The 115,249-nt window shown below is 36.8% G+C and carries 98 protein-coding genes, 1 tRNA gene and 2 rRNA genes (1 of these 101 only partly in view); 51 read left to right on the forward strand and 50 right to left on the reverse strand.

Annotated elements, in window-relative coordinates; all coding sequences use genetic code 11:
* From EGI24_RS02030 to EGI24_RS02040, 3 genes are all read left to right on the forward strand, one after another.
* Positions 1 to 297 carry the 3' portion of a YfcC family protein gene (locus EGI24_RS02030; protein ID WP_255046568.1) on the forward strand. The gene continues 1,092 nt to the left of window position 1, outside the view, so only the last 297 of its 1,389 coding nucleotides appear in the window; the start codon falls outside the window, past its left edge; its stop codon occupies positions 295 to 297.
* A 219-nt stretch (positions 298 to 516) separates the two neighbouring features.
* Positions 517 to 1,674: an acetylornithine deacetylase gene (argE, locus tag EGI24_RS02035; protein ID WP_255046569.1), complete on the forward strand. Its 1,158-nt coding sequence runs from the start codon at positions 517 to 519 to the stop codon at positions 1,672 to 1,674.
* A gap of 25 nt (positions 1,675 to 1,699) precedes the next feature.
* On the forward strand, positions 1,700 to 2,923 hold the full coding sequence (locus EGI24_RS02040; protein WP_255046570.1) for a hypothetical protein: 1,224 nt from the start codon (positions 1,700 to 1,702) through the stop codon (positions 2,921 to 2,923).
* A gap of 119 nt (positions 2,924 to 3,042) precedes the next feature.
* Here EGI24_RS02040 and EGI24_RS02045 read toward each other — a convergent pair whose 3' ends face one another.
* Positions 3,043 to 6,441 carry a HEAT repeat domain-containing protein gene (locus tag EGI24_RS02045; RefSeq protein ID WP_255046571.1) on the reverse strand — a complete coding sequence of 1,133 codons (3,399 nt, stop codon included), beginning with the start codon at positions 6,439 to 6,441 and terminating at the stop codon, positions 3,043 to 3,045.
* A gap of 100 nt (positions 6,442 to 6,541) precedes the next feature.
* Between EGI24_RS02045 and EGI24_RS02050 the strand changes: the two genes are divergently transcribed.
* A complete protein-coding gene (locus EGI24_RS02050) occupies positions 6,542 to 7,288 on the forward strand; it encodes a DUF6503 family protein (protein ID WP_255046572.1) in 747 nt (248 codons plus the stop codon).
* A complete protein-coding gene (locus tag EGI24_RS02055) occupies positions 7,285 to 7,944 on the forward strand; it encodes an SGNH/GDSL hydrolase family protein (protein ID WP_255046573.1) in 660 nt (219 codons plus the stop codon). The genes EGI24_RS02050 and EGI24_RS02055 overlap by 4 nt, the downstream gene beginning before the upstream one ends.
* A gap of 112 nt (positions 7,945 to 8,056) precedes the next feature.
* On the opposite strand, the gene EGI24_RS02060 is transcribed toward EGI24_RS02055, so the two are convergent.
* The 5 genes from EGI24_RS02060 to EGI24_RS02080 form a co-directional block, all read right to left on the reverse strand.
* A complete protein-coding gene (locus EGI24_RS02060) occupies positions 8,057 to 8,431 on the reverse strand; it encodes a GxxExxY protein (RefSeq protein WP_255046575.1) in 375 nt (124 codons plus the stop codon).
* 3 nt (positions 8,432 to 8,434) lie between these two features.
* The gene (locus EGI24_RS02065; RefSeq protein WP_255046576.1) at positions 8,435 to 8,872 is read right to left on the reverse strand and encodes a single-stranded DNA-binding protein; all 438 of its coding nucleotides are present in this window, start codon (positions 8,870 to 8,872) and stop codon (positions 8,435 to 8,437) included.
* 316 nt (positions 8,873 to 9,188) lie between these two features.
* The gene (locus EGI24_RS02070) at positions 9,189 to 9,671 is read right to left on the reverse strand and encodes a DsrE/DsrF/DrsH-like family protein (RefSeq protein WP_255046577.1); all 483 of its coding nucleotides are present in this window, start codon (positions 9,669 to 9,671) and stop codon (positions 9,189 to 9,191) included.
* 27 nt (positions 9,672 to 9,698) lie between these two features.
* Positions 9,699 to 10,007 (reverse strand): TusE/DsrC/DsvC family sulfur relay protein, encoded by a 309-nt coding sequence (locus EGI24_RS02075; protein WP_255046578.1) that lies wholly within the window; start codon positions 10,005 to 10,007, stop codon positions 9,699 to 9,701.
* A gap of 13 nt (positions 10,008 to 10,020) precedes the next feature.
* On the reverse strand, positions 10,021 to 11,253 hold the full coding sequence (locus EGI24_RS02080; RefSeq protein ID WP_255046579.1) for an NAD(P)/FAD-dependent oxidoreductase: 1,233 nt from the start codon (positions 11,251 to 11,253) through the stop codon (positions 10,021 to 10,023).
* A gap of 675 nt (positions 11,254 to 11,928) precedes the next feature.
* Between EGI24_RS02080 and EGI24_RS02085 the strand changes: the two genes are divergently transcribed.
* The 3 genes from EGI24_RS02085 to EGI24_RS02095 all read left to right on the forward strand — a co-directional run bounded on the left by EGI24_RS02085 (position 11,929) and on the right by EGI24_RS02095 (position 13,641).
* On the forward strand, positions 11,929 to 12,168 hold the full coding sequence (locus tag EGI24_RS02085; protein ID WP_255046581.1) for a hypothetical protein: 240 nt from the start codon (positions 11,929 to 11,931) through the stop codon (positions 12,166 to 12,168).
* Between the two features lie 190 nt (positions 12,169 to 12,358).
* Complete coding sequence (locus EGI24_RS02090) at positions 12,359 to 12,865, forward strand: 3'-5' exonuclease (RefSeq protein ID WP_255046583.1); 507 nt, start codon at positions 12,359 to 12,361, stop codon at positions 12,863 to 12,865.
* Between the two features lie 197 nt (positions 12,866 to 13,062).
* Positions 13,063 to 13,641, forward strand: a complete 579-nt coding sequence (locus EGI24_RS02095; RefSeq protein ID WP_255046585.1) for an alkylphosphonate utilization protein — start codon at positions 13,063 to 13,065, stop codon at positions 13,639 to 13,641.
* A 63-nt stretch (positions 13,642 to 13,704) separates the two neighbouring features.
* Here EGI24_RS02095 and EGI24_RS02100 read toward each other — a convergent pair whose 3' ends face one another.
* From EGI24_RS02100 to EGI24_RS02110, 3 genes are read right to left on the reverse strand one after another with little or no spacing between them, the layout of a single operon-like run.
* Positions 13,705 to 14,145, reverse strand: coding sequence for an energy transducer TonB (locus tag EGI24_RS02100; protein ID WP_255046586.1), 441 nt, complete (start codon positions 14,143 to 14,145; stop codon positions 13,705 to 13,707).
* A 17-nt stretch (positions 14,146 to 14,162) separates the two neighbouring features.
* Positions 14,163 to 15,428, reverse strand: a complete 1,266-nt coding sequence (locus EGI24_RS02105) for a M56 family metallopeptidase (protein WP_255046587.1) — start codon at positions 15,426 to 15,428, stop codon at positions 14,163 to 14,165.
* A gap of 2 nt (positions 15,429 to 15,430) precedes the next feature.
* Positions 15,431 to 15,805, reverse strand: a complete 375-nt coding sequence (locus EGI24_RS02110) for a BlaI/MecI/CopY family transcriptional regulator (RefSeq protein WP_255035988.1) — start codon at positions 15,803 to 15,805, stop codon at positions 15,431 to 15,433.
* Positions 15,806 to 16,163: 358 nt separating this feature from the next.
* On the opposite strand from EGI24_RS02110, the gene EGI24_RS02115 reads away from it, so the two are divergent.
* A complete protein-coding gene (locus tag EGI24_RS02115; protein ID WP_255046589.1) occupies positions 16,164 to 18,434 on the forward strand; it encodes an FdhF/YdeP family oxidoreductase in 2,271 nt (756 codons plus the stop codon).
* Between the two features lie 127 nt (positions 18,435 to 18,561).
* Positions 18,562 to 21,471: a reprolysin-like metallopeptidase gene (locus EGI24_RS02120; RefSeq protein ID WP_255046590.1), complete on the forward strand. Its 2,910-nt coding sequence runs from the start codon at positions 18,562 to 18,564 to the stop codon at positions 21,469 to 21,471.
* Positions 21,472 to 21,473: 2 nt separating this feature from the next.
* Here the strand turns inward: EGI24_RS02120 and EGI24_RS02125 are convergent, their stop codons facing one another.
* From EGI24_RS02125 to EGI24_RS02135, 3 genes are all read right to left on the reverse strand, one after another.
* A complete protein-coding gene (locus tag EGI24_RS02125; RefSeq protein ID WP_255046591.1) occupies positions 21,474 to 23,171 on the reverse strand; it encodes a hypothetical protein in 1,698 nt (565 codons plus the stop codon).
* 139 nt (positions 23,172 to 23,310) lie between these two features.
* Positions 23,311 to 23,874, reverse strand: a complete 564-nt coding sequence (locus EGI24_RS02130) for a YceI family protein (protein ID WP_255046593.1) — start codon at positions 23,872 to 23,874, stop codon at positions 23,311 to 23,313.
* 134 nt (positions 23,875 to 24,008) lie between these two features.
* Complete coding sequence (locus EGI24_RS02135; protein ID WP_255046595.1) at positions 24,009 to 26,543, reverse strand: outer membrane beta-barrel family protein; 2,535 nt, start codon at positions 26,541 to 26,543, stop codon at positions 24,009 to 24,011.
* A gap of 320 nt (positions 26,544 to 26,863) precedes the next feature.
* Here EGI24_RS02135 and EGI24_RS02140 point away from each other — a divergent pair, with 320 nt between their 5' ends.
* Both EGI24_RS02140 and EGI24_RS02145 read left to right on the forward strand, forming a co-directional pair.
* Complete coding sequence (locus tag EGI24_RS02140; protein WP_255046596.1) at positions 26,864 to 27,865, forward strand: sensor histidine kinase; 1,002 nt, start codon at positions 26,864 to 26,866, stop codon at positions 27,863 to 27,865.
* Between the two features lie 2 nt (positions 27,866 to 27,867).
* Positions 27,868 to 28,611, forward strand: coding sequence for a LytTR family DNA-binding domain-containing protein (locus EGI24_RS02145; RefSeq protein WP_255046598.1), 744 nt, complete (start codon positions 27,868 to 27,870; stop codon positions 28,609 to 28,611).
* Positions 28,612 to 29,076: 465 nt separating this feature from the next.
* Here EGI24_RS02145 and EGI24_RS02150 read toward each other — a convergent pair whose 3' ends face one another.
* Genes EGI24_RS02150 through EGI24_RS02170 form a run of 5 tightly spaced genes read right to left on the reverse strand, consistent with a single transcriptional unit; the run spans position 29,077 to position 32,514 of the window.
* Positions 29,077 to 30,309 carry a DUF3570 domain-containing protein gene (locus EGI24_RS02150; protein ID WP_255046599.1) on the reverse strand — a complete coding sequence of 411 codons (1,233 nt, stop codon included), beginning with the start codon at positions 30,307 to 30,309 and terminating at the stop codon, positions 29,077 to 29,079.
* 46 nt (positions 30,310 to 30,355) lie between these two features.
* Positions 30,356 to 30,565, reverse strand: coding sequence for a DUF4266 domain-containing protein (locus EGI24_RS02155; protein WP_255046600.1), 210 nt, complete (start codon positions 30,563 to 30,565; stop codon positions 30,356 to 30,358).
* A 1-nt stretch (position 30,566) separates the two neighbouring features.
* The gene (locus EGI24_RS02160; protein WP_409035463.1) at positions 30,567 to 31,496 is read right to left on the reverse strand and encodes an FAD:protein FMN transferase; all 930 of its coding nucleotides are present in this window, start codon (positions 31,494 to 31,496) and stop codon (positions 30,567 to 30,569) included.
* Positions 31,493 to 31,924, reverse strand: a complete 432-nt coding sequence (locus tag EGI24_RS02165; protein ID WP_255046601.1) for a thioredoxin family protein — start codon at positions 31,922 to 31,924, stop codon at positions 31,493 to 31,495. The genes EGI24_RS02160 and EGI24_RS02165 overlap by 4 nt, the downstream gene beginning before the upstream one ends.
* 2 nt (positions 31,925 to 31,926) lie before the next feature.
* The gene (locus EGI24_RS02170) at positions 31,927 to 32,514 is read right to left on the reverse strand and encodes a (2Fe-2S)-binding protein (protein WP_255046602.1); all 588 of its coding nucleotides are present in this window, start codon (positions 32,512 to 32,514) and stop codon (positions 31,927 to 31,929) included.
* Between the two features lie 182 nt (positions 32,515 to 32,696).
* Between EGI24_RS02170 and EGI24_RS02175 the strand changes: the two genes are divergently transcribed.
* From EGI24_RS02175 to EGI24_RS02235, 13 genes are all read left to right on the forward strand, one after another.
* Complete coding sequence (locus EGI24_RS02175; protein ID WP_255046603.1) at positions 32,697 to 35,588, forward strand: sensor histidine kinase; 2,892 nt, start codon at positions 32,697 to 32,699, stop codon at positions 35,586 to 35,588.
* Between the two features lie 135 nt (positions 35,589 to 35,723).
* The gene (locus EGI24_RS02180; RefSeq protein ID WP_255046604.1) at positions 35,724 to 36,347 is read left to right on the forward strand and encodes a response regulator transcription factor; all 624 of its coding nucleotides are present in this window, start codon (positions 35,724 to 35,726) and stop codon (positions 36,345 to 36,347) included.
* A 251-nt stretch (positions 36,348 to 36,598) separates the two neighbouring features.
* Entirely contained in the window at positions 36,599 to 37,456 is an 858-nt protein-coding gene (locus tag EGI24_RS02185) for a hypothetical protein (RefSeq protein ID WP_255046605.1), read from the forward strand.
* A 12-nt stretch (positions 37,457 to 37,468) separates the two neighbouring features.
* Positions 37,469 to 38,521, forward strand: coding sequence for a hypothetical protein (locus EGI24_RS02190; protein WP_255046606.1), 1,053 nt, complete (start codon positions 37,469 to 37,471; stop codon positions 38,519 to 38,521).
* Complete coding sequence (locus tag EGI24_RS02195; RefSeq protein ID WP_255046607.1) at positions 38,521 to 38,973, forward strand: hypothetical protein; 453 nt, start codon at positions 38,521 to 38,523, stop codon at positions 38,971 to 38,973. Before EGI24_RS02190 ends, EGI24_RS02195 begins: the two co-directional genes overlap by 1 nt.
* Positions 38,974 to 39,036: 63 nt before the next feature.
* Positions 39,037 to 39,963: an alpha/beta fold hydrolase gene (locus EGI24_RS02200; RefSeq protein WP_255046608.1), complete on the forward strand. Its 927-nt coding sequence runs from the start codon at positions 39,037 to 39,039 to the stop codon at positions 39,961 to 39,963.
* Positions 39,960 to 41,054, forward strand: a complete 1,095-nt coding sequence (locus tag EGI24_RS02205; protein ID WP_255046609.1) for a hypothetical protein — start codon at positions 39,960 to 39,962, stop codon at positions 41,052 to 41,054. Before EGI24_RS02200 ends, EGI24_RS02205 begins: the two co-directional genes overlap by 4 nt.
* 205 nt (positions 41,055 to 41,259) lie before the next feature.
* Positions 41,260 to 41,637, forward strand: a complete 378-nt coding sequence (locus EGI24_RS02210; protein WP_255046610.1) for a LytTR family DNA-binding domain-containing protein — start codon at positions 41,260 to 41,262, stop codon at positions 41,635 to 41,637.
* Positions 41,634 to 44,570 (forward strand): 3-coathanger stack domain-containing protein, encoded by a 2,937-nt coding sequence (locus EGI24_RS02215; protein ID WP_255046611.1) that lies wholly within the window; start codon positions 41,634 to 41,636, stop codon positions 44,568 to 44,570. The genes EGI24_RS02210 and EGI24_RS02215 overlap by 4 nt, the downstream gene beginning before the upstream one ends.
* A 145-nt stretch (positions 44,571 to 44,715) precedes the next feature.
* Complete coding sequence (locus EGI24_RS02220; RefSeq protein ID WP_255046612.1) at positions 44,716 to 45,579, forward strand: FkbM family methyltransferase; 864 nt, start codon at positions 44,716 to 44,718, stop codon at positions 45,577 to 45,579.
* A gap of 60 nt (positions 45,580 to 45,639) precedes the next feature.
* Entirely contained in the window at positions 45,640 to 46,614 is a 975-nt protein-coding gene (locus tag EGI24_RS02225; RefSeq protein ID WP_255046614.1) for a glycosyltransferase family 2 protein, read from the forward strand.
* Positions 46,615 to 46,682: 68 nt separating this feature from the next.
* Positions 46,683 to 47,075: an SRPBCC domain-containing protein gene (locus tag EGI24_RS02230; RefSeq protein ID WP_255046616.1), complete on the forward strand. Its 393-nt coding sequence runs from the start codon at positions 46,683 to 46,685 to the stop codon at positions 47,073 to 47,075.
* A gap of 91 nt (positions 47,076 to 47,166) precedes the next feature.
* Complete coding sequence (locus EGI24_RS02235; RefSeq protein ID WP_255046618.1) at positions 47,167 to 48,657, forward strand: M28 family peptidase; 1,491 nt, start codon at positions 47,167 to 47,169, stop codon at positions 48,655 to 48,657.
* 37 nt (positions 48,658 to 48,694) lie between these two features.
* On the opposite strand, the gene EGI24_RS02240 is transcribed toward EGI24_RS02235, so the two are convergent.
* Together EGI24_RS02240 and EGI24_RS02245 are read right to left on the reverse strand one after the other, a co-directional pair.
* Complete coding sequence (locus EGI24_RS02240; RefSeq protein ID WP_255046619.1) at positions 48,695 to 50,206, reverse strand: gluconokinase; 1,512 nt, start codon at positions 50,204 to 50,206, stop codon at positions 48,695 to 48,697.
* 11 nt (positions 50,207 to 50,217) lie between these two features.
* Entirely contained in the window at positions 50,218 to 51,093 is an 876-nt protein-coding gene (locus EGI24_RS02245; RefSeq protein WP_255046621.1) for an AraC family transcriptional regulator, read from the reverse strand.
* Between the two features lie 198 nt (positions 51,094 to 51,291).
* Between EGI24_RS02245 and EGI24_RS02250 the strand changes: the two genes are divergently transcribed.
* The 7 genes from EGI24_RS02250 (at position 51,292) to EGI24_RS02280 (ending at position 62,138) form a co-directional block, all read left to right on the forward strand.
* On the forward strand, positions 51,292 to 54,456 hold the full coding sequence (locus tag EGI24_RS02250; protein ID WP_255046623.1) for a SusC/RagA family TonB-linked outer membrane protein: 3,165 nt from the start codon (positions 51,292 to 51,294) through the stop codon (positions 54,454 to 54,456).
* A 39-nt stretch (positions 54,457 to 54,495) separates the two neighbouring features.
* Entirely contained in the window at positions 54,496 to 56,025 is a 1,530-nt protein-coding gene (locus EGI24_RS02255) for a SusD/RagB family nutrient-binding outer membrane lipoprotein (RefSeq protein WP_255046624.1), read from the forward strand.
* 134 nt (positions 56,026 to 56,159) lie between these two features.
* Entirely contained in the window at positions 56,160 to 57,089 is a 930-nt protein-coding gene (locus tag EGI24_RS02260) for an RraA family protein (RefSeq protein WP_255046625.1), read from the forward strand.
* Between the two features lie 271 nt (positions 57,090 to 57,360).
* Entirely contained in the window at positions 57,361 to 58,860 is a 1,500-nt protein-coding gene (locus tag EGI24_RS02265; protein ID WP_255046626.1) for a mandelate racemase/muconate lactonizing enzyme family protein, read from the forward strand.
* A gap of 65 nt (positions 58,861 to 58,925) precedes the next feature.
* The gene (locus tag EGI24_RS02270) at positions 58,926 to 59,849 is read left to right on the forward strand and encodes a bile acid:sodium symporter family protein (protein ID WP_255046627.1); all 924 of its coding nucleotides are present in this window, start codon (positions 58,926 to 58,928) and stop codon (positions 59,847 to 59,849) included.
* A gap of 13 nt (positions 59,850 to 59,862) precedes the next feature.
* Positions 59,863 to 60,807 carry an RraA family protein gene (locus EGI24_RS02275; RefSeq protein WP_255046629.1) on the forward strand — a complete coding sequence of 315 codons (945 nt, stop codon included), beginning with the start codon at positions 59,863 to 59,865 and terminating at the stop codon, positions 60,805 to 60,807.
* 56 nt (positions 60,808 to 60,863) lie between these two features.
* On the forward strand, positions 60,864 to 62,138 hold the full coding sequence (locus EGI24_RS02280; protein ID WP_255046630.1) for a mandelate racemase/muconate lactonizing enzyme family protein: 1,275 nt from the start codon (positions 60,864 to 60,866) through the stop codon (positions 62,136 to 62,138).
* An 89-nt stretch (positions 62,139 to 62,227) separates the two neighbouring features.
* Here the strand turns inward: EGI24_RS02280 and EGI24_RS02285 are convergent, their stop codons facing one another.
* The 6 genes from EGI24_RS02285 to nudK form a co-directional block, all read right to left on the reverse strand.
* Positions 62,228 to 65,512, reverse strand: a complete 3,285-nt coding sequence (locus tag EGI24_RS02285) for a DEAD/DEAH box helicase (protein WP_255046631.1) — start codon at positions 65,510 to 65,512, stop codon at positions 62,228 to 62,230.
* Positions 65,513 to 65,822: 310 nt separating this feature from the next.
* Complete coding sequence (locus EGI24_RS02290; protein WP_255046632.1) at positions 65,823 to 66,212, reverse strand: GxxExxY protein; 390 nt, start codon at positions 66,210 to 66,212, stop codon at positions 65,823 to 65,825.
* Positions 66,213 to 66,316: 104 nt separating this feature from the next.
* Positions 66,317 to 66,817 carry a phosphoglycerate mutase family protein gene (locus EGI24_RS02295; protein WP_255046633.1) on the reverse strand — a complete coding sequence of 167 codons (501 nt, stop codon included), beginning with the start codon at positions 66,815 to 66,817 and terminating at the stop codon, positions 66,317 to 66,319.
* Positions 66,795 to 67,724, reverse strand: coding sequence for a hydroxypyruvate isomerase family protein (locus tag EGI24_RS02300; protein ID WP_255046634.1), 930 nt, complete (start codon positions 67,722 to 67,724; stop codon positions 66,795 to 66,797). The genes EGI24_RS02295 and EGI24_RS02300 overlap by 23 nt, the downstream gene beginning before the upstream one ends.
* 161 nt (positions 67,725 to 67,885) lie before the next feature.
* The gene (locus EGI24_RS02305) at positions 67,886 to 68,254 is read right to left on the reverse strand and encodes a Rid family detoxifying hydrolase (protein WP_255046637.1); all 369 of its coding nucleotides are present in this window, start codon (positions 68,252 to 68,254) and stop codon (positions 67,886 to 67,888) included.
* Between the two features lie 257 nt (positions 68,255 to 68,511).
* Positions 68,512 to 69,078 (reverse strand): GDP-mannose pyrophosphatase NudK, encoded by a 567-nt coding sequence (gene nudK / locus EGI24_RS02310; protein ID WP_255046638.1) that lies wholly within the window; start codon positions 69,076 to 69,078, stop codon positions 68,512 to 68,514.
* Between the two features lie 53 nt (positions 69,079 to 69,131).
* On the opposite strand from nudK, the gene EGI24_RS02315 reads away from it, so the two are divergent.
* Complete coding sequence (locus EGI24_RS02315; RefSeq protein WP_255046639.1) at positions 69,132 to 69,875, forward strand: DeoR/GlpR family DNA-binding transcription regulator; 744 nt, start codon at positions 69,132 to 69,134, stop codon at positions 69,873 to 69,875.
* A 21-nt stretch (positions 69,876 to 69,896) separates the two neighbouring features.
* Here the strand turns inward: EGI24_RS02315 and EGI24_RS02320 are convergent, their stop codons facing one another.
* On the reverse strand, positions 69,897 to 70,145 hold the full coding sequence (locus tag EGI24_RS02320) for a hypothetical protein (protein WP_255046640.1): 249 nt from the start codon (positions 70,143 to 70,145) through the stop codon (positions 69,897 to 69,899).
* A 180-nt stretch (positions 70,146 to 70,325) separates the two neighbouring features.
* On the opposite strand from EGI24_RS02320, the gene EGI24_RS02325 reads away from it, so the two are divergent.
* A complete protein-coding gene (locus tag EGI24_RS02325) occupies positions 70,326 to 70,898 on the forward strand; it encodes a DUF2911 domain-containing protein (protein WP_255046641.1) in 573 nt (190 codons plus the stop codon).
* Between the two features lie 88 nt (positions 70,899 to 70,986).
* On the opposite strand, the gene EGI24_RS02330 is transcribed toward EGI24_RS02325, so the two are convergent.
* Positions 70,987 to 71,904 carry a sugar phosphate isomerase/epimerase gene (locus EGI24_RS02330; protein ID WP_255046642.1) on the reverse strand — a complete coding sequence of 306 codons (918 nt, stop codon included), beginning with the start codon at positions 71,902 to 71,904 and terminating at the stop codon, positions 70,987 to 70,989.
* A gap of 20 nt (positions 71,905 to 71,924) precedes the next feature.
* Positions 71,925 to 73,247, reverse strand: coding sequence for a M24 family metallopeptidase (locus EGI24_RS02335; protein WP_255046644.1), 1,323 nt, complete (start codon positions 73,245 to 73,247; stop codon positions 71,925 to 71,927).
* Between the two features lie 76 nt (positions 73,248 to 73,323).
* On the opposite strand from EGI24_RS02335, the gene EGI24_RS02340 reads away from it, so the two are divergent.
* Positions 73,324 to 74,241 carry an MBL fold metallo-hydrolase gene (locus EGI24_RS02340; protein WP_255046645.1) on the forward strand — a complete coding sequence of 306 codons (918 nt, stop codon included), beginning with the start codon at positions 73,324 to 73,326 and terminating at the stop codon, positions 74,239 to 74,241.
* Positions 74,242 to 74,288: 47 nt separating this feature from the next.
* Positions 74,289 to 75,464 carry an acyltransferase family protein gene (locus tag EGI24_RS02345; protein ID WP_255046646.1) on the forward strand — a complete coding sequence of 392 codons (1,176 nt, stop codon included), beginning with the start codon at positions 74,289 to 74,291 and terminating at the stop codon, positions 75,462 to 75,464.
* 162 nt (positions 75,465 to 75,626) lie between these two features.
* Here EGI24_RS02345 and EGI24_RS02350 read toward each other — a convergent pair whose 3' ends face one another.
* Positions 75,627 to 76,316, reverse strand: a complete 690-nt coding sequence (locus EGI24_RS02350; RefSeq protein ID WP_255046647.1) for an NrtR DNA-binding winged helix domain-containing protein — start codon at positions 76,314 to 76,316, stop codon at positions 75,627 to 75,629.
* Positions 76,317 to 76,418: 102 nt separating this feature from the next.
* Between EGI24_RS02350 and EGI24_RS02355 the strand changes: the two genes are divergently transcribed.
* Positions 76,419 to 78,053 carry a carboxylesterase/lipase family protein gene (locus tag EGI24_RS02355; RefSeq protein ID WP_255046648.1) on the forward strand — a complete coding sequence of 545 codons (1,635 nt, stop codon included), beginning with the start codon at positions 76,419 to 76,421 and terminating at the stop codon, positions 78,051 to 78,053.
* Between the two features lie 99 nt (positions 78,054 to 78,152).
* Here EGI24_RS02355 and EGI24_RS02360 read toward each other — a convergent pair whose 3' ends face one another.
* Complete coding sequence (locus tag EGI24_RS02360; protein ID WP_255046649.1) at positions 78,153 to 78,929, reverse strand: SUMF1/EgtB/PvdO family nonheme iron enzyme; 777 nt, start codon at positions 78,927 to 78,929, stop codon at positions 78,153 to 78,155.
* A 153-nt stretch (positions 78,930 to 79,082) separates the two neighbouring features.
* Here EGI24_RS02360 and EGI24_RS02365 point away from each other — a divergent pair, with 153 nt between their 5' ends.
* Both EGI24_RS02365 and EGI24_RS02370 read left to right on the forward strand, forming a co-directional pair.
* Positions 79,083 to 79,697 carry an OmpH family outer membrane protein gene (locus EGI24_RS02365; RefSeq protein WP_255046650.1) on the forward strand — a complete coding sequence of 205 codons (615 nt, stop codon included), beginning with the start codon at positions 79,083 to 79,085 and terminating at the stop codon, positions 79,695 to 79,697.
* A 205-nt stretch (positions 79,698 to 79,902) separates the two neighbouring features.
* Positions 79,903 to 81,291 carry a sialate O-acetylesterase gene (locus EGI24_RS02370; RefSeq protein WP_255046651.1) on the forward strand — a complete coding sequence of 463 codons (1,389 nt, stop codon included), beginning with the start codon at positions 79,903 to 79,905 and terminating at the stop codon, positions 81,289 to 81,291.
* Positions 81,292 to 81,300: 9 nt separating this feature from the next.
* Here EGI24_RS02370 and EGI24_RS02375 read toward each other — a convergent pair whose 3' ends face one another.
* The 11 genes from EGI24_RS02375 to sppA form a co-directional block, all read right to left on the reverse strand.
* On the reverse strand, positions 81,301 to 82,080 hold the full coding sequence (locus EGI24_RS02375; RefSeq protein ID WP_255046652.1) for a sulfite exporter TauE/SafE family protein: 780 nt from the start codon (positions 82,078 to 82,080) through the stop codon (positions 81,301 to 81,303).
* Between the two features lie 2 nt (positions 82,081 to 82,082).
* Positions 82,083 to 84,449, reverse strand: a complete 2,367-nt coding sequence (locus tag EGI24_RS02380) for an outer membrane beta-barrel family protein (protein WP_255046653.1) — start codon at positions 84,447 to 84,449, stop codon at positions 82,083 to 82,085.
* Positions 84,450 to 84,625: 176 nt separating this feature from the next.
* Positions 84,626 to 84,814 carry a general stress protein CsbD gene (locus EGI24_RS02385; RefSeq protein ID WP_255046654.1) on the reverse strand — a complete coding sequence of 63 codons (189 nt, stop codon included), beginning with the start codon at positions 84,812 to 84,814 and terminating at the stop codon, positions 84,626 to 84,628.
* An 85-nt stretch (positions 84,815 to 84,899) separates the two neighbouring features.
* Positions 84,900 to 85,994: an AI-2E family transporter gene (locus EGI24_RS02390; protein WP_255046655.1), complete on the reverse strand. Its 1,095-nt coding sequence runs from the start codon at positions 85,992 to 85,994 to the stop codon at positions 84,900 to 84,902.
* Position 85,995: 1 nt separating this feature from the next.
* Positions 85,996 to 88,512: a cation-translocating P-type ATPase gene (locus EGI24_RS02395; protein WP_255046656.1), complete on the reverse strand. Its 2,517-nt coding sequence runs from the start codon at positions 88,510 to 88,512 to the stop codon at positions 85,996 to 85,998.
* Between the two features lie 25 nt (positions 88,513 to 88,537).
* Positions 88,538 to 90,142, reverse strand: coding sequence for a murein L,D-transpeptidase (locus tag EGI24_RS02400; RefSeq protein WP_255046658.1), 1,605 nt, complete (start codon positions 90,140 to 90,142; stop codon positions 88,538 to 88,540).
* A 91-nt stretch (positions 90,143 to 90,233) separates the two neighbouring features.
* Entirely contained in the window at positions 90,234 to 90,848 is a 615-nt protein-coding gene (locus EGI24_RS02405; protein ID WP_255046660.1) for a murein L,D-transpeptidase catalytic domain family protein, read from the reverse strand.
* A gap of 131 nt (positions 90,849 to 90,979) precedes the next feature.
* Positions 90,980 to 91,594 (reverse strand): hypothetical protein, encoded by a 615-nt coding sequence (locus tag EGI24_RS02410; protein WP_255046661.1) that lies wholly within the window; start codon positions 91,592 to 91,594, stop codon positions 90,980 to 90,982.
* Positions 91,591 to 91,977 (reverse strand): hypothetical protein, encoded by a 387-nt coding sequence (locus EGI24_RS02415; RefSeq protein ID WP_255046662.1) that lies wholly within the window; start codon positions 91,975 to 91,977, stop codon positions 91,591 to 91,593. Before EGI24_RS02415 ends, EGI24_RS02410 begins: the two co-directional genes overlap by 4 nt.
* 134 nt (positions 91,978 to 92,111) lie before the next feature.
* Positions 92,112 to 92,645, reverse strand: coding sequence for a DUF1003 domain-containing protein (locus EGI24_RS02420; RefSeq protein ID WP_255046663.1), 534 nt, complete (start codon positions 92,643 to 92,645; stop codon positions 92,112 to 92,114).
* A 188-nt stretch (positions 92,646 to 92,833) separates the two neighbouring features.
* Positions 92,834 to 94,597 (reverse strand): signal peptide peptidase SppA, encoded by a 1,764-nt coding sequence (sppA, locus tag EGI24_RS02425; RefSeq protein WP_255046664.1) that lies wholly within the window; start codon positions 94,595 to 94,597, stop codon positions 92,834 to 92,836.
* Positions 94,598 to 94,819: 222 nt separating this feature from the next.
* Between sppA and EGI24_RS02430 the strand changes: the two genes are divergently transcribed.
* Complete coding sequence (locus EGI24_RS02430; protein WP_255046665.1) at positions 94,820 to 95,332, forward strand: YdeI/OmpD-associated family protein; 513 nt, start codon at positions 94,820 to 94,822, stop codon at positions 95,330 to 95,332.
* On the opposite strand, the gene EGI24_RS02435 is transcribed toward EGI24_RS02430, so the two are convergent.
* On the reverse strand, positions 95,327 to 95,791 hold the full coding sequence (locus EGI24_RS02435) for a regulatory protein RecX (protein WP_255046666.1): 465 nt from the start codon (positions 95,789 to 95,791) through the stop codon (positions 95,327 to 95,329). The two genes, EGI24_RS02430 and EGI24_RS02435, sit on opposite strands and share 6 nt — an antisense overlap.
* A gap of 83 nt (positions 95,792 to 95,874) precedes the next feature.
* Positions 95,875 to 96,312, reverse strand: coding sequence for a hypothetical protein (locus EGI24_RS02440; RefSeq protein ID WP_255046669.1), 438 nt, complete (start codon positions 96,310 to 96,312; stop codon positions 95,875 to 95,877).
* 348 nt (positions 96,313 to 96,660) lie between these two features.
* Between EGI24_RS02440 and EGI24_RS02445 the strand changes: the two genes are divergently transcribed.
* Positions 96,661 to 96,792, forward strand: coding sequence for a hypothetical protein (locus tag EGI24_RS02445; RefSeq protein ID WP_255046670.1), 132 nt, complete (start codon positions 96,661 to 96,663; stop codon positions 96,790 to 96,792).
* A gap of 45 nt (positions 96,793 to 96,837) precedes the next feature.
* On the opposite strand, the gene EGI24_RS02450 is transcribed toward EGI24_RS02445, so the two are convergent.
* Positions 96,838 to 97,911 carry a M20 family metallo-hydrolase gene (locus tag EGI24_RS02450; protein WP_255046671.1) on the reverse strand — a complete coding sequence of 358 codons (1,074 nt, stop codon included), beginning with the start codon at positions 97,909 to 97,911 and terminating at the stop codon, positions 96,838 to 96,840.
* A gap of 92 nt (positions 97,912 to 98,003) precedes the next feature.
* Here EGI24_RS02450 and EGI24_RS02455 point away from each other — a divergent pair, with 92 nt between their 5' ends.
* From EGI24_RS02455 to EGI24_RS02470, 4 genes are all read left to right on the forward strand, one after another.
* Positions 98,004 to 98,387 carry a hypothetical protein gene (locus tag EGI24_RS02455; protein WP_255046672.1) on the forward strand — a complete coding sequence of 128 codons (384 nt, stop codon included), beginning with the start codon at positions 98,004 to 98,006 and terminating at the stop codon, positions 98,385 to 98,387.
* Between the two features lie 62 nt (positions 98,388 to 98,449).
* On the forward strand, positions 98,450 to 100,906 hold the full coding sequence (locus EGI24_RS02460; protein WP_255046673.1) for a DEAD/DEAH box helicase: 2,457 nt from the start codon (positions 98,450 to 98,452) through the stop codon (positions 100,904 to 100,906).
* 95 nt (positions 100,907 to 101,001) lie between these two features.
* Positions 101,002 to 101,202: a type II toxin-antitoxin system VapB family antitoxin gene (locus tag EGI24_RS02465; RefSeq protein ID WP_255046674.1), complete on the forward strand. Its 201-nt coding sequence runs from the start codon at positions 101,002 to 101,004 to the stop codon at positions 101,200 to 101,202.
* Positions 101,195 to 101,605 carry a PIN domain-containing protein gene (locus EGI24_RS02470; RefSeq protein WP_255046676.1) on the forward strand — a complete coding sequence of 137 codons (411 nt, stop codon included), beginning with the start codon at positions 101,195 to 101,197 and terminating at the stop codon, positions 101,603 to 101,605. Before EGI24_RS02465 ends, EGI24_RS02470 begins: the two co-directional genes overlap by 8 nt.
* A 52-nt stretch (positions 101,606 to 101,657) precedes the next feature.
* Here the strand turns inward: EGI24_RS02470 and trhA are convergent, their stop codons facing one another.
* Genes trhA through EGI24_RS02490 form a run of 4 tightly spaced genes read right to left on the reverse strand, consistent with a single transcriptional unit; the run spans position 101,658 to position 105,541 of the window.
* A complete protein-coding gene (gene trhA / locus EGI24_RS02475) occupies positions 101,658 to 102,290 on the reverse strand; it encodes a PAQR family membrane homeostasis protein TrhA (RefSeq protein ID WP_255046678.1) in 633 nt (210 codons plus the stop codon).
* Positions 102,291 to 102,293: 3 nt separating this feature from the next.
* A complete protein-coding gene (gene argB / locus EGI24_RS02480) occupies positions 102,294 to 103,073 on the reverse strand; it encodes an acetylglutamate kinase (RefSeq protein ID WP_255046679.1) in 780 nt (259 codons plus the stop codon).
* A 48-nt stretch (positions 103,074 to 103,121) separates the two neighbouring features.
* Positions 103,122 to 104,486 (reverse strand): hypothetical protein, encoded by a 1,365-nt coding sequence (locus tag EGI24_RS02485; RefSeq protein WP_255046680.1) that lies wholly within the window; start codon positions 104,484 to 104,486, stop codon positions 103,122 to 103,124.
* Positions 104,483 to 105,541, reverse strand: coding sequence for a hypothetical protein (locus EGI24_RS02490; RefSeq protein WP_255046681.1), 1,059 nt, complete (start codon positions 105,539 to 105,541; stop codon positions 104,483 to 104,485). The genes EGI24_RS02485 and EGI24_RS02490 overlap by 4 nt, the downstream gene beginning before the upstream one ends.
* 158 nt (positions 105,542 to 105,699) lie before the next feature.
* Between EGI24_RS02490 and EGI24_RS02495 the strand changes: the two genes are divergently transcribed.
* On the forward strand, positions 105,700 to 106,461 hold the full coding sequence (locus tag EGI24_RS02495; RefSeq protein WP_255046683.1) for an alpha/beta fold hydrolase: 762 nt from the start codon (positions 105,700 to 105,702) through the stop codon (positions 106,459 to 106,461).
* A gap of 2 nt (positions 106,462 to 106,463) precedes the next feature.
* On the opposite strand, the gene EGI24_RS02500 is transcribed toward EGI24_RS02495, so the two are convergent.
* Positions 106,464 to 107,969, reverse strand: a complete 1,506-nt coding sequence (locus tag EGI24_RS02500) for a gliding motility-associated C-terminal domain-containing protein (protein ID WP_255046684.1) — start codon at positions 107,967 to 107,969, stop codon at positions 106,464 to 106,466.
* Between the two features lie 82 nt (positions 107,970 to 108,051).
* Here EGI24_RS02500 and EGI24_RS02505 point away from each other — a divergent pair, with 82 nt between their 5' ends.
* Positions 108,052 to 108,471, forward strand: coding sequence for a secondary thiamine-phosphate synthase enzyme YjbQ (locus tag EGI24_RS02505; RefSeq protein WP_255046685.1), 420 nt, complete (start codon positions 108,052 to 108,054; stop codon positions 108,469 to 108,471).
* 106 nt (positions 108,472 to 108,577) lie between these two features.
* Here EGI24_RS02505 and EGI24_RS02510 read toward each other — a convergent pair whose 3' ends face one another.
* Positions 108,578 to 110,725, reverse strand: a complete 2,148-nt coding sequence (locus EGI24_RS02510; protein WP_255046686.1) for a penicillin acylase family protein — start codon at positions 110,723 to 110,725, stop codon at positions 108,578 to 108,580.
* 205 nt (positions 110,726 to 110,930) lie between these two features.
* Here EGI24_RS02510 and EGI24_RS02515 point away from each other — a divergent pair, with 205 nt between their 5' ends.
* The 4 genes from EGI24_RS02515 to EGI24_RS02530 all read left to right on the forward strand — a co-directional run.
* Positions 110,931 to 112,172: an ROK family transcriptional regulator gene (locus EGI24_RS02515; protein WP_255046687.1), complete on the forward strand. Its 1,242-nt coding sequence runs from the start codon at positions 110,931 to 110,933 to the stop codon at positions 112,170 to 112,172.
* A gap of 695 nt (positions 112,173 to 112,867) precedes the next feature.
* Positions 112,868 to 114,373, forward strand: a 16S ribosomal RNA gene (locus EGI24_RS02520).
* Positions 114,374 to 114,532: 159 nt separating this feature from the next.
* Positions 114,533 to 114,606, forward strand: a tRNA-Ile gene (locus EGI24_RS02525).
* Between the two features lie 196 nt (positions 114,607 to 114,802).
* Positions 114,803 to 115,249: ribosomal RNA gene (locus tag EGI24_RS02530) — 23S ribosomal RNA — on the forward strand; the annotation flags it as partial.

Raw genomic sequence — 115,249 nt, forward strand, 5'->3', positions numbered from 1 at the left:
ATGAATTTTATGATTCCAAGTGGGAGCGGACAAGCATTGGCTACTATGCCGATTCTTATTCCCTTGGGAGAAATGCTTCATCTGACCAAACAAACGGTTGTTTTAGCATTTCAAGTAGGTGATGGTGTAAGTAATCTTATAAACCCAACTTTCGGAGGGCTCATAGCAATGATAGCCATTTGCAGAGTACCTTTTGAGCGTTGGTTAAGATTTATTGCTCCAGTCGTGGCCATTTTAATCGCATTGGCGATTATTTTTGTGGTTATCTCGGTCATGATTAATTATGGGCCGGCTTGATTTACTAAACACATAGGCACATAGGGCTCATAGAAAAATTATAAGATTTTTTTTATTAGCAGTTTGAAAAGAATAGAAGCATACGGTATAATTAAACGTACATGACTAAGTTTTTAGACACACAAGAGATTGATTATTTCTTTGCGTCTTTGCGATAAATTATAAACATATAAAAACCTATGATCTCTATGTGCCTGTGTGTTTAAAAAAAAACAAAAAATGAGACTTCAAAAAACAAAAGGAATTTTAACGGACTTGGTGGCTTTCCAAGTTTTAGGAGGACAAGGAAACTTAGCCATTGTTGATTATTTAACCGATTACCTAAAATCTCAAGATATTGAATTTCAGGTTGTTCCGAATGCAGAGGGAGATAAAGCACTTTTGCATTGCAGAATTGGACCAGCTGTAGATGGCGGGGTTATACTTTCTGGACACACAGATGTAGTTCCAGTAAAAGGACAAGATTGGGTTACTGAGCCATTTGTACTGACAGAAAAAGACGAAAAATGGTATGCCCGCGGTTCATGCGATATGAAAGGATTTTTGGCTTGTTTTTTAGCAAGTGTAGATCTTTTTAAGAAATCAAATTTGAAACAACCGATATATTTTGCCTTTTCTTATGATGAAGAAGTAGGATGCTTGTCGGGTTTTGAAATGGCCTGTGCTATCAGAGATTTTTATAAAGAAAAACCAAAATATGCTATAATTGGTGAGGCAACCATGATGCAGCCTGTTGTTGGGCAAAAGGGAATTTGTGTGTTAAAAACAACGGTACACGGTTCTGCCGGGCATAGTAGTCGAATCAAAAGAGAAGTGAGTGCCATACATGTAGCGGCCAAATTGGTAGTTTGGCTGGAAAACAAAATGAACGAGCTTTTTGAATCGGGTGAAATTGATGACCGATTTACCCCAAATCATACTTCAATACATGTCGGTCAATTTAATGGTGGTATAGCTCCAAACGTAATCGCAGATAAGTGTACTTTTTACTGGGATGTGAGGATTATCCCCAAAAGTAATTTAGAAAACATTCTGAAAGATTATGCTGACTATTGTGAAGCACTTGAAGCAGAGCTACAACAAAGATTTGCCGGTGCAAAGATTATTACGGAGGAAGATCATCCGCCTGTTCCACCTTTGGATACACCAGAGCATTTAGATGTAGTGCCTTTTATTCAAAAAATAACTGGAAATCTAGAGTTAGGTACTGTAGCATATGCCGCAGAGGCTGGTCAATTTGCTTTGGCAGGTTTTGAATCAGTCATTTGTGGGCCCGGAGATATAGCCCAAGCACACCGAGCCAATGAATTTATCGCCATTGAACAAGTTGAAAAATGCTTGATTATGATGGAGAAATTGGCAGAGGAATTGAGTTGAAATTACTTTAAATCCATACAATATAATGAAATTTAAAAAATCTAGTTTAGTTATCATACTTTGCGTTTTAAGTATAAACTCTTACGCGGACTGTTTCAAAGGAACTATTGGGAGTTATTCAATAATCATTGATTTTCCAACCACTGATATAGGCAGATATTCAGATAATGGGGGGTATTTCTATGAAAAAAAGCTTCAAAAGATAATATTTAGTGAAGCTAAAGGAACTAAAGAGCATATTGTTCTGAAAACTTATGATGCTCCAAACGAAGAATTTGATTTATTTTTGAACAAAGATGGTTCTTATCAAGGTACTTGGAAAGAACTTACTTCAAAAAAGATTTTACCAGTTAAAATAAAACCATTTGAATTTAAGAACATTAAAAATTCCATAATTGGTAATTGGAATGATTCAAATTCGGAAGATCCACTTTGGTATATTGCAAGTTCGAAAATAAAGTTTGTTAGGGATACAACTGTAACTATTGGAAAAATAAAAATTGACTGGTATTCTGATAATATTTACAAAATTAAATTTTTCAGAATTCATTCGCCTACAAATCCAGTACTATATAAATATTTGGAAGATAGGCATTTACGATTAATTGAGGCTTTGTTTAGGGGTTGTAAATGTGATGAAATTGGAGATGAATTGCCAAATGGAATATTTTTAGTAAAAGAAGTTGGAAAAGGAATAATTAGTTATAATTTTTCTCAAGGAATTTGTTATTGTTATTCTGCCGCACATCCTTCATGGTTTGAAATTTCAGAGAATTTAGACGTAATCAATGATGAAGTTTTAGATTTCGACAAGGTCTTTCATTTTTCAAAAAATCCAAGTTTGTATACTGAAAATGAAAGCGATGCAAATAGAGATCTAAAGAGAATAACAAAAAAGGCATATTCTGTTTTAACTGAAAGTAATGAGGAAGATGAATGGGCAAAATGGGTAAAATATAGGGAAGCGTTTGTAGCTCCGGAAATGGTCAAAATACTCAGGCTTTCTAACCCCTCCCTTTTGGAATCTCCAGAAAATGAAGAAGATAAAGTAGAAACAGAATGCTATTTTTTAGAAAACGAAAAATGGTGGAGTCTAGAAAGCTGGGAATTAAAAAAAGATGGAATAATTGTTAAATATTTTGATGGTGCTACAGGATATGGACCTTGTATGGAAAGATTTGAAATTTCTAAGAAATACTTGATAAATTTCTTAACACCTCAATACAAAAATCGAATTTTTCAGAATTAAACGCTTGTTCAAAGAAATGCATATTAAACTGAAGAAAGATAATGGGGAGTTTGCCTTTAGGTTGAGTTAAAAACAAAAAGGCTGTATTGATCAGCCTTTTTGTTTTAATCATTCAATTCTCACCTCATCCCTGCCAAATACTCTACCAAGTCACGTATCTCTCTTTTCGAAAGAATATCGCCCATAGGAGGCATGCTGGAGGGCATGTTTTCTCTTTTTGCAATTCTCGACAAAGCCACTTTGGTTGGCTCGGCGTCAGAAGTTGCCAATACGATTTCATGCTCGTTTTCCGACATCAAAGTTCCGGTTATTTCTTGTCCGTCTTTTAGTGTCAAGCTTACTTGACCAAATCCTGGAGAAATTCTATTGCTAGGTTTTACCAATGCTTCAAGTATAATTTCTCTGGTAAGTTTACTTCCAATTTTTCCAAGGTTTGGTCCGACGGTCGATGGTGCTCCTGGATTTGTGGTGTGACATCTAACACATTGAGCAGTAGAGTTGTTGTTAAAAATATTCCTACCTTCTCTAAAATCACCACCAAACAGAGCCATTTTGAATTCTTCAAACCAATCGTCCGATTTTTTGTTGGCATTTAATTTGGCCAAAAGCGTTTCCGAATTGGTTTTCTTCACAGCTTCGCTTAAATCGAGCAACAATTCTTTGTCCAGTTTTTCAGCAGCCATCAAGTCTATCATAGAGCCTAAAACTTTCTCAGTTTTTGAAATAGGCATATTAGCCAAAGTGTTTATCAATCTCTGTTTTTCCCTGATTAAGCCTTTCTCAATTATAGGTTTTACAATTTCATTCAGGCTATTCTCGTCAATGTTTAGTTTCGACAATGCACCGATAGAAGCCACTCTTACTTCCGATTTTTCGTTTTGTAAACCACTCTGAACTATCTTGTCCAAGCCGCTATAGTTCAAGCTTGAAAGAGCATCTATTGCGGCGATTTTTACTTTAGGGTCTTTTGTGTTCCCAAAAATATTGACCAGTTTGTCATTAAAAGTATCTATTTTTAAGTTAGAAAGTAACTGACTGATAGCTATTTGGGTTTCTGGGTTTTCGGCATTTAAGAAAGCTGACAAATGCGGTTCAATGGTGCTTTTTACACTTGCCACATCTCTTAAAAATATTCCTCTATAACGTCCATCCACTCGGTCCAGAACCGATGGATCTGCCCAAGTACCCAATGCTGCAATCGCTTCCGCTCTTAGTTCGTCCGTTATTTTTTCTTTTTTGGCATAATTTATTAAAGCATCCAATGATGTTTTGTCGCCCACACGTAAAGCCACATTGATGGCTCTTCTAAACAAAGGTTCTGAGGTAAATGTGTCATTGCCCAGCAATTTCACCAAGGCTGGAAACGCATTTGGAATCGAGGTATCGTCGTTTATTGCTCTTGCGGTTTCTTCCACTATAAACTCATCCTCATCTTGCAAGAAAACTTGAATCTTATCGCTTTTAAGTCTTCTCAAAACCAACACGGCCGCTAATCTCAAAGATTTACTTTTATTCCCTGCCAAAGCCACCATTTCTGATTCTGCACCCAATTTACTCAAAGCAAATACACCAGCATGTCTCAAATAAACATCTTCGTCCTTGTTTTTATCTATCATACTCAGAATGTTAGAGATGGTAGATTTATCTCCCAGCTTTCCAAGAGCTTCAGTAGCATAGAATTTTACACGAGAATTTTCACTTATAAGAAGACTTTTTAGCTTTTCTACGGCATTTTTATTTCTAACTTCTCCCAAAGTTTTTGCAGCCTGAGCTTGTATTTCGGCATCGCTATCATCCAAAACTTTCAAAAGTGTGGCAGAATATTTAGCTTCTGTTCTTGCCAACATTCCAATTCCCCAAATCGCATGAATTTTAGCCAGTTGATTTTTTGAAGTATTCAGTGTGTTTTCAAAGACAGCATAGCCCTTCTGTCCGCGATTTACCAATTCGAACTGAGCCTTTTTACGAATTCTCATATCCTCAAAACCAATCAAATCGGCTAGCATGGCGTCTGTTTGTAGTGGATATTTCAGAGTCATATATGAAAGTGTTTTCTTTCTTAAATCCTCCAAATCGTTCTCTTTTTCGGTAACATCTATTTTCCAAACTCTCCCATAATTTTTAGTATCCCAGCCATTTACCCAGTCGGCAGCATACAAAGCACCTTCAGGGCCAAACTGAATGGCCGTTGGCAAAATCCCGCTCAAAATATCTTTATCACCATCCAATACGAATGACGCACCTTTTTGCTTTAAGCCAAATGACCATATGTGCGAACTTGTGGGTGTTCCAACAAATTCAACCAAGAAGAATTTATTCAGCCAATTTTTTCCAAATGCCGTTCCTGGGTTAAACTGCATGCCTGTTGGCCCATTGTGGAAATTCATAATGGGCGGAATAATATGGGCCGCCTGACCTTCCCAACGAGGAACAGAAAGTCGTTCATCCATCCAAACTTTATATTTGTTGTTTTTGTTGTCAGTGTATTTTCCATATTGCCAATTTGATCGCCAGCCCAAGTCGGCTCCTTCTACCAAGTGCACCAAACGCTCACGCTCGGTTGGGTGGTCGCCGTCGTTATCAGACGAAATGATGTTGCCATATTGATCAAAAACAAACTCGTGCGTGTTTCTGATGCCTGATGCAAATACTTCAAAATCAGTACCATCTGGATTAGAGCGAACCAAAACGCCTTCATTGGGATATTCAAATCTTTTGCCATCCACAGAAGTGATGTTTGCTCCAATATCGCCAATTTGCCAATAAATTTTGCCATCAGGACCTTCGGTAATTCCGCTCATTCCATGGCCACCAAAGCCAATATGCACAGCATATCCATGACTAATTGATTTTTTGGTCTCATAAAAACCATCTTTGTTTTTGTCAGTCAAACGCCATAAATCTGGACCTGTAGCTATAAAAGCGTCTTTCTCTCTTACCAAAACACCTCCTGCTACGTCGGTGATTTCCTCGTACAAATCATTGAAAACTCTGGTGGAAACGTCAGCTATGCCATCTTTGTTTTTGTCTTCTAATTTCCAGATTTCTTCTTTTTCAACGGCCAAATCTTTCCAATCATGCACGCCGTCTTCATTCAAATCGCTCAACCAACTATTTTCGGTACTTTTTTCGGGAGCAAAAGTTTTTCTTAGAAAAGCACGTCTGTCTTCAACAGTTTGCAAGCCAATAGAAGCTGTCATCCAGTTTTGATGTCCTCTGATGTCAAATTCTGAGTGTTTTTGGCGGTTTGTTCTTGTCAAATATACTGCTCCGTTGTCGTCTATAGACATAGCAATGGGATCGGGTGCCAATGTATCACTTGCCCAAAGTTTAATTTGGAGACCATCAGCTATTTTAATGGGCATTTTGTCCCTTACTTCTTGTGCCTTTTTTATGGGGTCTGGTGAATTGTCGCTTATTACGAGAAACTCTTCATTTCCTGTGTTTTTTTTGCAAGAATTTGCCAAGAAAATAAAGGAAAGTGCAACTAAGAGACTCAGAATTTTAGATGTACTCATCTGCATCGTTTGATAATTATGGTTGAAAATTCTACAAAAATATTTAAAAAAAGCTATATTCGAATTCGGTTCTGTTTTTAAATTTCTAATTAAAAATTTCATGAAAAACTTTCTAAAGAAATCAAGTTTATTTGCTGTTTTGACCACCTTGATTTTAATCAATTATTCTTGCAAACCCACCGCACAATCTATTGTGGATGAGTGTATTGAGTTGCATGGAGGTAAGAAGTATGAAGATCTTGGTGTAGATTTCGATTTTAGAAACATGCATTATACCTTAGAAAATAGAAAAGGCCAATACACCTACACGCGTATGCAAATGGATAGCTCTGGGCATAAAATCGTGGATGTGGTCACCAATGATTCATTTAGTAGAAATATTGATGGAGTAAAAATCCCTTTAGCTGATTCGATGGCTAAAAAGTATACGAATTCAGTAAATTCTGTTGCTTATTTTTTTCTACTGCCTAAGCCACTTAATGACCCAGCAGTAAATAAAGAGCTAATTGGTGAAGCGAAAATCAAAGGTAAAGAATATTACAAAATCAAAGTTAGATTCAATAAAGAGGGTGGAGGAAAAGATCACAATGACGTGTTTATGTATTGGATAGAAAAAGAATCCAAGTCGATGGATTACTTTGCATATTCCTATGAAACCAGTGGCGGAGGTATTAGATTCCGAGAGGCATTTAATCAGAAAACCCTGAATGGCATCAAGTTTAGCGATTATAAAAACTATGGTTTCGAGGACCTAAAAACTAAACTTGAGGATTTAGACGTGCTTTTTGAACAAAACAAAATACCTTTGAAATCTGAAATTGTCAACCTTAACGTAAACATAAAATGAAAACCTTTTTATTTGGATTATTCTTAACCTCTCTTCTTTTTGCCTTCAAAGTTGATACGCCTAAGAAAATTATATTTTTTGGAGATTCTATTACCCAAGCAGGTGTAAATCCAGGCGGATACATTACTATGCTGAAAGATATGTATGCAAAAGCTGGAAACACCTCAGAACTCATTGGTGCTGGAATTGGTGGAAACAAGGTTTACGACCTTTTCTTGAGAATGGAGGACGACGTTCTTTCAAAAAAGCCTGATGTAGTTGTAATTTATGTTGGAGTTAACGACGTTTGGCACAAAGCCAGTTATGGCACTGGTACCGATGCAGACAAATTCACGAAGTTTTATACGGCATTGATTAAGAAAATGCAATCGCAAGGAATAAAGCTTATCCTTACCACTCCAGCGGCAATTGGCGAAAAAAACGACCATAGTAACCAGCAAGACGGTGATCTCAATCAATACTCCAAAATAATCCGAGACTTGGCGAAAGAGCACAAATGCGGTTTAGTTGATTTAAGAAAAGAGTTTTTGGCCTATAACCTTGCCAATAACCCAGAAAACAAAGGTCAAGGTATTCTGACCACTGACCGTGTACATCTTAATGAGGCAGGAAATAAATTCGTGGCAGAGTTGATGTTTCGTGAATTGATGAAGTGATTCCGTTTGTTTTTTACCACAGAGGACACAGAGTTTTTATTACACAGAGTTGCACAGAGTAATTTCTCCGTGAAACTCTGTGCCTAACTCCGTGAACTCTGTTGTAAATTCCTCATAGAATAAATCTCCGAATTCCTAATTTCAAGGATGGAACATTAAAGTTCAACAAGAGCCCAAGCCTGCATTTTGAAAGTTTTAAATAAGTCAATACTTGATCGATATGAATATCCGCAATAGCTTCCACGGATTTAATTTCAAGGATAATCTGTTTATTTACAATTAAATCAATCCGATTTCCTGTTTCTAAATGAATTTCCTTATAAACTAACGGTAGTGCTTTCTGTTTCTCTACCATAAGTCCTGAAGACTTCAATTCATAGAAAAGACATTCCTCATATGCACTTTCCAATAATCCTGGTCCAAGAGCATTATGAACAGTGAATGCACATCTCAGAATTTTTTCCGATAAATTATTCAACTCTTCCATAACTCAAAATGGCAAATCATCCCCATCCGCCACCTGATTGGGTACCATCGAATTGGCGGCTTGGTTCGCAGAAGCATAGGTAGCAGAATTTTTATTCTCCCCCTCACGATTTGGTCTGCTGAGCATTTGCATGCTATTGCCTCTTATTTTGAAGGAGAATTTTTCTACGCCGTTGGCGTCGGTATATTTTTCGGTGCGGATCCGGCCTTCTATGTATACACTATCGCCTTTTTTGAGATATTGCTCGGCTATGCCTGCCAAGCCTTCCCAAAGTTCTATGCGGTGCCATTCGGTGTTTTCTACTTTTTCTCCGTCTTTGTTTTTATAGGATTCTGTTATGGCGATGTTAAATGTGGCCACTTTACTGCCGCTTGGGAGTGTTCTTACTTCTGGGTCTGAGCCTAAATTCCCGATCAACAATGCTTTGTTTAATGATGCCATGATTTTGCTTTAGTTTGAAATTGTTAATAATGATTTTCAATTGTTTCTTCCCAAATCGAGAAGACGATGCAAAATTGGAGAGGCCACCAAAAATTATTCGGTAGATAAACGTTTGTATTCGTTTATAAGTGTTTGTTGTCGGGTAAGGGGTTGCTTTTAAGTGTTTTATATTTAACACTTAGAATCATAGGAAACAAAGAAGGACTATGATCTCTATGTGCCTATGTGTTTATAGTAAACAGAACACCTTACAACATAAAGCACACAGCGATAACTTGATCGCTATGTGCCTATGTATTTCAAAAAATCAAAGAAACTATATAAAAAGCATGTGTGTTCCTAATCCTTGTGCTCTTTGGTAAAAGTCTCCAACGGTCAACACACCGTCCAATTCGGGAGCTAAATCTTCTTTTTTGTAATGAAACATATCCATGGCCAGTCTACATGCCCAGATTTTGACGCCTGATGCTGAAAGAATTTCTACAAATTCTTTCACACCTGGTAGGTCGAGCTTGTCCATTTCTTTTTTCATCATGTGCGTCGCCAAAGCTTCCATGCCTGGTAGTCCACCCAGCATCGTGGGCATGTGCATGGCGGGATTTCCTACAGTGGCCACATGCAAATCTTCCATTTTTTCTTTGTGTAGTGCCTCTAAGCCAAAAAACGTAAAGAACATTTCAGACTCTATGCCTTCCATTCTTGCACCGTTTGCCAATACAAACGCCGCATAAACACTATCCAAAGTAGCTTTTGAAAGGATAATCATCATTTTTTTAATTTCACCATTATACTCGCTCATCTTCTTGTTATTTAAGTATTTATAAAATTATATACAGCTGGCAGGTTTAGGTATTCCAGCAATTTTTGAAGAAATTTTCAGCGGACCAGCTGGAAACAAAGCATAAAATTCCTTTATATCCACCACACCGCTCGCACCCACTCTTCTGATAGTCAGTGGAACTTCGTTTTTATATTGCGTTTGAAGATATTCCAAAACCTCAAAATGTCTGGGCGAAAGTTCCAAATTGGATTCTTTGGCCAGTTCGTTGGCTATTTCTGGCGACCATTGGCTGAGGTCGGTCATATATCCTTCTTCGTTTACGGCAACACTTTTGCCTGCTATTGTCTTTTCCATTGTATTATTGTTTTTAAAAATGTTTACCTTCTTCTTGCATTGTGGTGGATATAAACGGTATGTGCGTTCCTTTGAGGAGCATGTTCCAGTAGATCCAGCGGAACGCCAACTTACTCATGTGGTTCATTCGGCTCTCTTGGAGTAATCTTAAAGGCCCAATTCCTGGAAAAGGAAATGTGCCTTCCACAGGCTCATGGGTGTAGTTGAAGTCAATCAAAAGTGCTTTGCCGCCTCCTGTTTCTACAAAACAGTTGGCATGTCCGTCAAACTCTTCTTTGAGTGGTTCGCCTGCTATGTATCGTAAAATATTCTCGGTCAATATTTCGGCCTCGAAGTGTGCCACAGAACCTGCTTTGGAGGCCGGTACGTCTGTTGCGTCACCGATCACGAAAATATTTTGGTGTTTTTTCGACTGCAAAGTGGCTTTGTGGGTAGGCACGTAGTTGAGTTCGTCACCCATTCCAGAGCGTGCTATCACCTCGCTGCCTTTGTTGGTGGGCACAGTTACGAGTAGGTCAAATGGTATTTCTCGGCCACCATAATCTATGATTTTTTTGTTTTCGTTGTCTACCGATTCTATCGCAAAGTCACTTTCGATGTGGATGTTTTTTTCTACCAAAAGATGCTCTAGTGTGGCTGTGGCCTTAGGTTTTGTAAAAGCCCCACTGAGTGGCGTCACGTAGGTAATGTTTACTTTTTCACGCATTTTTTTGTCTTTGAAATACGAGTCAGATAAAAACGTAAATTCCAAAGGTGCTACAGGACATTTGATGGGCATTTCGGTGATGTGCACCACCAGATTGCCGCCTTCCCATTCTCTAAGTTTATTTCTCAAGGCCAAAGCACCCTCAAAAGTGTAGAAGTCAAAAACTGACTTTTGCCATTCGCTGCCTTTCATTCCCTGAATTTCTTCTGGGGCAATGTCGTTGCCAGTGGCTATAATCAACAAATCATAGTGGAGTTGGTCGCCATTAGCCATTTTTACGAGATTTTCCTCCGGAATAATCTTGTCTATTTTGTCATTGATAAGATTTACGCTATTCGGAATAAACTTTTTGATGGGCTTAATGATGTCTTCAGGTTCGTAAATATCGAAAGGCAAAAACAGATAGCCGGGCTGATAATAATGCTCCTCTCTTTCGTCTATGATGTCGATTTCCCAAAGATGTCGGTCGAGTTCTTTGTTTAGGTGGTTGGCCATCATGGTTCCGGCCGTGCCTGCACCTAAAATCAATAATCGTTTCATTTTGTAAATATTTATATTGCGTCTTTTTTGATGTACAAATATTCCAGAAACGCAGAACTCATTCCTATGACTCCCATCATATGAAAATATAATCATATGTAGGTATTTATATATTTGCCTATTTCAGCCCTTGTGGAAAGTTGTTTGATAGTTGGATTGGATGAAAATGATTTTTGCGAATCTTTTTAACACATAGCAGTATAATTTACATAGAAAAACGAGGATATCTATGTGACTATGTGTTTTTGAAAATTAACATATAGCAACATAGGACATATAGAAAAAACTATGATGTCTATGTGCCTATGTGTTTAAATAAATTAATGTAACGCCCCAATAAAACTTGGCTCTAGGCGGATAAAATTTCTTTTTACGAATATCAAAATACCAAATGAAAAATGAAAAAAGCCAGAAATGCATTAGATTGAATTTTATGTGAATATTAGTTTTTTTTAAAGAATTTAAAGTTAAATGATTAAGACAAATTAGCAAGAATTTGATTTTTAAAATGAGTACATAATTTTCATTTTGGTATCAAAGATAATTCGATACTTAAAATCAAGTTTTTTCTTAGTGAAACGAGGAATCAAAAAGGAATTATTTATTTTTGTTTAAATTATAAAAATGACTCGTGTTACCTTCATTTAAGAAGAAGTTGCACTTGAGAAGTTAAACATGCCAAACTGTAATAAAAGATCGTATTTGACTGAAAACCTTGCTTTAGATGCCTTGATAGAGGCTAGGATACGCTTTGTGCAGAATTCATCTGTAACGGTCTATCAGTGTGACGATTGTGCTCAATGGCATTTGACTTCTCGTGGGCATATGCACCCGAGGTTGGCCAATGAATTGTCGTCTGGGAATGTGGAGAAAAATAGGTTGGCGTATCAATGGGAGAAGAAGTTGGGGTATTGAGTTGTTGCACTGAGTTTCACGGAGTGTTTTTGTTTATATACTTTGCGTTTTTGAGTTTCACAGAGTTTTCCCTCCGCTCAATGAAAAAATACCTTTTCTTTGCGACTCTGCGGCTTTGCGAGAAATAAATTTTGAATAAAAGAACCCTAGCGTCTTAGCGACTTTGAGGTAAAATATATAAATAAGGAATTTGGAATTTGTAGCGATAGATTTTGAGACAGCCACTTGGCACAAAGATTCTGCTTGTGCGGTGGGCATTGTGCATGTCAAAAATGAGGAAATTTTGGAGGAGTTTTATACGCTCATACAACCTCCTGGTAACGAATACATGTACCACAATACCAAAGTACATGGCATTACGGCCAAAGACACCTATTCTTCACCAACTTTTGAGGAAGTTTATCCCAAAATAAAGAGCCTCATGCAAGGCAAAATGGTGGTGGCCCACAACGAATCCTTCGACCGAAATGTATTATACCACACCATGGAGTCGTATGGACTTAACTATTCTGATCTTCAGATAAAATCTCGCTGGGAGTGTACAGTGAAGATTTTTAGGAAAAAAGGTAATTTTAAAGTGAATCTAGCCGCCTGTTGTGCCAGATACGATATTCCGCTGGACCACCACAATGCCCTTTCGGATGCTCGGGCCTGTGCTAAATTGTATTTGATTCATAAAATGCCTTTGTTTAATTAAGCATTGTAGTTTATTGGCACGCTGATGACGTTCCGATAGCTATCGGAACAAGCAACGCTGATTTTCACGGATTTTTTTGTTCAATATACAACACAGAAAAGTAAGTTTATTTAAGTATTTCTTTATAAGTGGTTTATGTTTTTAGAATTCTTCTTAATTATAAAAGGCGTAAATTGCGGAGCATTATTAAATAAAGAATGAACGAAAAAGAAATTATTGAACGTAGCGGTGGCGTATGTGAATTGTCTGGAACATCAGACAACCTACAGATTTATGAAGTGAGCCACGCTCCAAACGACTCCAACGATTCTTTTGCTTACATCAGCGAAAATTGTATAGAGCAAATAGTGGACAAAAACGCCACAGATGCCAACTTTTGGAGATGCCTGAACGACAGCATGTGGAGCGAAGTGCCGGCCGTAAAAGTTTTGGCTTGGAGAATGTTGGATAGATTAAAATCTGAAGGTTGGCCGGGTGATTTATTGGATATGCTTTATCTCGACGAGGAAATTTTGGCTTGGGCACAAGCAGGTGCTGATCAACCCGAAGGTGAGGGCGACCCTGTTCATAAAGACAGCAACGGAGCATTATTGGCCGATGGCGACACGGTAGTTTTGACCAAAGACCTCAACGTAAAAGGCACCACATTTACTGCCAAACGTGGAACGGCGGTAAGAAATATCAGATTGGTAGATGACAATCCCGAACACATAGAAGGCAAAGTAAACGGCACGCAGATAGTGATTTTGACGAAGTTTACGAAGAAATCTAGTTGATTTTATTTTTTGAAGATTTTATTTTGAGCAGATTAGAAACATCAAAACTTCTAATCTGCTTTTTTATTTAAACACAATAGGCATGTGGTAATAACAACGTGCATTTCTGTAGTTTACTTGCCCCGGTTTCCATTTTGGCATTAGTTTTATGACTCTTTTGGCTTCTTCATCGCATGTTGGGCATAAACTTCGTAAAATTTCTACATCGCCGATGGAGCCGTCTTTTTCTATTACAAATCTTAAGTTTACCTTTCCTTTTTTGGTGGCTACGGCCTCGTTGATATACTCAGATATGAATTTATACATTTCTTTTTGCCCGCCGATATATTCTGGCCTTTTGTCCACCCCTATAAAAATTATATCATTGGGGTGGTCTTTGGGATTTTTGAGTGTGTCGGCTGATGCTACATTATATTGAGTATTGTGTTTTTCTATATATAATTTGTTCAAGGGGATGGAACTGAAAATAAGGAAACTAATTTTTGTTATGAGTAAAATAGTCATTGAATTTCATTTTTATATCAGTCGAGTCTGTAAACAATAGGCATGTTGTAGTATACCCTTACATTTTTCCCGTTTTGCACACCAGGTTTCCAGCGAGGCATGCTTTTAACAACTCTTATTGCTTCTTCATCACAGCCAAAACCAATTCCTTTCATCACGTTAACGTCGCCAATAGATCCATCGTCTTCAACCACAAATTTCACAAAAACTCTACCCGATATATTCGCTCTTTGAGCTGCTGCAGGGTATTTTATATTTTCACCGAGATACTGATACATTTTAGCTTGTCCACCAACAAATTCTGGGTTCTGCTCCACCGCTGTAAAAATCTCTCTTTTCTGTATCTTCAACGCAGCATCGGCTACATCAATTGGTGGTGCTGGTGGCGGAGGCGGTGGTATTCCAACTTTTTCTTCTTTTAAAATATCAATCTCAACAGGTTCATTTACCGAATTATCAGAGCATGATACCGAGCTGACCATTACGGCCATGAATAGGATAGGGGCCACCACGCCATATTTCAAAATCGCCCAATTGTTAGATTTTCCTTTCAAAAGCATCTGAATTCTGATTTTTAGCGTCGATTTTTTATGGAATTGTTGCACAAAAAGATGTTCAGGTGCAATTTTGAATTGTTTGCTGAGCAAGAGTGTAGCATAATCTGCCACCGTGGGCAAAGTGCGGCTGGCTTCTTCGTCGGCCAAAAACTCATGGAGGTTTTTGATAGTGGCTCTGTAAAGATAAACGACCGGATTGCACCAAAATACCATGGTAAGCAGCTCAAAGAAGAACAAATCGAGGAAATGCAATTGAAGGGTATGCACCCGTTCATGTGCCCGAATTGTACGGAAATGGGGTAGTTTTTTGTCGATTTTGATAATCCCAAAAAACGAAAAGGCATTGCTTTCGTTAAAACTCGGTGACTGAATAATGGCATAAGCTCTTGCCACTCCAAAGGCCAACTTTAAAAATAAAAAAGCGACTATAGTAAGGTACAGAATACTGATAATCAACACCCAGTTGAGTTTGTGCTCGGTGTTTTGAGAAACCACCAGTTCAGGAAGGTCGTATTCGTAAATTAAGCTTTGAATTTGACCCGCTAAAGCCCAGGTTTTTACAGAGCTGAGATTGGCAAATGGTAGTAACACCGAAATGATACTGCTGCCAATCAGATAAAATCTGTTGACCTGATGGAAGGTTTCTTTGCGGAGAAATAACCAGTAAATGGCATAAAATACCACCAAAAATAAGTTGATTTGGACGAACGGGATTAGCTTTTCCATAATTATTGCCGTTTTTTCATTTCTTCAATCATTTTCAAAATTTCATCAGCTTCTTTGAGGTCTATTTGTTCGTTTTCCATAAAAAACGACATCATAGCACGGGCGGAGTTGTCGAAATAACCAGCTCTTAGCTTGTTGGTGACAAACGCCCTGTAGTCTTCTTTGGTCACTGCTGGATAATACTGGTGGGTTTTTCCATAGGCAATATGTTTTACGAATCCCTTGGTTTCAAGTATTCTGATGATGGTAGAAACGGTATTATAGGCGGGTTTTGGCTCAGGTAACACTTCTAAAACGTCCTTTACAAAGGCACTTCCTTGTTGCCACAATACTTGCATTATTTCCTCTTCAGCTTTGGTCAATTCTTTTAAATTCATCACTAGATAGTTTGTTTAATCAAACATAAAACTATTATTTTAGTTTTGCAACTATTTTGTTAGTTTTTTTTCAAAAATATTTTGAATATTGGTACGCTGATTACGCAGATATTTAAATAACGCTGATTTTTACGGATATTTTTTGTAATTAACGTCATCCGTGTGCCATCGTTTTCGTGAAGATTGAAGTAGGGCTGCCTATCAAGAATATTTTTTAAAATTCGTGTAAATCTGTGTTCGATTGATCCGTTTCATCTGCGTGCCATTCAACGAATGCTTTATTCTGAAATTCTTATCTCAACAGAAGCATGTATTTTTTCAAAACAAAAGCTTATTTTTGGTGCAAATACCTTAAAATATGTCTTCAGCTCAGCCACCCAAAGACTTTACCGGCTTAAAACAGATGAGTAAGAATTCTTCAATTGCTGCGGGTTGGCCTGCCATCTCATCAAGTATAAAACATGTTTTTGGTGCTATGCCGGTGGCCAGAGGTTTAAAAACACTCTTTAATCTTAACCAAAAAGGCGGTGTGGACTGTCCAAGTTGTGCCTGGCCTGACCCAGACGACCACAGGTCAGGATTGGGTGAATATTGCGAAAATGGAGCCAAAGCCATTGCTGATGAAGCCACAACGCTCAAGGCCACACCTGTTTTTTTTCAGAGATATTCGGTAGCCGAAATGGCCTCAAAGTCGGATTACTGGCTGGGACAACAGGGTCGATTGACGCATCCCATGGTAATAAGAGAAGGTCAAAGCCATTATGAAAAGATCACTTGGGAGGGTGCTTTTGAGTTAATATCCAAAGAATTAAATGATCTCAAAAGCCCAGATGAGGCTATTTTTTATACCTCCGGGCGATCAAGCAATGAAGCCGCATTTCTTTATCAATTGTTTATCAGGGCTTTTGGAACCAATAATCTGCCAGACTGCTCCAACATGTGCCATGAGTCCAGTGGTGTGGCTTTGACAGAAACATTGGGTTTGGGTAAAGGTTCTGTGACATTAGATGATTTTGAAAAGGCAGAGGTAATTGTTATAATGGGACAGAATCCAGGGACAAATCACCCTAGAATGCTCACCACCCTAGAAAAAGCCAAGAAAAATGGGGCCAAAATAGTAGCTATTAACCCATTGTTTGAAACTGGTCTTTTGGGATTTAAAAACCCTCAAACCATGCAAGGCTTGTTTGGACAAGGAGCGACTTTGACAGATTTGTATTTACAAATTAGAATCAATGGCGATCTGGCATTACTTAAGGCCGTAGGTAAGAAACTGATTGATTTAGAGGCTATTGATTTTGATTTTATACAAAAGAATACAGATGGCTATAGTGATTTTCTTAAACAATTTGAAACTGTTGATATCGAAAGTTTGCTTGAAGATGCAGGTATTTCATTGGGACAATTTGATGAGTTAGTCAATTTGTTGGCCGAAAATTCTAAAATTATAGTTTGCTGGGCGATGGGACTTACCCAACACAAAAACTCGGTGGCCACCATTCAGGAAGTCGTGAATCTATTGCTTTTGAGGGGATCTATCGGAAAAGAAGGTGCGGGTACGTGTCCTGTGCGTGGGCATAGCAATGTGCAGGGCGACCGCACCGTTGGCATTATGCACAAACCTTCTGCAGCATTTAATGAGGCGATTGAAAAGAATTTTGGATTTACGCCACCTCAGCAACATGGATATGATGTGGTAGAGGCCATTGAGGCCATGTATGAAAAAAAGGCCAAAGTGTTTTTTGCCTTGGGGGGCAATTTCCTTTCGGCTTCACCCGATACTGAGTATACAGCCCAAGCCATGAAAAACTGCAGTTTAACGGTGCAGGTTTCTACAAAACTCAACCGCAGCCATTTGATTCATGGCAAAACTGCCTTGATTTTGCCGTGTTTAGGACGTACCGACAAAGATTTTCAAAAATCTGGTGAGCAGTTTGTGACCACCGAAAATTCGATGGGTGTGGTGCAAAAATCACAAGGTGTGCTAAATCCTTTGTCAGAAGACATGATGTCTGAACCCGCTATTGTTGCACATTTGGCCCATAAAGTATTGGGAAATAAGCATGATATGAATTGGTTGGCTTATATCGAAAATTATACTTTGATACGTGAAGACATTGCCAAAACCATTGAAGGATTTAAAAATTTTGAGGAAAAAGTAACTCAAGACGGAGGGTTTTATTTGCCCAATGCTCCAAGAGAGGGAAAGTTTAAAACCTCATCAGGAAAAGCCAAATTCACGGTAAATATTTGGGAGAAGCTTTCTGTAAAACCTAATGAATATTTAATGATGACCATTAGAAGTCACGACCAGTTTAATACAACGGTTTATGGGTTAAATGATAGATATAGGGGGATTTATAATGAGCGAAGAATTGTATTTATGAATCCAAAAGACATGTTTAAAGCTGGATTTGAAAACTACGAAAAAGTGGATATTATTAACGAATTTGGCGGCATAAAACGCATTGCGGAATGTTTTTTGGTTGTTCCTTATAATATTCCAATGGGTTGTTTGGCCACCTATTTTCCTGAAGCCAATGTGTTGGTTCCTTTACACGCCAAAGCGGATGGTAGCCAAACACCAGCTAGTAAAAGTGTGGTCGTAAAACTAGAAAAAATCAAATAGTTTGGTCCTTTTCCTTTCTAATTAAGTGTTTATTGGACACAAAAAAATTGCTAAAATTATTTTTTTAAAATCAAATATCGTATTTTTCGGGCACTATTAACTGTAGGCTCTAACCCAAAAGGAACTAATGAAGAAAACGATGTACAGTATCACATTGATGCTGTGTTATTTTGTGTCAATTTCACAAGAAATCAAGCAAAAAGTTCAACTTAACTTTTCAAATCTCTCTCAAAAACTTCAGCAATCAAGAACTGAGAAAACATCAGGTTTAGGTAATTTGTCAAATTCAGAGACCATCATCAGTCTTCCCTTATTAGATGGTAGGTTTGCAGATTTTAAAATGGTGGAATACCTAATAGTCCCAGAGAATTCAAAGACTGATATCAGGACTTATTATGGTGTGAAAGTTGGTGATGCTTTAGTTACTTGCAGAGTGACGCTCACCAAAGAAAAACTAATGGCGAGTGTTATCGAAAATGGACAAACTATCATTCTGGAAAAAGTTACTGGTTCATTATTGAGTAATGAATATCAAGTTTTTGTCCAAAAAAAAAGCTCAGAGTTGTGCCATAATATTGAAGAACAAATTAAAAATGGTAGAATAGCCGAGAAACGGGGTATTTCGAATTATAGCTACGGCAGTTCGCTCAAAATCTATAAATTGGCTTTAATAGTAACCAATGAGTTTTACGCAGATTATGTTAACGATGCAGGTGTAAATGCTGAAATAGTGGCGATTGTCAACAATATGAATGCACTCTATGAAAAAGAAGTGGCAGTAAGAATGACTTTGGTGTCGCCTAATAATCCTGCAAGTGGCAATTTTTTTTATAGAAAAACTGAAGATACTTATTCAGTGAATGGTGTTGGTGGATATTATCAAAATCTTACCGCAGTTAGAACAGAGATAGATTCTCGATTTGGAAATGCTAATTATGATTTGGGACATTGTCTACACAATTCTGGTGGTGGTGTTGCTGGTTTAGGTGTTGTTTGTAATTCGACCAATAAAGGGAGAGGTTGGTCTGGTAGCACAACTGCGAATAGTATTCTGCTTTTTGCTCATGAGCTTGGGCACCAATTTGATGCACCGCATACTTTTAATGGAACTGGAACAGGTAACTGTAGTGTAGGAAATAGGGACAATGGTACGGCCTTCGAACCAGGTAGTGGAAGTACCATTATGTCATATTTTGGGACTTGTCTTTCTACTTTTAATCTCACTGGCTCTGAAACTGGATATTTTCACAGCAATTCTTTAGAAAGAATGTCTGCTTATATTGTTTCAAATTTATCTGGAGATGGGGGCACTTGTGGTACTTCTTCCGCTACAGGAAACGTTGCACCTGTTGTGAATGCAGGTACGGCTTTTTCTATTCCCAAAAATACCCCGTTTAAACTAAAAGGGACAGCAACAGATGCCAACAACGATGCTCTCAGTTATACTTGGGAGCAATACGATTTGGCAGTGGTCTCTGATACTGCCAGACTAGGCCACATAGCCAATAGCCTAGGCATCAACGCAGTAAACAGTTCTACCGCTCCATTGTTTCGTAGTAAACAGTCCTCAACCGGCGAAAGGACATTTCCAAATATGGCCTTTGTTTTGAATAATAGCAATAACCCAGTAGATAGAGAAGGGGAAGATTTATCCAATGTGAGCCGAACTTTGAATTTTAGGTTAACTGCTAGAGATAATAAAAATGGCGGAGGAGGCGTGCATTGTGCAGCAGTAGCTATAACCGTTGATGCCGCAAAAGGTCCTTTATCTGTTACTTCGCCTAATACATCAATAATTATAGCCGCTGGTGCATCACATACAGTAACTTGGGCTGTAAACAGTACCAATTCTCTGAGTCCAAATGTTAAAATTCTTCTCTCTATTGATGGAGGAGGATCATTTCCATTTATTTTGTCTTCGTCAACTTCCAATGATGGTAGCGAGTCTGTTGTTATTCCATCCAATGTGCCCAATTCTACTTTAGCTAGAATAATTGTTGCAAGTAATAACAGTTCTACAGCTGAGTTTTTTGATGCCTCAGATGTGAATTTTAGCATTACTTCATCGTGTTTGGTAAAATCCTCTATAGTCTGTACGGAAACCCCTGTTAGTGCAATGGCTGGTAATGCCTCTTTAAACTTGAGTATGAGCCAGATAGTTGCTAACAAAGTACTTGGGAACTCCAAAGCTTATTCGACAGTGGGTATAGGGACATATCCTGTTATTAACTATACTGATAATACATTTTCAACTTGTCAAACATCTGAGTGGGGTAACGAAAAAGCAGTATTAGTACCATTTCAAGTTTCTGAAACAGGTAATTACTCAATTTCATTAAATTTTCAAGGATTTGCTGTATATAGCATATTTACATCAAACTCTTCCTTTAATTGTAATACAACATTTTATGGTGGTAACTCTTATGCAGCAATTGGCTGGTTTTCATCAAGAACAATTAATTTGAATTCTTGCACAACTTATTATGCATTACTTTATGATTTAAATAGTTCAAACACTTCAATTACATTAAATTTAAGTGGTCCGGGTGATTTTCTTGAGATTCAAAATATGCCATCCGGCTACTCTTACACCTACGCAGCAGTTAACCAAAGTAATAATCTTATAGAAGACGTTTCACCTTCTTCTAACTTTACAAATACAGCGGCTGGGACTTACAAAATTTATGGTTTAATGTATGCCAATGGGTTTAATACCAATACTTTAACTGGAAAAACTATCGAGCAAGCCTACGGCTTGGGGAGCTGTATTTTGTTTAGCAATAATTCGAAACCTGTCACTATTATTCCCAATCCTTGTGCCCCCACGGTCGAGCTTATTCATCCCACACACGATATTACAACAGGCACAGTAACGAAAGTAGCTGCTAGCGGAGTGGGAGGGAAGATTACAGCCAGCAACTGGGTAACGGGCTCTGGAACTCGGGCAACTTATACGGCACGTGCAATAGAACTAAAAGAAGGTTTTGTGGCAGAACAAGGTACGATATTTAGAGCGGAGGTGGGTGGCTGTAATTAAAATTAAATCAGGTTTTTGGAGATAAAATTCACCAAAGAACCCTCAGCGACTTTTTGTGAAAATGGGAGATATTGACGAAGGAGTACAAAAAGCTCATCTTCAGGGAAAAATTCACTAAGAATTTGGTAAACAGCTAAGTAACTTTCTTTTTCGCTATTCATAATGTGGTTACTTGCCCCACTTGGTGGATATTTAAAATGGTTAATGATATTTAAAAATGTCTTTTTTTTATTCTGTTTTAACATTTCTTCTAAATAGGGTACAAAATATTGTATGAGTTGATATTGTTGAAGGTAATCAATCAACTTGGTGTAATTTTTCTCATAACCAGCCAATTTAATACAGAATAAATCTGTACTTGAAAACTTGTCTCTTTGGGCGTTTGTCCGAAATTTGGTGAGGAGGTTAATTCTATAACTTCGTTTTTCGTTTTCATCGGTCATGGCTTCATACACTTCTAAGAAATCCTCAAAATTTCCCGTAAAAGGGATGAGCTGTTTTTTTATTTCGATAGATTTCTCGGGTTGTTTGGTAGCAGTATAAAGTTTCTTTAGAAAAACCCAATACGGGAAATTATAGTCAGGGTAATAGTTGTTTCTAATTATCTTGTTACAAAGGTCTATCGCTTTTTCCAGCTTGTTGCTATTTATCAGTTTTTCAATAAATTCTGAGTTGAAATCGCTGCTTTGATTTATTGGCAATAGCTGTTCTCCGTATTTTTCAAAAGTATCGGTAGTTTCAATCATCGCCCAAACTACTTGTGTGAAGTATTTATCGCCAAATTTGGTGTCGCTATGAAAACTCGTATATCGTTCTATCAAAAGTTCTAAGATATGCAATTTGCCATTTTCATTCGCTTTTTCAAATATTCCCCAGAGGATTTTTAGCAGGTTGGCATCAAATCCATGAGATGCTAGCAAATTATTAGCTAGCAGCATAACGGCCAATTTAAAGTCTTCCTTTGAAAGTTCCTCATTAAAATATTCAGCAATTTTTGTTTCTATTTTTTTCTGAATATTGACATAGCTCGCGGAATTTAAGGAATAGTGCACAGAAACTTGTTTGGACATAGCTTTATAAAGTATGTCAAGCTGTTCAAAATGGATATATAGGGTTGGATTTTTGAGGTATAATTTTATGTGATTCATCGCAAAACTCTCCCACAAAGCCATGGCTTTCTTAAAATCTGTACCTTCTACGTTTCTTTTAGACCCTACGACTGCTTTCAGCAGCTCTTTTAGTTTTTTTTCTAGAGCTGGTAATTTCCAAAATTTATTTTCATCTTTCGAGAATTCCTGAATAAATTCTATCTGAAGTGCTTTGTCTTGCTCAAAAACATTCATGAGCCATGTTTTCAGGTCGTTGTGGCTAAGTTCAGAGAAAATCTTGTCGAGTGGAGATATTTTGTTTTTTGTAAGTTTCGGTGCGATTATTTTTTCGTTTCCGACCAAATGCTGCATCAAAGCAAATTTATGCTGGCACAGTGTCTCGCCTTTTGGACATTCGCAATTGCTTGAAATTATCTCTTGGTTTGGATTTATGCTTAGACTAACGTCAAATGATTGGTCACCTTGGTCAACAAATGACACAAAATGCCCTTTAGATTCCTCATCACATTCTCTAATTGTGCATTGTGCAGCCCAAAGTTTTATGTCGTCTGCAAAATACTTTTTAAAATTTTTGAGGCTAAGACCAGCCATAAAACACTTTCTTTTTATCAAAAATAAGCATGTAGGGAGTAGTCAGCAAATATTCTTACTTGAATAATTTTTTTGCAAAAAAAAGCAGCTTCTCTTTCGAGAAACCGCCTTTTTTCATTTATTCATTTTTACCTCAACCTTAATTCAAAGCGAACTCACCACTAGCGGTCAATTCTACATCTTCAGCAACTACAGCAGCTGGCATAGCACCTACTCCAAAGTCTGTTCTTTTGATAGTTCCAGTTACTTTAAAACCTACCAATTTCTTACCTTGACGGTTAGTTCCTGTTCCTAATTTTGTCAAATTCAATGTTACTGGTTTAGTAACACCTTTCATAGTTAAATTTCCAGAAAGAGCATATTTATTTCCACCTGTGCTTTTGATTCCTGTGCTTTTGAAAGTCATTGTTGGAAATGCAGCTGTATTAAAAATATCTTCTTTTTGTAAGTGACCATCACGCATATCGTTGTTGGTTGTTACCTTGGTCATGTCAGCTGTAAGCTCAAATGTTGCGTCAGAAAAATCTTCTTTTGAAGAAGTGATGCTGGCGTCAAAAGATTTGAAAACACCGTCAACTTCTGACATCAAAAGGTGAGTCACTGTGAAAGTCAATTTTGAGTGTGCTTTGTCTAGTGTCCATTTTTGAGCTGAAACGGCAATAGTCATAAAAAGTGCGATTGCCAAAAGACTGATTTTTTTCATTTTGAAAATAAATTTTAGATTAGAAATTATAATTGTTTAAATACGAATACGGTTTTTATTTTAAATGGTTGCGAAACGTAGGATTTTAAAAAATTAGCCAGTTTCGTATTGTTCGAAACCAGCTATTATCTCAATTAGTTCTCCTCTCCTCCGCTTTTCACGTCGTCATTTTTTACTTTTTTCTTCTCGGCCACAAACCTCATGTTGCCAATTTTGTAACTAAACGTAGCTTTTATGTTCGAATTGTACATGTAATTTACCGATTTTTGGGAAATCACTGGCGTATCAGTAGAGTTTCTCATGACCATTCCACCAAAGAAGTTTTCTGCGGCCATTCCAAAACTGGCTTTTTTGCCAAAATCTTTTCTGATGCCTAAAGAGTACATACCCATTCCTCCTTGTGTACCTTGAAGGTTAATGTTGTTGCCTCTCATGCCACCACCAGCTTGCATAGCCCAACCTTTTTTCAATTTAAGATTGGTCATCAATCTACCACTCAATATGATGCCGTCATTACTAACTTTTTCTGAGATGCCAGTTAAACCTGTCTGAAATCCTTCTAAATATCTGTAATACACATCTATACCACCATTAAGGGTCCAGTTTGATGATAAAATTACATTTCCAAATACGTTGGTTCCCAAAGTTTGCTCTTTACCGATGTTCTCAAAGGTAGTAATTATAGCACCAGGGATAGAATCTGAAGCGAAACTTACTCGCGTTATAGAATTATTAGATTGACGGGCAAATAAAGAAATTGTCAAGTACGATTTTTTAATGCTTTTACTTAAACTAAACTCCACGTTATCAGTTAATTCTGGATTAAGACTGGCGTTACCATAGCTTATGTTTAGCGGATTTACCAAGTTAACGTTAGGGTTAAGTTGTTGTAATCCAGGTCTTTGTATCCTTCTATTGTATCCCAATTTATAAGTTGATGCTTTTATAGTTTTAGAGACATTGATACTAGGTACCAAGTTAGAGTAAGCAGGGATTTCTATGTTTCCTCTAGAGTCATCTGCTGAGATTTCAGTATATTCGTATCGTGCCCCAAGTTTAAAGTTAAACTTCTTTTTCGTTGAGAATAAATAAGAAGCATAGGCTGCCATGACGTTTTGGGAGTAGTTTAGGTAACCAGATGGATTTCTAGCATCGCTGCTGAAACTTCCTGTTGGGTTGGCTAAAAGATATTCAAACTCACTCTCTACCGTTCTAAATACTCCTTTAGCTCCGAATTCTATTTGTTGTTTTTTACCAATTGGACTCACATAATCAGATTGAACTGTAATCTCAGTATTTAAGTTATCGTTGATGTTTTTCTGTCTGCTTAAAATTTCGTTAGAAATATTCAAAAGGTCAGAATCGAAGTTATTGATAAGTTTGTTTTGACTAAACTGCGTAGAAACTGACCATTCTTGTCCTGGTTTGAAAGTTCTGATATAGTCAACGTTTGCGTCCATAGAGTTTGATCTATCAATTGAAGATATATCTCTAATGGATGAATTTAGTAAAGAACCATTTAAAAAGCTAGAAGAATTCAAAATTTGGTCTCTATCAAAACTACGCAACCCAAAGGCTAATGTCCCTGACAAAGATTGGTTTTTTGCCAATTCGTAATCTAAACCGATATTATATCTACCAAACATTCCGAAATGATTACCTTCTTGGTTTTGTTCTGTGCTTACGCCAGTGCTTTTAAGCAACTGCGTAGTTTCTCCCGCTGATTTATTGTAAAAAGCTCTTCCGAATCCACCCAATGTGATACCCAATTTGCCTTTACGGAAGTTTCCGTTTAATCCAAGATTTGATCCTCTCAAGCCTACGCCCGAGTCGATATTTAAATTTAGTCCTTGTAAAGAAGATTTCTTAGTGATGATGTTGATAATACCAGCCGAGCCTTCAGCGTCGTATTTGGCAGATGGAGAAGTAATAACTTCCACACTTTTGATAATGTCTGCAGGAATCATTTTTAAGGCATCTGCAATACTGCTGGCTACAATCGTAGATGGTTTATTGTTAATCAAGACTCTGATATTTTCGCTACCTCTTAGCGAAACGTTGCCTTCTAAGTCTACGCTTAGCATGGGAACATTCTTAAGGATATCAGAAGCATCACCACCTTTGGCTGAAAGATCCTTTTCGGCGTTGTAAACCAATCTGTCCACTTTTTCTTCAATCATGGCAGCTTGTCCGCTGACCACAAGTTCATCTAGTTGTTTGGCACTTTGCTTTAGTTTAATAACCCCCAACTCTACGTCTTTGCCTTTTTCAACTACTACTTTTTCAATAATTTTATTTTCAAAACCAATAAAAGAAACCTGCACATTATAAGTGCCTGCGGCTACTCTTTTCATAGAGAAAAAACCTTTTTCGTCAGCCATTGTGCCGTCAATAGGTTTTTTAGTAGTGATGTCAATCAAAGCAATATTTGCAAATTCAACTGCTGTAGTAAGTGCATCATCCACCACATTACCTGAGATTTTAGAATTTCCTTTTGGTACATTGGCTTCAAGGTCAAGGGTCGCTGGTTTCTGGGTATTTCCAGAAGGCCTTCCATTTTCGCCTCCACCTGGTCGTCCCATTCCTCCACCTCCACCTGGAGGGCCCCATTGTGCAAACGTAGCATTGAATCCAAGGCCAATTAGTAATGTTAATAAAATCTTTTTCATTTTGATATTTTTTTTAATGTTCTATTGTTTTTTTGTGGAATTATGACACAAATTAAGGCAGGAAGTTTAGTAAAAATATTGCCTAATAGACAAAAGGCTGTATTAATTCGACAATCCTCTATGTTTTCCAAGTTTTTGGTCTTTTTTGGTATAAATAGGCATTCTTCGACCCAATTGGCCTATTCATAGAGAAATTCATGTAAAACGTATAATAAGGGTATTTTTTGGTCATAAATAATTAAAAATCAACGTAATATTGAAGGTTATTAAAGGAATAAATGCAAACAAAAACCATATTTTCGAACAAAAGAGTCTTAGTAATGCACCTATCTTTTTGGTGTCTTTATTTCTCTTTTTTCTTTTATCAGATTACTTTTTTCAGACACAAAGACGATATTAATATTGGAAGAGCATTAGTTGATGCTCTGACGCACGTCTTGTTTATGGGTGCGGTCAGTTACCTCAATTATTTCATTTGGCTACCGAGATTTCTGAAACATAAGAACATTTGGAGGTATCTGCTAGAGTTTTTTGTGCCTTTTGTTATTGTTGTTTTTCTGCATATTTCCTTTAAGCGTTTTCTTTATTCAGAGTTTATTGAGCAAGGTAAAGGTTTTATGAACACTGGCAAGTTTATATTTCAGCATACGGTCATTACGCTATTTATTGCCATTTTCGTAGGTATGCTGAAGTTTGTGGAGGATTGGTTTGCATTAGAGTCTAAGAAGAAAGAAGTGGAGAATGAAAAATTAGTTTCTGAACTCAGGTTCCTTAAGGCTCAGATTAATCCTCATTTTCTCTTTAATACGCTCAATAATCTTTATTATTTGGCTACCGTTAACTCACCTAATACCACAGAAGTAATCGAAAAACTCTCACAAATGATGCGTTACATGCTCTATGAATCTAACCATCCATTGGTTTCATTAGAGAAAGAACTGGCCTATATGGAGAATTATATTAGCCTAGAGAAACTGAGACTAGATAACCAAGTTCCGGTTAGTTTTGAAGTTATCGGTAATCCGAAAACTGTACAGATAGTGCCTTTGATATTAATTACGTTTTTAGAAAACGCATTTAAACATGGGGTAAGTAACAATTTCAAGGGTTCTTATGTGCAGTTATCAGTGGAAATACTCGCAAAAAGTATTGTTTATAAGGTCAAAAACAGTAAATTGCCTAAGGATTCTATTTTGGAAAAGTCAGGAATTGGCCTCCAAAATGTGAAACGCAGGTTGGAATTGAGCTACCCAGACAGATTCAGAATGGAGCAAAGCGAAACCGACCAAACTTATGAAGTTTCCCTGAAAATCGACCTTTAAAAATGACCCCATATAGTTGCATAATTGTTGAAGATGAGCCTCTAGCCCGTAATTTGCTTTCGGCATATATCTCTAAAGTGCCACGCTTACAACTAAAACATGCTTTTTCTAATGCCCTAGATGCCTTAGAATATTTAAGAGAAAATCCTGTGGATGTCCTTTTTTCTGATATTCAGATGCCTGAAGTTACAGGGATTACTTTGCTTAAGTTACTCAAATCCAAGCCGCTAATAATTTTAACTACAGCCTATTCTGAGTATGCTTTGGAAGGTTATGAACTTGAAGTGTATGATTATTTGCTAAAGCCTATTAGTTTTGAGCGTTTTTTAAAAGCAGTAGAAAAGGGAATTGCGAGATTGGACGGAAATAACTCCGCAGCAGGCACACAAGTGCATATACAAGAAATGCAAACAGTACCACCTGTGGATTATATATTTGTAAAAGATGGTACTAAACTTATAAAAATCAACCTTTCGGATATTTTATACATTGAGGGTTTGAAAGATTATGTTTGTATTTATACACCAAATAGGAAAATAATTTCATTGCAAACCATGAAATCGCTCGAAGCATCTCTACCAAGTGATAGATTTGTGCGGGTTCACAACAGTTTTATAATTGCTCTCGCTGCTATTGAAGAAATCGAAAAAGATAGATTGGTTATCAATAAAAGTACTATTCCGATTTCGGATACCTATAAAAAAGCATTCAGAGAAATAGTTGATAAAAGACAGATAGGTAGCTAGTTTGTTGGTAACTGGTTATTAGTGAATTAGTTACTGGTGTATTGTTAACTGGTTATAAAACCACAACGGTCAAACAATAGTCGGAACTGAATATGATGGATTTGGCAAATCAAAAGAGCGGTTAGACGATAGTTGGACCTGAGAAAAACACCAAATTGGAAAACAATAAGTTTCCAATTTCTTTAAAGCTAGTCAACTATCTATAAGTCACCCACAAACACACCTCACAACCTTTCAGTGTTCTAATACCAATCAATCATTAACCGAACAAGCAGTCAACCCACATCGAGATCTATCGATCGCAATTTCATTCAGATTATCATCTGAATATCATTGTGCTCAGTGGCCGGAATTTCCAATAACCCACTTCGGCTTCGCTCAGTGTCCAATAACCAGTCAACCAGTAACCTAGTCACCAGTTAACTAATAACTATTCAACCAATAAACCTGTAATCAATCACCAAACTACTTAATCTTGGTACTCAAAGAAACAATATGCGACACCATTCCATTGGTACGATTATAATGTCCGTACCTGATTTCTAAAGAATTCCACCAACGGTTGCCCAGGATGCCTCCTGGAGGGGCTATTCTTAATCCAGCTCCCCAAAACGCACTGTTGAAGCCTGAAATGTCGTAGTCACTTGTATAATATTGTTCTGACAAAGTATGTTTTTGGTAGGCAGCAAAATATTTAACAGCAGTTTGGCTATTGAACCTGTAATGTGGTGTAATGGACAAAAAAGAGTTGATTTTTACGGAAGTTTCTGCACTGACAGTATGTGCGGTCATTCCCCATGAATCCATATAATATCTATAAAAAGTTCTGAAAATCACCCGGTCACCCATGAAATAGTTGGCTCTAACGCTCATCGGTAATTTTGCTCTTTGACCAGGTAATTTCTCTACTTTTAGGGTATTGTCTGTAAAATAAACCCTATGGAAAGGCGTACTTAATAATCCTTCTTGAAAAGCAGGTTCTACTGTTAGCATCATTTGTAATCGCTTGGAAACTACCCTCGAAACACCAATAGAAACATTATAGGAATTCCTGTTTTTGAATGCTATGCCATTTTGGTCGTCATCGCCACCTGATGGATATCCAATCGGGCGAAGTTCATTTGGTAATATAGCCATCCATTTGTCAAAAAATGCTCCAGCCTTTAGACTTAACTCAGTGTTGTTGTCTTTTGAGCTTTTGCTGTAGCTAATATTTCCGCCATAAGACTCATAATCCCATTCGGTAGAATAAGCGGCACTTAAGCCGAAATTGCTATGCTTAGTTTCGTCTTTTCTACTCCATGCAATCGATGGATAAAAATGGAGGTCAGTCATAGAGGCAGATGACAATGAACGTGAATCAATCATGTCTGAAGAGGCAGAAGAATAATAATCCATTGAACCATCCAGAACAACGGCATGGGTTCTTAGTTTTTTATCCGTAAATGAAAGCTTAAGGTCTAATGAATTGGCGGCATCCCAAAGTTTTTCAGTGCCAATTCCGCCAGTAATGGCTGAATTGTTGCCAGTTTGGGTATAGTAAGAACTTACCAAGTTTACTTCGTCAATTTTTAAACTTCGCAGACCTGTTTTTTCTTTTTTGGTCTCCGCTAATTTGAGTTGAGGCTTTGTGGTTTGAGCATTAGCACAAAAAACAATACTGCAATAAATTCCAATACTTATAATTACTTTCTTCATCTGTTTTTTTGATTATTTAACAAGTGGATATTTAAGTGTTTCGTGTTCAATTACAGCCACATCCTCCACCGCTTTTACCACCATTGGCACCTGCAGCTCCCTCTCGATAGAGATAAAAGTTGGTTTCAAATTTCTCCACTTTTCGGTTGGCCAATTCCATTTCTGAGTCGTTTATTCTGCTTTTCTGATATTCTTTCACACTCACACAAGAGTTGAAAAATAAGCATAGGCCAAAAATTGAAAGTATTTTATACATTTTAGTCAATTTTAATATTGTCTGATTTATAAACATGGTTTTGGTCATCTATGATTATGCCCTCCACGCCATTTAATTGATTAATTAGATTTAATCCAGCTTCTACACCCATAATGGTCACGGGTGTGGCTAATGCATCTGCCAGTTCAGCTATTGGACAAATGATACTCACACTTTTTATTCCTGAAATTGGATAACCAGTTTTAGGATTAATGGTGTGAGAATATTTTTTACCATCAATCATTACAAATTTCTCATAATTTCCAGAAGTAGCCACTGCCAAATTGCTGATGTTCATTTTTGAGAACGCTTCTGTTGGAAGGTCTGGATGAGCGAGCGAAATGGTCCAAGGATTTCCATTTGGTTGATTTCCCCAAGTTATAAGGTCGCCACTTGCATTAACAATTCCACTTGTAACGCCTTTGTTTCTAAGCAATTGAGCAGCTTTGTCGGCGGCATATCCTTTGCCTATACCTCCAAAACCTATCCGCATTCCTTTTTCTTTCAAAAAAACTGTTCCTAAGGTTTTATCTAAAATGATGTTCTTATAGTTAATTAATTTAACTTTTTCTTTAGCAGTTTGTGCATCAGGAAGTTGAGCCATTGTTTTGTCGAAATTCCAAAATCGTTTGTCCAAGGATCCGTAGCTGAGGTCAAAAGCTCCATCTGTTAATTCTGAAATCCTTTTTGCTCGTACTATTAATTCAAATACTTCCGATTCTACTTTTACTGCCTGAATTCCTGCATTCTGGTTGATTTGGTTGGTCTGACTATTTTCTGAAAAGGTAGTGAGTAAACTTTCTATTCTTTGAATTTCAGCCACGGCATCATCAATGAGTGATTCAGCTTTAACACTGTCTGCAGAAGCCACAGTTATCACAAATCTATTGCCCATCAGTCGCAGTGTTCGAGAAAAAAGTTTTTCGTTCAAAAGTACGTAAGTATTTGTTTTTTAAGAGATTGGCTGTTGAGGTCTTTTGGGTAACCATCCCATTCAGTGATTACCTTACCATCTGAGTTGATCAAAACGGTCAAAGGGAATTTTCCTTTTGGATTATATTTTTCGGCCAATTTCTCATTGTATGCCGTCTGTTCTTTGGAAAGTTGATTTTTCTTCATTCTTGGAAAATCAGCCCTTACCAAGTTCAAATGTTCATTTGAAAATGTCTGAAAATCAGTAGTTTCTAGCACTTCCTGTTTTAGTTTTATGCAAGGGCCACACCAATCAGAACCTGAGAAATACAGTAAAACCATTTTGTGATTTTGCTTGGCATCTGATAGAGCCGTTTCTAAATTATCTCCCCATGCAGATAAACCGACAGAGAAAAGAATTAAAAATTTGAATGCTAATATTTTCATTTTTAGTAAATAACAAGTGTATTGCCATCTGTGGCTGTTTTGTAAATCGTCAATCCTTTGCTACCATTTGAGTTCAATCCTTTACCTGCCAAAGAAAATCTTGCTCCATGGTCTGTACAATACCATTCTTCGTTTGAATAGACAATTCGTTTTTTAGGTTCGTGGCTACAAGTTACAGTGGCCGCAATATATTTGCCAGTTTTTGAAAGTGCTACCACATACGTGTTGCTTACTACCAAATATCCACCCAAGGTGTTTAATTTGGCGTATGTTGTAGACTTTAAGTCAATGGTGATTTTGGCAGAGATTTTACTCAAAGCCTCTGTAGATACAAACACAGAGCTATCGGCTTTGGTGGCTGCTACAGTAGTGGGCGTTCCAGTGCTGGTTGTTGTTCCAGTACCAGAAGTTGTGCCAGTAGTAGTTCCAGTTCCCGATGTTGTGCCAGTTGCTGAGGTTGTTCCTGTGGTTCCGTCTGGGTTTTGTACCAATGCTTCCACATAGCTATCTTCAGTTTTTACACAGGAAAGTAATGCCATCAAAGATGCTCCACTAAAGCCAGCGGCTTTTAAAAATTCGTATCTCGTCATATAGGTTTTAATCTGTTTTTAATCTCTAATACGAATTCTTTAAACCCTATGTTGCCACTTGCTATAGTAATTAAGCTTATTTAAAAAGATTCTAAAATAGAATTGCTTTTTTTGTATTTTTAGTAAATCCAAAATATAAATTTTCTATGTTTACACATTGATTGGTAAATCTTTTATTTCTTTTGAAAAATTCTTTCTATTCTTGCTTTTTGTTTTTAATAACCTGTTTCGGTGCTTATTCTCAAGAGGAATCATTCGAAAATATCAGTACCAAAGATGGCTTGGCTTCTGATGCTATATTAGGCCTAAAAAGGGATTCCAAAGGTTTTTTATGGGTTCATTCAAATCTTGGGATCAGTAGATATGACGGTTACCGATTCGATATATTTGGCACAAGGACCAAGCCTGATGCGATGGATATTGATGCGGAAGATAATATCTGGCTAAGTAATAATCGGGGGCTTTTCAAAATCAATACGTCCAACGGACTCTTTCAAACTATTATAAATTCAAACCTCAAGGATTCAAATCCAGACAATGACCATTTTGAAGGATTATTTGTCGATAAAAAAGGATGGATCTGGTCCACAGATTTTCACCATCTGAAAGTTTATATGCCATCCGAACACAAACTGAAGATATTTAAGGTAGTGGATCTAAATCAGCAGAGCCCTAGAATTGGATATTTCGCAAATGACAAAAGTGGTAATTTATGGTCGATTAGTCCCATGGGATTTTGTAGGTTTGATTATACTGCGAATAGGTGGATTAGATATTCTTCAAAAAATGACTTTTCCTACATTTATATTGACAAAAAATCTGGTGAGTTTATACTTGGAGATGGCAATGGGCAGATTTACAAATATTTGCCTACCAGACATTTATTTATAAAAATTATAAGATTAAAAGAGAAAATAATTTCCATTTCTACAATAGATTCACAAATTTTAGTTTTGACTCCTTCCCAATTAAAAGCTTACGATAGGAAAGGTAATACAATTCATTATTTTGAAGATTTGGATTCTCAAAGTCTCCATTTTCATTCGCTATTGGTCAACCAAAATCAAGAAATATGGCTGGGGACTGATGAAGGTATTTTTAAGCAATCCTTTGAAAAACAAGTGATTAAGTCAATTTCATTGCCTAAGAAGTTGGTTTCTGACAAAGCCATTGTTTCAACTATCTCTAAATTTTCTAAGCAAAATTATGTGTTAGGTCTAAATACTGGTGAGTTATTGATATACAATAGTAGTTTGGGCACTTTTAATAAAATTGATTTTCAAAACTCTGGGAAAATAAATGAAATTCTTGTAGAGCAGAATCAAATATTCATAGCTGCTGAACGTGGTCTGTTTAAGGTGTTACCAAGTTTGAAAGTTGTGAAACTACTCGATGGCATGTTTACCAGTTTGACATTAGATAATTTAAATCGATTGTGGTTAGTTAGTCCCAATAAGCCATTTCGGGTTTTAAATCTTCAAAACAACCGCGAATTGGTTCCATGGCTAAAGCTCCCTTACGCTTCATTTTTTGAAGAAAACCTATTCAGAAAAGTTTATTTTTACAAGGATAAAATTTGGATTGCTGGATGGATTCCCAAAGGATTTGGTATGGCTTTTTATGACTTGAAGAACAAAACCTTCGAGGAATTGAGTAACAATAATAATCACAGAGATTTTGTTTCTGATTATTATCTCAATATCGGAGTTTCAAAAGCTGGGAATCTACTTTTCTCGGCCTATGGAGGATTCAATGAGGTAAATGTGAAAGGCAAAATTGTTGGAAAATTCGGTTCTGAACAATACCAAGCGTTAGTAGCAGATTATCAGTATTTCAATATCTGGGGTGGTCAAGATGGGGAAATTTGGATCGGAACTAAAGAAGGTTTGGCTCGAATGGATTCCAAAGGTAAAGTGAATCGTTACACACGTTTTGATGGTTTAGTCTCTAACGACATTTCAAATGGTTTTTTTGTTGACGATCATCTGATGTTGGTTGGTCATAAAAATGGCATATCGGTGGTAGATTTTGATGTTTTAAGTGAAAGTAGAGTTCATAATAAATTGGTTTTGAGTAAGGTATCTGTTTTGGGTAAATCCACTTTTATAGCACCAAATTCCGATAAGAGATTTAGCAAGGTCGATAATAGCCTTAGTTTTTCGTTCTCTCCACTCAATTTTGTTTCTCCTCAAAAAATAAAATATCGTTACAAACTCAGTGGTGTGTCGAAGAATTGGATTGAAAATGGTAGCAATTCCTCATTTGTTTTTCCCAATTTAACCAAAGGAAATTATGTTTTGGAAGTCCAATATGCTAAAGTTTCGGGTAGTTGGGTTACCAAAAGCAAAATCGTAAACTTCGAAATACTGCCAGCATGGTACGAGACCTTATGGTTCAGAATTTTACTTTCGGTTTTTATTTTTGGTTTATTTTATGCATTTTACAGATTTAGGCTCAACCAAATCCAAAAAGTCCATGCCATTCGAAACCGTATTTCCTCCGACCTACATGACGAAATAGGGGCTTCTTTGAGTAGTATTGGTATACTGGGTAGTTTGCTCACACAAAATCTTTCGCGAGATCAAAAAAACAATGGCTTTGCCCAAATGATAGCCGAGGAGGCCAAAAAAGCAGGAACAGCCATTGATTATATCATATGGAATATTAACCCCAAATTCGATTCCTTAGAAAGCCTTTTTACCAAAATCAACAAAGAAGCTGCTGAGCTCATAGAGGCTCAAAACATTCAGTATGAGTTTGAATCAAATGACTTGAAGGATAGAAATATGTCATTAGATAACAAGCGTAATCTTTATCTCATGCTCAAAGAATTGATTAATAATGCCCTCAAACATAGTCAATCAACCAAAATTAGTCTAAAATGTAGCCTATCGGGTAACCACCTCGATTTGCTATTTCAAGACAACGGCTCTGGTTTTGATACTACCAAGGAATCCAACAGGAATGGACTCAAAAACCTGAAAAAACGTGCAGACGAACTAAATGGGCACTTGCAAATCCACTCAGAAATCGGGAAAGGAACTCAGATTAGTCTTAAATTTCCGATCAAATAAGGTTATTTTTTCAATAGATTATTAAGTTGAATTTTGTAAAAAAATATAGAATACTGATGAAACAGCCAGGTCTAAGTTTTATAAACACAGGGAAAGGTTGCGTTTTTTGCGACTTAGCGGTTAATAAATAAGAATATGAAAATTACAATATATGAGGACAATGAACGCCTGAGTCATTTGCTTTGCATGCTCATCGAAGCTACTGAGGGTATGCAACTCTTGTCATCATACGGCGATTGCCTCGAGGCATTACAGAATACCCAATTGCAGCGACCAGATGTCATCATTATGGACATCGATATGCCCCAAAAATTGGGTACCGAAGCCGTTTTTGAGATTAAAAGTAAATTTCCGGAGGTGAGAATTATCATGCATACGGTCTTTGACGAAGAGGAACACCTTTTCGAGAGCCTCAGTAAAGGTGCTGATGGTTATATTCTCAAAAAAGATTCGCCCACCCGCCTCATTGAGGCCATCAAAGAAGTACTGGCCGGTGGTGCACCTATGTCACCATTTATTGCCACCAAAGTCTTGCAATCTTTCCGAAAGCAATCGCCTAAAGACACCTATAGCCTCACAGCCAGAGAGATAGAAGTGTTAAACCTCGTCGCCAAGGGATTCTCTTATCGTATGATTTCTATCGAATTGGATATTTCAGTAGAGACCGTTAGACGGCATATCAAAAACTCCTACCAAAAACTCCATGTACAGAGTGGTCCCGAAGCAGTAGCAAAAGCCATTAAAGAAGGAATAATTTAGAGCGTCCCGAATGCTATCGGGACACGCTATCCACACCATCTTTTTGCTGTCTTCGCCAGGCCAAAAAGGATGTCGCTCCATTCGTTAACGCAAGCAGTCTGCCAACCTGAAATATTTTATCCAACAAAAAGGGTTATTGCTTCGTCTTGTTTTTTATTTTATGACCTAAAAACTCTACTTTTTTACCTTTTTATGGCATTGATGATTACGGTCTTCTGCCTCAATTTTGTATCTGTAAATGATACAATTCAATGCAAAAATACCTAGTCCTTGTTCTAATTTTCATTTCTGTATTTTCTCAAGCACAAGTTGCCACCGAATTAAGCCCCAAAAGCCTGACCCTGCCCCGACTTTCGACTTCACAACAAAATACACTTCCACCTCAACAAGCCGGCAATGTGGTTTTTAATGCGGATGAAAAAAAACTTGCGGTGCATGATGGAGCCCAATGGAATTATATTTCGGGCATTTCCAACTCATCTACAAATCCATATAAAAATCATAAAATGTTTTTAGGTAGCTCTTTTTTTACAGTACCCTCTGGTGTAACTAATATATTAATAGAAGCCTGGGGGAATGGTGCAAATGGAGAATTAATGGCAACTGTAGGTGCCGAGGTTCCATGCAGTGGTGGAGGTGGTGGTCAATATCAACAGGCAATGGCCATTGTGAACCCAGGCGACCAATTAGATATCGTTTTTGGAACGCTCTATAATGCTGTAAACAATGGGGTACTTCCACTATGTGGTGCTGCAAATGCTGACAAAACCAATGGAGGTACAGGATTTTACAATAGCAGTGCAAATATAATTATGAACATTGATGGTCAAAATGCTGAAAACGCTGATTTTAATTTTCAGCAGGCCAACGTGGGTGTCTTTCGTAAAATTGTAAAAGGCGGTGTTGGCGGTGGTACCTTTCCTACCTTCAAAAATGGCGGAAAATCCTACACTATGGAGTTTGATGTAAACACAGGGCTTTACGTAGGAGGCTCGCTCAATTATTTGCCAATAACCGATGGCAAGTTTCCAGGTGGAGGCGGAGGCTGTGGTTGTAATAACCTTGCTAGAGGAACTGGAGCTCCTGGAGCCATAATATTTCATTATTAAAATTTTATAACCATGAAAAATATCTTTATTATTTGCATTCTGGTGAGTATAACTTCGAATGCTCAAACACTAATCTCACCAAATGCTGCTGTAAATATTTATGAAAAGGAATCTTTGTATTTCAATCATGTTAGCAGTTCCTTACAACTTAAAAACTCAAGTATATCGCTTTTGAAAGAAGGCGTACCCGGTGCTCAATATTTTGATATTAGCCTTTCTACAACTGATTATATTACCACCACAAACCCTGATTTTTTACAAGAATTTACGCCCACTGTGGATGGGCTAATAGTATATATAGATGTTTTAGGTGTTGATTTATATAGTGGATTAGGGTCAAGGGTAATCACCAATAGTATTTTAGATCTCATAGACAAATCAAATAATGTTGTGATTGCCACTAGCGATGAAAGTTTTTTGGTCAGGGGTGAGGGTTGCAGAATTAATACTACCTGCCCGCCGCAAGATCACGTACGATATAGTTTATCTCCGTTTCCACTACGTTTGCAAGCAGGTAAAACATACACCATAAGACTAAGAAATACCTCAAGTCAATTTGCACCAGCCATAACTTGTTCAAATATCTATACTTATAGTGCTACAAACTTATCTTGTACAAATCAGACCGAAAAAGCAGACTTACTTTTCCGAACGGTTTTTGTGGGAATTCAAGAAAAAGCCAGCATTAATAGCGAAGGCGATGCTTTATTTAACAATGTAAATGCAAATGTTATTGATGCTGTGCAAATAAACGCAAACCAGATTGGTGTTCGTAATGAAATTGTAAGGCCCATACATACCAATTGGATGGAGATAGGGGCTAGTGAAACCAAATGCAAAGATGTTATTTATAGTTTTGGCCAGAGATTCTTGATGCTTAGTCTTTTGTGCACCAGTGAACCCGGTACCGATTTTCCTGATTGTTACACCGCATCTATTCGAAAATATACCTTTGACCCAGTCACTAATTTTCAAACGGGCATAGTCATAAGAGTATGTCGGGTAGATGGTGAGGCTTGGGGACAAAGCCCAAGGGTATACATGAACTATCAATTACTTGACTAATGAAAATCCAGAATAACAGAATCGTAGGTTTCATTATGCTAGTAATAGGCTTAGGCATTTTTTTCTATTGGGGAAATATCTTGGCAAAAATGGTTTATTTACCTTTTTCAGGAACGACCACTGAGGCAAAAGTGATAGGGTTTAAATCAAAAGGAAGTAAATGGATTGTGAAAAATGGCAATAGTGGTTCTAAAAATATTCTCACTGGTAAAAGACCATTTTTTGAGTTTATATCAATCAAAAATGAACTTATTAAATCACACAGCAAGGCTCCCCAGATATTCGTTTTTTTTAACTATTCTATTGGGGAAAAAATTTCGGTTGCCTATCCTTTGGATAATGCTGCCAATTCAATAATTCTTAATTGGCGTGAAGTGCCAGGCTTATTGATGATGCTCGCTTTTGGTATTTTAATTATCGTGGTAGGGTGGAGTTATCTGAAAGGCAGTTAATTAGGATTTAAAAAAGTACAATTTCGATATACAGTTTATTATAAAATCAAATATGTTAAATATATGAAATCACTTAGGGTAATAATTTTAGTTCTTTTTGGCTTTCAAATTAATTGTTTTGCTCAAAAACCACTTTCAAAAGGTGAACATTTTGCAAAAATCAATGGGCTGAAACTACATTATGTGATCTCGGGTAAAGGGCCACTTTGCATTTTTCCTACGCCGGGATGGGGGCCTAATCTGGATGCTTACAAAAATTCCATGCCCGACCTTGAAAAAACCTTCACAGTAGTGTGGTTGGATACCCGAGCCTCAGGCCTTTCTGAGGGTTCTGACAAACCCGAAGATTACCAAACCGATGATTTTATTGAGGACATGGAGCAACTTCGAATACACCTAAAACAAGATAAAGTCTGGATAGCTGGGCACTCCATGGGCGGTTGGCAGGTATTAAATTATGGCATAAAATACAATAAGAATCTAAAAGGTATTATTGCCATAGCTGCATTTGCAGGGATGGATCAAGTAGCTCAAAAAGAATATGTTAAAGCCATTAAAAAGCGTAGTTCAGAACCTTATTTTGCCGCTGGGTCTAAGATGCTAATGGGTCAAGATACCACAAAACGATCTCTAAACGAGGAGATGGGCTATATCATGCCCTTCTATTTTCATGACCAAGCCAATTTACCCAAATTCATGGCAGTAGAGAATGTACAGCTTAGCCAAAAAGCCTGGGACATGACTTCAAAAGGAGGCTTAGGCTCAGAGCAAATTCTGGACTTGTTACCAAAAATCACAGTTCCTACTTTGGTTTTGGTGGGCGATGATGACTTTATCTGTGATCAAGTTTCACACGCTAGTCGTATCCACAAAGCGATAAAAAATTCTCAACTATCGGTAATCAAAAACGCAGGACATTTTATTTGGATAGAACAACCCGAAGCATTTTTTGGAGAAATTAATAATTGGATGAAAAAACAAAAACTATGAAAACTAAACTTTATCTCTCAGTATTAATCTTATTATTATCAATAAGATACGCTTATGCTCAAAACACTACTCTTACTCCTCAAGGGGTGATGTTTCCACAAATGAGTACTGTTCAGATTAATGCTTTAACTGGTCAAGCAAAAGGCACAATGGTATTTGACAATAGCCTGAATCAAATGAAATATTGGGACGGAACAGCTTGGCAATCGGTGAACAATAGTGGCTCAAGTGGAGCTTGGCAAAGTTTGGGTATAAATCAGTTTAGTACCAATTCAGGGAATATAGGTATTGGTACTGACAACCCAACAAATAAACTAAGTGTTCAGACGGTTAATGATTCTTATGGAATAATACATTCAAGTGGAGGAATTGAATTAGGAACCTATGTTGGAGGAAGTGCTGGTTGGATAGGGACCAAAAGTAATAATTCATTGGTAATACATACAAACAATGGTCAGAATCAATCCATAGTACTGCCTACAGGACAATGGGGAATTGGAACAAACAACCCTAATCCAACAGCACAATTAGAAGTTTATTCAATTAATAAAGGATTTTTGCCACCCAGATTAACTTTAACGGCTTCAGATTCTCCAAATCCAATTGCCTCAACGCCTTCTGATGGGACTATTGTTTACAACAATAATGCAACTGCCTTAAGCGGTGTAGGACTTTATATGTGGAAAGGCATTGGTTGGGTAAAAGTTACTACTGAAACTTGTCCTGCTGCTTATACAAACTGTAATAATAACTGTGTTAATCTAAATTCGGATAATAACAATTGTAGAGCATGTGGAGCTGTTTGTCCGGGTCAATTAACTTGTATCAACGGGAATTGTGCTTGTCCTCCAGGTTTTACAAACTGTAATAATAATTGTGTTAATCTAAATTCGGATAATAATAATTGTAATGCGTGTGGAACTGTTTGTCCTGGTCAGTTAACTTGTGTAAACGGAAGTTGCGGTTGTCCAGTAGGATATGTGAAATGTGGAAATAATTGTGTTTTGACAAGTAATGATCAAAATAATTGTGGAGCATGTGGTAATGTATGCCCTACTGGTAAAGTCTGCGTTAATGGAAGCTGTCAGTAAATTTGGAAAATGGTTTATCGAAATTACTTCTTTCTTATTTGATTTTTAATTGACATTTTCTCAAAATAATATAATTGAAAATTTCCTTAAGATTTAATTAAGGTAATAAACTTAGACTGGCTTCTAAATTTGGGTAAAACCAAGATTATCGCCTAGATGTGGCAAAGCCTAAGAATAAATTGATAAGAATTAAGATAATAAAGCCATGGACAATTTCTTAAACATACAAAAGCCAAATATCGAAAACGGACTCATAAGTGTAAGATTGAATGGAAGAATTAATTTCATCAAAACCAGTGACTTAATACTATTAACCAGTGATTTGAATTATACTGAAATGCATTTGGTTGGGGGCAAAAAAATTGTCTCCTCTCGTACCCTGTTACTTTTTGAAGGGGCCTTAAAACCCGATCAAAATTTCATTAGAGCCAACCGAAGCCAACTCATCAATGTCAATCATATCCAAAATCTGATTTTCTCTCAAAAATCTAAAAGAATTTTGCTTAGTAACGGCGAAATCATTGCTGTCTCAAGAAGGAAATTCCCTATGGTTGAAAATCATTTAAAATCTACAAGGCTATGAAAAATTTTTTACTTTTTTGTTTGCTTTTTGTAATACAACAAGCCACGGCCCAAAAATTGGCTGTGCCATATTATGCGACCTCAGAAGTTAAATTTTACGATATAAGCAATGCCCCGGCTGATTTGTTAGGAACCTTAAACACCACAGTTTCTGGTATTAGTTATAAACCCAACTGTATTGCGTTTTATAACAATGAAATGTTAGTAGGCTATGACGAACCCTCTGCAGATGGCTTTTTACACTACAAAGGGGTGGTGGTATCTGCAGGAATAGTAACTTACACTTCTGTTGAAAAAGTCCTAACAGGTCGAGTGACTACAGAAATAGCGGTAAATCCAGCTAATGGAACATTATATGTTGCTTGTGGTTTTGGAAGTTCTAAACGTAGAGTCCTTAAAATGGCACGCGATGTAACTGGATCCTATGGCAGCTCTACTGGAATATTTCAAAATACACCTGTAGTAAAAAACAGTCAAACCTATTCTGGAATGGGTGGAATAACCCGTAATGCCTCTGGTGATATATTTGTGACGGATCTTTCTGACAATCGAATATTGAAATGGTCTGGTGACAATACTTTGGCTCAGCCAACGCAGTTTTTGTGTAGCACAGATGCCAATTCAATACTGTGCAACGATGTCTTTAGTAATACCGATAATCAATCTGCAAAGTTGTTTTCATTGCCAGAAGGCTTGGCACTAGATACCAATGGCAATCTGTGGTTTGCCAATAACAACGATGGGTATTCGCCCTCAATTGACGTAAATGATGGTTCCTTGGTAAAGCTAAGAAGTAATTTGATATCCCAAAATTTGGCTGGGTTTCAAATAACAATCGCAAATGTAGATGCCACCATTTATTCGAAAGCTGGGGCAAAATTTGGCGGCTTGTGCCGTATAGGAAACTTTATATATGCAAGCGATCAGGGCAATGGCAAAGTTTGGAAATTTGATCCAGGTGATGGAAGCTTTACTGATATTGGCATTTCTGCTACCTATCCCGGAAATGGCCAATGTGCCGAACCCTCAGCTTCAATTTTTCCTTCGTTTACGATTGTAAGTTGTGCCTATCCAAACTTTGGAGGCACTGTGGTTAGGCTTGGCAATCAAACAAGTGTAAGTATAAGAGCAAGCATTGATGTTGACGCTCCTGGAGATATTACAATTAATGTAAGCGGGACCAATTTCTCGGGTACCGCCACCCAAAATTTTGAAAATGTTGGTTTACAAACTATATTTATCAATGTTAATTATGATGGTTTAGGTACTGCAGGCACCAAAACATTAAATATAAGTTCCCCAAGTCCAAATGTAGGTACTTGTAGTTTGACCATTCCAGTATATGATTCTTTTTTTACTTTTGGAGATTGTGAATCAAGCTTAATAGAAGGAACATTTACCCAAAATGTGGCCGCCACACATAACATTACCTTGCCAATAACCGTGACAAAAGCTGGAGCCACCACTTTTAATGTCATTTCTCAAGAATTTTCTGGAAGTCTAACAACTAGTTTGACTTTAGGTCAAACAAGCGTAATTATTCCAATAACTTATACCCCAACAAATTCAGGAAATACATCTGAAACTTTAACATTTGCGAGTAATGAAGCTTCTGGGGCATACCCTACTTTACCAGGATTTTGTTATAGCAGCATACAGTTATTGGTGCCAAATTTACCATGTCCCGAACTTTTAACTTTACCTTTAGATGATGCTTCCGCAACGCTGATAAATTCAGGGAATAAAACTTATTTAGCACAAAAAATTGTAGCGAATAACTCGGAAATTACAGGAAGTGCCAAAGTAGTTTTTTCTGCAGAAAAATCAATAACCTTAATGCCCGGATTTAATGCAGGCAATCAAGCTGTTTTTACAGCTCATATTGCGAATTGTCCCAACAACAATCCTCCAGCAGCCAACATGTATATTCATGGAAGAGATTTGTTTGATTCCAATCACCAAAAGTTTGTTCCAATCGGCATCAATTACCCAACAGATTATTGGCAATTTTCAGGAAATAATGAATACATAGATGAGTTTGATAAAACCGGGGCCAATACAGCCAGAATTGTTTGGTTTCAAAATGCAGTGCCAGGTACTTCCCACACCGATGCTGATCTCAACACCTTGATTACCAAATTTTCGGCCAAGAAAATCGTTTCAGTTGTAACGCTCTGGAATGGCTATATCAATGACCCCAATCAACTCAATACACCAAATGGTTATGCCGCTTGGTGGACCAATCCAGCTAGGGTAAGTATGTTAAATGCCCACAAGAAATACTTGATTATCAATATTATAAATGAGCTTGGCTTCGGAAGGGGATTTGCATATGATTCCAACATACCTTCAGATGTTACTGCTTTTACAAATTGGAAAAATCAATACAAAACGGCTATCACAAGTATAAGGAATGCAGGTCTCAAGGTGCCATTGATGATCGATGCACCCATTGGTGGCACAAGTTTGAAAGTTATTAATCTTGCAGCCGCTGAGCTTCTAGCCCATGATCCAGAACATAACATAATATTCAGTGTACATGCTTACTGGGCTGAAGATGACCAAACTTCTGAGATTAATGCGGCAGTAAACAACAATGTACCACTTATTTTTGGTGAAGTGGCCAATAAACAGTTGGGAGCGGATGATTGGAACACCGTGCCTGCTACAGGATACTCAGAGTGCTATTATGGTATTGATGGAACGTCTATTGAGCATTCTGCACCCTCAGGTTTCAATTATAAAAGTCTTTTGCCTACTCTTAAGTCAAATGCTATTGGATGGTTAGGTTGGGAATGGCTCAATGATGGTTGTCCAGCTAGGAATTTTACCACAAATGGAAATTTTAGCACACTCACCACGTTTGGTTCTGATATGGTCAATAATGCTTCCTATGGAATGAAAAATATAGCAATAAAAAGCAATGCATTTTAAGCATGTTTAGAGGACTATTTTTGATTTTAACCTTTGAAAATGACTAAAAAGATGATTTTGCCAAAATTAAGAAATCTAAATTTTAGAATTGCAAAGTTTTAAGGTAAATTAGCCTGATATTAAGTGCATTTTTTAGGTAGCTCAAATGAAAATTCCATTTTACAAAAAGCTCATTCCAAGGTCAATCAGATTAAATATATTGAAAGGTCAGATAGTTGAAAACCTCGAAAACAGGGATTTGAACGCTGAAGAGCAAGAGGTTTTAACTTTTTTAAAATCCCATTCACTACATATTTTTCCGTATAATTTTCCGGAAAAATATAAGCCGAAGGATATTTTAATAGAAAAAGATTCTGAAAAAGGCCTTCTTTATACACTTTGGGAAGGTAAGAAATTATATTTCAAAAACGGTCATCAGAGGAAAAAAGCACAAGTTTATTTCAATAGTTTATTATTGGAGCAAGATCCACTTTCTCCCCATCGCTATCTGACCGAAAATTTTGACGTGCATGCAGGCGATGTAATAGTAGATGTTGGTGCTGCTGAAGGTAATTTTTCCTTGAGTGTAATTGAAAAAGTCAAGAAGGTTTATATTTTTGAAGTCGAAAAAGACTGGATAAAAGCTCTTGAAGCTACTTTTGAGCCATGGAAAGAGAAAGTAGAAATTGTTCAGAAATATGTATCTGATGAAGATACAATAGATTCTATAAAATTGGATACTTTTTTTAATAATGGACAAACGGTAAATTTCATTAAAGCAGATGTGGAAGGAGCAGAAGCTCAAGTAGTAAATGGTGCCGCGGGATTAATTAAATCTCAATCAAATCTGAAAATTGCAGTTTGTACCTACCATCGTCAATCAGATGCCGAAGAATTGGATAAGTTATTGAAAAATAAGGGCTTCGTTAATCACTTTTCTGACAAATACATGATTTTTCACTATGGTAAATCAAATGTCGTTAAACCCCCATATTTGAGAAAAGCTGTTTTAAGAGGAATAAAAGCTTAAATATAAATAGCCATCATTTATGTATTTTCATTCTTATTGCTTACCATATATTTGCCATAAATGAATATTCTCTCAATCATTATAGTCAATTATAAAAGTTGGGGCATTCTTAAAAGGAATCTTGATTTATTGGCGTCATATACGTTTGAAAAACTGTCTTTGGAAGTGATTGTGGTTGATAACTTTTCGAATGATGGCAATTTAGTACCATTCCAATCAGATTTTCCCCAGTTTAATATAATCGAGAATACCGGAAACTGGGGTTTCGCCCATGGCTGCAATTTGGGAGCAAAACACGCCAATGGAGAGATTTTGTTATTCCTAAATCCAGATACTTTGGCTCCAAAAGAATCCTTGGAAAAGATGTTTTTTGCGTACAAGGAAAATCCACAAATCGGAATATTGAGTTGCAAACAATCCGAAAAACCATCTTCCTATCAAAAAATATCGCCAAGTATTTTTACACTTTTTGGGCTTCAAAGAAGTCTCTATAAGCTAATGTTTCCTCAAAAATTTAAAGAAACAAATTGCCAAACCTGCCAGTGTGAAGCCGTTTCACCCGACTGGATTTCAGGATCGGTCATTATGATTTCAAGAGCCTGGTATAATAGGGTAGGAGGCTGGAATACAGACTATTGGATGTATTCTGAAGATGTAGAACTTTCAAAAAAGGTCAAGGATTCGGGAGGATTACTTCTACTTTTATGTAACGTAAATATTGTTCATGAACATGGAGGTGCGAGCAGAATTAATGTGGAAACATCGGCCTTAACTAAGACCGAAGTAATTATTTCGCAGCATGTTTATATTCAAAATAATTTCTCCCAAATTCAGAAAATTCCTAGCCAAATGCTTTTGATAATCAATACCTTGGTGTTCAAAAGCGTTTTAGGAATCATAGGTGTTTTTTTGTTTTTCTTACCCAAAGCCAGGGTTCAGTTTTTTATTCTTAAAAATTGTTTAAAGTATTATTTTTCAGCAATTATACACAGGACTTGGATAAGTCCAAAATCAGAAAAGTTTAACCAAAAATAAAAACAGTTTAAACGCTTTTATTTGAAATGGTGTGTAATTAAATTTATAATTAATTAAATACTATGGTGATGAATTTCTCGGTTTCTGAAACTTTCCCTGCCTCGAGTCAAGATATTTATAAGGCTTGGCTTGATGGAGCGTCACATTCACTCATGACTGGTTCAAATGCCACAGCAGGTAACAATGTTGGTGATAGTTTTACCTCGTTTGATGAATATGCCTGGGGAAAAAATCTTGAGCTTGTGCCCAATGAAAAAATTGTTCAGTCTTGGCGGACAACCGAATTCTCTGATAAAGAGGAAGATTCAATTATTGAGGTTTTGTTTGAAGAAAATGGTGAATTTACCAAAGTAATAATTAACCACAGTAAATTGCCACCACACGGAAATACTTACAAGCAAGGCTGGATAGACTATTATTTTGAGCCAATGCAAGATTATTTTAAATTGAAAAAACCTTAAAACTAATTTTTGATAATGTTGATAGCAAAAAATCGACAAAGACGCTTATTACAAAAATATCATTCTTACATTTGGTAAAAAACTTCTTTAAATGACAAAAAATCTTATAAAATCGATTTTCTTAATCTGTTTCAGTACTTTTTCTTTTGCCCAAAAAAACTCGAAACTAACCGAATTCAAACTTTCACAAGCTGAGGCAGAGGCTCATATTAGATTTTTGGCTTCCGACGAAATGCTGGGTAGAAGGACAGGTGAAATCACGAACAACGTGGCGGCAAGATATATTTCAGAGCAGTTTAGATTAGCTGGCATAAAACCCGCAGGGGGAAAGTCTGATTTTCTACAAAAAGTGCCTTTGGAGTTTTCAAAAGGGAGTAAAACAGGAGAAGTTTTTGCAGGAAAAGATACTTTGAAATCAGGCAAGGATTTTATAATGCTGAGCGGAAAAGCCGCCAAGTTGCAGAATATACCGGTCGTTTTTGTGGGATACGGATGGATAGACGATAAGCAAAATGATTACAAAGACATAGACGTAAAAGGTAAGATAGTGGTTTGTCAGTTCGGGATACCAAATAATGACAAGCCTTTTGAAAACATGACGGGTTCCACCAAGAAAGCCAAGTTTGCAGCTGATAATGGTGCTTTGGCTTTGGTTCAAGTGTACAATCTAAATTTCCCTTTTGCATCGATTGTTAGAAATTTTGGAGGTGAAAGACTCATGATGGCCTCAGGCATAAATTCTGATATACCTCACATATGGGTAAACAGCACTTTCATTAAGCAGTTTTCCAAGGAAAATCTAACTTCGATTGGCCTAAACGTAGGTGAAGTGGTAAAGAAATCTGTTCCAGCTTATAATGTGGTTGGTATAATTGAAGGTACAGATCCAAAACTCAAAAATGAATTTGTGGTTTTATCGGCACATTTCGACCACATAGGTGCGGGTAAAAGTTATGGAAAAGTGACTGAATCAGATACCATTTTTAACGGTACTCGCGACAACGCCATGGGTTCAACGGCTCTTTTGATGGCTGCAAAGTCATTTTCTGCCCAAAAACCTAAACGGTCAATTCTATTAATAGGCTACACAGGAGAGGAAATGGGTATGTTGGGCTCAAAATATTATGCCGAAAATCCACTTGTTCCTCTGAAACAATGTGTTTTTAACCTTAATAGCGATGGTGCTGGGTATAATGATTCCACAAAAGTGACCATCAATGGACTTGACAGAACCGATGCCGAAGGAGATATCAAAACAGCCGCAAAAGCTTTTGGGATAGAAGCCATTAATGACCCAGCTCCTGAGCAAAATTTATTTGATCGATCTGATAATGTGAGTTTAGCTGCCAAAGGAATTCCGGCACCAAACATGGCTCCGGGTTTTACTTCTTTTGATGCTGAAATTGGGAAATACTACCACCAAGCAGCTGATAATCCTGAAAATATAAGTATGAGTTATTTGACTAAGTTCTGCAAAGTATATATTCATTCGGCTCGATTGATTGCCAACAGAGCCGCTGCTCCAAAATGGAAAGCGGGTGATAAATATGAAAAAATAGGGCAAGAATTGTATGGGAAGTAAAAATAAATTTGGGCTTATTTTGATAAAAATAATGCCCTTATTGCAATTTCTCAATCATCTCAAATTCTTCAGATAATTTGTGGGTTAGTCTTTGAAAAATTTCAAATAGCTTTTGGTAAGTTTCATTATTTTCGGATACTGGCTCAAAGATATTTTTCATTGCTATACTTTTTGCAGCTTCTTCTAGATTCTTAAACACTCCGGCATCAATCATACCCAATAATGCCGCACCTTTGTTTACGTTTTCGGCTTCATTTGACACTACTACTTTTTTGCCAAATACATCAGAGATAATACCAGCACAGATCGGTAGTGAAGCATACTTTCCAGTTAAATACAACTTATCTATTTTCCTGTATTTTTCTAAGATTTTGCCAATGCTGTATATTTCAAAAATGATGCCTTCTATCGTTGCTCGAAGAAAATGCTTGGGTTGATGTTTGATATTTATGCCAAAATAACAGCCGCGTGCATTAGAATTCCAGATGGGGGCTCTTTCTCCCAACAGATAGGGTAAAAACAAAAGTCCATTAGATCCTGATTTTACCAACGTGGCCTCTTTGAACAAATCTTCCACGGCATCTTCAAAATCTAAAACAATCGGATGATTTCTAAAATTACTTGCAAACCACTCCAAAACTACGCCTGCATTGTTCGTTGGGCCACCAGAAATGTACGTTTCTTGATCGAGGATATAATTAAAAAATCTATGTTCTTTGTCCTTGATAACTTTTTTGCCTGCTACCCTTACTGCTCCGCTATGGCTAATCGAAATAGTCGCTTGACCTTCACCAAAAACGCCAGAACCTAAAGTCGCCAAGCACCCATCGGTACTTCCAAGAATGATTCTTGTATTTTTAGGTATCTCTAATGACCTTGCCAGTCCAGGTTTTAGTTTGAGATCAGTATTGAAAATAGAAGCATAGTCTGAGAATTGACTGGTTTTTAATCCTGAAATATCCATGGATTGTTGTTCCCATTTTTTTTCTTTGATATTAAAAAGGCCAGTGGCAGAGGCCATGCTGTAGTCTATAACGTGTTGATTAGTAAATTGATAGATAACATATTCTTTAATAGATATAAACTTGCTCGTTTTCTTAAATCGCTCTGGTTGGGTGTTTTTTATCCAGGCTATTTTGGCCAATGGTGACATGGCATGAATGGGTGTTCCAGTATTTTCATAAATACTGTCGGCGTTTATTAATTTCTTTATCATATCGGCCTCATTTTTAGCTCTATTGTCTGCCCAAATTATGGCGTTTCCCAAAGGATTTCCCTTGCTATCAACCGGCAAGACACTGTGCATTGAAGCACTGAAAACTATAGATACAATTTTGTGGTTAAGAGGTAAGATTTGCTCTCGAATTAAGTCTTTGAGTACAAAAAGCACTGTAATAAACACTTGTTCGGGATCTTGCTCGCTGTGGTCGGGCTGCGGATAAAGTATCGAAAACGACCCTTTTCTGAACGCAACGAGTTTTCCTGCCAAGTCATAAGCTGCTATTTTTACAGCTGAAGTATTTATGTCTATGGTTATGATGCAGTCCATTTCTTTCTTAATTAATTATTTTTTCTAAAATGTCCAGGTGTATATCCAGTAAGTTTTTTAAAAGTAGTGGAAAAGTGTTGAGAGGAATAAAAACCCGTATCTAAAGCAATGTCTGTAAGACTTCTATCTGAGTTTTTTAACAATCTAATGGCCTCTGAAATTCTTAAATTGATGAGGTAGTTGAGCGGCGGAAAACCCGAAAATGTTTTTACTTTTTCGGTAAAAGTGGTTGTGCCCAGTCCTATAATAGCAGCCATTTCCTCCACTGTCCAAGGATGAGCTAAGTTTTCTCTGAGCATTTGATCGAGTCTATGAAACGTCTGAGGGAATATTCTCCCTTGGTTTTCATTTTTACTCATCTGACGTGCCACCCAAATCCAAATGTCATCTAATAGGTTATTTATTCTAGTTTTGTAGGCTATTTCATTTGCAAACATCTCGCTTTCAATCTTTAGAACTAACTCGCCAAAATGTTTAAAATTTGGGATAATTGACAGGTCTTTTTGGAATAAAATTTGGCTTATTAAGCGTTGTTCAGAGTCGGTAATATTGCTCCAATCACCTAATTTTAACTCGGAGTTGTCTAGGAATTCTATGTCTAAACTTAATGAAACAAAAGTGCCAACTTCAAAAGATCCAGTCAAACTACCAAAGGATTGTCCAGGAAAAACAATTACCAAGTCGTTAGGAAAAACTGTAAATGTTTGGTTTTCAATGGTCCAATAATACTTGCCCTCTATCACAAACATAAACCTCATGCCGACGTTTTCTTTCATCAAAAAAGAATCAGCCTTCACCGACTGAATTTTCATTTTCGAAAACTCCATTATATGCGGCCAAGGAGAAATCTCTTGCGATTTGCCTTTTATAAGAGAAAATTGGTTCATGTAAGGTACTTCAAAATTTTTAGCCAATCCATAAGCTAATGTGTAAAAATAGTGCAAAAAAAACCATTTATTATTATAATAATCACCGTTGAAGAGATTTGGAAGTTTATGAGGAAAGTTTGAAAGACATTTGCTATTAGTAAAAAAATAAAGACTTTTTTAACCTATCCTTTATTCAAATCAAATAACCTTTTTTTTATGAAAAAAACATTACATTTTATTATGTTTTTGATGGTCGGGATATTACTATCCTCACTGTCAATGGCTCAGAAAATTTCTGGAAAAGTTTCTGGATCCAAAGATGGTTCTATGCTTCCAGGGGTTTCTGTACAAGTGAAAGGCACCAATTCTGGAACTTCAACAAATGCCGATGGCGAGTATTCAGTGAATGCCGTATCGGGGTCGACATTGGTTTTTAGTTATATTGGCTTTACTACCAAAGAAGTCAAAGTGGGTAATCAAACTATAGTGGATGTTAGTATGGATGAGGATGTTTCAAACCTGGAAGAGGTGGTTGTGACAGCCTTAGGCATTAAAAAAGATGCTAAAAAACTAGGTTATGCTACTACTACAGTAAATGCTGCCGCGATAACAGAAAACCGTTCACCAAACTTCATGAATACCCTTCAAGGTAAAATAGCCGGGGTGAATATTTCAGGATTAGGAACTGGTCCTGCAGGTACTTCTAAAATTCGAATTCGTGGTCAATCTTCTATTTCAGGTCAAAATAACCCCCTCATTGTGGTAAATGGTGTGCCTATTGACAATACCAACTTCGGGACTAACCCTGGTAATGCAGCTGCAGATAATTCTATCGGCGTTCGAGGAGGCGGAAATACCTCTGATGGTGGTGATGGACTTTCGTCAATTAATCCCGATGACATTGAGAGCATGACTGTATTAAAAGGAGCAACTGCTGCGGCTTTATATGGTTCAAGAGCCAAAGACGGTGTAATTATGATAACCACCAAAAGCCGAGGAACGGGTAAAGGAATAGGAGTGACCTACAATATGAACTATACCAATGAAACTCCTTTGGATTTTACAGATTATCAATATGAATATGGCCAAGGTGAAAACGGCGTTCGACCACAATCTCCGAATCCCACGTCTGGTCAATGGTCTTTTGGAGAAAAATTTGCTCCAGGTATGACCCAAGTGTTGTTTGATGGAGTAACGGTCCCTTATGAGCCGCAATATGATAGAATCCGTAACTTCTTTAGAAATGGCCAGAACCTTACCAATACAGTAAGTTTATCGGCGGGAGGTGACAAAGGTGGCATGAACCTTTCATTCTCGAACATGGACAGTAAAGGAATCGTACCTAATAACAGTTTCAATAGAAAAACCATTAATTTGGGTTACAGTTATGATTTGTCTAAAAAATTGAGCTTTGCAGGAAATATCAATTATTCAAACGAATACAACAAAAACCCGCCAAATATTGCCAATCAAGACAACTCAATTCCTACATCAATTTACAACATGGCCAACTCAATGCCTTTTGACTTGTTGGATCAAAAGAAATACAATGCAGCGGGTAATGAGTACATATATTCAAGATTTCAGAACAGAACAAACCCTTATTGGGTATTAGCCGAGCAATTTCAAAATATCCGCAGAGATAGAGTATTTGGTAATATTTCTGCCAAGTATAACTTGTTACCTTGGTTGTTTTTGCAAGGTCGTGTAGGACAAGATTTCTGGTCTAGAGATCAAGACTTTAACAACTTTCCAACAGGACATGCTTCTTTGGCTGCAGCACCTGCAGGTTTTGTAAACGGTACATACACCCAGGAATCTCGCAGATTTAGAGAAACAAACGTCGATGTTTTATTATCAGGAAATCGCACTTTTGGAGATTTTGGATTGGACTTTAATGTTGGGGGCAACCAAATGTACCGTCGCTCAGATTTGAACTCAGTATTGGTGCAAGATTTCGTGGTTAGAGGTCTGTATACCGTAATGAACGGCAGAGTTAAAGATCCCATCTATGGTTTGTCAGAAAGAGCCGTGAATTCAGTTTATGGATCGAGTGAATTTTCTTATAAAAACTTCTTGTATTTAAATGTTACAGCTAGAAATGACTGGTTTTCAACACTTTCTAAGTCCAATAGAAGTATTTTATATCCTTCAGTTTCTGGAAGTTTTGTATTTTCTCAGGCTTTCGAAAACATGCCTAATTGGCTTAATTTTGGAAAACTAAGGGTGGCTTATGCAGAAGTGGGTAGCGACACAGACGTAGGTCCTTATGCCAATAACTTGTTTTATGGTATCAACGCCAACCTTTTTCCAAACCCAGCTGGACAAGCACAGCCTGTTGGTGGTTCACAGGGAACCACTGTTCCAAATGCCAACCTAAGACCAATGCGTACCACAGAGTCAGAGATAGGTTTGGAGTTGAAAACTTTGAACAACAGAGTTTCTTTGGATATGGCGGTTTATCGCAAAATAACGGATGACCAAATCGTTTCAGCCCAGATCTCTGATGCATCCGGCTTTATTACTACATTGATTAACAGTGGAAGTAGCAGAAACAACGGTGTGGAGGCTTTATTGACTTTAGTTCCAGTAAAAACCAAAGATTTCCAGTGGGAAGTTAATCTAAACGGTTCTTATAATATCACCAAAGTATTGAGTTTGGCCACGGACAAGGAGGGAGAGAGAATTACCGTAGGAACACACGTTTTCAATGGCGAGCTACGTCAGATAGTAGGTCAAGAAATGGGTCAAATCTACGGCTTTGGATTTAGAAGAGATGCTAAAGGCCAGATGGTATTAGGTGCCAACGGTATTCCATTGCGTACTACGGACCTTATTTCGTTTGGCTCAGCCTTGCCAAAATGGGTAGGAGGTATCAATAACAGTTTCAATTACAAAGGCTTTAGTATATCTGCTTTGATAGATTTCAAATTAGGAAATACGATGCTTTCTGGTACTAACTTCAATGCTGTTCGTCATGGATTGCACAAAATGACTCTGGAAGGTCGCTCTACCAATGGAATAACCGCAGTCGGTGTTAACATAAATGGCGAAACGAACACAGTTAAAGCCAACGTTCAAGATTATTGGTCAGTAGTAAGGTCTCAGGCTTTGATAGAGCCAGTAATTTTCAATGGTGGCTATTGGAAGTTGCGTCAGATAACAGCTGGATACGATATTTCTAAATTTATACCTAAAAATACACCGATTCAAGGTGCAAAAATCAGTTTCGTTGCCAACAATGTGTTGATGTTGAAAAAATGGGTGGACAATATCGATCCAGAATCATTCGGATATTCATCGGATAATTTGGTAGGTATGGAGTCAACAGGCTTGCCTACTACAAGAAGCTTAGGTTTCAATTTAAATGTGAAATTCTAAACTTAAACCGATTAATTAAACTTAAAAATTGAAATTATTATGAGAAATATATTTAAAAATAAGTGGGCATTAGTTTTCACCACATTGGCATTCAGCCTAGGCTCATGCGACAAAGGTTTTGATGAAATGAACATCAATAAAACTGCTGCAACTGCCATTAATCCTGTATTTATCCTAAACAATGCAACTGTCAATTCGTCGTTTCCGGCGGGAACAGTATTTTATGAGGTGGGCATTGTTCAGCAAATGGTATCACCAAACTCAGGGGTATTGACGGGAGCAAACTTTAATCAAGATAGTCGGGATAATACCGTTGTAAACTGGCAAAGATATTACAGAAACGTCGTTAGAAATACGCAGGATGTGCTCTTGATTACAAAAGATTTACCCGCAAGAAGCAACCTGTACAACATGGCCAGAATTCTTCAATCTTACGCTTTCATGATTCTTACGGATTCTTACGGTGATATTCCTTATGCTGAGGCAGGAAAAGGTTATTCAGACCAAATCGTATTGCCAAAGTATGAGTCTCAACAGGCTGTATATGCAGGAATTATCAAAGAATTAACAGAAGCCTCAGCTGCCTTGGATGCTGCCAAAACCGTAGAAACAGCAGATGTTTTATATGGTGGCGATGTGGCCAAATGGAAGAAATTCGGAAATTCCCTTCTATTAAGAGCAGGAATGAGGTTGAGTAAAATTGATCCTACTCAAGCCGCACAAGTAGTAGCAAAAGCTGTAAGTGGAGGATTAATGGCTTCTAATGCTGACAATGCTTTCGTAAAGCATGACCCTAATTATACAAATGGAATTGGAAATACTTTAAATGCTACTGAGGCTGCCAACGTATATATTGGTGCTCCATTTGCCAATTATCTTAAAAGTACCAAAGATCCTAGGTTAAAATCCATAGCAGTAAGATATGTGGGAGCAAAATCAGGACCAGAGATGGTTGCTTCAAGAGCCAATACGGACCCTTCTGTACAAATTGGTATGCCTTTTGGCTATGACAACAGCACAATTTCAGGCCCTGTAAAAGACCTAAGTTTGGCAAGTTTTTATGACTTTTCACAAGTAGATAGAACCAGAATGGTAAAAGTAACTGCTCCGATGTTTTTGGTAACCTACTCTCAAACGCAGCTTTTATTAGCCGAAGCTGTACAAAGAGGCTGGACAACAGGTTCTGTGGAAACATTATATAAAAATGGTATCAAAGCCCACATGGAGCAATTGGCAGCTTACGACGCCAATTCCGCGGTAGCTCCAGCTGATATCGATGCATATTTTGTTGCAAATACTTTTGATGCTGCCAAGGCTTTGGAACAAATCAATACGCAATACTGGGTTTCTTCTTTCTTAAATGGTCCAGAAGCGTTTGCTAATTTCAGAAGAAGCGGTTTTCCAAAATTAACGCCTAACCCTTTTCCTGGAAAAGTCATCAAAGGAAACTTTATTAACAGGCTTACCTATCCAAATTCTGAAATATCGGTAAATAGTGTTAATGTAAAAGAAGCCATTACAAGACAAGGGCCGGATGATTTGGATACCAAAGTTTGGTGGGATAAATAATATTTTTTGAGAAAATACAGAATCTCTTTTGACCAATTGAAAGAGATTCTGTTTATATTTATATGTGTTTGCTCAGAGTTATTTTTATACCAAAATTACTCAATTCTTTATTCAACCCTTTATAAAAAAAAATCATGAAAATCTCACTCAAAATAGCTTTTTTCGGCTTATTCTTTTGGTCGAGCCAAGCTTTTGCTCAAAATATCCAATGGACCAAAGATCAAATGCTCATTTTTACTTCTCAGTGGAAAGGTGATAGATTTCCCGACGGTCGCCCAAAAGTTTCGGATGATTTGGTTAAACGTCTCGCCAATATTTCGATAGAGGAAGCTTGGGGAACCATGAAAAACGAAGGCTATAATAATCAGTTTGAAGGAGGCTGGCAGATTATTCATCCAGACAAAGTCCTAGCAGGAAGGGTATTGACCACACAATATATGCCTTCTAGACCGGACTTAGATAACCCTATCAAAGAAAAAGGCAAATCTGAAGGTAGATTAGGGTCACCAAACTCATGGCCGATAGATCTTTTGCAAACAGGAGATGTTTACGTGGCTGATGGATATGGGAAAATAATAGATGGAACTCTTATTGGCGATAATCTCGGAAATTCCATCTACGCCAAATCTAAAACAGGTGTTGTATTTGATGGTGCCATCAGAGACTTGGAGGGATTAGAAAATATTGACGGTTTTGTGGGATTCATCAGAGGTGCTGATCCTTCATACATCAAAGAAATGATCATGACCTGTATAAATTGTCCGATTAGAATTGGTCGTGTTTCTGTATTTCCTGGTGATTTAGTTTTGGGCAAAAGAGAAGGTGTTATTTTTATTCCAGCACATTTAGCCGAAAAAGTAATTATCAATTCAGAGTTTATTGCTCTTAGAGATAAGTTTGGAATACAAAGACTTAAAGAGGGCAAATATACTCCTGGTCAAATAGACCAAGCTTGGTCTAAAGAAATAAAAGATGATTTCTTGAAATGGATCAATGACAATCCGAAATTTTTGCCCATGTCAAGAGCAGAACTGGATAAGTTCATGAAAGACAGAAATTGGTAATTAAATCTTTATCCAATTCCGTTGCGAATCTAAACACATAGGCACATAGAACACTTAGTTTACAAGTTCATTTTTTTTTAGTAATTTAAAAAAAAGACGAAGCATAGCCTATAACTCTGTGGAACTCATACGACAGAGTAATTTATGAAAACTCTGAGTAACACTGTGTCTAAAAAATGGTTCTAATGGAAATAACTTATTGAACTGGTTTGAAAGAAAGTAGTTCAAGAGCAAAGTATAAACAAGATATTCAACCAAAATTATAAATAACATGAAAAAGAATTTTTTAGACAGATTTAAATTTAATGGCCAAATTCCAGAAGGTCCAAAAGAAATAGAAATCGAACAACCAATTCATCAAAATACTGAAAGTAAAGGAGACAATAGGAGGGATTTTATTAGAAAATCTGCTCTTGGAGGACTTTCACTTGGATTGATGTTTGATGGAAATCCTGCCAAAGAAATAGAGTTTTTAACCCAAAAAGTAAATCGCTCTAGTAATCCTTCGGATTTAAAAATTACCGATGTAAGAATCGCTGTCATTACAAAAGCACCCATGACTTGCCCTATCATAAGAATCGATACCAACCAGGGGATTTCTGGATATGGAGAGATACGGGACGGAGCAAGTGCCAAATACGGCTTGTTCTTGAAAAGTCGGTTATTAGGTAAAAATCCATGTACACCTGAAATGCTTTTCAAGGAAATTAAGCAATTTGGTAACCATGGTCGAGCAGCAGGAGGCGTTTGTGGGGTTGAAATGGCCTTGATGGATCTCGCAGGAAAAGCATATGGTGTGCCAGCCTATCAGATGCTGGGCGGTAAATATCGCGATCATATCCGTATTTATGGAGATACGCCTACCTTGCCAGATCCCGTCGCATTTGCCCAAAAAATGAACGAAAGGAAAAAACTCGGACTTACATTTTTGAAAATGGATTTTGGGGTAGAAATGCTCAAAAGTCACCCTGGAACTGTGGTGGGCGGACTAAATACGGATTACACAAGACAGTGGGGTACTGCTGGACCACAAAAAGGAAATGCACGCGGTTATTCGCAAACCAAACACCCATTCACTGGCATTCAGCTTACGGATAAGGGCATAGAAATCATGGCCAATTTCGTGGATGAAACACGAAAAGTGGTTGGTTATGATATTCCCTTAGCAGCCGACCATTTTGGGCATTTTGGTGTAAATACAGCCATAAGATTGGGCAAGGCTTTGGAAAAATTTCAATTAGCCTGGTTGGAAGACATGGTGCCGTGGTTCTACACCGACCAATGGAAACAAATTTCGGATGCCATTGAAACGCCAACACTAACTGGTGAGGATATTTATTTGAAAGAAGAATTTATAAAACTCATCGACAACAAAGCTGTTGATATGATTCAACCGGATTTGGCGAGCTCGGGTGGCCTAATAGAAACCAAAAAAATTGGTGACTACGCCGAGGAGCGAGGCATTCCAATGGCCATGCACTTTGCGGGTACGCCAGTTTGTTTTATGGCAAATATCCATTGTGCAGCAGCCACAGAAAATTTTGTGGCTTTGGAACACCACAGTTTCGATGTGCCTTGGTGGGAAGATTTAGTGACTGGAATTGACAAGCCTATTTACAAAGATGGATTTGTGAAAGTGCCGGAAACGCCAGGATTGGGTATAGAAATGAACGAAAAAGTTGCCAAAGAGCATTTGGCCACTGGTGAACTTTATTTTGCACCCACTACTGAGTGGGATAAGGTGGATAGTTGGGATCGAACTTGGAGTTAATTTTTTGAAAAACGGCAAATTATCTGTAGTTTTCTGTTTAAATATTCTAATTTATACCTCCTTAAATGAAAAAATACATTTACCCTTTTTCAATTATTCTGATTGTAATTATTGCCTATAACTTTCCAAGTTATTTCATAGAAATAAATGGCGTTAAATTCAGCAAGTTTATTATTCCGATTCTTCAAGTTATTATGCTGGGCATGGGTTCTACCATTACAGAGGAGGACTTTATGGCTATCGTAAAAACGCCAAAGTTGGTTTTAATTGGTTTGGTAGCTCAGTTTATGATTATGCCTTTGTTGGGTTTTGGACTGACCAAATTATTTGATTTCCCTCCAGAGATAGCCGCTGGAGTGGTTTTAATTGGTTGTAGCCCAAGTGGCTTGGCTTCTAATGTGATGGCTATGTTAGCAAAAGCAAATTTGGCACTTTCCATATGTATAACCACTATGGCAACACTTTTGGCACCTATACTTACACCACTATTGATGAAAACTCTTGGAGGAGAACTTATCGAAATAAAGTTCTTAAGTATGGTTTGGGATATGACAAAAATTGTAATATTACCTGTCGTTTTGGGTGTATTGGCAAATAGGTTCTTTCCTCTTTTAATGGCCAAAATAAAAAATATATTACCATATTTCTCCATGGTGGGCATAGGTTTTATTATCATTATAGTCACTGCAAGTGGACAAAAATCACTTGAAACAGTGGGTGGATTATTGCTACTGGCGGTATTTATTCACAATGTAGGAGGTTATCTATTAGGTTATTTTTCTGCGAAAATGCTAAAACTTAAAGAAAAAGATGCAAGAGCAATTGCTCTTGAGGTAGGTATGCAAAACGGCGGATTGGCATCAGCACTGGCCAACGAAATGGGCAAACTCGCAACTGTTGGCCTAGCATCAGCCATTTTCGGGCCAATGATGAACATATCTGGCTCACTGCTGGCTAGTTGGTGGGGTAATAAAAAAACTGAAGATTAACAGAAAACAAAAAATGAAAAACAAAATTTTGCTTTTTACACTACTGACTTTTGTATCTTTTGTGGGTTTTTCCCAGCAGATTTCAAAAGAATATATGCTTCATCTTACCAGAGAATGGAAGGGTGAGCGTTTTCCTGACGGCCGTCCTAAAGTGTCAGATGCACTTTTACAAAGATTAAAAAAATCGACACTCGAAGAGGTTTGGGCGGTATTGCGTAATAAAAACTATAAGCACCAATATGAAGGCAATTGGTTGACCATAAACCCTGACTCTGTGTTGGTTGGACGAGCAGTTACAGCCACATTTACACCTGGTAGACCTGATATTCAAACAGCAATTGACGACAAAGGCCATGAGAAAGACGGAAGGGTGAAATCTCAAAATGCTTGGCCAATTGACCTTTTGGTTAAAGGAGATGTTTACGTGGCTGACCAATTCAATGCCTACGAAGATGGCCCAACTATAGGTGATAATTTGGGGAACTCAATTTATGCCAAAACAGGAAATGGCATTGTGTACAACGGAGCAGTGAGGGACATTAATGGATTAAAAGAGATTGGAGGTTTTACCTCATTTTTTAAGTCTTATCATCCTTCGCACCACCTTAACAATGCAGCAACATCTTTAAATACCACCTTAATTGGTATAAATACGCCAACCAGAATCGGAGATGCCACAGTGATGCCAGGTGATGTAGTCTTTGGTAGAGACGGTGGTGTTCTATTTATTCCACCGCATTTGGTAGAAGAATGTGTGAAAGTTTCTGAAGTCGTTAGATTAAGAGATATGTTTGGTCATCAACGGCTTAGAGAGCAAAAATATACCCCTGGCCAAATAGACACCCGTTGGTCAGATGAAATTGAAAAGGATTTCTCGAAATGGCTAAACGATAACAAGACAAAGTTGCCAGTGCCAATGGAACAAATCCAAGAAATGCTAAAAGGCAGGACTTGGTAGTTTCGGAATTTATTTAGTTCTCAAAACTCATTTATTCAACCAAAAAAAATATTAAAATGTCATCAAGAAGAAATTTTCTTTCCAAAGCTGCTTTGACATCAGTTTTGGCAGTAAGTCCATTGTTAAACTTTGGCCGAGAATATGAGGTTGCGGTAGATAAAACACCCAAAAGCTCGGCTCCATCTGATCTTAAAATTACAGATATTAAATGTGGATACATCAGAAATGGCCACAGTCTTTTCGTGAAAATATACACCAATCAAGACATAGTAGGCCATGGCGAAGGCGTGGATGCCACTCCAGGGACATATCATTTGGTGAAAATGTTTGGGCAAAGGATAAAAGGTAAAAGTCCGCTCAATGTTCATAGACTTTTTGAAGATATTCGAAAGTCAGGCTTCTTTGAAGGTGCTCAATCTGGTATGTATGTTGCGGTATTGACTGCTGTAGAAACCGCTCTTTGGGATATCGCTGGCAAAGCCTTGGGGGTTCCAGTTTACCAACTTTTAGGCGGTAAATTTCGCGACACTATCAGGTTATATATGGATACAGCTTTGTATCAAAACAGACTCCCAAAACCTTCGGATTTTGCAGAATCGGCACTAGAAGCTGTGAAAATGGGTTTTAACGCTGTGAAATTTGACCTTGACCAAGCCAATGACCCCAACAAATATGACAAATATAACTGGACAGCTAGTCCAGCCGAACTCCAACGTATGTATGACCAAATGGCAGCTGCAAGAGCCGCAGTTGGTCCAAACGTAGATATATGTGCCGACATGCATGGCCGTTATGACGCCATTACGGGGGAGAAAATCGCCAAAATGCTTGAACCCCTTAATCTCATGTGGCTAGAGGAACCCATTCCAGCGGAAAACGCCGATGCCTATAAAAAAATAACCAGTTCGACTTCTACACCAATTTGTGCTGGAGAGAATCATTATTTGGCTTATGGATTTAGGCCTTTGTTGGAATCGGGTGCTGTTGATATTATCATGCCGGATTTGCAAAAAGCCGGAGGATTGGGCGAGGGACAAAGAATTGCTAATTTGGCCAACTTGTATTATGTACCGTTCGCTCCACACATGGTAGCATCATATTTGGGTGCAATGGCTTCAGCCCATGTTTGTGCTTCGGTGCCAAACTTCATGATTTTGGAGTGGCAAATTTACTTTCATAAAGACCCAATGTTTAAGGAAATCGTGAATTATGACCCATCGATGATTAAAAATGGACAAATAACGCTCTCAGAAAGACCTGGAATTGGAGTTGAAATTAACGAAGAAGCTATGCGTAAATATGCTCCAGTTGGGGTGCCGTTTTTTGAGTAAGTTAGTCTAAATTTTTATATTGTTGCGGGAAATAAGTAAAAGGTTTCGGAGTTTTGTAATTCTTACTTTTTACTTATTTCTTTTTAAGTTCACCTTCCCAAAACCTCCAACAATTCCTTACGATTAAAGGCTTTAAAAATATCAGCTTCTGTATTTACTAATTTGCCTGCCAATTCTTTTTTGGAGGCTTGAAGTTTGAGCATTTTGTCCTCAATGGTGTTGGGGCAAATGAGTCTCACAGCTATCACCTTATTTTTCTGTCCGATTCTATAAACACGGTCAATGGCTTGGTTTTCAACTGCTGGATTCCACCATGGATCTACCAAATACACATAGTCTGCTTCGGTGAGATTCAGTCCAACTCCACCTGCTTTCAGGCTTATTAAAAAGACGCTTACTTCTAGATTTTCTTGAAAGTTTTTGATTTTTTCTGCTCGGTTTTTGGTTTGACCAGTTAGGTATTCGAAATTGATGTTTCGTTCTAATAAGGCCTTTTTTATCAAATCCAACATTCCCACAAACTGTGAGAAAATCAAAACTTTATGATCAGCAATCTGACCTTCCAATTGCTCTAAAAGAACCTCGATTTTCGCAGAAACTTCGTTTGGATATTCGTCATCGGGTAGGAGTGAAGGTGAGTCACAGATTTGACGGAGTTTAGTAAGTCCTGTCAAAACATGCATCGGGCTGATTTCTTCATCCGTTTTGTGTTGCAAATAATCTCGAAGTTCGGCCTCATGCGTATCATAAATCGCTCTTTGGTCTATGCCCATTTCGCAGTAAATCAACATTTCTGTTTTTGAAGGTAATTCTTCAATCACTTGTTTTTTGGTTCTCCTGAGTATAAAAGGACTTATTTTCTTGCGTAATTCTTCTGCTCGCCGACTTTCTTTAAATTTATCTATCGGCTCAGCATAAATGTCTTTAAAATAGGCTTTACTTCCTAACAAATCTGGACAAGCGAAAGACAATTGGCCATACAAATCGTAGGTGTTATTCTCAATTGGCGTTCCGGTTAAAACAATTTTGTTTCGAGAGAGCAACATTCTAGCCGCTCGGTATCGCTGCGATTCTGGGTTTTTGATGGCTTGTGATTCATCTAAAATGATATAGTTGAACGTAATGTTTTTTAGAAAATGTAAGTCAGAAAGAAGCGTGCCATAAGTGGTTAGAATTACATCAAAACCTTTGATTTCTTCTTTTGAATTTAATTTTGAATTCCCATAATGAGAGGCAATATTCAAGCTAGGTGCAAATTTACTGAACTCATCCAACCAATTGAACATCAGAGAAGTTGGAACAATAATCAAACTTTGTTGCTCTGGATGTTTTTGTTTTTGAATCAAAAGAAAAGCTATAATTTGGATAGTTTTCCCTAATCCCATGTCATCGGCAAGACAAGCTCCAAAATTAAATCCGTCAAGGAAATTCAACCAATTGAGTCCATGTTTTTGGTAATCTCGCAATGTTGCGTTTAAATCTCTTGGAACTTCAACATTTTCAATCGTATCAAAATGCTCAAATTTTGATTTTAGATAGCTTACTTCGGCCCAAGTTTCTTTGCTTATGACCTCTTCTTCATACAATTCCAAAATATCTAAAAATCTAGATTTTGGCGTTCGAATCAATGCTCCTTCCAGTTTCCCCGCTTTGAAATAATTGGAAAACTTCTTTATCCATTCTTCAGGAATCAAGCCCAAAGTGCCGTCATCCAATTCCACAAATTTTGATTTATTCCTTAGCGATTTGTGCAAAACTTTTAGAGGCACATCTTTTTTGCCGAATTTTAGATTTACTTTGGTATCAAACCAATCAATTCCAGAGGCAACACTGATTTCTACTGAGGCTTTGTAAGGACTCAACTTATTATTGGTCAAAGAATTAAAACCTAGAACTTTTACATTGTTTTCTCTTAGAATTTCAAAGAAATCTAGAAACCAATTGTCGTCCAGAAACTTTTGTTTATGCAAATAGAAATAATTTCCATTGACCAATTGGTCTGCAAATTCTGGATGCAATCGAGAAATCAAAGCCGTAAAATTCAATTCTGCCGCATCATCTCGTTCCACCGAGAAGTGGTTTCCATTGGGGTCTACATCAATTAATTGTTTTTTAGAATGAACCGCCACCTCCAGAGCACCATATTTCAATACTGGCGTGATGTTAATAAAATTCTTTTCGTCGGTTAGGTAAATGAGTTTTTCTACTTCATAACTACTTTCCCATTCTGACGATTTTCCTTCTTTTTTCTTTTTGATAAAGGCATATTCAATACTCACTTTGTCCGACATGGAATCGAGAATTTCTTTTCTGAAAACCTCAAATTTTGAAGGGTAAATAAGCATAATTGCCCGTTTTTCTGTAAAATATTTAATGATTGGCAACATTTCAGCGTCAGAAATAAAAACCAATCTTTCGCCAATTTGAAAGAAACAATTGAATCTGATTTTCAAATCTTGGAGTGCATATATATGCTCATTGATAGTTACGCTTGTGGTTACCTCATAAAAAGGCTCTTTCAAATTCACTTTAATATTTAAGCCCAAAGAAGCATTTTCAAGTTTAATCGGAATAAGATTGTTTGCTGAAATGCTATCGTTTTCAGATATATAAAAATTAAGAGAAAGAGGGTTCTTAACAATAAAATTAATCGCCTGATTATCATTCCATTCGGTGTTTTTTTGCACTTTTGCTATTGCTGTAAAAAAACGAATAACTTCAGGTTTTTCATAATTCCAAACTTCATTTAGCGGGTCAATTTGGGTAAAAGGAGATTTGATTTTACCGTTTTTTCCAAATGCGGCATCGTAAAGTTCGAGGGAATAAGTTTCTTGAAATTTATTTCTTCTAAAAACTAGGATTTGCTGTGTTGATTCACTCTTTTCTGTTTCAGAAGAATCACTGTTTTTTGTAAATAATTTACTTTTTAGAAAAGAAGTAGATTTTTCATCCACCGGAATCAGCTCGGGGTTTATCGGAACCACAGAAGTCTGTTTAGCATCATATTTTAATCCAAAATATTTCTCCAAATCTTCTTCATCGGCCATTCCGTAGGCTTCAGCTGCTTTTTTTATTTTTTCATGACGAAGTTTTTTGTCGAAAAATTCTTTTAGGTCGGGTTTAGTAATGAGTGTTTGCAAAACCAAAGTTTGGTGTTCGCATAGGGTACTTTTAACGGCACTACATCCACAAGTCAGCACTAAATCAGATTCAATCTGACTTACCGCAACATCAGGCAGGTTTTTACTTTGGCTATTCAAAGCAAAGAGGGCATTATCTATTTCAATGTTGAGTGGCTGCACATCTACATTTTTGAGTCCCAAACTTATCTCCACACCATAGCGAAAAGTGTCGGCGTAGGTTAGTGATGACACTTGGTGGTTTTTTAGGATGTAAGTTTGGGGGTGCATTTGTCAGAATAAGTTCCGATAACTATCGGAATTTAGGATTAGATGATTTTAAGATATTTTCTTAATAATTTTTTTTTTTTTTTTATTTCTATTAATGATCATTCAATCCTTAAATCATATGAAACCTAATTCAGACACTCTCATTTCAATTGTCAGAATTAGGATTTGTTGGATTAGCGGATTTTAAGATTTTATACCATTGAATACTTTCTTATTCTTTTTTTCAAATAGCCAATAACTAATCCTGAAATCTTAAGAATCCTAATCAAGACAATTATTCCCTCTTGTTCTCAGGATGATTAACATTGTAAACTCTCTTAAAATCTAAGCTTTTAGCTCCAAAATTTATCAATAATCCAATTGGTAAATTGTAAGCTTGGCAATAATTCATTGCTTGAGCTAGATGTACGGCATCCAGTTGGATTATTGCCTTAATCTCCACCATTATGCATCCTTCAACAAAGAAATCTACCCTTCTGCTACCAATATCATGACCATCATAGTAAATATTCATCGTCATTTCCCTCTGAAAAACTAGGCCTTGTTTTGTCATTTCGATGTCTAAAGCTCTCTGGTAAATCACTTCCTGAAAACCATTTCCAAGTTCACTATGTACAGCCATAGCACAGCCTGTAATCTTATGCGTTATCTCTTTGTGTTTCATTAGAATAAAAATGTAAATCTGAATAAAAAATGCACCTTTCAAATACTTGTCAAGGCTGAATCTTAAAATCTTTTAATCCTAAGAATCCTAATTCCGACGTTTTTTTAGAATTCCTCCACCTTCACCTTCGGCTTCCCAAATTTCCCCCTTTTAACCAAGTACAAATTAGAATATTCGCCGTCTTCTAGGTCTTTTTTAAGGAATTCTTTCTCGGCTAATCCATTGATAATATGTCGGATTGTATTGCTATGGCCTACCACCAAAGTATTTTGCTTTGATTTTTTCAAGGATTCTATCAAAGCCGATTGGTTTTTAGGCTCGTAAATTTCTATTTCAAGCATTTTGGCTTCGGACAATGGCTTTGCAGTGCTGGTGGTTCTAACGGTTTTGGTGGAATAAACTTTCTCAATTCCTTTATTTGACAATATACCTTTAAGTCTTTCAGCTCGCTGACTACCAGCTTCGGTAAGCAATGGGTCCTCTTTTGGTGTAGCAGACTTTTCTGCATGCCTGACTATATAAAAACTTGTGGTACAGGAGCTTAATGCCCATACCACAAGAATTGCTATCCATGTATTTTTCTTAGAAATTATCAGATTGTACATAGGCTTTTATAAGTTTTTGCTCACCTTCTTTGCCTGGAAACATATTGCCATGCTCCATACCCATTATAAACTCTTGCTTATTGGCTTTGGCTTTATCATGGATATGTTTGAAAAGGAAATTGTAATTGATTTCGCCCGTGGTTGGTTCTTTTCTACCCGGTTCGTCACCGATTTGGAAATAAGCAATTTCGTCCCAAACTAAATCCATGTTTCTGGTCATTTCGCCTTCGTTGCGTTGCATGTGCCACATGTCAAATAGTATTTTGCATGAAGGACTATTGACGGCCTTGCAAATCAAATAGCTTTGATCAGAATTTTGCAAAAACAAGTCTGGCGTATCGCTCAATGGCTCCATAACCATTACCAATCCGTGTGGTTCAAATATGTCGCAGGCCCTTCTGTATGCATCTATTACGTTGGCTGTTTGGATTCCCATCGGCAGTTTTCTTTCAAAAAAACCAGGTACTACGGTCATGTACTTAGCATTGCATCGTTTGGCTGTTTCTACGGATTCGCGACAAGTTTTTAAGAAATTTTCTAAGAACTCAGGCTTTCCAGAGGCCAAAGATATTTTCCAGTTTTCTCCACCATCTATCACAAAAACACCCATTTTCATGCCCAGCTTGTTGAGCGTTTCGCCTATTTTCTTTTGCGTTTCAACGGGTCTTTTGAGCATTCCGTTGTCTTCCAAAGCCATAAATCCATTGTCGGCCATAAATTGAAGTTGATCGAATAAATCTTCTCCAGCGGAATGCTTAAACATCCCAAAATGCGGTGCATAAAGCATTTTGAAATTGTTTTTTTCAATTTTGGGTTGGTGAGCAAAAACACTTTGAGTTAAACCACCCAAGCTTAAAATTGAGGCAGTTCCAATGCTTTTTTTGATAAATTCTCTTCTGTTATTCATTTTTTAAAGGTTGATTATAAGATAGATGTAAAATTTCTTGATTTTTTTATTTGAAAATTATATTTTTTCTTGAATTTGTCATAGTTTTGTAACGCTATTTAACCTTAATAAACAATCAATCTTGACCTTAAACATAGCCTCCTGAGCCATCGGGAGGTTTTTTATTTTACAGCAATTACTGATATTTCCACGTTAACATCTTTGGGCAATTTGGCCACTTGCACAGTTTCTCTTGCAGGAGGATTTTCTGGATAAAAGCTGCCATAAACTTCATTTACAACAGCAAAATCATCCATGTTTTTTAGAAAAATACTCGATTTTACGACGTTGGTATAGTCCATTTCAGCTTCAGCTAAAATATGACCCAGATTTTCCATAATTCGCTGTGTTTCGGCTTTGATGTCGCCTAGCGGTGCCAAATCCAAGGCTATTTGCCCCGAAACATAAAGTGTATTTCCAGCTAAAACAGCCTGAGAGTAGGGACCAATTGCCGCAGGGGCTTTTTCTGTAAATATTATTTTTTTGCTCATTGATATTTTTTGAATAAAAGTAAAAATACGAGCAATTTTTGGGTTTGGAAATATTATAGGTGTTTTTTAGAATTATTGAGAATGAGAATAATAAAAATCTCATTTCATAGCTTTATTATTTCTCATTTCGAGGTTTTTGATTTCTAATTCCATTTTGAAATAGGTGAATTGTTTATATTTCTGATATACTTGACTATTCAAAACTTTTCATCTTTTATTAATTCATTAGCACATTGACAAATTAGCAAATTAACGAATTAAACCAAACCTTCAATAAAAGCATGTTGCAAAAGCATTATGGTTTTTGCATCTTTAATTTCTCCCGATTTTATCATTTTCATGGCTTCCACAAAATCAAGCTCTAGTACCTCAATGTTTTCATTATCTACCCCTCCACCATCATTTACTTTGTGGTCTTTTGAATATTCAGCTACAAAAAAGTAGAGAATTTCAGTCACTGAGCCTGGCGACATATACACTTCAAAGACTTTTTTTACATCAGTTACTTTGAAACCAGTTTCTTCTTCGGTTTCTCTTTTTATGCAATCTTCGGGGTTGTCTGCATCTAAAAGTCCAGCACAGGCTTCTATGAGCATACCGTCTGTATTGCCATTCAGGTAAGTGGGCATTCTAAATTGTTTGGTCAGAATCACTGTTTTTGTGGTAGAATTGTACAACAAAATCACAGCTCCATTTCCTCTGTCGTAGGCCTCTCTGCTTTGTGTCACCCATTCTCCAGATTTCATTTGGTGGTCAAAAGTCACTTTTCGAAGCGTGTACCAATTGTCAGAAAGCACTTCAGTTTTAATATTTTTAATATTCATTATGATTGTTTATGATTAAAAATGATTATTTTTGAACAAATATAGCATTAGAAATGAATTTTCAACTTAGAAAGCATAAAATTTTAGAGATTTTAGAAACAAAAGATTCAGCAGAGGTGCCAGAATTGGCTCTTGAATTGGGTATTTCTGAAATTACTGTCAGAAGAGATTTGAACATTTTGGCAAAAGAGAATTTATTGCTTCGTACACACGGAGGTGCTGTAAAAATTGGACTAACAAAAGTGGCATTTTCTCAAAAAACAGGAATCAATACTGAAGCCAAAGACGAAATATGCAAAAAAGCCGCAAGTCTTATTCAGGAAGGCGATGTGGTATTTTTGGACTGTGGAAGTACGGTATTCAGGATTTGCCAATATATTAAAAATAAAAAAATAAAGATCTTAACTAATTCATTACCAGTGTTGAACGAACTTTTAGGGTCGGAAGTGCATGTAAATTTTGCCGGTGGTGAAATAGATCCAGAAAGGCAAGCGGCTCACGGAAAAATTGCGACCGAACACATAGCTAGATATAAAGCCGACATAGCTTTCGTAGGAATCGACGGAATTTCGATAGCCAATGGCCTAAGTGCAAACTCTGAGAAGGAAGCCGAAATGACGCTTGCCATGGCCAATAATGCAAAAACGACCTACTTTTTGTGCGATTCCTCTAAATTTGAAAAGGATAAATATTTACCTTTTGCTAGAATAGATTTCGTGAAAAATATTATTACGGATTCGAAAGTCAAGGATGAAATATCCAATCAATATTCAAATATCGGCGTGAATTTTTTCTAAAATGATTGTTTTAAGGAATTACTATTTCTCCCTTTCAGTTATCATTTCTCTAATCTTCTTAACATTTTTTATGTTGGTCATCAATATGGGTAAAAAAGCCACTGGCAAAATGGTAAACACACTAAAACCTTGTTTAGTAAACAAGTAAATGCCCGCCAATACCATCATAATCATCATTCCAATCAATACTTTTAGGCTTATATTGAGAGCCTTCTCCTTTTTCTTTAGTCCTTCCAAGTCTAATTTTGCAAACTCCGTATTTTCTTTCATGGTGTTTTTAGGGTTATATTAATTCGAAGCACAAATTAATAAAAAAACGGCCATTAAAACTTCGACTATTATCAAATCTTTCTTTTGACCTGATTTTTATAAAAACTTCCTCAGATTGTCATTTGATTGACAAATTTATTCATCAAAATTTATCATATTTGATAAATTTAAAGCTGTAACATGAAAAAACACCTTATTCTTTTAGTTTGTTCGTTCGCATTTATTCTGAATACCCATGCCCAAAAATTCAGAGGTCTTGATAAAAGTCCTATGGACATGGCTTATTATCCTGATAATTTTGCTCATGACATCAAGTTTGCTCCCGAGAAAGTTGGTAAAGAAGCATTTGTAAGAGTTACCTATTCCCGTCCAGCCAAAAAAGACCGTGAAGTTTTCGGTGCAAAGTTGGTGCCTTATGACAAAGTTTGGCGTTTTGGTGCCAATGAAGCTACGGAAATCAAGTTCTTTAAAGATGTAAAACTAGATGGCAAAAAAGTTAAAGCTGGCGTATATAGTCTTTTTGCAATTCCAACAGCTGACGAATGGACTATAATTCTTAACACCGAAACGGATATTTGGGGCGATTATGACTACAAAGAATCCAAAGATGTTATGCGATTTAAAGTTAAAACCAGAACTTTGGCCGAAAGTCTAGAAAATCTTTCGATAATTTTCACCAAAAGTGAAACCAAAGGAGCTGATATGCACATTGGTTGGGATAAAACAGGTGTGACTATTCCAATAGAATTTTAAGATTTGTCACGAATGCACGAATTATAATGTTTGAATATCAATTGTTTGAATAAAATAATTCGTGCATTCGGGGCAATTATTAATTGTTTTAAATATATTTTCTCAGCAATTCTACACTTTTTCTAACCCCAGACTCAGCAGCTTCATTACCTTCAAATTCAATAGAAATATAGCCTTGGTAATTAACCTGGTTGAGGATTTTTACGATTCTCTCATAGTCCAAATCTAAACTGTACCAAACTCCGCCTCCGTAATAAGTTTTGGCTTGAACAAAGCAGGTATCTTTGGCTATCATTTCTAGTTTATCATAAGGATCTTCCAAGAAATTGCCGGTGTCCATCAACAATTGTAGCCAGGGTGAATTGATGGCCTTGTGAATTCTGATCATTCCTTGTGGGGTTGCAGCCAAGCCCCAATGATTTTCTAAAGCCAACAAAATACCTAATTCCTCGGCTTTTTTTACACATTGTGCGACACCATCAATACACCAAGCAAAGGCATCATCCTCGGTATAACCAGCTATGGCTGGCTCTATTCCACGGGCTTTCATGAAATCGTCAAATGATTTTATGGTATTCCATCGGCCAGTGTTTAGTCGCAAGCAAGGAATACCCATTTTGGCCGCTAATTCTATGCAATGGAGTGTATGGTCAATGTGTTTTTTTCGTTCGGCGGCATCAGGATAAACAAAACCTTGATGAATGGACAAGCAAGTAAGGGCTATTCCATTTTCGAAAGCATGACGTTTTAGTTTTTGGATATAAGCATTGTCTTCGCCTTCCATTTGTCGGTGCAAAATGTCAATGCCGTCTAAACCCATTCGAGCGGCATCGTCTATCACTTTTTCTATTGGAAACTTATCACCCTTGAAATGCCAATAGGAATAACTTGAAACACTGAGTTTAATTCGAGGCTTTAATTTGTTATCGGCTTGAATATTAGGCTTTGGTAAGACTATCGCTGCCGAACCAAGTCCAGCATTTTTAAGAAAATTTCTTCTTTCCATGGTTGAATATTTATTTAACTTTATCTCGGAATCATATAAATCTCTTTTTGTCTGCCGTCAATGTATCTGAAGTTGCCTTTTTCGTCAAAGAAACCATCTTCTTCTAACATTATCCTTACAGTCTTTTTCCAATCTGGAATTTGGACAGCCGCATTTAGTTCTATCGAATAAGCTGTATTTGGGTTTAGTGGATAATCTCCAGGTCCGATGGTTTTCCCTTGGTTATCCCACATGCCTATGGTTGGTCCAGCTGCATGCCCATGATTGCCGATAGGATGGGTGTAGATAGTGCCATTTATGCCTTCTTTTTTGGATTGTGCCAAAGCGTCAGCCAATATTTCATTTCCTGTTTTGCCAGCTTTGAAGTTATCGGTCAAACATTCTTGTAATCTGTTCCCTTGAGCAAATGCTTTTACCAAATAGTCAGGAATTTTATTTTCTCCGGGTTTGAGGATGTAAGCATGTTGCTGCTGGTCTGTGTTTAAGCGTAGATAGGTAATTCCAAAATCACAGTGGAGTAAATCGCCTGGCATAATAATTTGTTTCTCAGGTCTTTTGGAGAAAGTACGCAGATGATCAAAATTCTCTGGGTCATATCTTTGTACATCTACTGTCGGATGGAACCAAGTCTCTAAGCCCAAATCTGTGACTTTTTGTCTCATCCACCACACCACATCATCGGTGGTAGTTACTCCTGGTTGAATCACTTTGTCGGAAAATGCTTCTGCAATAATTTCATGAGAAATTTTACAAATCTGCTGATAAATCACCATTTCTCTTTCAGTGCGGGTTTCGAGCCAATTTACCGCTAGATCCGATGCTGAAACTATCTTTGGGTGAAATTCTTGAGGTAATTTTTTAAGAAATTCTGAATGTTCAGTAAAGGTCAAACCATCAGCATGAGCATAGTATTTCGAGAAATTTAGACCAATTTTCTTAGGATTTCGCTCTTTTATAAGTTTAATCAAAGCATCCCATTGGTCGGGGTTGGTATTTAAGTCCCACTCACCTTTTAATAAATTTCCAACATCATATCTTGCTATGGCTAAACGTTCTACGCCGTCTTTTTCGCCTTTGTCTGTGAAAACCATAATGGTTCTTCGGCGTGCAGAAAGCCAAACTGAAGGTAGCATCGTTTTCATGACAGGGTCTTCGTTGTATTCTCGCCCAATGATTACCCACATATCGATGCCTGCTTTTCGCATTAATTTGGGCAAAAGGTTGGTCATCCTGTCTTCCAGAATTTCGTCTATTACGACAGCCCTTTCTTTTTCTGAAAGGATTTTTTGAGAAAATGCAGGGATAAAAACAAATGAAAATAAGATAAATAGAATTCGTTTCATAGTTCGTTTGAAGGTTTCAACAATTTTAAGGTTTTTTTTTGAAAAATTGTTCTAATTTGACATTAAATTCTATCAGATGCGATTAATTCTGCTAATTATTGTATTTTCTTTTTTTGAGAGCCTAATGGTTTCTGCTCAAAAACCATATATTTTGATTTTGGGAACTGCTCAAGATGGCGGATTTCCACAAGCTGGATGTACGAAAGAATGCTGCCGGTCAGTTTGGGAAAATAAAATTCCGCACCAAGGGGTTTCATCACTTGCCCTGGTGGATCCCATATCTAATGAAAAATGGATTTTTGATGCCACGCCAGATTTTCCAGAGCAGCTTCATTTGCTTAATGACTATACAAAAAGTGCTACGCCATTAGATGGAATTTTCCTTACACACGCACACATAGGTCACTACACTGGTTTGATGCATTTAGGCCGAGAAGTGATGGGTAGTGGCAAAATGAAGGTTTTTGCAATGCCAAAAATGAAAGATTTTCTCGAAAATAATGGCCCATGGAGTCAGTTGGTAAAAATTCAGAATATTGAGATTCAGAGAATAGAAGAAGCTGAAGTTATAGTTTTGAACGAGCGAATAAAAGTGATGCCTTTCAGAGTGCCACACCGTGACGAATTTTCAGAAACAGTTGGTTATAAAATTATGACGAAAGATAAAAGTATGATTTTTATTCCAGATATAGACAAATGGCAAAAGTGGGATAAAAATTTAGTTGATGTGGTGAAAAAGCATGATGTCTTACTTTTGGATGGAACATTTTATAAAGATGGAGAGATAGCAAGACCAATGAGCGAAGTCCCTCATCCATTCATAACAGAAACCGTAGAATTGCTTTCAGATTTGCCCAAAAATGAGAAGAATAAGGTTAAATTCATTCATTTAAATCATACCAACCCCATTTTACAACCCAAATCAAAGGAAAGAATGGATCTAAGGATGAAAGGATTTGCTTGGGTAGAAACGGGTCAAAAAATAGAATTATAGCCGATTCGGTATTATTTTTACTAAATATTCAACCCTAAAAAACGAAAATGGAATTAAAACCTACCCAGCGTAACCATGCCATAGATATTTATCGAGGCTTCGTGATGTTTTTGATGATGGCCGAAATATTAGAATTTTCAAAAATCTCAAAAGTCATTCCTGAAAGTAAATTTTGGAGTTTTTTAGCTTTCCATCAATCACATGTGGAATGGGTGGGTTGTTCTTTGCATGACCTTATTCAACCATCTTTTACTTTTCTGGTGGGTGTAGCCTTGCCATTTTCCATTGCCAGTAGAATGTCCAAAGGGGCAGGTTTTAAATCGCTTTTGCTTCATACCATAAAACGGTCTTTGATTTTAATTCTCCTGGGTGTATTTCTGCGGTCAGTGGATAGAAACATGACCAATTGGACTTTTGAAGATACTTTGACCCAAATCGGTTTGGGTTATACTTTTTTATTTTTAATAGGTTTTTTGAAACCAAAATTTCAGTGGGCTACACTTATGGTAATTTTGGTAGGCTATTGGTTGGCATTTGCCCTTTATTCTGTTCCTCAGGTCGATTTCTATTTATTAGGTGAAAACGGAGAACAACAGCATTTTTTAGGTGGATTTGCGGCTCATTGGAACAAATTTACCAATTTAGCTGCAGCATTTGACTCCTGGTTTCTAAATCTTTTTCCAAGAGAAAAACCATTTTTATACAACAGGGGCGGCTATGTGACTTTGAGTTTCATTCCCACGCTTGGTACTATGATTTTAGGGCTTTTTGCAGGGAATATTTTAAAATCTGAGAAGTCCACTCAAGAAAAATTAAAAGAGTTTTTGATTTATGGCCTTTCGTTTTTGGTAATCGGCTTCTTGCTTAATCTTTCTGGAATTTGTCCAAACGTTAAACGTATTTGGACACCTACTTGGGTGCTTTTCAGCGGAGGTTGGTGTTTTTTGTTGCTTTCTTTGTTTTATTTTTTGGTCGAAATAAAAGGTAAAAATTCATGGTTCGAATTCCTTAAAATAATCGGTGTAAACTCTATTGCAGCTTATGTGATAGCTCATACTTTGGTGTATTTTATTGCGGATAATTTACCTGTACACTTGGGTAAAAACTATGCTCAGATATTTGGGGAGCATTACGAACATTTAGTTAGTGGGGCCTTAGCACTATTTCTGGAATGGTTGGTGCTTTGGTGGATGTATAAGAAGAAGATTTTTATCAAGATTTAGGTTTTGGTACAAGGATTTTTTGGATTTGATTCGCGATGTATTATTTTTAATTTGATATTGCGATTTATTATCATTTTAGTCTTGATTTTTTTTTAAAAATCTGTGTCTAATCCGTGTTATCTGTGTGCTATTTTTCCTTTCTTTTCGTAGAAAAATTAAAAATCATCTTTCAAAGCTATATAGAAAAGGAGCTTTATGTGCAGCACCTGAAAATTGCTTTTCATGTCGCTTGAGCAAATTCATGCCTAAAATTTTACGTTGAAAAGCACCTCTGTGAAGTTTTTCTCCTAAAATAGCCTCATAAACTTTTTGGAGATCCTTCATCGTAAACATCGTTGGTAACAGATTTACACCCATTAGTTTAGTTTCTAGATTGCTCCTGAGTGTTGCCAGGGCCTTTTCTAGTATCTCTTTATGGTCAAAAATTAGTTCGGGGAGATTGTCCAAATCATACCAATCGCAAGATTCAGAAATCGCATCTGGCCTGAGTTCTACGTCGTTGTAGTTAATTAGAGCATAGTAGGCAATTGAGATAAACCTGTCCAACATCCAGCGAGACTCATTTATTCCACCATTTGACTCCATGATGGCTCTCATAAATTCTGGTTTCGACCTCGAGACATTGCCGAAGGTATAAAATTGCTCCAAGAAGATATTGTCGAGTCCCGTTCTTTCTTTTAAACCTCGCCGCACAGCTGCGTTAAGGTCTTCCTCAAGGCCTACAAATCCCCCGGGAAGAGCGTAGTAATCGGTATTTTTGTATTTCATCACCAATATCTTAAGCTTTTCTCCTGAAAAACCAAATACTACAGAGTCGTAAGCAATATGTTTTAAAAATTCGTTAGGGTTCAAAATGAGTTTTGGGCTTTATATTTTCCAAAAATAAATAGGAAAATATTATAAAACTAATTAATATTGTCACAAATTGAGACAATAAATAACCTTTTTATAAAAATGAAAAAAATAATTGGCTTTTTTGCCATTCTAACCATGGCTGGTTTTGCTCTTCAGGCTCAGAACAAGAATGCCTTCAGTGTTCAAACAAAAATCGAAAACGGCACAATTGAAGGGAATTACGACACTAAAACGGGTATTCAAACCTATTTTGGCGTACCGTTTGCCGCTCCTCCCATAGGGGAATTACGTTGGAAAGCCCCACAGCCCGTAAAAAACTGGCTTGGAGTAAAAGAAACCAAAGCTTTTGGACCAAGACCGATGCAAACGGTGGTTTTTGGTGATATGAATTCTCGCTCAAATGGGGTAAGTGAGAATTGTCTTTACTTGAATATTTGGACACCATCCAAACGCAACACCAAAGATTTACCAGTTTTGTTGTATTTCTATGGTGGAGGAAATGTGGCTGGAGATGCATCAGAGCCACGTTATGATGGCGAAAGTATGGCTAAAAAAGGAATAGTAGTGATCACTTGTAACTACAGATTAAATGTTTTCGGGAATTTTGCTCATCCAGAATTAAGTGCTGAAACTTCTTACAAAGGATCAGGTAACTATGGTTTACTTGACCAAGTAGCAGCTATGAAATGGGTGCAAAAAAACATTGCGGCATTTGGCGGTGATCCCAAAAAGGTGACCATTGCTGGCGAGTCAGCGGGTTCTATTTCAGTGAGTTATCAAATGGCATCTCCATTGTCTAAGGGCTTAATAGCAGGAGCAATAGGGGAGAGTGGAGCGGGGATAAATCCTACTTTGTCTCCCGTAACACTTTCCGAAGCCGAGAAACAAGGTGCTGAATTTGCCAAAAATGCAGGTGTTCCGAGTTTAAAGCAACTGAGAGCATTGAGTACAAGGGAGGTTTATGAAATTTACAATGAGTCTAAAAGATTTGGTTTTCCAGTAGTTTTGGATGGGTATTTTTTGCCTAAAACTTTGCCAGAAATTTTCAATGCGAAACAACAAGCCCAAGTGCCATTGTTGTTGGGTTGGAATTCTGCCGAAATACCAGGTGGAGCGTTTATGTTTGGTTTGCCAAATACCCCTGAGAATTTTATAACAAGAGTAAAAAAAGAATATCCAGCTGATTTTGAGGAGGTTTTAAAATTGTATCCGCACAGCAATGAGCGAGAGGTAGAACTTTCAGCTACCGCTTTGGCTTCTGATAGGTTTATTTCATACAGTACTTGGAAATGGTTTGATTTGCACAGAAACAACAGTTCTGCTGCTGTTTATAGATATATGTTTAGTAAAATTCGCCCTGCATTCGTGGATAAGTCATTGGTAGCAGGTTTGGCTGGTGGTACATTGAAAAAAGATGGAGCTGCACCAAAAGCACCAGAACCAGTAGGTGCCTCGCACGCCAGCGAGATTGAATATTGCATGGGTAATTTGCACCTCGCAAAAGAATTCGACTGGACAGCTGATGACTACAAAACTTCAGAAACGATGTTGAATTATTTTGCAAATTTTGTAAAAACAGGAAATCCAAATGGCGAGAAATTGCCAGAATGGCAAGCTGCAAAGGCAGGGGATAAAACTCCTCCAGTGATGAACATCAACACCGATTCAAAACTTGAAAAAGCTTTGGAAGATGCTCGCTATGAGTTTTTGGACAGGGCTTATAAGAATAAGTGATTGAATAAATTATAATATGCAAAGGGGCTTCGATTTTTAAATTGAAGCCCTTTTTTTTTAGATCTATCAACCTATAACCAGTCAACCACTGCCCATCTCCTAAATATCCTTAACACACCTAAAGCCCACATGCATCAGAGAAGTTTCTTGGGTGGAAGATGAAATACCACCAACTTTGAAACCATGGCATACCTTTGGGTCGCAAAGGTAGGAACCACCTCTTTGAAACCATTCGGTAGGTTTGGCGGGATTTTCGTCGCTGCACCATTGCCAAACGTTACCGCCTAGGTCGCCTAGGCCAATCCTGTTAAGTCCAAAATATCCTACGGGCGAAGTGGTCAGAAAACCATCTTCTATGGTATTGTTAAATGGAAAGTTTCCTTGCCAAAAATTGGCTTTGAACTTGCCATTTTCAAAGAAATCGTCTCCCCAAGTATAGGGTTTTTCATAATCGGACTGACCATTTTTCTCTATGAATAAAAATTCTTCACTGCTGGGCAGTCGTTTTTTTGACCATTTGCAGTAGGCAACGGCATCGTTCCATGATACTTGTGTAACGGGATGATCTAAGGGTGCAGGAGCAGTATCTTTTCCAAGCGGATATTGCCAGTTGGCCCCTTTTTTTAATGTCCATTCGCCGGTTTGGAAGTCAAAATATCCAGCATCCCCAAATTCTTCTGCTTGGGTTTTGTATCCTGTTGTTTTTATAAATTCCGCAAACTGAGCCACCGTCACAGGATATTTACCAACCCAAAAGTCTTTGATATTTCCATCACCTTTTACCAAAACCATTCCGTCTTTTTCAACAATTTTTGGATCTGATTGGCATGAAATAAGTAAATATGAAAGGCAGACTAATGAAAAAAATCTGATCATTTTTATGTAAAATCTGGTTTGAATAGACAAATGTAAAAAATAAATAAGCTAAAAAATATAGATGATTGTGATGTAAAATGAATTGCACTAAATAAAATTTACTTTCATTTTGAGTAGAATTCGGTATTTTTGGGAAATTATAACAAAAACTTGATGAAACGTATTATTTTGGCTGCTTTAGTAGCACTTTCTATAAATTTTGTAAACGCACAAACTAAAAAACCAGTCACCAAAACTCCAGCAAAATCCACTACAGTGAAAGTTGGAACTGGCCCCAAAATAGGGTACATTTTCGAGGATTATATTTTTGAAAACTACAAAGAGGTAAAGAAACTTGACGAGGACATAAAAAAGAAACAAGATACCTATCAAGAGACTTATAACAAGATGGCGATAGAGTATCAAACGCTTTATTTGGATTATCAAAACAGCATGAAAAACCTTGATTCCATGACTACGGAGCGGTTAAACGAGAAGTTAAGAAAAGTTCAAGAAGTAAAGTCAGCATCAGAGAATTTCCAGAGAGAGGCTGAAAAGGAATTGCAGCAGTTTACGGGAGATGGAGTTGTGCGAATAAAAACTAGCATAAAGACAACAGCAGAGACCATTGCCAAGGAAAAGGGTTTCAAGTATATTTTTACGAGAAATAAATCGGATGGCCCAATGACTTCTAACCGCGTGGTACTTTATGCTGGAGATAAGGGAGCAGGCAATATCTCAGATGCAGTTTTGGCTAGAATGGGAAGTCCAGTGGTTGTAAAAAAATAGATTTGTTCAAGAATCATTTTGCAGAATACGTTTTCTTAAACTAGATTTTAAAGACATAATTAAGAAATTAGTGATCAAAAATCCACAAAAAAATATTTTGTAGAGGCAAATTTTAATAGGATTTGTAAACTGTCAAGAACTTCTATTTCATTTTTTGGATTTCAACGCTAAGCTAAATCTTCGACATAAATACAAAATCATAACAATGAAATTTAAACTCTTAGCAGTATTTCTGGTAGCATCTCTTTCAAGTTTTGCAAATATTACTCTTCCTACATTTTTTAGCTCGGGAATGGTTCTGCAACAGAAATCTAAAGTAAAGATTTGGGGTTGGGGAAAAACTGGCGAACCAATTCAAGTAGTAACATCTTGGGATAATAATCAAGTGGTTTCAAAAACAGACACTTATGGAAAATGGTCTGTTGAGGTGGAAACCCCAATCTATGGCGGGCCTTATGAAATCTCGATTAAGGGCTACAATGAAATTATTTTAAAGAATATTCTGATTGGGGAAGTCTGGGTGGTATCAGGACAAAGCAACATGGAGTGGAGTGCGGCATCGGGGATAGATAATGCAGAAACGGAGATACAAAAAGCTAATTTTCCGGAAATTCGTTTTTTTGGAGTAAATCATGCTACTGCTCCACACCCTCAACAAAATTTATCGGGCGAATGGCAAGTCTGTTCACCCGAATCTATGAAAAATTTTAGTGCCATAGGCTATTATTTTGCCAAACACATTTTTGAAAATATTCAAGTTCCTGTAGGGATTATTAACACTTCTTGGGGTGGAACTCCAGCTGAATCATGGACACCTGAAGAAAGCATAAAAGCAGATCCTGTACTTTATAAAGATGCATTAAGTTTAAAAGAAGTACCATGGGGGCCAGTAAAAACAGCTTCAATTTATAATGCCATGGTTGCTCCTTTGGCTGGGCTAAAAATAAAGGGATTTCTTTGGTATCAGGGAGAATCTAATGTGATGAACGCGGCCAATTATGATAAATTATTGTGTACTTTAATTGGTAGCTGGAGGAAAGCTTGGGCTGAGGAATTACCTTTCTATTTTGTTCAAATTGCTCCCTACAAATATGGAGGTCCTGAGGAAGGAGTCATCTTGAGAAACGCACAAAGAATGGCAGTGGCTGTACCTAATTCAGCAATGGTTACGATTTCTGACATTGGAAATATAGACGACATTCACCCAAAAAATAAAAAAGACGTGGGCATAAGGTTGGCAAATGTAGCTTTAAAGAATCTTTACAGTGCCTACAAAGGAGATATTTCTGGCCCCAAATTGTTGCTTTTCGAATCCAAAAAAGGGCAGATTATCTTGTTTTTTGATACACAAGATTTGAAATGTGACAAGAATTGCATGAACAACTTTGAAATAGCTGATACTTCAGGAGAATTCAAAAAGGCCAATGTCAGAATAAAAAGCAATACAATTGTCCTTACTAATTCTAAAGTAGCTTATCCAGTTTTCGCAAGGTTTGAATGGAGCAGTTCGGCAGAAGCCAGTCTTAAAAATAAACAAGGTCTTCCAGCATCCGCATTTATCACGGATAATTGGTGGCAATTTAAGAATTACTGAAAAAGTTTTTCAAACAAAAAACTTAATAGCCGAAGCTGCCACAATAACAATTAATAGTCTATAAATCCAAAGATTGGCATTGGGTATTTTTACGATGTATTTTACCCCAAGCCAAGCTCCAAAAGCTTGAAAAATACCCATGAGTAAGCCATAGCCATAGTGTACTTTGCCATAATACATAAACAATGCTAATGCGGGAGCGGTAAATGCCAGCACCAAAGCTAATTTAAGTCCATTGCTTTGTGTTAAACTGTATTTAGAAATTAATACCAGACCTGCTAATAGAAAAAAGCCAACTCCTGCTTGAAGAAAACCTCCGTAAATGCCTATCAAGAAGAAAGTTATGAATGTGCCGATGTTTTTGTTTTGAGCTTTGGTTAGTTTGTCTTCTATAAGCCATCTTTCAGGTTTAAACAACAAAATAATGAGCATAAAAACCATTAAACCACCAATGGTATAACTCATGGTCTTTTCGTCTATGTCCACCGCAATTTTTGAACCTAAAATGGCTCCAAGAACTGATGGAATAATCAACCAAAGGGAGCCTTTGAACACTTCAGGTTTTGATTGAGCATATTTTCCAGTGGCCACTACACTTTGAAGAAAAACTCCGATGCGGTTACTAGCATTGGCTATGGAAGGCGACAAATCACACATAAAAATAAAAACCGGCAAAGTAATTAGAGAGCCGCTTCCGGCAATGGTGTTGATGATACCTGTTAGGGTACCAACTACCACAAATACTAGGAATTGCCAAATATTTAGGTCAATATGGAGGAAGTTTTCCATTCTTATTGCTTCAATCGATAACTCAGGGTCAAATTTATTTGTCTTGGTCGAAATTGACGGTTGCTTTCGGTGTAAAATCCAGGGCCTTGGCTGATGGTACGCATCCAGCGGGTATTGAAAATATCCAGAACCGTAAAGTTTATCGAGCCTTTTTTCTTCATGATGTCTTTTTTGAGCGAGTAGTCAAAGAAGTATATGGCTTTGCGGCTTCCTTGGGCAGTTTTTTGAGCAGCTTCGTAGTTGAATCTCAACTGCATATCAAAGCCATTTTTGAGTGTAAACCTTGAAGTCTGTCTCGCAAACCACGAGTTGGTTTCGGCTACATATTGTTCGTTTATGTTTGAACCGTCTATATTGGCATGGAAAAGGTTGAAGTTCAGGTCCATTTTCCACCATTTTGTAAGTTTATAATTACTCGTGAAATCTATTCCATAAGATTTTTCTGAATTGAGGTTTTCTGGCAAAGAAGTCGAAAATCCTTGAGCATTAACACTTCTAATGCTTGAGATTAAATCCTGCGAATTTCTATAAAAAATGGATGAGGTGATTGATCCTTTTTCAAAGTTTTTTAGATGTCCAATTTCAAACACATCACTGTATTCGGGATTCAAGTTTGGATTTCCACTAAAAAAATTCCGACTATCTGACAGCGTTGAAAAAGGTGATAAATCATTATAAACAGGTCGACGGATTCGGCGGCTATAGCTCAGTTGAAGTGAATTGTCAGTGTCTAGCGAATATGTAAAGTGAGCACTGGGAAATAGGTTAAAGTACTTTCTGGGATTTACTTCGTTGGTTTTTTGAAGTGTGGTGGTTACGCTGGTCCATTCCGATCTCAATCCAAGTTGATAACTAATTTTTTTTGATTTGTTCGACACAATTCCATACGCTGCCGATATGTCTTCATCATATATAAAATAGTTGTTGAGCCATTCTATGGGAACATCTTTGCCATCAATGACATCATTTACCACATAATCATTCACCATGTTTCTTAACGAAGTTCTGGCTCCAAACTCCAACTTCCCTTCTTTTGAAAAGGGCTGCACATAATCCAACTGAAACAAATATTGTTTTTCATATTCATCATTTATTGATGTTTGGAGAAGGGTATTTTTGGTATCAATCGCACCATTTGGGAAGACCGCTGTTTGGTTAAATGTCTGATCAGAATTCTCGAAATGATCTAGAAATCTAATTTGACCTGTGAGTTCCTGCCCTTTTCTGCTGAAGCTACGTTTGTAACTCAAAACATACTCCGATAGCGGCTCTTTTTCTATTTCGTCTTGAATACGGGTAATAGAACCCAGTGGACTGCTTAGCGTATTATAAAAATCGTTGTAAATATTTTTGGTGTATCTTATGCCGCCAGCTTTGCTGTACATATATGAGCCTGTAAGAATACTTTTTTCTGAAAAGTACAATTCCATACCAGCCCGAATGTTGTTGTCAAGGCCAGAAACGTCTCCATTATTGTCTTGTTGGAGAATTTTGAGTGTGTCGCCAGCTGTTACCTCTTGGTAGGTTTCTCCTCTGTAGGGATTCCATCTATAGGCTAAGCCGTAGTTTACAAAAAAGTTAATTTTTCTGTGGCGGTAGTTAAGATTTGCCGCAAATCCATAATTGTCAGGCACACCACCGATGAGTTCAAAAGAACCATTAAAGCCTTGTTTAGAGTCTTTTTTGAGGATGATATTTATTATTCCTGACTGTCCTTCCGCCTCGTATCTGGCGGACGGATTGGTGATTACTTCTACTCTGTCAATCATACTTGCTTGCAGCTGTCTTAAGCCAGCACCACCTTTAAACGAAACCATGCCTGAGGGTTTTCCGTCAATCAAAATCCTCACATTACTGCTTCCTCTGAGCTTTATGGCTCCATCAGGATCTACTGTTACAGATGGAATATTGATAAGAATATCTTGTGCTGATCCACCTGCATTAGCCAAATCTTTGCCGACATTAAAAACTCTCTTGTCTAGCGATAGTTCCATAGAACTTTTTTCGCCTTGCACGACGAGTTCATTTAATGATTTGTCTGACTGAGAAATGGCTAATTCACCTAGATCTAATGTATTTTCTGTTAAATTTATTTCAGAGGAAGTGTATTTTTTATAACCAACAAACTCTGTTTCCAAAGTATATTTTCCTGCTGGAATTTTAAACTCAAATTCGCCACTTTCTGTTGTTACATTTCCAGTTATCATTTTCTGGTTTTGAAAAACCTTAACACTTGCAAAACCCAAAGGTGATTTGTTTTGAGCATCAATAATCTTTCCTTTAAGTATGCTGGAGGTTTGGGAAAAACAAAGCTGGCTTGAAAAAACAAAAATAAAAATAGTCCCAAAGTATAATCTGAGATGCTGCATCTTGAAAAGGTTGGTAATTGAAAGACAAAGGTAAGCTTTATCAAACATTATTTTCCTATACTAAATCTCCATTTTATAGGTTTTTATCAGTCAATTGAGTGGATTTTTGTTTAAATTATTAGGTGAATGCTTATTAAGTGGTTGAGGTGAACTACTGGATTTTTCAGATATTTAGTTTATAATCCTGATAGTATGCCTTGGATTTCAGCCTTAGATTTTCCAACTTTTAGCTGAATTCTACTCCAAAGTTCGTCTTGTTTTCCATCCACATAGTCTAGGTCTTCTTCGGCTAAAGTGTCAAAAATTTGCCTTAATTTACCTCTTGTTTCTTCCCAGTTACCTTTCAAGTCGCTGAAGTCAGTCATAGCTTTTTATTTATTTGTTATTCGATGTTAGAGAATTGAAATATAAATCAAGAACGAAACCTAAAATTTCACTAAGTGGTTACTTTCAAGATAACTTCCTGAAAAGCTGAAATTTATATAAAAATTTTTGAAGTTTGTTTTTGCCACGTTTGTCTATCACCAAATCGCCTATCAAAAAACCGTAAGGTTTCAATGGTTCTATGTGATCGCAAACTATTTTTACCATTGCCGCTATCGGTATAGCCAGTAAAATTCCTGGAATTCCCCAAATCCAATCCCCGACTATCAGTGCAATAATAGTAAAAAGTGGATTGATTTTGACTTGCGGACCGAGAATTAGAGGTTCTAATATCCATCCTTGAATAAATTGCACGGTGGCATAAGTAACCACTATGCCCAGAATGAGAGAAATATTTCCACCGTGAAGGGCCGTTATGAGTACCGTAATGGTAGTGCCTGTAATATTTCCAATGAATGGAATAATTTCTAATAATCCACATAAAATGGCAAAAAATACGGCATTTTTTACGCCGAGTAGGCTGAATCCAATACTGTAAAGAATCCATAAACAAGCAATCATTTTGGCTAAACCCAATAAATACTGCTGAGAAACCTGGGTGGTACTTTTTAATATTTGCTCCATTTCTTCATGCTGTTTGTCTTTCGTTAGTTTCAAGAAAAACTGTTTAATATGGGCTCTGGAATACAACAAAAAGAAAAAGTAAGCCAGCACTAAAATAATATTCGTTAAAATATATTTTAAAGACCCCACTGTTAATTGCATTAGGCCTGAAAGTGAGGGTTTTTCGCTTTTAAATATTTCTGATTGTTTTTCTAATGTAATGCCAAAATGCTCAAAAAAGTAAGTCTGAATCTCATTAAAAGTTTTAATGGACTGATTTTTAAGTAAATCATAATCATTAAAGAGTTCGGATATTTTCCAAGAAAGCATAGCTATGATTGCTCCGAAAACTAAAAGCAATGCAAGTAAACTAATAAAAATGGCAAGAATTCTCCCTAAACCAATCCTTTGCATCCAGTTGCAAAAAGGCAAAAAAAGAGTTGCCAATATGCCACCTATCACCATTGGCATCAAAAAACCTTTGGCAAGAATCAAAACTGCTACCATCAATACCAAAATGAGCAATTTTTTAAGGATAGAATTAAGGTTTAAGGTCATGTTAGTTAAGATTTTTTGATGTTTTCCTTTTCCAAAGTTTAACACCTTCGTACCAAATTACACTTAATGAACCAACTATCAAACAGAAACTTAATTGGTAGAAACTGAGGCTTTCAAATTCGAAGAATTTGGAGAATGGTTTTATAAATAAAATAAGAGAAGTTATGCCCAAAGTAATGGCTATGATGAGCATCACCAAGTTGTTTTTGTACTTGAGTGTAGTAATAATTGAATAATAAAAAGAGCGATTGACCAAAGTCAAAACAACATTAGAAATAATAAGTGTTGTAAAAACCATGGCTCTGGTGGTGGGTTCGTTTAAGTTTTGACTGATGGCATATTGGTAAGTTCCAAGCGTGCCTATAGTAATAGCCAAGCCTTGTACGATACTCGTAGTCAATTCTTTCCAGCTAAAGAAGGTATCGCCAAGTGGTCTTGGTTTTAATTTCATTGTGTTTTTTTCAATAGGCTCATTTTCATAAATGATGGAGCAAGTAGGGCCCATTATTAATTCCAAGAAAATGACATGGACAGGTGAAAATATGTTGGGATAGATCCAGCCCAATGCCAAAGGAACAAAAACCGTAAGAATAATGGGAATGTGAATCGAGATAATATACTGTATAGCTTTTTTGAGATTGGTATATATTTTCCTGCCTACTGAAACAGCTTTGACCATTTTAGATAAATCGTCGTTCATCAAAATCAATGAAGCTGCGTCTTTAGCCAATTCGGAGCCTTTTTTGCCCATGGCTATACCTATGTGTGCCGATTTGAGTGCCGGGCCGTCATTTACTCCATCGCCAGTCATGGCTACTACTTCGTTTTGTTTTTTTAAAGAATTGATTATTCGCAATTTAGCTTCTGGAAACATTCTCGTGAATATGTTGACATCCATTACTTTTTTATCAAATTCTTTATCAGAAAGTAACATTAACTCCTTGCCAGATATGTGGCTTTCGAAGCCTCTAAATCCAATTTGCTTGGCTATAGAAATGGTCGTTGCGTCGCTGTCGCCTGTAATTATTTTTACTTTTATGCCTGACTCATAGAAATGACTCAGGACTTTGTTAATATTCTTTTTGGGTGGATCATAGAATGCCAAAATGCCTTTGAAATTGAATTTAAATTCCTGTTGACTTTTGGGGAAATTCTTGTTTTGTGTATGGGCTTCGGCAACTCCGAGCACTCTAAAGCCTTCTGAAGTGAATGCGTCTATGGCATTTTCAATTTTGAGCTTGTCTTCTTCGCTTAAGTAGGAAACATGGATGATGGCTTCGGGAGAACCTTTGGCAGCAATGATAATTTCGTCAGATTTATTTTCAAAAACATGGGTCATCATTGGAGGAGTGCCTCCCAATGGATATTCTTTAATGATCTTGAAATTCGGTCTTTCGTCTTTCTCGGCTGCAATTTTGTAAGCATTGTGTAAGGCCACTTCCATGGGATCAAATGGAATTGGTTCAGATGCAAACATGGCCGTTCGAATAAGATTTTTGTTGGTTTCAGTAAGCGTCTGGTTCGTTTCAAAAATTACATTTGATTCAAAGTCATACAATTTTGCCAAATCCATGATGTTTTCGGTCAGCGTACCCGTTTTGTCAGTACAAATGACGGTAGCACTGCCCAGCGTTTCCACCGTTTTCATTTGCTTAACCACAATCCCACTTTTCATCAGTCGCCATGCACCCAAAGCCATGAAAGTGGTAAATGCCACAGGGATTTCTTCTGGCAAAATGCTCATGGCCAGGGTCAAAGATTGTAATAAACTGTTTAGGATTTCTCTGTTATTATAATAGTTGATGGCCCAAACTACAAAAAAGACAATACCTCCAAGAAATGCCATTTTTTTTACAAAATTTGAAATTTGATTTTCTAAAGGTGTTTTTTCTTCCTTTATGCCTTCAAGACTTTTTCCTATTTTCCCTAAAGAAGTTTCGTTTCCAATGGCAGTTATTTGGGCAATTCCCAATCCACCTACTACACTTGTGCCTTTAAAAACCTGATTGTTTTCCTTATTTTTTTCAACAGCGAGCGATTCTCCGGTTAGGATGGATTCGTTTACTAAAAAATCATTGGAATGGATGATGGTAGCATCTGCCGGAATGGACATGCCTTCTTCTATGATTATCACATCTCCTAAAACCAAATCTTCACTTTTAATTTCCTCTACTTTACCATTTCTAATAACTTTACTTTTGGCAACGATAAATTCCTTTAGTTTTTCTAGGGCATTTGTACTTCGGGCATCCTGGAAAAAAGAAATACTTATTTGAAACAGTATTGCGGAGGCTAAAAATATGGCATCGGCTGTTTTATCACTAATAAAATAAATGATAGAAGCCACAAGAAGTATAATTACCATAGGGTCTTGAGCCAGTCTCCTAATGACACTTAAGATACTGTTCTCTTTCTTGAAGTCTAAGAGATTTTTTCCGTTTTTTTCTCTTGAAACCAATACCTCTCTGGGATTGAGGCCTTTTATGCCTTGGGCTGCAAGTGGTAATTCTTTTTTCATGCTAATCTTGAAACATTGAATAGTTTTATTTTTCCTTCGCAAAAATTTCGGATGCCAGTTTTTTGTCGTGAAGGTAAATGTCTTTTCTAAAATTTAGTTTGCCTCTATGATTTACCCATGATGTAAGATATAGCAAGTAAACTGGAATCGTCGGCTTTACTGTAATTCTTTTTTCTATGTCAGTTTTTAGTATTTTTTCAATATGCTCAATGTTCCATTGTGTGTCATTACGAAGAATATATTCGGCTAAGTTTTTAGGATTTTCGACCCGAATACATCCATGACTAAAAGATCTATTGGTTTCTGCAAATAAACTTTTTGAAGGTGTATCGTGCAAATAAATATTATAATTATTGGGAAAAAGGAATTTGATTTTGCCCAGAGAATTATTCTTTCCGGGTTTTTGTCTAAAATTATAAGGAACCTGGGTTTTATATTGGCTCCAATTCACGGTTCTTGGATCTATAATTGAATTTTTACAAAAAACTTCAATGTTATTTCTGCTCAAATAGGAAACGTTTCTCTTAATTTTCGGCAACACTTCGTTAATGACGATACTATTTGGAAGTCCCCAATAAGGATTGAGTACAACTGTTGAAAGTTGCCCTTTAAAAATACTCGTTTTAGTGGCCATTTTACCCACCACAACTTTGCTTTCGCTGATGGGTTTGCCATTTTCAAAAATATGTAATTTGAATTCTGGGATATTGACCATTAGAAAATTGTGTTCCATTTCTTCGGGAAGCCACCTCAGTCTTTCTAAATTTATCATTATCTGTTGTATTCGTTCTTTTATTGGTGTGTTTAGCTCATTTAAGGTGGCTTTGTTTAATATTCCTGATTCTGTTAGGCCAAATCTGTTTTGGAAACTTATTATGGCTGTTTTTAGATTTTCGTCAAAAATCATAGTGGTATCTTTTGTCTTGAGATCACCGGTGATGAGCAGATATCTTTTCAAATTCACTAAACAAGTGTCGGATTCACCCACAGATATTTGTTTTTTCATGGTTGTTATTCCTGGAAATCCACCTGATTTTTCAATGGCTTTATATTTTCTAAGTTCAACTGTGAGCGTTTTATAGTATTGATTTACAGGATATTGTAAGTTTGAGTTTTTAGATGTCGAAATTATACTATCCAATAAACTCTGAAAGTTTTTCTTTTTTCGAGGTATAAACCATTCAAGGTCATAGGTGTTTCTGGCAATACCTCCAAAGGATTTTTCGGCATATTTGAAGAAATTTGAAGTGAGTAAAAACTCTATTTTGTGGGTTTCACTTTCGGGTAATATGGTGTTTTTATCTTCTTTATGGGCAATGTTTATTAGAGAATCTATGAGTTTTGTGTTGATGGATTGATCATCAAAGTCAGAGCTAAAATTTTGTAGTTGATTATAAAATATATGGCAAGCCTCTGTTATTCCATTTTTGTCAAACCAAGCATATTGGTAGTTTCTCCTTTTGTAGAATTCGGTGATCTGCGTTTGGAGTGAGTCTTCTGTGTGATATTTAAGATAGAAGTCAGCTAAAATGGTGCTATCGAGTATTTTCTCACTAAAGTTTTGGTTGGAATATATGCTCGTGTCTGGCAAAATTCCTTTGTTAGCAGCTTTGTTTTTGCCGCAACTCATCAAAGCAAAAGAGAAAATAAGGCAGATTAAAAAAGTAAATGTGAATAACTTAAAAAAGACGTTTTTCTGTTTAAGAAAAGATTTTTCTGTTTTAAGATTTAGAATGTATATAAAGTAAACTTCCATTTGCTAACACAGGTACAACCTGCGGAATTATGTCGTTTGGCAAGGCGGGGCAGCCGAAGCTTCGCCCTAAATAACCGTGACGCTGTACAAAAGCCGTACTTACGTAGTCGGCTCCATGAATTATTATTTCTCTCTTAAGTGCATTGTCATTTACTCCTTTGTCTAGTCCGTTTAGCAAGAGTGCCTTACCATGTTTAGGACTATGAATGATACTTCCGACCATGTAAAATCCAAGACTGCTCTGGTGTGACTCCAACTTATTCGAAAAAGACTTGGCCATCACATCTCCAGACTTTTTACCATGAGCCACCAAAGACTTAAAAAGTAATTTCTTTTTTGCTATGTCTATCACAAAAAACCTTTCTTTGGTAGATGGCAAACTGAAATCTACTATGGTTATGATTGATTTCATTGGATGAAACTTCTCAAAACCTTTTATGGATTCATTGAATGTTTGAAAATCTATCACTTCTGAGATTTCACAAGCCTCAAATAGTTCAAGATTCTTACTTTTAGTGGCGACTGGTTCGGTAGTAAATATGTTTAAAAGAATCGAGAAAAACAAATAATTGATGAGCATTTTATATTAGTTTTAATATGCCTATCAATAACTCTTTTACTATCTAAAACATTGTGCACCAATTGCATATTTTGTTTTATTTGTTATTGTTCTTTTATTTATTTGTATAATTCTCATTTTTAAAGCTTGATTTACCCTTTTCGCTTTAGAAACCCATCTTTTACCATTCTTTTATACAATACTTTACTTATCTCTTTGGTCATTTGATCTACACCTCTAGGGTTTATTGTTTTTGTTTCGCTTGTCCAGATGATTTTGTCTTCTAGTATTGAAAAAATGGCAATTTCTACTACGAATGTTTTAGTGGTCAAATAATTTCCATCGGCTTGATTATTTGGCCAGCTTCGGTAATAATAGTTAGGAAAAGAAATGGGATTCCAGCGATTTGGACCGATACTGCTAAGCGTATAATTTCTTTCTCTTTCCACATCAATTAATCGCATGGTTATAGCTCCGTCAAAGCCATCTTTCTTGATTTTTTCTCGAAGAGCATTTTCATTGGATTTATCGAAACTCGCCTTTAGATAATCGAAAGATGCGTAACCTTTACCATCAAGAAGCTTAACCATTTCGCTTTCTGCCAAATGCCGACTATTCTCGTTTCTTAACATGGCCACTACCAATATTTTATTGAGTTTTTCGAGATCAACTTGTTTATTTGGTTCTCTCCAACTACTGGCTATTTTTGTAGAGTTGCATGAAATCAAAATGCCAAGAAGTGTGGTCAACATTATAATCCTTTTCATTGTTTTTTACTGAATAATGTTTTGAAGTAATTGTTCACATAAGCGTGTTTATGGTTATCCGTCATTTTGTCAGCGATTAAACTTATGACTTTCATTTGATCAAAATTTTCTTCATTTCGTAAGTAATTTTCGAACAGATGCTTTTCTTCATTTGGTCCGAAAATAAGTATGTTTTCGAAAGGCTTAATATGCTCAATTATATTTTTAAAGAAATTTTGTTGTTGATCATTTTCATCTGAGGTTTCCTCTTTCGTCAGTAAGTATTTGTCCTTTTCCTTAATTTTTGCTCTAATTATCACCGTTTCAACCCTTAATTTCCTGAATTCAATTAGGTGAGCCGAAACATGATCTATCCAAATTCCAATACTTTTTGTGGTGTACATGCCTATGCCATTTTATGGCTAATTTTGAATAAATCAATCTCTAATAATCTACAATTTGTAGTGTGTTTGTTTCAACAAAAGTCACAAAAAAGTATTTTGATTTGTTACACAATTAAGACTAATGCTTATATTATTCACATTTTTTCTAGTTGAGTATTGATGTTTTTAAGCATATCTAATTGCGATTTTTGGCTTTCAAAAAGTGTTTTTATTTGTTCTTCCAATAACAAATCTATTTTTTGGTGCAAACTTCTGATTTGCATTTCGGCTTTAAGATTTATCAGATAATCGTTTTCGTTCATCATACGGTCTTTTTCTTCTTGTCTATTCTGGCTCATCATTATTATTGGAGCCTGAAGGGCCGCAATAGAAGACAGAATTAGGTTCATTAAAATAAAAGGGTAAGGGTCAAAGCGGAATTTAAGCGTAATAAATGTGTTAAATATAATCCAGATGCTAAGTAGTATAGCAAATGTGATAATAAACCGCCAGCTGCCACCGAATTTTGCTACTTTATCAGATATTTTTTGGCCATCACTGAGCGTCTCCGTAGGTGGATGTAGAAGATTATAAACAATGAGTTCCTCGGCCTCTATGGTGTCCTGAACAATTTTTCGGAATTTCTCTAAATGTGAATTTTCTTTTGATATGAAATCTTGGGTTTTCATTTTCTCTAATGCTTATTTCGGCAAAATTGTTGATTTTCAAATGAAAAGGTCTTACAAGATTCTATTTGATTTTTGTAATATTCACACTTTATGGATTTGGGGGTATTGGTAGGTTCCTTGAAAAATATTCAAAATAAAAAAGCCCAAGTATCCTTGGGCTTTTTTAAGGTTAATAAATGATGGTCAGATTATTTTATTTCTAAACTATAAGGCAGTTTGGCCTGTAGCCTTTCCATATTTTGAAGATATTTTATTTCTTTAGCCATTGGGGCAAAAACACCTAGATATTCCTTTAGTTTGGCATCCTCTTGGCTTTTGCCAAATTTCTCCATTATCTGTTCAAACTCTGATTTTGGATAAGGATAATACTTTACTTGGTAATCGCCAGTTTTGAGTTTTACTTTTTTGGCGGCAATGGCAATGGCATCGTCAAGTCCACCCAATACATCTACTAATCCAACATTTTTAGCCTGAATACCTGTCCAAACACGTCCTCCGGCAACTTCTTTAAGTTTTTCTAATGACATTTTTCTTCCTGCGGCTGCTTTCGAAGTAAATTTCTCATAGCCCTTGTTCACTGAGTTTTGAATCAACATTTTCTCGGCATCTGACATTTCTCTGGTCAACGAAGGCGAATCAGCAAATTCATGCGTTTTAACGCCATCGAAAGTAATTCCAAGCTTATTGTTCATCAATTCTTGTGCATTGAATAACATACCAAATATACCTATGGAACCCGTGATGGTGGTTGGAAGAGCCACAATGGTGTCACATCCCATTGCCATATAATATCCGCCAGAGGCAGCTACGCTACCCATTGAAGCTATTACAGGTTTTACTTTTTTAGTTAATTGTATCTCTCTCCACATTACATCCGAAGCCAAAGCACTACCACCAGGTGAGTTGATTCTTAGTACGATAGCCTTAATTTTTTTGTCATTTTTCGCTTTTCTCAATTCTTTTAAGAAAGTTTCTGATCCAATAGATTCTGAACTGCCTTCACCCGAATTGATATCACCTTCAGCTACAATTACGGCTATTCTATTGTCTCTAGACCCCTCTTTTACATAATTTTTGGCTTTTTTGTAGCTACCAAGTTTAATAAAACTAAGCTTAGCAGATTCTTTAATTCCTGTTGCTTTTTTCAATGCCGCATCGTATTCATCCTCATATCCCACATTAGTCAATATTTTGTATTTTACTGCATCTTGAGGTTCTTGAATCAAAGCCTTGTTCAATACTTCGTCTATTTCTGCTTTCGTCATACCTTTTTCAGCTGCCATTTTAGAATAAATGTGGTTGGATATTGAACCCAAGTATTCTGAAACTTGCATTTTGTTTTCTGGACTCATGTCCGTTCTGATATAGGGCTCAACAAAACTTTTAAACTGACCGACTCTGAAAATAACTGGTTTAACACCGATTTTGTCAAAAAGGCCTTTCATAAAAGTTATCTCTGCATCCAAGCCATTAAATTCTATTCCACCTGCTGGATTCAGATAGCTTTTGGTGGCAACAGACGAAAGATAAACAGCTTTTTCAGTCATTATTTCTGCATAGGTATACACAAATTTGCCTGATTTTTTGAAGTCTATCAATGCATTTCTAATCTCTTCAATCTCGGCAAAGCCAGCAACAGGATACTCTAATTTTATACTGATACCTTTGATATTCGGATCCAGTTTGGCATTGGCAATAGCTGCTTTGAGATCAATCAGACCTGTTTTCATTTCACCATTGCTAAAAATCTCTGAAAAAGGATCTTCTTTGGTTGAGTTTTCTGATATTTGAGTATTAAGATCGAGTTGCAAAATCGAATTTGACTTGACTGAAGTTTCATCTTCGCTACTAGACATCATCGAGCCAATTCCGATAATTAAAAACAACGAAAACAGCGAAAAAAGGAATATTCCGATTATTGTGGCCAAAACATATTTTAAGAACTGAAGCATTGTTATTTTTTATTGAATGATAAATTACAAATCTACAAAACAAAGTTAGGTTGGCATCTTTTTCAAGAAATCAAAAAATAATTTAGCGGAAAATTAAAGTTTTAAATGGCAAAATACGGATGTGCCGATTTCGAATTCACCAAATATTGCCTAATTTTCGAATGAAATACTTTGCATCTCTTTTAGAATTAACTTTCTAACTCTCAAAAATACTTTTTGTTTATGGTAGAATTTGAAGCTGAAATAATAAAATATGCCAAAAATGGTGAAAAAACTGGCTGGACATTCGTGGAAGTTCCTTTGGATATTGCCGAAAAAATAAAACCTAAAACCAAAACTACCTACCGAGTTAAAGGCAAACTTGATAATTTGACCATCAATCAGGTAGCTTTGGTGCCGATAGGAGAGGGGAATTTTATATTGCCACTGAATGCTGAAATGAGGAAAGTGCTTAAAAAGCAATTAGGAAACAAACTCAAAATAGCGTTAGAAGAAGAAACAGAGGAATTGCCAATTTCAGCAGATTTATTGTCCTCGCTCGAACTGGAACCCGAAGCTTTGGAGCTATTTAATTCGTACCCTAAAGGCCATCAAAGATATTATTCTAACTGGGTGGAATCGGCCAAAACTTACGAAACCAAATCGAAGCGGATATATATGAGTGTCTACGGTTTATTGCATAAAATGGATTATGGACAGATGATTAGGCATTTTAAAAAAGAACCGATGCTATGAGTTTTTCTTTTCCAAATCTTTCAAGATTTCAAGAACTATATTTGATTCATATCCTTTGGAAATCAAATAGTTGAATGTTTTTTGTTTGCGTTTTAGATAGTTGTTTTCCGTTCTTAAATCGTGAAGTTTTTTTTCAATGAGTTGAGTTGCAGTAGTAAAATAGTCGTCGTTTGGTATCTCTTTCATGGCCACTTCCATGATATATTTACTCATTTTCCTAGCTTTTAATTCAGCTTTTATTCTGAGTCTTCCCCATTTTTTAACCCTAAATTTCCCTCCAGCAAAAGCCTTGGCAAATCGTTCTTCGTTCAGATAATTCTCGGTAATCAAATAGGCGATAATCTCTTCGGCTTCGTCGCCCCAAACTTTCCACTCCTGCAATCGCTTTCGGACTTCATCCTGCGTGCGTTCCTGATAAACACAGTAGTTGGCGGCTTTTTTAAGGATTGCGGTGTTCAAGGGGGAAATTAATGAATTTTAATTGATTAGGGAAAGTGTTTTGAAATTTTAGTTTGTGAAAAGAAGCAAACTATTTCTGAGAATTAATCTAGATCAATTAATTTTTCAAAAATAAAACTAATCGCTATTAGTATTGGTAAAGCCAGCCAGCCGGTAAAAATTAACTCTAAACCATTTTGTCCATCGCCCACGTTACAAAGCGTTTTAGGATTGCTGTAAAATGCCGATAAACTGGATTGAAGCATAACATATTCGAAAATATTGAAGAGTAATAATTGTTTTTTTACTTTTTCATAATTTTCTAAACTGACTGATTTAACAATCTTTGAAAAAAATAAAAAAGGGCAAATAACGCAGGCTAAAATTGTTAAAAACCAAGTAAACCTCCAGGCGGTTGTGCATTCCAAACCCAGTAATACAAGAAGCATTTGAAATCCTATTATTACTATAACTGTGAAACCAGGTATAAAAAAGCCCGCAATTGAGAAAATAATAGTTGGTTCGATAAATTTCAGTTTCATATAAGAAGCGTTGTTTATTGTAAGATTATGAGCGGTTTAAATCTTTCTTTTTTGTTTTATAAGATTAATTGGAATGGGAGATTAAAATTTCTTTTTAATTGTTAAATTCTAAGTAGATTATTGAACCGCTTTCTCTTTCATTTATAAAACAAAACTATTTAATTATTCGAGAAAATTGTAATTACCTGGAATTGAATTTATATTTCAAATGTTAAAACCAGAACATTGTACCAATATAACAAATCGTTCGACTTTGTTAGTGAATAATAAATGCTTGAAATGACTCCAAAATATAATAAACTTAAAAAAAATAACCTTTCTGGAATACATAAATCTAATTTGGCAACAATGGCAAGTTATAAAGAAGTTGATATTCCAAAGACACCTTTGGTAAAAAGTCTAAGTGGAATTATTAAGCTTAAGCAAGATTTTGATATCAAACACGAATACTCGGAGTTTCTAATTGATAAATACAAATGACTGACAGCTGATTTTTTCCTTTATAAATTACAGTTAATTCACTTCCTAAATCACCAACCCCTTCAACAACTCCAAATAACCTGAAATCCCTCCATAAATCTCTTCCACAAAAATGAATTCATCAGCCGTATGAGAGCGTGCAGAATCTCCTGGGCCAATTTTTATGCTGGTAAATGGCATCAAGGCTTGGTCGGAGAGTGTCGGTGAGCCGTAGGGTTTCATACCCAATGCAATTCCTTTTTTCACTATGGGGTGTTCAAGCGAAATGCCTGAGGGATTGAGCCTTACACTTCTTGGCGTAACTTCGCATTTTACATTTTGCCTGATTATTTCCAAGGTTTCTTCCAAACTATACGCATCCGTCGCACGTACATCCACCACAAACGAGCATTCATCTGGCACTACATTGTGTTGACTTCCCGCATTTATCACAGTAACCGACATTTTTATAGGCCCCAGACTTTCAGAAATTTTCTCAAATTGGAAGTTTCTAAACCAGTTTATGTCATCAAAGGCTTCATAAATAGCGTTTTTGCCTTCATTTCTGGCTGCATGTCCAGCTATGCCATTTGCTTTGCAGTCCAACACCAATAAACCTTTTTCAGCAACCGCCATATCCATAAGTGTAGGTTCACCTACAATGCCCAAGTCTATTTTTGGAAGAGATTTTATCAAAAGTTCTATGCCGTCTTTTCCTGATATTTCTTCCTCGGCTGATGCTGCAAATATCAGATTATAAGGCAATTCTGAACTTTCATAGAAGTATAAGAAAGTTGCCATCAGCGAGACCAATGGCCCACCAGCATCATTACTTCCTAATCCGTAAAGTTTCCCATCAATAATTTCAGCTTGATACGGATTTCTAGTGTAGGAAGCATTAGGCTTTACAGTATCGTGGTGAGAATTGAGCAAAATGGTCGGTTTTGATAAGTCGAAATGCTTGTTTTTTGCCCAGATATTGTTTTTTATGGTTTCAAAAGGGATATTCTTTTCTGTGAAAAGCTCTTTAAAAAGTTCAAGTGTTTGGTTTTCTTCTTTGCTAAAAGAAGGCGTTTCTATCAGTTTTTTTAAGAAACCAATAGCAAATTCACTTAAATGGTCGATTTCTGAACTTTTCATTAACTTAAACTTTTTACAAAAATAAATTCAATGCGGCTTACAACCTATTTTCAGGTAAAAGAATCTTAATTTTGAATTTAAAAGCTATTATTATGAGGATTGTTGCTATATTAATTTGTTTGATGGTAATGGGCTGTGAAGCTGAAAAAGTTAATTCGAGCATCGTTGGCAATTGGCAATGGGTGGTTTCTCAAGGTGGCATTGCTGGTTTGACAATCAAGCCATCTGAAACCGATCAACGTCAAATGGTTTTTGATGCCAAAGGTAATTTTTCCTTGATTCAAACAGGTAAAACGACCATTTCAGCACGTTATGAGCTAAAAAATGCCAAGTCCATCACTTCTACGGAGCTTGTACCCATGATTGTATTTCCGAACGAAGACGCTATGAACATGTCATATACCATTAAGAATGACAGCCTTTTCCTTTTTGACGAAGTATATGATGGTTTTGGCCACACATATGTGAGAAAGTAGGTTTTATATTGGTTGGCCGTTGGTTTGTTTCTTATTTTTGAGTAAACTTTTAAACCCAAAAATTGAAAAAGAAGTCTACGTCAGCCAATGAGTCAGATTCTGAGAATAATTCAGAATTGCGTATTCCATACTACAAAAAACCTACTCGTTTGTCTGTTGACCAATGGCAATGGAGCCTACGCAAACAGTTTGGTGAAGAAAATCCTTTTGTGATTTCTAACATAGGTCAGCAACCTGTTTTCTCTGACTATTTGGTATATAACCCACACACTATCAATAACTACAAAGTATCGATTAGAGATTTTGATTACAAGAGAAATTTCTGTAATTGTCTTGATTTTAAAACCAATCGACTAGGGATTTGTAAGCATATTGCGGCAACCATTAAGTTTATTGAGACAAATAATGACCTTTCTGAACTCCAGAACAAGGTATTCATTGGTACCTATTCGAGTATTTATTTAGATTATGTGGGTGGCCGACAGGTAAAACTTAAGATTGGTACCGATAATGCCTCCCAATATGAGGTTTTTAGAAAAAAATATTTCTCAGACAACTTCGAACTTTTAGCCACGTCTTTTCCAATTTTCGAGAAAATTCTTCAAGAAGCAAAAGAGATAAATAGCTCTTTTAGATGTTATGATGATGCCTTGACTTATGTTATAAAAATTAGGGAGAACATAACGAGAAGGATTAAATTGGGAGATTTTTTCAAGAAAAATTCGAAATTCTCTGACATAGATGGGGCTCTCAAAGTTCAGCTTTTCCCATTTCAGCAAGAAGGTGTAAAGTTTGCGGCAAGGGCTGGTAGAAGTCTTATGGCTGATGACATGGGCTTAGGTAAAACCATTCAGTCGATTGCTGTTGCCGAGATTTATAAAAAAGTCTTACAAACCAACAGTGTGCTTATTATTTGTCCAACTTCACTAAAATACCAATGGAAGTCCGAAATTGAGCGGTTTACGCACAGTTCGGTACAAATAATTGAAGGCAGTAGCCATAAAAGAAGGGAGCAGTATTCCAATAATGGTGCTTATTATCAAATTGTTAGCTATAACTATATAGCTCAAGATATAGATTTTATAAACGAAACGCTAGAAATTGATTTTGTAATTTTGGACGAAGCCCAAAGGATAAAAAACTGGAAAACCAAGGTTTCGAAAAGTGTAAAAAGACTCAATTCTAATTATACGGTGGTGTTAACCGGAACACCGCTTGAAAATAGACTGGAGGAGTTGTATTCCATCATGCAGTTTATCGATGTTTATCAGCTCGGACCGCTTTATCAATTTGTAGAGAGGTATCAATTAAAAGATCCTGAAACCGGTAAAGTAATTGGTTATCAGCATTTGCACGAAATAAAATTGACGCTGGCAGATACACTTATTAGGCGAACCAAAGCCGAAGTGTTGAAGGAACTGCCCGAAAGAATGGATAAAAATCTATTTGTTCCGATGACTTTGGAACAAAGAGAAATTCATGATGAAATGCAAAGGTTGGTCAGTAAGTTAGTAAGCAAATGGCGGAAGTTTGGTTTCCTTAACGAGGTGGATAGGCAAAAGTTGATTTTGTCGCTGAGTAGAATGCGTATGGTGTGCGACAGTACTTTCATTATTGACCAAAGAACTCGTAAAGACACCAAGGTGGACGAACTCATGAATATTGTAGAAGAATTTCTCGAAACCAATGACAGTAAGGTGGTTGTGTTTAGTCAATGGGAGCGAATGACACGCCTTATTGCGGCTGAATTTGACAAAAAAGGTATTGAATATGAATACTTACATGGCGGAATTCCAAGTCATAAAAGAGAAAAATTATTGACAAATTTTAAAGAAAAACCCAACTCTAGAATTTTTCTTTCAACGGATACCGGTGGAGTAGGCCTCAATCTGCAGTCAGCCTCTTTGGTCATAAATTTGGATATCCCGTGGAATCCAGCTGTACTTGAGCAAAGAATTGGTCGTGTTTATAGATTAGGACAAAATCGAAATGTAACCGTTATAAATCTCGTTTCGACGGGTACGATAGAACACAAAATGTTGGATGTTTTGAAATTTAAATCTTCCATGGCAAGTGGTGTTTTGGATGGGGGAGAAGATACAATATTTCTTGATAATGATCAGTTTAAAGGATTTATGGAGTCTTTGGAGACTTTGACTGATGAAATATCGACTGATATAGATTTTGAAATTGAATCTAATCTTGAATTCGAACTTCCGTCCGAATCAAAAGACATGGATGTTGAAAAAGTAGAAAATGGACTTCTGGGCGATGATGATATTTTTGATGTCGAAGCGTCGGATAAATCTAATGACCTAGTAAATCAAGGGATTTCATTTCTTAGTAATTTGATGGAAACATTAAAGAATCCAAAGGCAACACAGGAACTTCTAGATAAAATCATTGAAAAAGATAAAAATGGCAAAGTTTTTTTGAAAATTCAGGTCGAAAATTCTGAGATAGTTGAAGATGGACTAAAAGTATTAGGTGGATTTTTGTCAAGTTTTATGAAGAAGTAATTATTGATAATTGCCAAAATAACTTCGACTATTTTTTATTTGAATTTCGTTTTGTGTATATTTTTTTCTATATTTGGTGTATAAAAATGTTGCCGATGCGAACAAACATTGATTTAAGCGAAGAATTAATTCAAAATGCTTTAATATTAAGCGGTTTGAAAACTAAAAAAGCTGTTGTTAATCAAGCTCTCAAAGAGTTTTTAGAAAGACAGGCTAAATTGCAAATATTAAAATTGCAAGGTGAACTGGTTTGGGAAGGGGATTTATCGAAATGGAGAACCACCAAATATGAGTGAGCCTATTCTTTTTGACACTTCAGTTTGGATAGACTTTATCCAAAAAAGAGAAAATCCTCAAAGTAATTTATTAAAGGAATATCTACTAAAGAACAATCCGATTTGTCTTTGTCCACCTATTATTCAAGAAATTCTTCAAGGATTTAAAATGGAAGAACAGTTTGAAAAAATGAAATTTAGTTTATACCAGTTAATTCTTTTAGAATGCTCACACTATTTTGGTAACGTAAGTGCAGCAACGCTTTACTACAAATTAAGAAAAATGGGTATTAGCATTAAAAAACCTAATGATTGTCTTATTGCTTGGTATGCAATTCAAAACAGAGTAAAATTGTGTCACAACGATTTGGATTTTGATCTAATCGCCAAGGGTTCTGATCTTCAGATAGTGAGTTTTGAGTAAAAAAGTTAATCTTGTTTAGAATCACTGAGGGGTCAAAAATGTCTTTCGTTTACTATTTTACCACCAGAAACACCGCAACAAAATGAAAAATAGCAGCAAAAAGCACAAATAGATGCCAAATGAAGTGGTTGTATGGTATGTTTTGATTTTGATAGAACACTACTCCCACCAAATAACTCAATCCACCCGCTACTAAAAAATAGAATGGAACATCCGGTATTCTTCCCCAAAAACCTCTGTCGAAGAAGAAAATCATGCAACCTATAAAGATGTAAATCAAACTAGAAAGGAGCCTAAATCTTCCTGTGTAAAATACTTTTTTGATGATTCCAAAAGCTATGAGAGACCATTGAACTATTAAAAATAGCCGAGCCGTCGCAGTATCTGTAAATAGTATTATGAAGGGAATGTAAGTGCCACCAATCAAAAAGAAAATGCTGATGTGATCTAAAACCCGAAGTGCTCTTTTGGCCACTGGATTAAAAACAGCATGATATAAAGTAGAAAAACTAAAAACCATAAACAAACCTAAAGTGTAGGCCGCAGTACCCAATCCCAAGTTCGTAACTCCTTTATTGTGAGCCATCGTAACCAGCAGCGGGCCAAATGCAAAGGTTAAAATAACTCCAATTCCGTGAGAAAGAGCGTTGGCTATTTCGGTTTTTAAAAGTCTGTCGTTTTCCAAGTTTTATAAGGTTATTTTAGTTCCTGCATTACCTTTTTCTAAGGCCATTTGCAATTGATCTGCATGGCAAATAGTTACCTGACTTACACCGCTTCTCAGTGCCGCAAAAGCATTATCAAGTTTTGGTATCATACCTTCATAAATAACACCTTGCCTTTTGAAAGATTCATAATTTTCGGGATTTAATTCACTTATCACCGAATCTTCATTTTCTGGGTCAGATAAAACCCCTTTTTTCTCAAAACAATAAACCAGATTTGTAGGAAATAAGGAAGACAAACCTGTGGCCACTGCGGAAGCCTGTGTGTCAGCGTTGGTGTTGAGCATATTGCCGTTCATATCAAAGGTAAGCGGAGCAAAAACAGGTACTATTTCAGCATCTAAAAGTGACTTAATAAAAAGAGAATTAACCTCCAAAATATCACCTACAAAACCATAATCGATGGTCTTTAAGGGCCGTTTTTGAGCTAAAATCGATTTTCCATCAGCACCAGTTAGGCCAATGGCATTGCAATTGTTGGCTTGAAGGCGAGCTACTATTTGTTTGTTAACTAAACCGCCATATACCATCGTCACCACATCTCTCATGGCTTCGTCGGTTATCCGGCGGCCTTCCACCATTTTGGTTTCTATGCCTAAGTCTTTGGCTATTTTTGTAGCTATTTTTCCACCTCCATGAATCAGTATTTTAGGACCTTTTATTTTCGAGAATTCGCCTAAAAATGACTTCAACTTTTCAGGATTGTCAATTACATTTCCCCCAATTTTTACGATGTTTACCAAAACTTTCTTTTTTCTTGCAAAATTGGCTAATTAATCCAAAAATCAAATTCAATTTTCATTAAAAGAATTGGTTATGGCTTTTCTAAGAGCTTGATGCGGGCGTAATCCGTTCGTTTTGTATGTTCTTGGTGTTCTATCGTTTGATTCCTCTCTGCTTTGTTTTATTTTTTCCAAAATATGTTTCCTGTAACTTTCCAAGTCTTCAGCGGAAAGATTATCGCGGTTGGTGTTGCCACTTTCATAACCTTCGTTGTAGGTACTTACGCGTGCCGATTCTATAGCCAATTTGATTTTTTCATTTATAGCCAAAAGATCGTTCTCAAGTTTGTCTTTTTTATTGTTAAGTTCTTCTAAATTAGGCAGTAACTCTAGTTTTTGATCTGCTAAATCCAACAATGATTTACCCTTAAACCATGGTTTTTTTATTTCGTTCAAAGCCTTGGTTTTCTTTCTAATTTGTCGATTCGCACTGTTTATTACTGGATTGTACTGCAACCAGCGTTTCCAATAAACTTGCAAAACTGGAAAGGCAATTCCTAAACAAATGGCTCCCGCTATGGCGAACAAAACTCCACTCAAAACAAATGACAATAAAGCCCAAGGACTGTTCACCAATTGCTGATTCAAAGCATCATATTCTCTGAGTTTTTGTTCTATTTTTTGTGTTAACAATGGATTTTCAACTGTTTGTCCTCCCGAAATCAATGGTGTAGCTTCAAGTTGAAGTGATTTTATTTCCCGGTTTATTGCCTCCTTTAGTTTATCAGTTTTGTAGGCTTCGTATCTAAACCATCCCAAAATAGACAGTGTTCCTATGGATATTATTACCAAAATAAGTTGAAAATAGCTGTGTGCTTTTTTCGAAGAAGTATTAACTTGTGTAAGGTAAGGCTGCTCTATAAGTCGCTCATAGGCAGGTTTTAATAATATAGAAACTCCGGCCAAACCAAATGCGAATGCCCAGGCCTCGAAAGTATTTCGGATATTAAGGGCATAGGCTACAATTTCGTGGGAGATAATTAAATCACCGAATATGAAGGTGATACCAGCCGCCAAATAAATGATACCAGCCAACATTGGATAAGGTGACTGGTTTTGCTTTTTGAGTTCTTTTATTTCAGCTATTCTGTTCTTTTTTTCTGCAATTTCATTCTCAAGCTGAGCGGTCAAATGGTTTTGCTCTTCATATTCTATCAAGATTTCTTGCTTTTGTTTCAAGATTTCTAATTTTTCCAACCTTGAGTTTTCGAGCGAAAGTTTGGTTTCATCTAAATCCTGGGTAATAATCTCTTTATTGCCCAATAACCAATCAAGGCTTACTTCGCTGGACAAATAACCCTCATAATTGGCTCTTTCTACGTTATCTATGCCATTTTCAAACCCTTTTTCAAAATCCTCGCCGTTTGGTTTCATTCTCCTAATATATTTTTGATTTGACTGCTATTCAATTTCTGTTTGTAGTTTTTGGCCAGATTATACTCGCTCAAAAACACATTGGTGATGGCTTCCTTTTCGGCATTTATTTTTGCCATTTGAGCCTCTATTTCGTTTAAATCAGGCAAAATCTTCCATTTTTCTATTCTGATTTTTTCTATTTCGTGGTTTATTTCATCCTTCTGCAATTGCCAATCAGTGTTTACTTTTTTCTTGTCACTTTTAATGTTCAGGTTTTGATGCAAAGCCCTTAGGTCATATTTGAGCCTAGCGATGCTGCCCAAAAGAATTTTGCCTGAAATCATAAATGCAAAAAAAGTAAAAAGTAGAAATGCCAAAGATTTGTATAATGGCATGGCTTCATAAACTTGTACAAACACAAAAATGGAGGCTGCTAATGGCATTCCGAATTCTTCCAAAAGTTTTTTCCAAGTCAATTTTTCCTCATTATGGATTACGGCTGTAGGATTGTAAAGACTAAACATACCTGTCAGAAATACTCCCCAAGCTATCCATTGGTGATTTTCAGGGAAAGAATTTTTAAGGCCTTCGTCTATCAAAAAATAGTTACCAGCACACATACCGATAGATAAAAGTAATCCTACAGAAACTCTGAAAAGATTTTCTTCTTTGGATTCCTGTTCGTTGGCTATTTTTGATTTTTGATCTATCGCCTGAATTTCCTCATTTTGTTTTTCAATGAAAAGATTTAACTCGCCAATTCTTTCCGAAAGCTCATCACGTTTTTGTTTCAAACCAGAGGCTTTTTTCTGAAAAATAGAATCAATTATCTTGAGTTTTTCTTCAGGTTTGGTTTCAGAAAGTCCAAAAATGACGCCTTCGTCTCTCAGGGCGTCCTCATTGCTTAACCAATAGGGATACGCTTCTTCATCGTTTATCAACTCTTGGATATTTTGTTTGGGGAAAGCCACCAATTCGGCATTAATGATGTCTGAGCCAGGCATCTCAATTATTTCTGAATTTTCGGACTTATTTTTTGAAAATAAGTTTTTTAACCAATCTACTAAAGACATTATTTTAGAATTATTTGGGAACACATATAACACAAATCTTCCTAAAAAATTATGGCTCTTACAATATATTTGTGACGAAAGGTGCAATAAATGATTTAAAATTCAAGGATTTGCCCGATGCGATGTGTTATTTTTGTTTTTCAATAGAGATATATTATATGCATTTGTTTTCGAGAAAAGTAGGAGAGGGGCAGCCTTTTGTTGTGTTGCATGGTGTTTTTGGTTCTTCAGACAATCTTTTTACTGTTTGTAAAAAAATAGCAGAATCTGGTTTTGAAGTTCATATTTTAGATGCCAGGAATCATGGACAATCGCCACGAAATGAGGTGTTTAACTATGAAGTGATGGCCTCTGATTTGAATGCGTATTTGAATGAAAATAATATTCAAAATCCAATCATCATGGGGCATTCCATGGGCGGAAAAACGGTCATGACTTTTGCTCAAACCTATACCAATTTCTCCAAATTAATAATCGTAGATATCGCCCCAAGGTTTTATCCAACCCACCACGACCACATTTTGGCTGGTCTGGCGGCCATTGATTTAAGTAAAATTAACAGTAGAAAAGATGCCGAAGATATTTTCTCCAACTACGTCTCTGACTTTGGGGAAAAGCAATTTATTCTAAAAAACCTTTACAGAACAGAAGAGAGTGGTTTTGATTGGAGAATTAACATCCCAGTAATAAGTAGAGAGATTTATCAAATTGGTGGTGAGATAGTTTTAGATAAAAAAGTGGAAAAACCAACTTTGCTAATTAGAGGTTCGGATTCAAGTTATGTAACTGATGCTGATTTTGAGGATTTTAAATCGTCTTTTGTGAATGCTGAATTATTAACTATCGAAGGAGCAAATCATTGGGTACATGCAACGAAGCCTATTGAGTTTGTAGAAGCCATTTTGGAGTTTTCGGCTTGAAATTATCTGGAAATCATAACCTTGCCGTTTTTTTTGTAGGTTTTATCACCAATTTGGTAGGTGATCACATATAGATATTGACCATTTGGAGCATTTTTCTCCTTTATTTTTCCATCCCAACTCATTTCTTTCATTTCGTTGCTGTGAATAATTTCGCCCAAATTATTAAAAATTTCTAGCTTCTTTATTTCTCCATAAAAACCCTCTACAGTAATAAAACTAAATGTATTGTTGAGATTATCATCATTCGGTGTAAAAATGTCGGGTACAAAAATCAACAAATCAGGGTCAATGGTGAATTTAAAGCTCTCTTTGGCCGTACAGCCAAAATCATCCTTTATGTTCAGCTGGTAAGTTATTTCTTTTGTAGCTGTAAACGTAGGTGAAAAAATGTTGGCTTCAGAAAGATTAGTTTGGGGTGACCAGTTGTAGGTAAACGGCCCCTCATTTTTTGGTGTCATGTTAATTTCCTGATTCAGTTGAACCTCGGTTATGATCATTTCTTGGTCTTTCATCGGAAAAAGTTCAAACCTTTCCGATTTGTTCAAAAGCTCACTACCACATGCATTTGATAGAACTTTTACAGTACCTGTCATAAACCCTTCATTGTATACCGTGAAATCAGGATTTTTTACATTAACCATACTTGAATCTCCAAAAGTCCACAGGATATTAAGGTCAGTAAGAGGTGCGTTAGTTTCCAATTCGGGTTTCCATTTATAAGGATTACAGCCACCAGGTTTCGAAAATTTTGTTTTTGCATATGGCGTTTCAATTAAAATTGAATCTGTGATGGTATAAACTCCATAGTCAATGCTCACCTTGTAATATTTGCTTTGACTTGGTCTCACTGTAATTTCTTGGGTGGTTTCACCCGTTTCCCATCTGATTTTTGGTGAAATTATCGGAGGTATTATATTGGTTTTACTCTCTATTAATCCAACATATTTTTTGTCACCGGATTCATCGCACCATAGCGGATCTCTTCTGCAGCCTTGTATGGCGTGCATTCCAGGGTTATTTAACTCATCATTATTGGGCTCTCCGTCTACCCAAAAGGCCCTGGCAAAAGAGGCCTTACTTATCCATTCCCAACCAGAGGCAGGATTTGGAGGATCATTGAAATTTTTGGCCTTTGGATTTTGAATGAAGCCTATCCAGTGAATATCGTTGGGTAGAAGATTAAAAAGAAAGCTATTTTTCTGTTCGTCAGAGGCAGTTGCAAGGTGGCCGTTCATCATTTTGGCCATTATTATGGCATCTTCAACAGTTACTTGTCTACAAGTTTTAAAATAATGTAAGCCGAATCTTTCATTGAGTTTGGTTACACAAAAATCAAAAGGGTTGAGAGCTTTGTCATTTATTTTGAGTTGGGTAGCTTCATTTGGACAAACCAATGTTTTTGAAGCTACAATCAACTGAGCATGAGAAATGTTAATAAAAAAAATACCCACCAAGCATAAAATCTTGGACTTATTTCTGGCATTTATGTTAATTAATATCTTCATTTAAGCTTGCTAAAATTATTAATATTATTTCGGAGTTTCAGCAATTTGGTCTTTATTTGAAATAAACTAACACAATCTAATTATGTTATTTCAAAAAGAAATAAAACTTCCCGCCTTCCAACGCGGGTTTCATCTCATTACGGATAAAATTCTGAAAGAGTTGGATGAAATTAAAAATATCAAAATCGGCTTTTTACAAGTATTTATAAAACACACTTCAGCAAGTTTGACCATCAACGAAAATTGTGACTCAACCGTTCGGGGTGATTTTGAAAGGCATTTTAATGTTCTTTTTCCAGAGCGAGCTACTTATTATCAACATGATTACGAAGGGGATGATGATATGCCCGCACACCTAAAAAGTTCGACGCTCGGTTGCCAAGTAATGATTCCGATTACCAACGGAAAACTAAATTTAGGCACATGGCAAGGTATTTATCTCTGTGAACACCGAAACCACGATTCGGGAAGGAAATTGGTTTTGACCATTATGGGTGAATAAAACTTTCATTGAAGGAACTCACTACCAAAAAAAAGCTTTCAATAACCAATAACCAATAACCAATTACCAATAACCACACTTAGACTTCGCTCAATGTACGAATTTGCTAGAAACCAGGGCGATACGTTCTAACGGCATTTTTAAGAATATCCTCTTTGTAAAAAAGTATGTCTTTAAAAACGCCTTTAGAATACATTTCACCTTGATCATTAAAGTGCTTAGAATTTTTATCACCACTATTTCCACCTGCCAAAACAGATTTGGCTTTTATCTTATCGCCAAATTCCACTGCACAAACAAAGCTATTTCCACTGTATCCATATCTCTTCTTGGAATTTGGATAATACCTACTATTAAATGAAGGCAAACTTCCCCAAAGTGCAGAAGCATTACCAACAGGTATACTCGGTAAATTATCATCAAATTCAGTTGAAAATTCACCATTTAGCCTTTGAAACCTATTTATATCACCCCACTTTACTTTCCAAGTGCCATGTTTTTCAATTAATTCGTTAATAGTTTTTTCCAAAGGTTCCAAAAGTTCATTTTCAGTGGCCACGTCAGCAAACCTTTTTGTGGTGGCTACTTGATCGTTTTCACCTTGGTCCACATATATTTTTCTGATTGAAGAACTAAGCTTTTGTGCCCATTCAATAGCCAAAGTTGTCTCTATAGAATGGGAGGAAGTTCGATAATCCCAACCAAGGAGCAGTTGTATAGCTTCTTTTAAAACTACATTTTCTGTTTTTATTTTTCTCAAACTCGGAATAAGTACCTCAAAAGCAGGTAGATAATTGTCGTAGCCAAGTGTTATGAGTTCGTCTAGGTTAATTTTTTCTACTTTTTCCAAGAGTCTAATTGCATTTACGCCACGAAAGTTTTCTCCATCAGGAGCCATATAGTCAGGGTAATTTGTTCGTTTTGGGCTGTTTTCGGCTGAGGCAGTAAATGGAGTAGAATTACAGTTTTGAATCCATCCATTTTTCGGATTATATATGTGGACCACTTGGTTAACGCTGTGCAAACCTTTGTATTCTGTGGAGGCCTTAGTTCCATCTTGAGGCTTTGCCCAATTCAAAGAATTGTCTCTGATCGGCATATAATTGCCATGCCAATAAGCTATATTTCCAAATTTATCTGCAAAAACGGTATTATTTGAAGTATTAGCTTTCAAGTCCATAGCCTTTTTGTAATCTTCAAAACCTTTAGCTTTGGTTCTTAGCCAGCTTTGTTCCAGACTTTTTTGTGCTCGGTTATAGGATTTCAAACTCACCCAGTTTTCGCCTCTTTTTGCCATTATTGGCCCATGGTGTGTAAAATATACTTCAAAAATTCGAACTAAATTCTTGCCGTCCTTCAGGTATTTAATTTCCACTTTTTTCGAAGTAACTTTCCTAAGTTTACCTTCATATTCATAATAGTAACCATCACTTTTCTTAACTATTTTTTCCAAATAAGTATCTGCCACGTCGGCATTTGAGGAGGTGTGCATCCAACCACAGTATTCGTTAAATCCCTGGTAAATAAAAAACTGACCCCAAGTTACGGCTCCATATGCATTTAGTCCTTCATTGCTTTTTACATGTACTTCAGGTCTAAAATAAAAAGTGGTATGCGGATTAATATACAACATTGCATTTTTGGATTTGCTCAAATTAGGTGCTAAAGCAAATCCATTCGAACCGGTTTGCTGGTAATCTTCATTTAGTTTTATAGCACCCACATTTTTTTCGTTCCCATAAAATGCCTTTAACTCACTCATTTGTAAATCAGCCACGCTAATAGCCCCAATACTTCCGTCGGTCCATAATAAAGGGTACCAAGGTTCAAATTTTTTAATGAGTTTCGGTTTTACTTCAGGATTTTTTGATAAATAATAATTTATACCGTCTGCATAGGCCTCTAAAAGCTTTTTCAACCAAGGTTGAGCTTTAAAATATTCTGTCTTGGCTTCGCTTTCACTTATTAATATCCTTATTTGTAAATCATTGTATATATCAGACTCACCATTAATTTCTGATAACCGTCCAAGTTTTTCGATATAATTCATTTCCACACGTGCAAAATCATCCTCGCATTGGGCATACATCAAACCAAAAACCGCATCCGCATCAGTTTTTCCTTCTATGTGCGGAATTCCCCATTGATCTCTTATGATGGTTACGTTTTTTGCATGATTTTGAATTTTTTGAGCACTTAATACAAAATGAAAAATTAAAGAACAAACAACAGTTAAGGCAAGTAGTTTTTTCATAAACATTTGTTGAGAAAGTTTTCTATTGCAATATATCTAAAAGCATCCAGTCAACCAATTCTAGAATATTTTCCTTTTTGTTTTTTAAATTAAATTATCAAAAAGTATTTTTTTACTTCGAAAAAATAAAAAATTAGACTTTTTAATTAACTTTAAACTTGTAATATTCAAATTTAATTTAAAAAAAACCATATTGTAGCATTAAATGGACTCTGAAAACCTAGATTATTATCACCAAACTGAGGTATCTTTCAAAGAATCTGCTGTTGAACTCAAAAAATTTAAACAAAAGAAGAGTATTCTAAATGCTCTTTATATCAATGGTAAAATGGCCATATCTGATTTGTCAGAGTCATTATTTATCAGCATTCCTACACTCACTTCCCACATTGAAGAACTTTTGACCGAGAATTGGTTGGTCGGAGAAGAACTTGATAATAAAAAGCAAGGAAGAAGGCCTACTATTTATTCTTTGAATCCACAATGGAAACATGTAATCGTCATTGATATAACTACACATGATACTAAAATATTCGTTCTTAACTTCAATAATGAAATTATCCATCAAGAACAATACAATCTTAAGCTCACTGCCCAGTCATCTTTTCTATTAGAACTCTTCAAATTAATTGAAACTACCATTCATGGTCTAAAATCGCAGGACAAAGAAATTATTTCGATCGGAATAACAATTCCAGGTCTGGTCAATAAGCGAACAGGTATCAATAAAACCTATAAAAATCTCAATTTTGAAAATAAGTCATTGAGCTTGCGAGTGAGCGAAAATTTTAAGTTGCCCGTATTTACGCTAAACGACTCCAAAGCAGCTGCCTATGGAGAAGCCAAATTTGGCGTCGGCAAAAACCTTCAGCATGTATTATCAATTAATGTAGACTGGGGGGTTGGACTTGGCGTTGTCTTTAATGGACAAATTTTCAATGGTGCATCGGGCTTTGCTGGTGAACTAGGCCACATACAAGTCAATCCCGAAGGCGAACTCTGCGGTTGTGGTAAAGTTGGTTGTTTGGATACCGTCACTTCAGCATCTTCCTTATTAAAGAGTATAAAGGCCGGTTTGAAAAATGGCCAGATTTCGATTTTATCAGAATATAAAGATAAGCTAGAGCAAATAAATCTTGAGATGGTTATCGAAGCAGCAAAAAATGGAGATGCTTTCGCTATCGACATCTTATATAATATAGGTATAGAATTGGGAAAAGGATTGTCAGTGGCTGTTCATTTATTCAATCCTCAAATTATCGTTATTGATGGCGTATTATCAAAAGCTGGCAAAATAATAGTAAATCCAGTTGAACACGCTATCAATAAATACTGCCTTCCCGACTTCAAAGACGAACTGCTAATAGAAGTAACCAATCTTGGCGACTTTGCGAAAATTCTCGGAGTAAACGCTTTCATGGCCAATAGACTTTTTAAAAATGACTAAGTTTATTTAAACTCTTGAATCAATAAATCTATTTTGGGCGGCCCCTCCCAATTATCATCGGGAGGGTCAGGCTATCCGTTACAAGTCCTCGCTCGTTCCTCGCTGTGGGCTTTCCACTACTATCCTTCCCGCATGGAATTGTTAATGAATATAAATTCTTCAGTCTTGTTTTTTCAGATATTTATAAATTACAATATTTTTTTTGATTAAAACATACTTCTATAATACTCGCTCATTTAGTTCTGAAAACGTTTTGCCTTAATATCCCTACTTTAACTTCACTTTTTTTACTTTCCATGTCTTATAATAATCAAAGAAAGAATATAAATATTTTAGGAATATTTAAAACTAAATAGTTGATAATCAATAGTGCTTAAAAAAGGCCATAAAATTATTCAAAAATATATTTGGAAAACTGCCTAGGCATATACTACCTTTGCACTCCCAAACGACGAGGAAGCGACAACTGAATTGTTAAATCGGGGATAAAGTTCAAATAAATAAATAAATTTTTTTCTTACAAATATTTGGGAAATAGAAAAAGGTTCTTACCTTTGCACCCCGATTAAGACGGAAGGGAGAAATAGAGAGGCTGGAAACAGTGACGAGCTCACGATGAAGTGGGATAAAGTTCATTAACTTATTGGAGATAGAGACGAAACATAAAGTTGGGAGATCTTTCGATGTAAGAAATTACTATGGAGAGTTTGATCCTGGCTCAGGATGAACGCTAGCGGCAGGCTTAATACATGCAAGTCGAGGGGGCAGCAATGTCACCGGCGAACGGGTGCGTAACGCGTATGCAACCTACCTACATCAGGGGGATAGCCCTAGGAAACTGGGATTAACACCGCATAATACTAGACACGGCATCGTGCTTAGTTGAAATATTTATAGGATGTAGATGGGCATGCGTAGGATTAGCTAGTTGGTAAGGTAACGGCTTACCAAGGCTACGATCCTTAGGGGCTCTGAGAGGAGTATCCCCCACACTGGCACTGAGATACGGGCCAGACTCCTACGGGAGGCAGCAGTAGGGAATATTGGGCAATGGAGGCAACTCTGACCCAGCCATGCCGCGTGCAGGAAGACGGTCCTCTGGATTGTAAACTGCTTTTGAATGGGAAGAATGTGCTCCTTGCGAGGGGTAATGACGGTACCATTAGAATAAGCCACGGCTAACTACGTGCCAGCAGCCGCGGTAATACGTAGGTGGCGAGCGTTATCCGGATTTATTGGGTTTAAAGGGTGCGTAGGCGGCTTAATAAGTCGGTGGTTAAAAGTAGCAGCTTAACTGTTTTACATGCCATCGATACTGTTGAGCTTGAGATATTTGGAGGCAGCTAGAATTTCCGGTGTAGCGGTGAAATGCATAGATACCGGAAGGAATACCAATTGCGAAGGCAGGTTGCTACGAATAAACTGACGCTGATGCACGAAAGCGTGGGGATCAAACAGGATTAGATACCCTGGTAGTCCACGCCGTAAACGATGATTACTAGTTGTTGGGGTTTAAGCCTCAGTGACCAAGGGAAACCGATAAGTAATCCACCTGGGGAGTACGCCGGCAACGGTGAAACTCAAAGGAATTGACGGGGGTCCGCACAAGCGGTGGAGCATGTGGTTTAATTCGATGATACGCGAGGAACCTTACCTAGGCTAGAATGTGAGCGAATTATACAGAGATGTATAAGTCAGCAATGACGCGAAACAAGGTGCTGCATGGCCGTCGTCAGTTCGTGCCGTGAGGTGTTGGGTTAAGTCCCGCAACGAACGCAACCCCTATAATCTGTTGCCAGCATGTCATGATGGGGACTCAGGTTAGACTGCCTACGCAAGTAGAGAGGAAGGAGGGGACGACGTCAGGTCATCATGGCCCTTACGCCTAGGGCGACACACGTGCTACAATGGTAGGTACAGAGTGCAGCGAGCTAGCAATAGTAAGCGAATCACAAAAAGCCTATCACAGTTCGGATTGGGGTCTGCAACTCGACCCTATGAAGCTGGAATCGCTAGTAATCGCATATCAGCCATGATGCGGTGAATACGTTCCCGGACCTTGTACACACCGCCCGTCAAGCCATGGGAGTTGGGTAGACCTGAAGCGGAAGGTTAAAGACTTCGTTAGGGTAGAACCAGTGACTGGGGCTAAGTCGTAACAAGGTAGCCGTACCGGAAGGTGTGGCTGGAACACCTCCTTTTTAGAGATAATCAGTTGCAAGACTGATGAAATAAACAATAAAGGAAGGTCTTTGATACAAAACAAAAAAATGTTAGTCTTTATCTCCAAAATAAGTTAGTATAAAAAAAGTAAGGGTGGGCATAGAAGGAATTACAGATGCTGACTCAGAAAAATTGAGGGGCTTGTAGCTCAGGTGGTTAGAGCGTTACACTGATAATGTAAAGGTCCCTGGTTCGAGTCCAGGCAGGCCCACAAAAAAACAAGGAGAATGAATGGACGAGAAGTTTAGGCTGAGCGTAGTCGAAACCAGTCCAGGCAGGCCCACAAAAAAACAAGGTATAGATAAAGAGCTTATACCACGAAGTAGCAATGCTAAGAGCTAATCGCTCAAAGCTGATAGCTACGAAAGAGTACATTGACATGATGGGAAAGACTGAGAAGAGATAAAAAAGAGCAAAAGAAGGGCGTATGGGGGATGCCTAGGGTCTCAGAGGCGAAGAAGGACGTGATAAGCTGCGATAAGCTACGGGGATGAGCACACATCAATTGATCCGTAGATTTCCGAATGGGGCAACCCAGTTAGTTGAAGACTAACTATTCATACTAGGTATGAAAGCGAACGTGGGGAACTGAAACATCTAAGTACCCATAGGAGAATAAAACAACAGTGATTCCGAGAGTAGTGGCGAGCGAAATCGGAGCAGCCCAAACCGGCCTTGTTACGGCAAGCCCGGGGTTATAGGACTGCATTTAGAAGTATATTTTAACTTGAATGACTTGGGAAGGTCAACCGTAGAGTGTGATAGTCACGTAAGGGTAAAGAATATAGGACGAGCAGAATCCTGAGTAGGTGGGGGCCGGTGAAACCCCCTCTGAATTCGGCAGCACCATCTGC

The sequence above is a fragment of the Lacihabitans sp. CS3-21 genome, from assembly GCF_024343675.1.
Lineage (GTDB): Bacteria > Bacteroidota > Bacteroidia > Cytophagales > Spirosomataceae > Leadbetterella.

Excerpts from the sequence above, each read along its gene's own strand:
- EGI24_RS02245 (WP_255046621.1), bottom strand. The coding sequence starts at position 51,093 with ATGAACCAATTTTCTCTTATAAAAGGCAAATCGCAAGAGATTTCTCCT.
- EGI24_RS02225 (WP_255046614.1), top strand. The coding sequence starts at position 45,640 with ATGAATATTCTCTCAATCATTATAGTCAATTATAAAAGTTGGGGCATT.
- EGI24_RS02330 (WP_255046642.1), bottom strand. The coding sequence starts at position 71,904 with ATGGAAAGAAGAAATTTTCTTAAAAATGCTGGACTTGGTTCGGCAGCG.
- EGI24_RS02365 (WP_255046650.1), top strand. The coding sequence starts at position 79,083 with ATGAAACGTATTATTTTGGCTGCTTTAGTAGCACTTTCTATAAATTTT.
- EGI24_RS02110 (WP_255035988.1), bottom strand. The coding sequence starts at position 15,805 with ATGAATTTAAAAGAATTGACCAAAGCTGAAGAGGAAATAATGCAAGTA.
- EGI24_RS02240 (WP_255046619.1), bottom strand. The coding sequence starts at position 50,206 with ATGGACTGCATCATAACCATAGACATAAATACTTCAGCTGTAAAAATA.
- EGI24_RS02205 (WP_255046609.1), top strand. The coding sequence starts at position 39,960 with ATGAAAACTAAACTTTATCTCTCAGTATTAATCTTATTATTATCAATA.
- EGI24_RS02140 (WP_255046596.1), top strand. The coding sequence starts at position 26,864 with ATGCACCTATCTTTTTGGTGTCTTTATTTCTCTTTTTTCTTTTATCAG.
- EGI24_RS02415 (WP_255046662.1), bottom strand. The coding sequence starts at position 91,977 with ATGTACACCACAAAAAGTATTGGAATTTGGATAGATCATGTTTCGGCT.
- EGI24_RS02065 (WP_255046576.1), bottom strand. The coding sequence starts at position 8,872 with ATGGCATCATTAAACAAAGCATTGTTGATCGGGAATTTAGGCTCAGAC.
- EGI24_RS02470 (WP_255046676.1), top strand. The coding sequence starts at position 101,195 with ATGAGTGAGCCTATTCTTTTTGACACTTCAGTTTGGATAGACTTTATC.
- EGI24_RS02235 (WP_255046618.1), top strand. The coding sequence starts at position 47,167 with ATGACAAAAAATCTTATAAAATCGATTTTCTTAATCTGTTTCAGTACT.
- EGI24_RS02055 (WP_255046573.1), top strand. The coding sequence starts at position 7,285 with ATGAAAACCTTTTTATTTGGATTATTCTTAACCTCTCTTCTTTTTGCC.
- EGI24_RS02045 (WP_255046571.1), bottom strand. The coding sequence starts at position 6,441 with ATGAGTACATCTAAAATTCTGAGTCTCTTAGTTGCACTTTCCTTTATT.
- EGI24_RS02340 (WP_255046645.1), top strand. The coding sequence starts at position 73,324 with ATGCGATTAATTCTGCTAATTATTGTATTTTCTTTTTTTGAGAGCCTA.
- EGI24_RS02135 (WP_255046595.1), bottom strand. The coding sequence starts at position 26,543 with ATGAAAAAGATTTTATTAACATTACTAATTGGCCTTGGATTCAATGCT.
- EGI24_RS02050 (WP_255046572.1), top strand. The coding sequence starts at position 6,542 with ATGAAAAACTTTCTAAAGAAATCAAGTTTATTTGCTGTTTTGACCACC.
- EGI24_RS02200 (WP_255046608.1), top strand. The coding sequence starts at position 39,037 with ATGAAATCACTTAGGGTAATAATTTTAGTTCTTTTTGGCTTTCAAATT.
- EGI24_RS02190 (WP_255046606.1), top strand. The coding sequence starts at position 37,469 with ATGAAAAATATCTTTATTATTTGCATTCTGGTGAGTATAACTTCGAAT.
- EGI24_RS02380 (WP_255046653.1), bottom strand. The coding sequence starts at position 84,449 with ATGCAGCATCTCAGATTATACTTTGGGACTATTTTTATTTTTGTTTTT.
- EGI24_RS02440 (WP_255046669.1), bottom strand. The coding sequence starts at position 96,312 with ATGAAACTGAAATTTATCGAACCAACTATTATTTTCTCAATTGCGGGC.
- EGI24_RS02165 (WP_255046601.1), bottom strand. The coding sequence starts at position 31,924 with ATGAAAATATTAGCATTCAAATTTTTAATTCTTTTCTCTGTCGGTTTA.
- EGI24_RS02410 (WP_255046661.1), bottom strand. The coding sequence starts at position 91,594 with ATGAAAAGGATTATAATGTTGACCACACTTCTTGGCATTTTGATTTCA.
- EGI24_RS02355 (WP_255046648.1), top strand. The coding sequence starts at position 76,419 with ATGAAAAAAATAATTGGCTTTTTTGCCATTCTAACCATGGCTGGTTTT.
- EGI24_RS02305 (WP_255046637.1), bottom strand. The coding sequence starts at position 68,254 with ATGAGCAAAAAAATAATATTTACAGAAAAAGCCCCTGCGGCAATTGGT.
- EGI24_RS02390 (WP_255046655.1), bottom strand. The coding sequence starts at position 85,994 with ATGACCTTAAACCTTAATTCTATCCTTAAAAAATTGCTCATTTTGGTA.
- EGI24_RS02280 (WP_255046630.1), top strand. The coding sequence starts at position 60,864 with ATGTCATCAAGAAGAAATTTTCTTTCCAAAGCTGCTTTGACATCAGTT.
- EGI24_RS02145 (WP_255046598.1), top strand. The coding sequence starts at position 27,868 with ATGACCCCATATAGTTGCATAATTGTTGAAGATGAGCCTCTAGCCCGT.
- EGI24_RS02275 (WP_255046629.1), top strand. The coding sequence starts at position 59,863 with ATGAAAAACAAAATTTTGCTTTTTACACTACTGACTTTTGTATCTTTT.
- EGI24_RS02070 (WP_255046577.1), bottom strand. The coding sequence starts at position 9,671 with ATGAGCGAGTATAATGGTGAAATTAAAAAAATGATGATTATCCTTTCA.
- EGI24_RS02315 (WP_255046639.1), top strand. The coding sequence starts at position 69,132 with ATGAATTTTCAACTTAGAAAGCATAAAATTTTAGAGATTTTAGAAACA.
- EGI24_RS02125 (WP_255046591.1), bottom strand. The coding sequence starts at position 23,171 with ATGGCTGGTCTTAGCCTCAAAAATTTTAAAAAGTATTTTGCAGACGAC.
- EGI24_RS02255 (WP_255046624.1), top strand. The coding sequence starts at position 54,496 with ATGAGAAATATATTTAAAAATAAGTGGGCATTAGTTTTCACCACATTG.
- EGI24_RS02325 (WP_255046641.1), top strand. The coding sequence starts at position 70,326 with ATGAAAAAACACCTTATTCTTTTAGTTTGTTCGTTCGCATTTATTCTG.
- EGI24_RS02385 (WP_255046654.1), bottom strand. The coding sequence starts at position 84,814 with ATGACTGACTTCAGCGACTTGAAAGGTAACTGGGAAGAAACAAGAGGT.
- EGI24_RS02180 (WP_255046604.1), top strand. The coding sequence starts at position 35,724 with ATGAAAATTACAATATATGAGGACAATGAACGCCTGAGTCATTTGCTT.
- EGI24_RS02360 (WP_255046649.1), bottom strand. The coding sequence starts at position 78,929 with ATGATCAGATTTTTTTCATTAGTCTGCCTTTCATATTTACTTATTTCA.
- EGI24_RS02260 (WP_255046625.1), top strand. The coding sequence starts at position 56,160 with ATGAAAATCTCACTCAAAATAGCTTTTTTCGGCTTATTCTTTTGGTCG.
- EGI24_RS02295 (WP_255046633.1), bottom strand. The coding sequence starts at position 66,817 with ATGTACAATCTGATAATTTCTAAGAAAAATACATGGATAGCAATTCTT.
- EGI24_RS02320 (WP_255046640.1), bottom strand. The coding sequence starts at position 70,145 with ATGAAAGAAAATACGGAGTTTGCAAAATTAGACTTGGAAGGACTAAAG.
- sppA (WP_255046664.1), bottom strand. The coding sequence starts at position 94,597 with ATGCTTCAGTTCTTAAAATATGTTTTGGCCACAATAATCGGAATATTC.
- EGI24_RS02395 (WP_255046656.1), bottom strand. The coding sequence starts at position 88,512 with ATGAAAAAAGAATTACCACTTGCAGCCCAAGGCATAAAAGGCCTCAAT.
- EGI24_RS02430 (WP_255046665.1), top strand. The coding sequence starts at position 94,820 with ATGGTAGAATTTGAAGCTGAAATAATAAAATATGCCAAAAATGGTGAA.
- EGI24_RS02075 (WP_255046578.1), bottom strand. The coding sequence starts at position 10,007 with ATGGAAAAGACAATAGCAGGCAAAAGTGTTGCCGTAAACGAAGAAGGA.
- EGI24_RS02060 (WP_255046575.1), bottom strand. The coding sequence starts at position 8,431 with ATGGAAGAGTTGAATAATTTATCGGAAAAAATTCTGAGATGTGCATTC.
- EGI24_RS02170 (WP_255046602.1), bottom strand. The coding sequence starts at position 32,514 with ATGACGAGATACGAATTTTTAAAAGCCGCTGGCTTTAGTGGAGCATCT.
- EGI24_RS02445 (WP_255046670.1), top strand. The coding sequence starts at position 96,661 with ATGGCAAGTTATAAAGAAGTTGATATTCCAAAGACACCTTTGGTAAAA.
- EGI24_RS02080 (WP_255046579.1), bottom strand. The coding sequence starts at position 11,253 with ATGAAACGATTATTGATTTTAGGTGCAGGCACGGCCGGAACCATGATG.
- EGI24_RS02270 (WP_255046627.1), top strand. The coding sequence starts at position 58,926 with ATGAAAAAATACATTTACCCTTTTTCAATTATTCTGATTGTAATTATT.
- EGI24_RS02370 (WP_255046651.1), top strand. The coding sequence starts at position 79,903 with ATGAAATTTAAACTCTTAGCAGTATTTCTGGTAGCATCTCTTTCAAGT.
- EGI24_RS02490 (WP_255046681.1), bottom strand. The coding sequence starts at position 105,541 with ATGTCTTTAGTAGATTGGTTAAAAAACTTATTTTCAAAAAATAAGTCC.
- EGI24_RS02420 (WP_255046663.1), bottom strand. The coding sequence starts at position 92,645 with ATGAAAACCCAAGATTTCATATCAAAAGAAAATTCACATTTAGAGAAA.
- EGI24_RS02335 (WP_255046644.1), bottom strand. The coding sequence starts at position 73,247 with ATGAAACGAATTCTATTTATCTTATTTTCATTTGTTTTTATCCCTGCA.
- EGI24_RS02405 (WP_255046660.1), bottom strand. The coding sequence starts at position 90,848 with ATGCTCATCAATTATTTGTTTTTCTCGATTCTTTTAAACATATTTACT.
- EGI24_RS02155 (WP_255046600.1), bottom strand. The coding sequence starts at position 30,565 with ATGTATAAAATACTTTCAATTTTTGGCCTATGCTTATTTTTCAACTCT.
- EGI24_RS02215 (WP_255046611.1), top strand. The coding sequence starts at position 41,634 with ATGAAAAATTTTTTACTTTTTTGTTTGCTTTTTGTAATACAACAAGCC.
- EGI24_RS02120 (WP_255046590.1), top strand. The coding sequence starts at position 18,562 with ATGAAGAAAACGATGTACAGTATCACATTGATGCTGTGTTATTTTGTG.
- EGI24_RS02085 (WP_255046581.1), top strand. The coding sequence starts at position 11,929 with ATGCCAAACTGTAATAAAAGATCGTATTTGACTGAAAACCTTGCTTTA.
- EGI24_RS02105 (WP_255046587.1), bottom strand. The coding sequence starts at position 15,428 with ATGGAAAAGCTAATCCCGTTCGTCCAAATCAACTTATTTTTGGTGGTA.
- EGI24_RS02450 (WP_255046671.1), bottom strand. The coding sequence starts at position 97,911 with ATGAAAAGTTCAGAAATCGACCATTTAAGTGAATTTGCTATTGGTTTC.
- EGI24_RS02515 (WP_255046687.1), top strand. The coding sequence starts at position 110,931 with ATGGACTCTGAAAACCTAGATTATTATCACCAAACTGAGGTATCTTTC.
- EGI24_RS02150 (WP_255046599.1), bottom strand. The coding sequence starts at position 30,309 with ATGAAGAAAGTAATTATAAGTATTGGAATTTATTGCAGTATTGTTTTT.
- EGI24_RS02400 (WP_255046658.1), bottom strand. The coding sequence starts at position 90,142 with ATGAGTTGCGGCAAAAACAAAGCTGCTAACAAAGGAATTTTGCCAGAC.
- EGI24_RS02495 (WP_255046683.1), top strand. The coding sequence starts at position 105,700 with ATGCATTTGTTTTCGAGAAAAGTAGGAGAGGGGCAGCCTTTTGTTGTG.
- EGI24_RS02130 (WP_255046593.1), bottom strand. The coding sequence starts at position 23,874 with ATGAAAAAAATCAGTCTTTTGGCAATCGCACTTTTTATGACTATTGCC.
- EGI24_RS02210 (WP_255046610.1), top strand. The coding sequence starts at position 41,260 with ATGGACAATTTCTTAAACATACAAAAGCCAAATATCGAAAACGGACTC.
- EGI24_RS02300 (WP_255046634.1), bottom strand. The coding sequence starts at position 67,724 with ATGAATAACAGAAGAGAATTTATCAAAAAAAGCATTGGAACTGCCTCA.
- EGI24_RS02465 (WP_255046674.1), top strand. The coding sequence starts at position 101,002 with ATGCGAACAAACATTGATTTAAGCGAAGAATTAATTCAAAATGCTTTA.
- EGI24_RS02115 (WP_255046589.1), top strand. The coding sequence starts at position 16,164 with ATGTCTTCAGCTCAGCCACCCAAAGACTTTACCGGCTTAAAACAGATG.
- EGI24_RS02195 (WP_255046607.1), top strand. The coding sequence starts at position 38,521 with ATGAAAATCCAGAATAACAGAATCGTAGGTTTCATTATGCTAGTAATA.
- EGI24_RS02485 (WP_255046680.1), bottom strand. The coding sequence starts at position 104,486 with ATGAAACCAAACGGCGAGGATTTTGAAAAAGGGTTTGAAAATGGCATA.
- EGI24_RS02500 (WP_255046684.1), bottom strand. The coding sequence starts at position 107,969 with ATGAAGATATTAATTAACATAAATGCCAGAAATAAGTCCAAGATTTTA.
- EGI24_RS02100 (WP_255046586.1), bottom strand. The coding sequence starts at position 14,145 with ATGACTATTTTACTCATAACAAAAATTAGTTTCCTTATTTTCAGTTCC.
- EGI24_RS02290 (WP_255046632.1), bottom strand. The coding sequence starts at position 66,212 with ATGAAACACAAAGAGATAACGCATAAGATTACAGGCTGTGCTATGGCT.
- EGI24_RS02510 (WP_255046686.1), bottom strand. The coding sequence starts at position 110,725 with ATGAAAAAACTACTTGCCTTAACTGTTGTTTGTTCTTTAATTTTTCAT.
- EGI24_RS02455 (WP_255046672.1), top strand. The coding sequence starts at position 98,004 with ATGAGGATTGTTGCTATATTAATTTGTTTGATGGTAATGGGCTGTGAA.
- EGI24_RS02220 (WP_255046612.1), top strand. The coding sequence starts at position 44,716 with ATGAAAATTCCATTTTACAAAAAGCTCATTCCAAGGTCAATCAGATTA.
- nudK (WP_255046638.1), bottom strand. The coding sequence starts at position 69,078 with ATGAATATTAAAAATATTAAAACTGAAGTGCTTTCTGACAATTGGTAC.
- EGI24_RS02185 (WP_255046605.1), top strand. The coding sequence starts at position 36,599 with ATGCAAAAATACCTAGTCCTTGTTCTAATTTTCATTTCTGTATTTTCT.
- EGI24_RS02345 (WP_255046646.1), top strand. The coding sequence starts at position 74,289 with ATGGAATTAAAACCTACCCAGCGTAACCATGCCATAGATATTTATCGA.
- EGI24_RS02505 (WP_255046685.1), top strand. The coding sequence starts at position 108,052 with ATGTTATTTCAAAAAGAAATAAAACTTCCCGCCTTCCAACGCGGGTTT.
- EGI24_RS02095 (WP_255046585.1), top strand. The coding sequence starts at position 13,063 with ATGAACGAAAAAGAAATTATTGAACGTAGCGGTGGCGTATGTGAATTG.
- argE (WP_255046569.1), top strand. The coding sequence starts at position 517 with ATGAGACTTCAAAAAACAAAAGGAATTTTAACGGACTTGGTGGCTTTC.
- EGI24_RS02040 (WP_255046570.1), top strand. The coding sequence starts at position 1,700 with ATGAAATTTAAAAAATCTAGTTTAGTTATCATACTTTGCGTTTTAAGT.
- EGI24_RS02230 (WP_255046616.1), top strand. The coding sequence starts at position 46,683 with ATGAATTTCTCGGTTTCTGAAACTTTCCCTGCCTCGAGTCAAGATATT.
- EGI24_RS02265 (WP_255046626.1), top strand. The coding sequence starts at position 57,361 with ATGAAAAAGAATTTTTTAGACAGATTTAAATTTAATGGCCAAATTCCA.
- EGI24_RS02375 (WP_255046652.1), bottom strand. The coding sequence starts at position 82,080 with ATGGAAAACTTCCTCCATATTGACCTAAATATTTGGCAATTCCTAGTA.
- EGI24_RS02250 (WP_255046623.1), top strand. The coding sequence starts at position 51,292 with ATGAAAAAAACATTACATTTTATTATGTTTTTGATGGTCGGGATATTA.